Source organism: Acaryochloris thomasi RCC1774, assembly GCF_003231495.1.
Classification (GTDB): Bacteria; Cyanobacteriota; Cyanobacteriia; order Thermosynechococcales; family Thermosynechococcaceae; genus RCC1774.
Genome location: NZ_PQWO01000012.1, coordinates 1 through 115,343 on the forward strand (window position 1 = coordinate 1; position 115,343 = coordinate 115,343).

Consider the following 115,343-nt stretch of genomic DNA (forward strand, 5'->3'; position numbering starts at 1 on the left):
TGTCATTTGCATCACCAATGAGGTTGTCGTTGCCATCCCCCGTGATAATGTGCTCAAAATTCTGAAACGATTGCCCCCCTGCCTGGCGATCTCCAACGCCCCCTTGCTCCACAAAGATTGTGAGGTTGCGTCCATCGCTGGGTTCAAATCTGATGGTGTCTTGCCCTGCACCGCCGTCAAATGAGTCTAGACCACTGAAGTTATTGACGATGACCGTATCATCACCAGAACCGCCTGTGAGTGTGTCATCACCCGCACCACCTGTGAGCGTGTCGTCACCTGCACCGCCAGTGAGTGTATCGTTCCCGGCACCCGCGCTCAGGCTATTGTCATTTGCATCACCAATGAGGTTGTCGTTGCCATCCCCCGTGATAATGTGCTCAAAATTCTGAAACGATTGCCCCCCTGCCTGGCGATCTCCAACGCCCCCTTGCTCCACAAAGATTGTGAGGTTACGTCCATCACTGGGTTCAAATCTGATGGTGTCTTGCCCTGCACCACCGTCAAATGAGTCTATACTGCTGAAGTTATTAACAATGACCGTATCATCACCCTCACCACCCGCTAGCGTGTCATCACCCGCACCGCCGGTTAGGGTGTCGTTTCCAGCTTCCCCAAGCAGAGAGTCATTTCCTGCTAAGCCACTGATGGTGTCTTGGCCGGCTTGGCCGCAAATCACATCTGCACCAGGTGTACCTAGAAGGTCGTCATCACCTTCGGTTCCATTCAGTAAAATTTGATCTGTCGTAGTGGGTGAAGTCATGGGAGTTGCTTAATAGATATCGTTTTAGAAAGCTTGCGAGGATCTTCAACCCGAGTTCATCTGAGTCACCTGCCTCTCAAACAAGACTGCAGGAAAAACTTGCCCTTCTTAGAGCTTTACCAAAGCAGAAGGATCGCGATGTCCGTAAGGCTAAAGGATATCCTCACAGGAATTGGGTCTCGGTGCAAATCTGAAGCTACAAGACAGCAGAAATTAATGAAGGTTTGGAAACGGAGTAGTAGAGCAGAAAGCCAAGTAACGGCCATTTCGCCTAGATATCCCGACATACTTTAGGAGCTATCAGAATAATCTTTCTAACGTAAACCATAAGAAATGCTTGATAGATCAACGTCTCAAAAAGTGAAGTTATCTGCTAGAGGTGGGATGCCATACTCTGAAATTGGCTTTCTAGGTCGTAGATCGTTCTTCAACCCATTTCCTGCAGAGCTCTTGCCCAATCGTAGGTTGACCCACCCCATAATCCATGTCAGCAGTCAAGTTTATGCTCTGACCAGAGAAAATTTTAATACAGATTGATGGAAAAGACAAATTCTAGCTGTCTTAGGAGGCTCTAAAGAAATGCTGCAAAATAGAGATATGAATTCCAAATTGTTTCTATAAGCTCGATGGACTTAAGTTAAGGCAAGAAATATCAAGATGCCGCAGCACTCATTGAGGTCGCGTTGCCTTGAGTTTATTGTAATGAAACGTCAATTTTCTGAGAATAATGTGCCTGCTGGCCTTTCTTGCGTAGCTCAAGCGACAGCACCCTTAGTTGCTATGAACTCTATCCCGCAGTGGGTTCAGCTAGGGACTTAAATCATTGGAAGCACTCATGCTTTAGTTCAGCAAGCAGAAGCAGAGTAGCATTGCACAATACTTGCAGCGCTCTAATGGGTAACCGTCTTTAGCCGTTAATCTGTTAAGACAGTAGGCAGCATATTGAGAAACAGAACATCTATTTACTTTTGGCATTCTTAGGCTCTAAGAATTAGGCCTATTTTCTGTCTCTACACTCTCAAAGACGATTTCAAAGGCAACATCAGTCGACTGAGGACGCGGCCATCATCAAGCTGGGCAAACTCTAGCTGTCCCCCCAGTCGCTTCATTAATGTTTGACAAGCTCTTAAATGCTTCCCGGGAGGAGATTTTAGCGTTGGAGCATCTACGTCGCTACGGTTGGTCAGGTCCGCAATCATCTGAGGATTTATAAGTCCCTGATCTGTGATGGATAACTCTAGCCACTGAGAATCTGCAAGCCGACACCAAATATCTATCCGCTGGCCTGCTTGAGAGCGATAGCAGGCCGCTAGCAAGAGTTCATAGAGTATCTGTTCTAGCTTGGGGTTAACGCCAGTTGCCGTGGAATTAGACGTGAGATTATGAACCTGGGTCCAGAGTTGGCGTTGATTGGCGAGGGTAGAGACCCTCGCCAACGACTGTCTGAGCAGCGAAGCGATAGGGAGTGAGGTTTCCTCAAGAGGGAACTGCTCACTATCGATCTGCATCAACTGCTCGATTTTTTCAATGGCAGCTTGACTCTTTGCTAACAATGCCTGAGCGGCAGGTGACGCTGCCCCTTGAACTTGCGGGTCTCGCTGGTAGGTTAGTGCCGTTTGGCAGTGCCGTTCGATCTGTCGGTACTGGTACCAGTTCAGGCAATTCAAAGACTGTAACTGCTTTCTGTTGCGCTTGAGTGACACCATGGAGCGATAGCGACTCGCCAAATGACGGACCAGCATCGCCGCCCCACCCACAAGCTGAAGATCCCAGGTGCGCGAGTCGCCTCCCGGCCTAAAGTTATTGCCAAAAATGACAGCACCCAGCGACTGATGTTGATCACTCTCTAGAATTGGTATGGCCAGCACCTGCTCTAGGGCACGACAGTTGAGCCATAGCCGTGTTTCGGGCGTCAAATCCTGAACCGGCACGGCCACAATATTCTGCAAGGCATCTTCCTGGATTTGCGGTGGTCCCAGTGTTAGGAGGCTTTGCAGTAAGGCATCCTGGGCCATATCAATAGGCGTATTTTGCGCTAGATCAAAATCAGGGGGTGAGGCGACGCAGGCCGCAATTTCCGCCTGCCCTCCCTCCCAGAACACCACGGCTGCGGCCGGGACAGACAGCATCTCCACCATGTCCTGTAGCGCGTCTGTAACCAGTTGTTTAGGATTAGCGGCCTGATCCTGTCGGATCAAGCTCTGCGGCACAATCGTATTCAGCCTTTTCTGCTGCTGATTTTCGACCTGGAGTCGGTGTTGCTGCCGCCCTGCATTCAGAGCCTGACCTACGCGGTCGAGTAGATCACAGTCTGCCGTAGTCCAGGAGCGTGGGGTAAGACCACCCAGGAGCAAAATCTGATCGAGCTGCTGATCTTGAGTCGTGTGAGATAGCAAAAGTGCTTTGATACCTAAGGCATCAATCTTGGGTTTCCAGGCCAGTAGCCGTAAATCATCGGTGAGGTTATCAATGGCGATCGCCTGCTCACTGCGTCGGATCATATTCCGGTCCACCTCACTGAGGGGCTGGAATGGGTCTGTGGAGGGCTTGAGCTTGGGTGTATGGATTTGCTGGACAATTTGAAACTGGCCCGTGCGGGGATCAGGACTTAAAACAGCCATCCACTGAGACTGGAGATGGAGACAGACCTGTTCCATGATCTGCTGCTGTGTTTGTGTCCAATCTTGGGACTGGGCGACGGACTGTAGAGTTTGAAAAATCAGGCGATTATGATTATTGTTCGATGCACTGGGCAGTCCTTCCTCCATCATGGTTGGAGAAGCGAGATTAGCAAGCTGGGCAAAAGCTTGAATAAGCTGCTTCTCCTGATCCCGCCAGACTCGAGGCTCTGTACCTTCGACCGCTAAAAATCCACAAAGCTGCTGATTAATCATCAATGGCGCACTGAGGAGCGATCGCCGCCTCATCTGATGCATCAGTCGAGCGGGAGCTTTTGTACTGACAGTACCCTGAATTTCACTGACGGCCACTACCGGTTCGGTCCGCAGTGCTTGGTGAAAGTGCTGAATATCTGACAGCGGTACTTCAATCGGGGTTGACCGTTTCCCCCGTGAACGTTTGCTCATTTCAGCTCGATAGAAGAGTCGCTGCCAAAAACATTGCTGCTGGGTGTCTAACCAATACAGACTGGTCTGCGCGGGCGACAGAGCCTGATGCAGAAACTGAAGCACGACCGTCAATCGTTCCTCAAAACCGCTGATCAACGTTAGCTGGCCGATGGCGGCTTGCAAAGATTGATGTAACTGTCCCGGAGATTGCCCCTGCGGCTGTAGGTCGTGCAGGGCGGCTCCCAATGCACCACAGAGGATAGAGAGGTGGGTCATCTCTTCCGGGCGTGGGTTGCCACCCCAGTGATGAGATCCCATCAGGATCACGCCGTAAGGCTGATTGTGGTGCCACAGCGGGTAGATTAGGGCGCCTTCAATCTCTGTGCGGCTGGCGATGGTTTGCCACTGACCGGCTCGCTGATCTTGCTGCAGATCCGCGATGACGGCGGGCTGACCTGTGAGTAAAACCTGATCAAAGTAATCTCCTGGTAAGACCTTGAGTCCTTGCTGTGCCCAGGCTGTTTTTTCTGTTTTGGGCATGGCGCCATGCACCCCTGTTAGTTCACGCCGATCGGGGTTGTACGTGGCAATCCAGACTAAAGGATAGGAAAAGACCGCCTGAATAAATTCCAGGGCTAACGCCAACAGCGGTTCTATCTGCTGCTGTAGCCGAATCTGCTCTAAAGTGGATTGAAGAGCCACGAGCCGCTGTGCGTGTCCGAGCCTTTCTGTACTGAGGGTCATGCGATCAACTTTCAGGTATCGCCTGCGATGGGGATGCTCGGTCAGAGGAAACGGACCGATTTAACTTTTGCCTAGTGTTGGCTATTCGCGCCCAAACTCTAACAATGAGCTGAAAATTTCTTGAAAATGACGCTAAAAATGAAATTGTCTACCTTGATGTCTGCCTACGAGCCAACTGCTTCAGCCGTAGCCCCCTGATCATCAATCTGGAGAACGGCAGTCTCGGCGCTCAGTTCTGATGCCCATGCCGATTTCATTGCAGTTGCGATCGCATCTCCCCTCACAACTGGCCCCAGTGCTAACAACGTTGGCCCCGCCCCGCTAATGACCATTCCATAGGCCCCCGCCTCAGCTGCCGCATGAGCCACCGCCCCATAGCCTGGAATCAAACCCTGCCGATAGGGCTGATGAAGCCGATCCTGCAGCGCCGCCCGCAGCCAGTCTGCATGACCTGCCCCTAAGCCCCTAATCAACAGCCCCAGATGAGCGGCGTTGAAAATAGCGGTACTGTATTCACAGGACTTGGGCAGCACCTGGCGAGCAGAGCAGGTCGGCAGCTCAAAATCAGGAATGGCTACAATCGGGACAACCTCGGGGGACCAAGGCACATCACACAGCGTCCACTGCTCTGTTTGCTGATCTTTCGCCGCCAGTTGGCAGTTGCCTAGCAGAGCAGGTGCAACATTATCAGGGTGACCTTCTAGGGCGATGGCCTGCGGTAAAAGCTGTTGCCTCGTCAGGGGCGAACCCGCTAGCGCATTGGCTCCCATTAACCCTGCCACAATGGCCGTTGCCGAACTTCCGAGTCCACGGGCAAGCGGCACCCCAAGCCGGATCTTGATCTGTACAGGCGGGACCGGTCGGTCTCGGAAATAAGCCACAAAGGCTTTATAAACCAGGTTGCTTGCATCCGTTGCCACCTGTTGAGCCTCAGCTCCCTGCACCTGAATCTGCAGCGGGCCAACCGCCGGATCAAGAGCTGTAAATTGAAAGCGATTGTAGCGCGTCAGCGCAGCCCCCAAACAGTCAAAACCAGGACCAATGTTCGCACTGGTGGCAGGCACCTTGACATCAAAGGTTGGATTAGACATCTGGTTCTTAATCGCTCAGGCAACGACGGCTCATCCGTTCCGCTTTGAGCTTGATCTCAAAGGAGTGGTCGAGGCTGCTTTTTATTAGACCATTAATGTCCCCTTGATTGTGAACCCGCAGCAGCGATTCTCGCGTGCGCGAGGCTGTCGCGAACAATATTGAACGATCTGCGTCATGGACTGGGCATCACATCCCGTAACTTTCATAGGCCAGTCGCTATGATAATTGGGTAAAAAACTGTAGGGTATCGATGTCATAGCCGTCTCTTGACAGCAATAAGGACTCTTGATGTAGTGTTTCAACGTTTTTCGCCACCCGCTAATCAGCCCAAGTATCGCTTTCGCTGTCTATTCTGTGGCGCAGAATATGCCCCCGATCCGTTTCGACTGCACTGCGATCAAGAACATGAACCCTCCCTGCTGCGGGCCGTTTATGCCAGCCAGCAGCTCACCGTCAGACCACAGCTTCCTGGACTCTTTCAATTCATTGATTGGTTACCGGTTGAGCAGTACCTATCGAATGTTGGCAAGCCGATCACCTACCAAAGTCAAGGTTTAGCTCAGCACCTTGGACTAGAACAGCTTTGGATTAGCTTCAGCGGCTACTGGCCCGAGCGCAATGCTCGCCTATTGACCTGCTCGTTCAAAGAACTAGAAGCCGTCACTGTCTTGGCCCGAATTCCCCAAGAGAATCAGCAGGTGCTGGCGATCTCTTCTGCAGGCAATACCGGCAGGGCCTTTGCTCAGATCTATTCTCGCCACGGCATTCCCCTGTGCCTCGTGATTCCCGAAAAGAGTCTGCCCGCCATCTGGGCCTCTGAATCGTTCAATCCCTCTGTTCGGCTCGTGATCGTAAACAAGAGCGAAGATTATTTTGACGCGATCCAGCTCGGTCGCTTAATTAGCAAGCTTGACGGTTTTTTCCCTGAGGGCGGAGCCGCCAACATTGGTCGTCGTGACGGTATGGGACTGACGGTGATTGATGCCGCCGTCACCCTGGGTCGCATTCCTGACCACTATTTTCAGGCCGTCGGGTCGGGAACGGGCGGCATCGCAGCTTGGGAAGCGAATCTACGGCTGCTCCAGGATGGTCGATTTGGCGAGCAGGCGATGACGCTGCATCTAGCCCAAAACGCGCCCTTTACACCGATGGTCGATGCCTGGAAGGCTGGTGAACGGGAGATTGAGGAAATGACAGCCTCCGTTGCCAAGATGCGCATTAATCAAGCCTCTGCGAAGGTGCTCACCAATCGCCAGCCAGCCTACTCAATTGCGGGGGGTGTTTATGACGCACTAACGGCATCGCAGGGGAGCATGTATGCTGTCACCAATGCAGAGGCGCAGCAGGCCAGGGCATTGTTTGCAGAGCTAGAGGGTATTGATATTTGTCCTGCTTCAGGGGTGGCCGCCGCCGCTCTATTGCAGGCGGTGCAGTCTGGTAAGGTGCATAAAGCAGAGACCCTGCTGCTAAATATTACCAGCGGCGGATTTGAACGTTTGCAAACAGAGTGCAAACTCCACTACTTAAAACCCTCACTGGGAATAGACGCCCAGGCGATTAGCCCTGAGTTCGTGGCCTCGCGGCAAAGCGATTTCTGCCCGGATTAAGTTAGAGTTTCGCTGGATGTGTTGGAGCTGGTAAGGATTTGAGAGGAGACCTATGGCAAATTTTGCTCTGACGATGTTGGGTCTGGTCACCCAATGGTCAAAGAAGAACTTCACTCGTAAAACTCAAAATATTATTGAGGTGCAGACTGGTTTTTTGCGATCGCTACTCCAGGCTCATCAGAACACCGAATTTGGCCGAGAGTACGGCTTTTCCGAGATTCAGACCGTTGAACAATTCCGGCAGCAGGTCCCCGTTCAGCCCTACAGCGGCTTTGAACCCTATATTCAGCGGATGGCTGACGGTGAAACGAATGTGCTGACAGCAGAGCCGCTCATTTACTTCAACATTACCAGCGGTTCTACGGGGCGCAAGAAGCTGATTCCGGTGACGAAGCGATCGCGTCAGATACTCTCTAGAACCAATCGTGTCGCGGTCGGGATTGTTACAGCCGCCGCAAGACGAGAACAGACGCCCCTTGGCACGGCCCTATTTCCAGGCTCTGTCAATGCCTTAGGCAAAACTAAGGGAGGTATTCCCTATGCACCTGTGAGTACGAGCGATCTACGTCTAGGCGAGTTCTTGTATCGCCAGGTCGTTGCTTATCCTTCTGACGTGTTCAAAATCTCAGATATTGCCACTCGACATTATATCTGTCTGCTCTTTTCACTCCGCGATCCTGATATTCGGATTGTCTGTGCAACTTTCCCGGCCCTAGCACTGCTGATGTGTGACTATTTAGAGCGGTATTCAGAGTCTCTGATTCGTGATCTAGAGACAGGCCAGCTTGCCGATCACTTGCGGCTTGACCCGGAGTTGCGGATCAAGCTGGAAAAAGAGTGGTCCGCCGCTCCTCAGCGCTCAGCTCAGCTTAGGCAGATCTTTAAGACCCACGGACGCCTGACGCCGCAGCATGTTTGGCCCCAGCTGTCCTTTTTGGTGACGGCGCGGGGGGGCACTTCTAATTTCTATTTTCAACGTTTTCCTGAATACTTCGGCGACATCAAAATTTATGGAGGTATCTACTCCTCTGCAGAAGCGACCTACGGCGTTCATCGAGACTTCGATACGGATGGCGTGATTTTGGCGATTGAAAGTGGCTTCTATGAATTTATCCCAGAGGACCAGTGGGACGTAGAGCAACCCCAAACGCTCCTGCCCTGGGAGGTTGAGGTGGGGCAGTGCTATCGAATTGTGTTCAGCAACTTTAGTGGATTCTATCGCTATGACCTCGGGGACGTGGTCGAAGTCGAAGGGTTCTATGAGCAGACGCCGCTGCTGATTTTTCGCTATCGACGGGGGGGCGTTATGACCTCTGTGGGGGAAAAAATTACGGAATTTCACGCGCTACAGGTGATGCAAAAACTGCAGAGTGATTTCAACCTCCAGCTAGAGAACTTTTGCTTTACGTTGACCTATGACGCTCCGGCGCAGTATCTGATCAATATCGAACTGGCGTCTGGTGAGACGTTGACCGATCCGGTTGCGTTTCTCGGTGCGTTTGACGCTACGCTCAAGGAGCTGCACACGATGTATGCCCTCAAGCGACGCGATCAGGTGCGGCCGCCCCACCTGCGAATTTTGGCTGCCGGAAGTTTTGAGCAGGTCCGGCAGCGGATGGTTCAGAATGGTGCCGCTGAAAGCCAACTCAAAATGCCCCACGTTACTGAAGATCGGGAGTTCCTGGCTGGGGTTACCGTCGCCCAAGAAGTTGACGGCAGTAGAATCCAGCCCGTTCAAGCTGCTGATAGCAGACGATGACAGTGATTTTCTGAGCTGTAATGCGGATGAAAGGACTTGAACCTTCACACCTCTCGGTACTAGAACCTAAATCTAGCGCGTCTACCAATTCCGCCACATCCGCGTGCCGTAGCGTCTTAAATAATAGCATCCGCTAGAAGAATGCGCCCGTCTTTGCCGAGAAATTACCTTGCGCGCGTTCGCAATCGGCGTACACTGGATCCGATATAACAGAGATGCGATCGCAACCCTCATGATTTCGCCAAGACCTTGGAAACGCTTCACCCTATTTGCTCTGCTGGGCCTGATGCTGAGCCTGCTGATTAGCTGTGCCCCTGGCCCCTCCAGCTCAGAGAGCGATGACGGGAGAGCCGAAGTCGAATTCTGGACCATGCAGCTGCAGCCCGAATATAACGATTACTTCAATGAGGTGATTGAGACGTTTGAATCCGAGAATCCTGAGCTTAAAATTCGCTGGGTAGACGTGCCTTGGTCAGCGATGCAAACTCGGATTTTGTCGGCAGTCTCAGCGAATAAGGCTCCCGACGTTGTCAATCTCAACCCTGACTTTGCCTCTCAGCTCGCCAGTCAAGATGCTTGGTTGAACCTCAACGACAAGATCTCAGAAGAGGTGCGATCGCAATATCTCCCCAACATCTGGAAAGCTACTACCTTGGGGGATAAGAGCTTTGGCTTTCCCTGGTATCTCACCTCTCGGATCGCCATCTACAACGAAGATCTGCTCGAACAGGCGGGCGTCGATAAGCCCCCCACCACCTACGCAGAACTGGCTCAAGTCGCCAAGCAAGTCAAGGAAAAAACTGGCAAGTATGCCTTCTTCGTCACCGCTGTCCCCGAAGACTCGGGCGAACTATTAGAGTCCTTTGTGCAGATGGGGGTTGAGCTACTAGATGACCAAGGTAAAGCCGCCTTTAACAGTCCCGAGGGCAAAGCCGCCTTCCAGTACTGGACCGATCTTTATCAGCAGGGACTCCTGCCGCCGGAAGTGATTACCGAAGGCCATCGCCAAGCCGTTCAGCTCTATCAGTCCGGCCAAGCAGCTATCCTCACGTCCAGCCCCCAATTTCTAAAGTCGATCTCGACAAATGCACCGGATATTGCCAAGGTCTCTGTGCCTGCACCCCAAATTTCTGGTGAGTCAGGCAAAACCAACGTCGCCGCGATGAACCTTCTTGTACCCAGCGGCACCGACCAGCCTGAAGCCGCACTGAAGTTTGCCCAGTTTGTCACCAATCCTGAAAACCAGCTCACCTTTGCCAAAGCAGCCAACGTTCTGCCCTCCACCCAATCATCGCTAGCCGATCCGTACTTTAGCGAAGTGCCCACTGACGCCAGTGCCCTAGATAAAGGCCGCGTGATCAGCGCTAGCCAGATGGAAACAGCAGAAGTCCTGATTCCTGTGGTTGAGGACGTGAAGAAGCTGCAGAAGATTATTTACACTAACCTGCAGGAAGCCATGCTGGACAAAAAATCTGTTGATCAAGCTGTCGCAGATGCAGAAAAAGAGTGGAACCAAGAAGTTTCTGGGTAGTGGTTCAGAACTAAGGCTGAGAACTCGGATCGTCTTTGGCTGAGTCTTGATGCCCCGGCAACACCTCTTTTACCTGATCTACGGCATTTTGAGCACCGTGCTTAATGGCCGCTAGATCCTCCTTGGTTTGCCGATAGTCTTCTTTAAAGAACTCCGCAACGCTACCCGCTTTGTGCCCTAAGCCTTCTTGATACTGCTGAGGATTTTTCATCATGGTTTCGAGGGCAATGATGCGTTTACTGCCAATGCTCGAAATCGCTACGGGAGGCAGTAGATAGGTTCCATCCACTACACTGTGCCACCCCTTAGAGGTAAACACATAGTGAGTGACCTTTCCGGTTGCCGGATCAAAAAGGAGATCCGTCACTTTTCCCATTTGATTGCCGGTATCGGTCCATAGCTCGTGTCCAATGGGAGCTTCCATCGGTCCGGTCCCCTCGAATTCAGGTTCCCACTGCTTGCCGGTGACCACGATGCTGTCGTCGCCAATGCTCTCAATTTGATCCCAGCTAAAGGCTTGCCGCCCGCCCCCGAAAAGGCCACCGCCACAGTAGAAACCTACAATCTTCTGTGAGGGGGCATCGAGCAAGAGCTGAGACAAATGACCCACATTCTCTGAAGTTTGTCGATCGATGACGAGACGCTTATGCAACTCGCTGCGCTTGACGCTGGATTGAGGCATGGGAAGGCTCCGCTGAAGGGAATAGAGGGTATAATCTGACGGGGCAGAGTCGCTGCCTGAAAGCGTTCTAAGGTTAACCGGCATGCGTACTTCTCTAATCCTAGCGCTGATAATTGCGCTTTTAGCGATTATTTTTGCTTTTCAAAATCCAGTCGTCCTTGTGATTCGCTTCGGCATCTGGGCTGTACAGGCTTCATTGGCTTTCATTCTGCTCTTTACCCTTGCCGTGGGCTTCCTGGTGGGACTCCTCGTTTCCATGCCGGCCATTTTGAAACGGGGCTGGAAGTCTTCTAAACGCAAGCACACGATTCAAGAACTAGAGCAGGAGCTGCATCAACAAACGCAGCTCGCGGCCGATCAAAAGCGCAGAATTGAGTTTTTAGAGCAGAATCTGCCCCAGGAAACAGAGCGGTAGAGAAAAGACTAGAGAGAGAAGAAGCACAACGCGTTAGCCAAAACGTCCAGAAACGTAGTCGCGGGTGTAGTCTTCTTTGGGATTGGTAAAGATATTAACGGTGTCGTCATACTCCACGAGGTAACCGCGCTTGCTACCTTGATCGGTGGCCTCAGCGTTAAAAAATGCTGTTTTGTCAGACACACGGGATGCTTGCTGCATATTGTGCGTCACAATCACAATTGTGTATTGCTCTTTCAGTTCTTGCATCAATTCCTCAACGCGAAGCGTAGAAATGGGGTCAAGCGCTGAGCAAGGTTCATCCATCAGGATGACTTCGGGTTGAACCGCGATCGCACGGGCAATACAAAGCCGCTGCTGCTGACCACCCGATAGAGACAAACCACTCTCATTGAGCTTGTCTTTAACTTCATCCCACAACGCAGCGCGGGTCAAAGAGGTCTCCACTAACTCATCCATATCCCCTTTGTAGCCATTAATTCTGGCTCCGAAGGCAATGTTGTTGTAGATAGATTTAGGGAAAGGATTTGGCTTTTGAAACACCATCCCGATCCGACGACGAACCTCTACCGGATCGACCTGTTTGGCATAGAGATCAATTCCCTGGAACGTAATATTGCCCTTGACTTGAGCACCAGGTATCAAGTCATTGGTGCGATTGAAGCACCGCAACAGCGTACTTTTACCACAGCCAGAAGGACCAATAAACGCTGTGATTTGATATTGAAAAATATCGAGAAAAACATTACTCACAGCAACGGTCGAGCCGTATAGGATCGAAACATCCTCGGCACGGAGTAGAGGTTGAGTTGCCTTGAGATTAGGGGAACCAGTTTGAGAGGGTGAAGCAGTCATAGTTCAGAGGTAGCAAGACACGTCATGGGAAAGGGATAACAGTGACCTAAAACACTTTTCTTCGAGTCAAATAGCGAGACATGATGCTGATGAACAGAATCAGTAGAATAATAACCAGTGAAGCAACCCAGGCCAGCTCCTGCTGATTCTGATACGGAGAAATTGCAAAGTTATAGATCAGTACAGACAGCGTTGCAACAGGTTCCCAAGGGCCATTGAAGCCAAACTGGCTAAACAAAGCCGTGAACAAGAGTGGGGCGGTTTCTCCAGCGGCCCTTGCCAGCGATAACGTTATCCCTGTTGCAATAAATGGCATCACGGCGGGTATAACAACTCGGCTGATAGTCTGAAAATCATTGGCTCCCACACCAATAGAAGCAAGACGAATCTCTCGGGGGATAGATTTAAGACCTTCTTCAACGGTACGGATCACAATCGGCACCATCAGCACCGACAGCGCGACTCCTCCAGCAACCGCAGAAAAGTTACCCGTCGTCAGTACAACAATGCCGTAGGCAAACAGACCCGCAATAATGGATGGCACGCCGCTCAAAACATTCGTGCAAAACCGAACGATCCCTGCTGCCTTCGTGCCTCGGCCAAACTCCACGGTATAAATTGCTGTCAGGATACCGATCGGTACGCTTAAGAGAGAACCAATCAGCAGTGTAATGAGGGTGCCAAAGAACGCATTCCTCATCCCTCCGCCCTTCACCAGCGGTGGCGGTGGCAGCTCCGTGAAAATATCAACATCGAGCCGACCGCCTCCCTTGATGAAGACATTCAGCAGAATGGCCACCAGAGGAATCAATGCAATGAGGGTGCAGCCAACAACTAAGGCCGTCATTATGCTCCCAAAAAATCGACGACGAGCATCGGCAGGCGCATATAACTCGGCAGTCGCTCCCTGCCCAAGAGTGGAATTAGATTGTTGCGGAGAGTCGGCCATAATTGATTCGCAGTAATGTTGCTCGCCCGTAATGAAGGAACTATTCGACCTGTTGGAAGCGGTTAATAACCACTTCTGCCAACATATTGACGCTCAGCGTTATCAGCATCAAAATCAGAGCAGAATACATGAGAGAGGCCACCTGCAGTCCTGTTGCCTCTGCGAACTGATTTGCAATCAGAGACGCAATGGTTGCCGCAGGAGCCAAAATAGAACTTTTGATTTGGTTGGCGTTGCCAATGAGCATGGCCGCCGCCATCGTCTCGCCTAGCGCCCGTCCTAAGGCAAGCATCACTGATCCAATAATGCCGGAGAGTCCGGCAGGAAGCAAAACCTTGAGGATGGTTTCCCAGCGAGTTGCGCCTAGAGCTAATGAGCCTGCTCGCAACTGTGGCGGTAGAGAAGTAAGAGTATCCCGAGATAAAGAGATAATAATCGGTGAAATCATCACCGCTAAAACCATTGCCGTGGGCAGCATGGCCCGCGTTTGTGGTGGCGTGTTGAACAGCGGTATCCAGCCCAGAGTGTCGTGAAACCAACCGAGCACCGGCAGGATGGCCGGGACTAGCACAAAAATGCCCCACAAGCCGTAAACAACGCTTGGAATGGCGGCCAACAGCTCGATCATGAAGGCGATGGGAGTACGAACCTTAGTCGGCAGGAAGTCTTCACTGAGAAAAATCGCAACCCCAACCCCCAGCGGAACCGCCATCAGAAGGGCCAAAATCGCACTCACCACTGTTCCATATATTTGAGGCAGCATCCCGTAGATACTTTCGACGGGATTCCATCGGGTTGTGATCAAGAACCCTAAACCAAATTCTTGGACGGCAGGTAATGCTGTTGTAAATAATTCAACTGTGATCCACAGCAGAATCAGGGCGATACTGGCTGCGCTGATAGCCGTCATGCCATAGAAGACCCGATTGACAAACCAAGAGAAATCTCGATTTTGAGCGAGTTGCGGCTGAGATTGAGCTACAGATTTGTCTGCTAGCGAGTCCATAATGATCGTCTATGTAATAACGGCTATATCAGTTAGCAGCTATCTTAGCCTTCGCCGAGATAGCTGATTCTTTCCTTAACACGCTCGATCAGGTCAGCCTCTAAAGGAATGTAGCCCAACTCTTCTGCGAACTTTTGTCCGTCGGTGAGAGACCAATCCATTACCGCCTTGAGGGCTTTGGCTTTGTTGGCATCTTCATACTTTGGATACAGCAGTAGCCAAGTCAGTCCTGCGATCGGATAGGCATCAGGATTTTCTGGGTCAGGAACCACGAGTGCAAAGTCGTCGGGTACGGTCTCGCCTTGGAATACCAGGGCGGCTGACTCTGGCGTTGGTGCAATAATGTTTCCGGACTTATTCTCAATGGCAGCCGCTGGAAGGCCGTTTTCTTTGGCGTACGCATATTCAACGTAGCCGATCGCACCTTCGGTTTGCTGAATCTGAGCCGTAATTCCTTCGTTGCCTTTGGCACCCGTGCCCACGGGCCACTCGACTGACTTACCACTGCCGGCAGGCCAGTCTGAGCAGGCTGCTTCTATGTGGGTGGTGAACAAAAAGGTTGTACCACTACCGTCGGAACGATGAACCCAACTGATGGGTTGACTGGGCAGAGTGGCGTCAGGATTGGCTTTCGTGATAGCAGGGTCGTCCCAAGTCTTGATTTTGCCTGTGACGATGCCGCAGTAGTCTTCTCGAGAGAGTTTCAGCTCTTCAACACCCGGTAGGTTGAAGGCGAACACAACACTTCCTGAGGTCATCGGAACCTGAACCGGCCCCTCTGGATACTGTTCAGTAAACTTCGCGCGCTCTTCATCTTTGATAGGCGCATCACTAGCTCCAAAATCTACGGTGCCAGATAAGTATTGCTCAACACCCGCACCACTACCAACAGATTGATAGCTGACTTGAACACCAGAATTTTCTTTATTGTACTCAGAAAACCAACGCTGATAGAGCGGGGCTGGGAAGGAAGCTCCGGCGCCACTTAAGCTAGCGCTCAAATCGCTGCCAGCACTGTCGCCGCCTGCGTCAGATGTTGAGGGGGCCTCGCTTACATCACCACCACAGGCAGTCGCACCTAGCGCTACCAGTAACCCGAGAGCCCAGGATAGGCGTCCCGTTGATCGAACTTGAAGGCTCATAGATTTTCCGAAGCTATACACCACATTGATGGCTTGATATTAAAGCTTTTGCGGGAACATCATGGTAAAGACCGGGTTAACGTTTCCATAACCCTTGGTTTTTGATGAACCCAGCTCCCAGGGCGGATTTGCGAAAATCTCTCAAAAAAGGATTATATTCTGGCTCAGGGGCAGATTGATGACGATCAATGTTTGCAACCTTCACAGAACGATAATTTCTACGGTTCTGTTGTTTGCAACCGATGTATTTTGGCTACAATGGGAAAAGAAAATTCTCTTGAGGCAAGTGGTTATATCGTGTCCAAATCCGATTCACCACGACGAGACGACAGGGACCGGCTTCTCTATCCCCAAAGTCGCTATCAGGGAAAGTTTACACCCGAGAATCTAGCGTTTAACTCAAATCTGCAGGAATTTGCCCAGAAAGTTAGCTATATTTGTGCGCTAGAAACGGGCGGCAAAATTTCTCCAGACCAAGCCTATCGAGATGTAAAAGCCCTTTGGAAAGAGCTAAAGGTTAGTAAAAAAGAGCTGAAAATTCGTGAGGATTCTGCTGAAGAAGAGAGTTAAAGATTTTGCAGGGTATCACTGACTAAGCTATCTCTTTCGAAAAGATCGGGGCATGAATCGGCTGAAACGAATTTGAAGATTCATGAAAACAGAAGCTCTACAAGTGAGAAAGACAAGCGGTAAGGGGCGGGTTACACAACCCATCCCAACATTTGGTGATTGTGCTCATCAGGCGATTCAGAAACATTTCAAAAAATCTGTCAAGTACAAAGCGGATGTGTTGCGTGATCTTGATCCTGAACCCCTACACCAAATGCGGGTGGGGATGCGGCGATTGCGGACGGCGTTACAGGTTTTTGCGCCTGCGATCACCGAAGGTGGGTCAGAGGCCATCGCGGCTCCCATAGAAAACCGCAAGATCTCCAAAATCGCCAAAGAGTTAGGGCGTGTGCGAGATTTAGATGTGCTCTACATCTGGTTTCAGCAGTACCTACAGCAAACCTCGTTGACACCTGCCGAGGCGCTGGAGCTGCAGCTATTACTCCAGCGCTTGCAGATACGACGTGGGGCGCAGTTCGCCCAGATGCAGCGGCTGCTGAAGAGTAAGCAGTATCGTGCCTTTGTGAGCATGCTTAAGGGCTGGCTGCAGCACCCGCAGTACACAGCCATTGCCCAGTTGCCGATCCAGACTGTTTTGCCAGATCTGCTGCTGCCATTGATTTCTGAGCTGCTCCTCCATCCTGCCTGGATGGTGGCGGTTACTGTGCAGCAGGGAACGGTCGTTCCTCAAGAGATCTCAGATCTATCTACCCTCAACCAAAATTTTTACCGTTGGGAGCCGTTGCTGCACGATCTGCGAAAGCAGATGAAAGGGGTGCGGTACCAAACTGAGTTTTTTATGGATTTTTATGGTCAGGACTTCAGGCAGCAAACACGTGAATTTCGGCTGATTCAGGATCAGTTGGGCCACCTACAGGATCAGATGGTTCTCGATCAGTTCTTGACCCAGGATTTAGGGATAGACTGGGCGCAGAAGATCCCGTCTTTGGCGCAGTATTTTCAGCAGGAACGCTGGCAGCTTTGGCAGCAGTGGCAGGCCCATCAGCGGCAGTATCTAGATTCGGGGTTTCGGAAGGAGTTGCGATGGTCTCTGACCCACCTTCGGTGATCGCAACTCCTAGACTTCAAGTCCTAACTCACCCAAAGGTCAATGGCAGAAAATCCAGAGCGGCATGGGCAACCAGTAGGGGCCAGAGTTTGCGCCACCGACAGTAAACCAGGGCAAATATTAAACCCATCGGTAAGATTCGGACAAAAGCCATCGGCCCTTGGTAAAGGTGATAGATCAGACGAAGGATGGTGCTAAATGCGATCGCAACTCTCACGTTGCTCAATCCCTCTACGACTGGTATCGCGTAGCCCACTACAAACAGTTCTTCAAATAAAGGATTAACAATCGAAAGCAGCGCGGCTATGCCTAAGCTGACATGATACTCAAACTGCACAGACTCCAGCATTTGAACGCCGAAGACTAGCCCCGCCAGAAAATGACTGGTGTTATACAACGCATAGTCTGCCGCCACCAGCAAAAACCCCACTGCCGTCAGCTTCCAGCTTGGGCGCAGATGAAAGTCGCTCAAGGTCCAGCCCCGAGCAGCCAGAATTGTGCAACAGAGTAGACCAACGACAATCTCGTAGCCGATCAGGTTAATGAAGAGCTCATCTGTAAAAACAATCGGCTGCTCAGCACCAGGAATCTGAAAAACACGATAGAAAAAGCTCTGCAGAGAGACTAGGATAAACTGGCCGAAAGCTAGTCCTAAAACAATGACCAGCTCTGCGACAGAATTCTGCCGTTTAGAAGTAGTGGGTGTGTTGGAAAGCATCGACCGAGCGCTAATTCAAGATCATCTCAATACTTAGGATGACCCTCTAAGCTCATAGATGTGTCAGCAGAAGCCTAAAAACAGCCCTCAACTCCTAAAGATATGAGGGCAAACGCATAATAGTCTCAGGATTTAGCACAGCAGCTACCGAAGCAGCCGCGAAATTTTGTCATTCTGATCGTATTCCTTCACGATCGCTTTGGAATAGCCGGGAATGTGCTGGTCTGCCTTTGTGCCCCAGTGACGCTTCACAAACAGATAGTTTCGGATCGTGTGGTAGTCAATGGAATATTTCGCAAACTCTAGCCCCTGCGGTCCAAACTTCGTCAAAGCGGCCGCCAACCATTTGCCGATAAACTTGGGCAGCCTGGAATTGCTGGCTCTCTCTTCTTGAAAAACGGTTTGCAGCACAAAATTGCGGCAATCGCCTTCCATTTCAACCGACTCAATCGATGCCTTCGGCTTGATTAACTCAAACATCTGCACGCCCTTCTTATTGCGGATCGTGACTTGTTGGTAATGCTCCGTCATCGGCACATTTTGATAGGGCACCCCCATATAGCCCACCACCAGATCCGCCAGACCATTCATATAGTCAAAGCAGCTATAGCAAGAGGGAGCAATGACGTTGTTGAGTTCCTTTGTAGGCAAACAGAAATAGGGCACCTTCTCCGTATGACCATCGGTGTGCTTCAGATGCACCTGATAATCTTGCATAAACTCATAGTGCTTGACGGTCTCTGGGCTATCGCTGGTGGTCTCTAAGAACTTATCTAGCCCCTCTCGTTTGCCGTTATCGACGCAGTGGGTGCCAATAACGTAAAGCTGCTCCAGATTGAGGTGATGTTCGACGCTGCGGAGTGCCTGAACCTGACACCCAACGCCGCAGAACAGGATGCGCTTTAGGTTGCTTTCCTCCAGTAGGGCCAAGATATTGAGGTTAGGGGATAACGTTGGCTTGACCCCTCTAGCCGCCATAATCTCTTCGACGGTGGTGGCTATGACGGGCTTGGGCTTAAAGCGATCGTCTGGATCACTCTGAACGCAGATGACGCCATCAACCCAGTCGTTTTCGAGAAGTGCGATCGCAAGTGAGGTCACCACCCCCGTCCACTGAGCGCCTGCCACGGGCGGATCCATTTTGACGGTGTGCATGGCAGTACAGACACCAAATCGCCGCTCTAGATTATCTTTGCGGCTGCGGCCATGCACCTGAGGCTCTAAGGTCTCAACCTTCTGCATCCCATCCCCTAAAAAGGCACAGGCATCTTTAACATGAGCCACGTAGTAGGTATCACATAGACCACAGTGACTGCAGTAGTCCCCCGCAGGATAGCGACCACCGGGAGGGATCGGCTGACTTTTCGTGCGCCAATCATCAGTCATGCTCATGATTTTCCCTCGCCAGTTAGCCTAGTGAAAGTATTTCCAGGAACACCCCCAATCGTCGGGACTTTCCCCCCAGAATTAGGGGGTAGGGCAATGCAGCGTTGAATAACTCGGACTATAGTTCACCCGTGATGTCTTCAATCACACCATCTCGGAGCAGCACTTCCACCTGCATTCTGCCGATCAGGTTGTCCCCTTTTTTGGCGTAGAAGAAGCTGTCGATTTGTCCCTGCTCGACCTGTTCTTCCATTTGGAGGCTTTGTACCTGGTTGAGCTGCTGCAGAACTTGGTTCTTTTTCTCTAGCAGTTCGCTCTTGGCATTGTTGGCCTGAATCTGAATGTTCTGAATTTGAGCTTGGGTCTCGTCGGACGAGGGGGTCTCGGCTCCAATAATTTGGACCTTCTGCTTCTGCAGTTCACCAATCATCTGCTGTACTTGCTGATCTAACTGCTGTAGTTGACCATCAAACTGATTAATTTGAACTTGAAGCTGTTCTTGCGCTTCATCTTTCCAGCGAGGCGTGACGACAACCTTCACCGCAATTGAACGACGTAGAAGAAGCTGACCAGCAGGAATGTCCATAGCAATTAGGTAAGAGGTTTCTAGTGGTGGTTAAATGACCCGTCGATCATATCGTGGCAGCGGTCAATGATCACCCCATTTTGGATTTAAAAGCCAATCGGGTCTCTGAAACTTGCGATCACCGTTAGCAACGCTCCTCCTGCGGAGGCAGGTGGGTCAGGGACCATCGTAACTGGAACCTGGACAACAAGGGAGATCGTCACAGACAACTATGATGGCCCTAGACTTTTTGCATCTCGGAGTTTTATGAAGCGAGTCCTGCCCCCTTTTCCCACTTTCCTGCTGTGGACAATGAGTTTCGGAATAGCCTCCTTTGGCATCACGTCTGCTCAGGCGGCTGAGCGTATCTATGCTTCCTATGGTTCTTTCGAGCGATCGGTTTCGGTCAAAGCGCTGGAAGTCTACGCCAAAGAGGGCAGGGTCACGGGCGATCTCGGGATCTATCTCCGCTATCTTAAGCCTGAACGCCGACGCCAGTTCCGGGCCGCTCTGCAGCAGCGAGCGACGCTAACCCCCGTCTCGATTGCCCAGTTTCTATATGCTCCCGTTGGTGAACAGCTCCTAAAGCGGGCTGAGAAAGTGGTACAGCCCAAGTCTGGCGTCGGTGGATTCTTTGCCCTACGTGCTGCGTTAATTTTGGCGGCGGCGGATCCCGAAGGGCTAACGTTTCTCAATCTGCTCAAGGCCTACCCCACTGAAGGGATTCAAGTTGACCTGGCCGAAGGCTTAAGCACGTTTTCCCAAGGGCGCAAGCTGATCCAAAAGACAGATCAGGCCGTGGCCTCAATTGAAGCCACCGCTGAGGTTACACCACCCCCAGCGCTGACGGCTGCAGGCCGCAGTCTCGCCACAGCCGGTGCGTTTACCTCGAAAAAAGTCTCCCTTAATCTAGAAGACAGTACACCACTGCGGCTCGATTATGCGGGCAAGTCTCGCCCGTTTCCCGTTGATGTGTATCTGCCCCAAGGTACCCCTGGTCCCCGCCCCGTAATTGTGATTTCCCACGGGCTAAATTCCGATCGTCAGTCCTATGCTTATTTAGCTGAACATCTAGCGTCTCATGGGTTTGCAGTGGCGGTCCCGGAACATACCGGCAGCAATACGGACCAGCTTTTAGATTTGCTGGCGGGCCGCGCCAGCGAGGTGCCCAGTGCCACTGAATTTGTCGATCGTCCGCTAGATGTTAAGTTCTTGCTCGATGATTTGCAGATGAGATCGCAAACTGACCCCACTTTCAAAGACAGGCTCAACCTCAAGCAGGTGGGTGTTATTGGCCAATCGTTCGGGGGCTACACCGCCCTAGCGCTGGCGGGAGCACCGCTCAACTTTAATCGACTGCAGCAGGACTGCCGCCAGAATCTTGCAGACACACTCAACCTGTCGCTGGTGCTCCAGTGTCAGGCGCTGCGACTCGCGGGCCGAGACTATCAGCTTGCTGACCCACGCATTAGGGCGGCGATCACCATTAACCCTGTCGGCAGCAGTTTGTTCGGCCCCGCGAGCATGGGAAAAATTCAAGTTCCGATCATGGTGGTAACGGGGAATGCCGACACCATTGCCCCTGCATTACCGGAGCAAATCCGGCCTTTCTCTTGGCTGACTAGCCCCCAGAAATATTTGGCCTTGATTAGGAAAAGCACGCATTTTTCCACCATCGACGAGCCAGAGGAAGCAGCAGCAGAACCGATTCCTACGTCCCCTCAAATTATTGGACCGTCCCCAGAACTGGCCCGCACCTATATTGGGGCGCTGAGTACAGCGTTTATGCAAACCCATGCCGCCCAGCAGCCGCGCTATCAAACGTATCTCTCATCTGACTACGCCGCCGCGCTGAGCCAGTCTTCGCTGCCCCTCAGCTTAATCGAGGCGCTGCCTGAACCCGGGGAGGGTGAGCTGGAAGATCAGACGTAGTGCGCTGACGCTTCTCACCAGAGCATTTCAGGGTTTTACTGAGTATGCCCAAGGGTGCCCAGGAAGCATCGTCCAGAGGTTTTACTGGGGTGTGGGCTGCGAGCGACTCGGTGCCGAAGCGCCTGGGTTGCAGTCGCAAACAAACGTTTCAATCAGATCAGTTGCGATCGCAAGTGGCACCTTCAGGTCTTCTTCTGCACTGCTAATGAACCGATTGACTCGCCCCGCCGTTTGCGCCAACTGAAAGCCATCCACAACCAGATCGTTGGTGGGATAGCGCTGCAGAAACTCAAGAAACGAAATTTCACCATCGTCGCTCAAAGACAGCAGAATCGAAGATCGCAACGCCTGAATATTGCTCCGCCGCGTTGGCGTATGGAGAACTTCACCCGTTTGGAACAAGATGTACTCGCCCGGAATCTTGTGCAAGAGGTTGTCGGCCAGCGTCAGGCTAACCTTGGCCTCCTGCGTCATAAACTTACGGGCTTGCTCAGGATCCTGACCTGACGCCCGTAACAAGAACTTCAGATTAGGAGAAGTCTTACCGGTTTCAACAAACGTCTCTAGCTCATTGAGCGTCAGCGTCCGGCCAAAAGAGCCAAAGGTCAGCACCACTTTCTCTGCCGCAGCAGCAGGACGAGGCATCGTAACGGCTGAGATGGCCAACGCTGCCGCTGCTGAAAGTCCCCACAAACGCACGATATTCGAGCGCAGAAATGACATGATTAAACTCCGCAATATAGGATTTTGTCACCAAAGCTGGCCGATTCAGGCACTACTGATCGACCGGCTGAGGGTCTAGAGACTTGAGCAAAGACTGAAACGTCTCCTCCGTCAGAGCGGTCTCATCTGTCAGAACGGTCTCATCCGGGAGCGGAACCGCTTTAGTCAGAGTTGTCGCCTTATTGCAGTTCGCATGGGTGGTCGCGTCACGGTAAGAATGCGCTCCATCTTTGACCGGCTGAACGGTAGACGTGTTAGACGCCTCTTGAGCAGGATCGCAGTCACAAACGATATCTTGCAGAACGCCTTTCGCTACTTCTAAGGCCGGTAGAACCTTCTCAACAAAACCACTGACATCGTTGTAGGTGCTCTCTAGGTTGGTGAGATCGACTCGAATCGTATCCATAGGGTGCCGATCGATGATCTCAAGAAAGGAGACTTGGCGATCGTCGATTGAATCTAAGACCGCTGACTTCAGCGCCTCTAGATCTGCCTCTGTCCGACCGGAGGAACTGCTAATGGCCTTGTCGAGCTGCAGGAACAAAAACTCACCATTCTTGCTCTGCAAAAAGTTCTCCACGAATGTCGGAATCTGAATGTCGCGGGTCAAGATATTGCGGAACGTGGTGGGTAAAGCCTCGTCAGTATTCAACAGATCTTGCAAAGCCGTCGGAATCGTTCCAGTTTCAGAGAAAGTATTAATCTCTGACTGGCTGACGGTGACCTCTTCACCTTTGTAACTGACGCGAATGTTCTCAGCCGCTTGTGTCTTGTTTGCCAGCAGCGGAATGCTAACAGCGCTGGCCAGACCGACGATTAACCAGGAAAAGAATTTAGGCTTCATGAGACTTTTTCCTACAGTGAAACATTGAATTGACCGTTGAGTTTGAGGCGAAGAAAACTTCAGCGATACCTCAGCTTCAGTAACAAACCCGTAATCTCTACTCAAGCATTTTGGGGTCTCTCTGTCATCTACTTCAGGGCTGAAATTGAGGCGGTGGACCCAAGCCCGTCGCGAGGGATCCCTTTCGCTGTCGAGCGTCACGATGGGGAGCAGAGCGTCAATACGAATTATGTCTATCGGCGGGCGATTTCTGTTCATAGCGTTAGAACAGAAATATGGGTACCTCACATCGCATCTATTGGCTATTGGGAATCACGGCTGTCTTCAGCGGTGTCGCTTTGTTCGTGACCCAAATGGGGTTAATCAAACCCGGCATTGCTAGTCCCGAGGGGCTTCGCGCTCCAGGGGGCATTGCAGCTGCCATCGAAGACCGCTCCTTAGCTTTGCATTCTGAGGGCATTAAAAAAGCACTTCTGGGCGACTATCCCAGCGCCATCTCTGACTATGATCGGGCCTTGATGTTGTCTCCCAAAAACCCTGAGATTTACTACAATCGTGCCGTTGCGCATTACTCAGCGGGCCACTCTGAGCAAGCAGTACAGGATTTTGACCGTGCCATTCAACTCCAGCCGACGATGGCCGAAGCCTATGCCAATCGCAGCACGCTGCACCTAGAGATCGGCGACCCGGCTAGAGCGCTGGCAGATGGGCAAAGGGCGGCAGATCTGTTTGAGCAGCAAGGTGAGCCTGGTCTAGCCACAGAGATTCGAGACTGGCTACGGCAGCATAAAATTAGGGCCATCCATTAGCTTTCTGCAGAAGACTGAAGAGAAGCTGGCGAATAGAATTCGCGCCTACTAAGAACGAAGTCTGCCTCCGCAGACTATACACATTAAGGCTTTCGATAATCCGCGCAGCGATTTTGTCTTTGTAGCTGCGATGCCCACCGCCAAAGGAGAAAGTGTTATCAGCCAACCCGATATAGCGGTACGCATATTGATGAGGATATTAAAATGGTTGAACACCATGTCCGCTCAGGAAGGGCTGCCCTAACTCAGACGCGTATTGCTCTATATCAATGTCCTAGGCTCTAGCTTGCGGCCTGCAGATTTGGTTCCACTATCGGTGAGTCAGTATTGCCACCCAAGGCCAGAACGCCTTCGACATTGTTAACAATGGTGGTGCAGATGTCGTCCAGCGGTAGGTCATTAGCGTTGCACCCAAATGGATTCTCTAGCTCACGCCCCACTTCTTCTACGCCCAGCAGCAAGAAGCTGACAATAGCCATAATGGGGACCGACCACCAGGTTAATTCAGGAACGGTTCTGAAGGGCAGACCAATGCAGTAAATCAAAATCAAACGCTTCAGAAAAACACGATAGGCAATGGGAATAGGAGTGGTAATAATCCGTTCGCAGCTGCTTACGCCTTCAATAAGGCTGTTGAGCATGGCGTTGGCATTGGCCACTAGCGTCTCGGTTACTTGACCTGCCTCTAGCTGCTGCTGGAGATAGCTGCGAATCCAAAACGCAATGTCGAGGGGACAATGCTTTGAGGTCTTGAGCTGTTCTGCTTGCGCGGGGGTGATTAATGCTTTGAGTTCATCGCTGGGGGCTTCGCCACGCAGATGGAGTTTGGTTGCGATCGCAAAGGCAGACAGCAGCCGAATCGCGTCCCGTTTCTCAGCCGGATCGGCATCCACGCCAATCTGTAGTTCACGGGCTAGGTTGCGAATGTTAACAACCAACGCCCCCCAAGCCTTGCGACCTTCCCAAAAGCGGTCGTAGGAGGTGTTGGTGCGAAAGACAATCAGGAGGCCAAGGACGAGGTTGAAGATCACATTCGTGGTCAGGCCGCCCAGCTTTTCTAGGTAAATTGGATACTCTAAGGCATTGATGAGGGCAATAAAACCCGCAAAGCCACAGAAAGCAAGAATTCGCGGCAAAACCATCAGCACGACTGAGCCCTGAAGCTGAAAGGTCGTGGCAAACCAGTTGGGTTTCTCTAACTTATCGGCGGCGATCGCCATTAATTTTCTCCTTGCTGAGCGAGAGTCTGATCACCGCTTTCCATGTGATCATCAAATTTCTCTTGGTCAAACATATACACCGTCCGAATCGGGTAGGGAATCGAGATGTTGTTGCGATCGCAAGCCTGCTTGAGTGCAATCATCACCTTCGTCTTAATTCGTCGTACCTGGGCAATTTGGGGCGCGGTCCAGTAGCGAACCACCAGATCAATCGAGCTATCGCCGAATCCCACAATATCGACTTCAGAAGACGGGTCGAGATGGATTCCTTCAATATCATTGAGGGCATTTAAGAGCGTATCCCTCGCCATTGGCAGAGGCGTATTGTAGTCCACGCCAATTTCTAGATCCGTCCGGCGCTGCGGCTTTTTCGTCAGCACCTGCACCGGACTCGTGAACACAATGGAGTTGGGCATCACAATCAGCTCACCTTGATAGGTGCGAATCTGAGTTGAACGCAGCGCGATGCCCTCTACGGTGCCTTCGTAGTCTTCAACGATAATCTGATCGCCTAAAGAAAACGGCTCCTGTAGCAAAAGCAGAATCCCGGCCAAAAAGTTTTTGAAAATATCCTGGAAGGCAAAACCAATGGCCACAGAACCTAAACCCAGCAGGCCAATGATGTCTCCCAGCGCTAGCCCAGGAAATGCTGCGATACAGGCAACGAGGATACCCACGGTCCAGGCCAATACGAAGCTCGTCTGTGAGATCAGCAGCCGTAGCGATGTGCTTTTGATCGCCTGTGCCGCCACCCGCGAGGCCACCCGTTGGGCGACACCGGCCAGATACCGTGTGGCCACCAAAATGAAGATGCCGAACAGAAAGCCAGGTAAGGTGGCAACGCCTTTCCCTACTAGCTCTAGCAGGGTTGTCTTGATCTCTGACAGAAATTCGGTCATGGGGTTTTAAAAAGAGGACAGACTTACGACTTTGCGATTGCTCTTTCCAAGAGTAAATTGAGAGCAGTCCGAACGCCAATGATAATGGCTAAGCGTCCGATATCTTCCCACTGACTCGAAATCATGGTTTTGAGAATGGTGGCTCCAATTAAAAAGCTGAGTCCCAAAGAGAAGGAGTAGCCCATTTCTAGACGACTCTGCTGAAAAGCAGTTTGAGTGTGGGGCTGCAGAAAAGCATTTTTAAGGAAGATAAAGAACGCTTTGACCACACCCGTCAAAATCACGAATAGAGCCAATAGCTGACACACGCTGGTCAAAATACCATTGAGGATAACAACAGTAATCTCTAAACTCATCGAAACGGATTCAATCGTCATGGCTTATCGCTGTCCTATACGCTGTGCCTACTGACCCAGATATTGACTATTCCCCTGATTGGTGAGGCTCACGTTAAAGGTTGGTGTTTCGACTAGATGGAATGTCGCAGAAGCCAAAGCAACCTGCCCATCTGTCTTGTCAATCTCATCTAAGATTTGGGTAAACAAGAGATCTTTCGTGATGCGGCGCTTCTTGAAGTTGACAACGTAGCGAATCGTGAACTCCATCCAGTTATCGTTGGCCAGCAGAGTGACGGTGGGTTCGACTTGGGCATCTTCAATCAAAAACTTTTTGACCATCTGATTCCAGTGCTTTTGAGCTTTGGCTGAGTATTCGCCGACCTGCTCTTTAGCAACCTGCTGCAAGATTCGACGGGCCAAACGATGGTCGCAGCCATATTTGACCGGAATTGTAATCTCGTCCCACAGAAACGGGAAGTCTCTAGAGTAGTTGTAGACGGGTTCCTTGAAGACAAAGCTATTGGCCACTCGGACAATCCGGCCACTGTAGAGATCGGCCTTTACCCAGGCTCCACACTCCATGAGCGTCGTGCGCAAAATGCTGATGTCAATCACGTCTCCGGTAATGCCGCCAACCTGAACGCGATCGCCCGGTCGGTAGAACTGCCCCAGCGAAATCGCGGACCAGCCCGCTAAGCTGGCAATCACCTCCTGTAGTGCAAAGGCAATTCCGGCACCCACGACGCCAAAAATCACCGTCAACTGGCCAAGACTGTCGCTAAATACGCTGGCCGCGAACAACAGCATCAGCAGATAGCTCACTAAAGTAACTAGCTTACGAGAGCGATAGCGGGTATCAGCACCTCGAATGTAGTGAGAGAGTGAGGCGCTAATCGCTCGAAAGATAATTGTGATGACGATGATGCCAATTAGAACCTCTGCAAGCTGGGGGAGAAAGGGGTGAGCGAGAAGCGGCCTCAATGGTTCAAGAAATTGCTGCATTGTGAGGTTGAGTAATATATCAGTTACGGAGAGGGGGGATTGGAAGACTCGTCGACCGGCGGATGATGATCCTGTTTGAAGAAGTTTGCCAGCGGCGAGATCCGAAATCCAGGGACTTGATAGTCCTTCGGGAAATACTCTTCTGGGACCGCCAGTTGATTGCCATCGCGGGCGGCAGAATAGTGCGGCGACAAAATTTCGATGCCGACCTCATTGCACTGATCCTGTAGATGCTGATGCAGCTCTGAGTAAATCTTCGCCATGATCGCTGGGTTTCGGGTGTAGGCGTTGAGTTCATAGCTGACGTAAAAGTCATCCAGGCTCGTCTGGAGCACAAAGGGAAGCGGATCTTCCAGGATGTGTTCGGTGGCCTGAGCCGATTTGATCAAGACCTTATGTACTTTACGCCAGGGCACGTCGTAACCCAGCGTAATCGTCGTGTGCAAAATCAGCGGGGGCGTCTTGGGATCGCGGACCGAGCCACTGTAGTTGATAATGTGGCTCCCCAACACCATGGCGTTCGGGATAGTGACGATCACGTTCTTAATGGTGTTGATGCGGGTGACCAGCAGGGTTTTTTCCACCACATCGCCGATAGAGTCGCTAATTTTGACGCGATCGCCCACCACGAAAGCCCGCGAATAGGTCAAGATGATCCCGGCTACAAAGTTCGCCACCGCGCCACTGGAACCTAGGGAAAACAGCACGCCGATGAAGACTGAAATCCCCTGAAAAGCTGGCGTTTGGGCACCTGGCAAGTAGGGGAAAGCAATGGTGGCGGCGAGGGCAATCACTACAAAACGCACCAGGTTGTAGGTCGGCTTTGCCCATTCAGGATAAAAGCCTGGGATATTGATGACACCACGGCGAATTTGAGTGAAGAAGAACCGGATCAGCCGCAGGGTATAGTTCGTTAGGACGATAATCAGCCCCAAGAAGAATAGATTGGGTAGGTAGGTGACAATCTGCCCCCAAAATCGCTCCAGAGTCCAGCCCATGAACTTAAAGAGTCGCCGTGCCGCTCCCTGAGTCCAGGGGAAAAAGCTCAGAATCAGGTTGAGGTAGATGATCCCGAGTAGTACAAAGACCGTGAGCCTTAGAAGCTTGAGTACCTCTGTTAGGACATCAACCACGCGGTCAGCCGGAACGATCTCAGCCCTGAACAACCGCAGTCCCCGGATGCGATTGCCCTGCCAGGTTCTGAGATTACGGTTGAGGATGGCGATACTGCGGTTGGCGAGGGTGAAGAGGCCCACGGTGACGATGGTGAGCAGCGTGGCATACAGCAGCCCCAGCAAAATGTTCTGAAGTTGAAAAGACTCTCGGTAGGCTTGGACGGCGGCTTTAATATCGCTCAGATTGGTCTCTGCAAGCTGCTGCCGGGTGGTGTTGGCGGCTTTTGCATCGGCATCTAAAATCGTGACGAGGGTTTCGTTGTCGATTCTGATATCTGTGGTTTGCGTCTGCTGGTTGTCAACAATCGTCAGCGCGTCAACTTTGAGATCGTTGCGTTTTGCCAGCTTTAGTAAGCGTTCTGAAATAGTTTGGGCCCGAAACTTGGGCGAAAAAGACCCCACCCCGGCTTTAATTTCAAAGAGCTGCTTCCCCTGCAGAACCACCCAAGACTCTAATGACTCTGGCATTGTGATTACGCCCGTGGGTACCGGTTCTGGCGAGATCGCAGGTGCCGCAGAGGGCGAGGGGCTAGGGTCGGACTGAGCTAAGGCCGGAGGGCAAAGGGTGAGTGCGATCGCAAGTAAAGCACCCCAAAATCGAGCACGACCGAGCCAGGAAGGAAGCATCATAGTGTCAGCTCATACGGGGCACAAAATCTTACTTTAGCGTCCTACAACACGCACCTGAATCCAACTCTATCCTGGTCTGCTAGAGCCAAGTAGACATCAAGTGTCGTCAGCGCTGGCTGCTGCCCCATATGCGTTAAACAGAAGAAATCCTTAAATTCGGCTATCCAAGCCCTGCTCTATCTCAGGACTGATGGCAGATCACAAATTTCTACGTTTCAATAGAGATAAGGGCTTTGACTTGTGAGTAGTCAGGGCGCATCTTTCGCTTATTCTTCTCTAACTTTTCGTCAAACGAACGGTCGTTTTCTCTACTGAACGCCACTCCCCTACGGGTACCTCATCATGACCTACACCATCCCCCAGGCAGCTGGCTGGGACTCGCCAGCCATGCCATCTAAATCTCGATCTTGGCTGCAATCTCTAAAACGCTTCGGTCGACTATCCTATGACATTGGGATTGATTTAGGAACATCAAACACGGTGATCCATATTCCTGAGCAGGGCATTGTGGTGCGCGAGCCGTCGATCTTGGCGATGCAGGCAGAAACGCAGGAGCCACTCGCCATCGGTGCCGGTGCGCGGCAGATGCTGGGACGCAATGCCAGCGATGTGAGGGTAGAACGTCCCATCTGTAATGGTGTGGTGGCTGAATTTGATCTGGCTAAGCTGATGCTGCAGCACTTCTTGGAGCGGGCTGGCGCTCGCGTCTTGAATCCGCGCATTGCCGTTGGCTGCTCCAGTGGCGCTACCGAGGTCGAACGCTGGGCCTTGACTGATTTAGTACTACAGACCGGCGCGCGCAAAGCCTATCTAATTGACGAGCCAATTGCCGCCGCAATCGGAGCGGGTTTGCCGGTTAATCAACCCATGGGTAACTTGATTATTGATATGGGTGGGGGAACTACTGAAGTCTCCGTTGTCAGCCTGTTGGGCATCGTGGCCAATGCTGCGATCCCGATTGCGGGGAACAGTCTGGACCAAGCAGTTAAAGACTATTTTCGACACACCCACGACCTGCGTATTGGGGAGTTGATGGCTGAGAGTCTGAAGATCAAGTACGGCTCTGCGGTGCCGGATAATGCCCTCGACAATACCCCTGTTGAAGTCGTGGGCCTGCTGTTGCGTACGGGGCTTACAGGAACCGTCAAAATTCAGCGCGGGGATCTACGGGCTGCCCTAGCTAAACCCTTATCGGCCATTGTGAAGACCGTTAAACAGGTTCTGGGTCAAATTTCGCCAGAGCTGATGTCTGATATTTGCGATCGCGGTTTGTTATTGACTGGGGGCGGCGCTCTGATCCCCGGTCTTGACGCGCTGCTGCGTCAAGAGATGGGCCTGATGGTTCACATTGTCGAGAATCCGCTCGACAGCGTGGCGATTGGAGCTAGTTCGGCTCTGCAAAATCGTCACTACGAAAACGTTCTTCATTTGGCCTCTTAACTTGAGGGGAGCGCAGTTTCTGGAGCTTCAGCAGCGTGACGCAGATGCTTAACCACAGAAAGCCAATGCCATAGCCGCCCATAATATCGGTGGGCCAGTGAACCCCGAGATACAGCCGACTGAGGCCAATAGTGCTGATCAAGAGACTGGCAAGACTGTAGAAGACCACTGAAAATCGAGGGTAGAGGGTGGCTAACACATAGGCAAGAAATCCATAGAGGATCATCGATCCCAGTGCATGACCGCTGGGGTAGCTAAAGGTTGTTTCGTTGATCAGCTGCGGCCATAGCTGAGGACGAACTTTGCCGAAGACGAGCTTGAGTCCAATACCCAGAATGGCTCCACCGATGCAGTTCAGACCAAAAACATAGGCTTCAGCTCGATGGCGCTGCCACCAGAGCCATGCAAAGCTGCCCACTGAAACCGGCACGACAATCACAGGATTGCCAAGGTGGGTAATCGTGAGCATCACAGCATCCAATGTTGGATTGGCAAACTGGTGAATCCAGAGCAGTGTGGTTTGATCAAAGGCAAAAGCTTCTTGCTCTAGCACTTCGTTAGAGAGCTTTGCGATCGCAACCAGAACGAGCAAACAAGTGCCTAGCCCCACCGTGCCCAGTGTCGCGACCAGAGTTCTCAAAGGGGAATGAAAGCTGCGGACCCAAATATTGGCAAGCCTCTTCAGCACTTGTTCAGGCATTAATCAGTAGAAATCTCTTAACGGCAGCCTTGACGCACTCATATCAGGCAACCCCCACCCTAACAGGATTTTCAGAAAGGATAAAATCGCCACAGGACTTTATCCACGGCGCTGGGGGTAGGGTTCGTTCACTAGAATCACAGAGCCAGAGAGCTGCTCTAAAAGCGTTCGGGTGCTGGTTCCCATGCGAAAACCGTTGCTGAATTGACGTTGCGATCGCAACATCACTAAATCATAATCCTCTGCAACCCGAGCAATTACAGCCATCGATGCATCTTCTACAATCACTTGAATCTGCAGTTCACCCCCGGCAGTCGGTAACCGCGCCGCTAAAGTCTCCAGCTGTTTTTGAATGCGGGTGCGGTGGATCTCAGAAGCGCGAGGGCTGCAAACGTGCAGCATCGTAACCTGACAGTGATTCGCCACCGCCAGGACCTGGGCTAAGCGCAAAACTCTCAACATATCTGGGCTGGGATTTTCAATTGGCAGCAGAATTGTTTTGAACTGCACAGGGGAAGTGAGCAACCGTGCCACCACTACCAAACAGTGCGCCATTCGCATTACATCATCCTGAACAGAGCCCAACAAGCGGGCCCCTAACCGTGATGATTGCCCCATACCCAACACAATCACCTTTGCCTCTTCTTCCCAGCCGACATAGCTAATGGCCTGAGCGACATGATGGTCAAGACGCAGCCGCGGAACCAGCGGTACATCAAAAGACTGACTGATCGCCTCTGCTGCCTGCAGTCGCCGACGACAGTGAAGCATGGATCGCTCTAGCTGTGGCGCATCCATATTGGACTGAGCCAGGGCGATCGCTAAGGGCACAACTCGACCTTTTTCGTAGCTCGCCATGAGTGCAGCTAGCTCAATTAAAGACTGCTCTGTTCTGGGGTTATAGACGGGCACCACCACCGTAAAAGACTCAGAAGCATGGCTAGGGAGAGGGAGCCAATCAAAGGAAAGATCCTGGGTCAAGCTCGTCTGGGCCGCGAGCTGGCGAGCAAATCGAGTGGTCACCAGCGGTCCCAGAATCGATGTCACTAGCATCAGCAAGATGACGCTGTTGAACATCTGAATATCAATAATGTTGGCTTCATAGCCCACCAGCGCTGCTGCCAGCGTCGCCGCCACCTGAGGGATTGACAGCGACCACATCATCCAGAATTGGGGCCAGCTATAGCCAAAGAGCAGTTTGGTGCCGAGGGACGCCAGCATCTTGGTCAGCAGCAAAGCCCCCACCACCACGAGCGGTAGCTGGATAGAGGCGAAGATGCCACCGAAAGCTTCGAGATCTAAAAGCAGCCCCATGTTGATAAAAAACATGGGAATAAACAGCACGCTGCCTAAGAACTCTGTCTTTTCTTTGACGGGGCCATCTCCGATCACGCTGTTGATCGCCAGTCCGGCCAGGAAAGCGCCAATGATATTTTCGACCCCAATGAGTTGTGCCACCACCGCACAGAGAAAAACTGCAAGCAGCACAAATAGGAACTGGTTGCCTTCATCTTGGCCCGTCTTGCGAAAAAAGAAATGCCCAAACCGCCGGAGACCCACGAGCACCGCAAGGGTATAGGCCGTCAGAGATCCCAGCATGATCACAAGCTTGAGGAGAGTAAAGTCCCCTTGATTAACACCCAAACAGATCGCCAAAACCAAGAGGGCACCGATGTCAGTGAAAATGGTTGCTCCGACGGTAATCGTGACCGCCTCATCTGCCATGACGCCGAGCCGCTGGATAATGGGATAGGCCAGCAGCGTATGCGAGGCGAGCAAAGAACCAATCAAAACGGCAGCTAGCCAACCGAAGTTGAACAGCAGTCCCACGGCAATGCCGCCCACCATGGGAATTGCGAAGGTCAGCAGCCCAAAACTGAGAGAGCGATTGCGCGTTCTCTGAAACTGCTCTAAATCAATTTCGAGCCCCGCCACAAACATGAGGTAAATTTTGCCCATCTCAGACAAGAGCTTCATCGTCTCACTGTCAGACTTGAGCCAGCCCAGACTGCCGAAAATCACCCCTGCCACTAATAACCCGACCAAGCCGGGGAGCTTCAATCGCTCAAAGATTGGCGGCGTCACTAGAACAATGGCTAGCAGCAGCACGAACGTGGCAATCGGTTCACGAAGGGTTTGGGCGGCAGACTCCACCAGCAGTAAATACATTGGCCGTTGAGATGATGGGGCAAGCCGCACAAGCTGGCGGCGTACCTTTAGCTTAGGGCTACCGTTCGCGTTGAGGAAAGCTCTCTGTTAACAGTGGTTTATGCCGTGTTTCTCTGTCGGTATTCATTAAAGGTGAAAGAGTCCATTTAGAGTGGTGCTGTTGCGATACGTCTTTGCTTCTTGAATCCGCATGGCTTCATCTCGTTAAATCATTGATCAGAGTCTGCAACTCCGGTTGAACTTTTGCTGGGGAGGTTTTGTGCAGCCTGAGCTTGTTGCAGTGATTGAATTGCAGGAATGATTCTAATTCCTTTCGCAAGGCAAGGAACAACGCATCAGTTCTCAAGACCGTGGGTTCCAATGCGAGATGATGAATATGCAGTAGTGACTCGTTCCTCTCATTTTTACAGTCCATTCGAGCGACCAGCCTTCCATCCCAAAGAATGGGTAGAGAGAAGTAGCCATATTGGCGTTTGGACTTAGGGACATAACACTCAATTAGATAGTCAAATCCAAACAGCGCCTTCATACGCTGGCGCTGAATGACAAGATTGTCGAATGGCGAGAGTATTTTGAGTTTGCTGCGGGCCAACGGTTTACTGAGCAGCTCCAGTGAGGCTGGCAACACATGGTAGAGCGTGCCAGCGACACAAACCAGTAGCAGCTCTCCGGTAGAAACCATGTCCTCCAAGGTCGCAGAAACAAGCGGCTTTGTGTCCTTCAGCAAATAGGCTATTTCGGCAGACTGACCCAAGCCATTGGCGTACAAATATCGCGTAATCAGAAATCGGGCGTATTCCTCTGGCTCAGGCATGGTGGTGTCGGTACCTTCTGGCAGTACCCGCTCGGTGAGATCATAAACCTTGTGAAAGTTGACACGGCACGGCACCATCAGATCCCCCTGCATAAACAGATATTCCAGGGCGCGTTTGGCTGGTTTGGTTTTCCATTCACCGATCTTTTTACCGGTATGCTCAAAATCTTTGGCCATTAAAGGGCCTTCGGTGGCAATGCGCTTCAGCACCCATTTCAACATCTGCTCATCGCGCTCATACCAGTGACTCTGCTTACCAGTTGCAAAAGCACGTTTGCGAGGCAGGCTGAACCGGTAGTCACGAAAGGGTAGGTAGGCAGCCGCATGAGACCAGTATTCAAAAACCTGTTTGTCGGCAAGCAACTGCTCGAGCTGAGACGCCTTATAACGAGGATTGCGATTCCATAGGGTGTGGTGATGGGCACGCTGAACGACGGAGATGGTATCGATCTGGATATAGCCAAGGTGTTCAATCGCCGATAGTGTCGCTGCAGATGCATGACCGGCTTGATTCCTCGGCGGCAGCCTCTGTGATAGCAGAACCAGCTTTCTGGCTTGTTGAATGGAGAGTGATTCTTGCATAGGATAGCGGTCTCCAGCGAACCGAAAGCATCAAAATCGTGCGGATACGCAGAGATTGTATTGTTGCAGAACGGTGAAGTTGAACGACGTGCCCCTATCTGTCATATCAGTTGATAGTCTTACTCCCGAAGCATCCGTTCAAGCGCTAGGCACTGAGAGGTTCGTAAGCAAATGGCTTCTATGATGAATGATGGTGCGTTATGGCTTTGGCCTAACACATCCTAGGAGATTGAAAATCTAGCGTTATCTGTCGAAATTTAACCATGCCTATTTCTGGCGATCGCAACGCCTCGATACCTTGCCCCTGTGGCAGTCAAAAGTTATTGACCCAGTGCTGTGGTGTGTATATACAAGGACCGTTTCCTGCCCCCACTGCGGAGAAACTGATGCGATCGCGCTACTCTGCCTATTGTCTCAAAAATATCGATTACTTATTCAATACCGAACATCCCAGCCGACGCCAACCCAATAGCCGACAATTGATCTCTGCTACTGCCAATAATGTGGCTTGGCTGGGTTTAACTGTACTCGCCACCGAAGCTGGACAACCCGAAGATGAAGCCGGTGTTGTTGAGTTCGTCGCGGTGTACCAAGAAGGGGAATCTGCGGCCCAACTCCATGAGCGATCGCGCTTTATCAAAGAAGAAGGTAAATGGTTTTACACCAATGGAGATATGTTGCCACCCTTCCAACCGAAAAAGAATGAACCCTGTTGGTGTAAAAGCGGCAAAAAGTTTAAACAGTGCCACCGCAAGAAAAGCTAACGAATTAAAATCAGGGGCGTGAGCGAAAATTTAAAACGCCCAGCGAGTAGCGTGATTCGAACGTTCCTTGCATTCTTGGTTAGAAATGCAAAAAACGAGTAAATCATAGAATTGTAAGTGATTGACCCGATCTGTATATTACGAAAATCATTCTGCACAGCCACAGCGTCTATTCAGCCACTCTATTGATAAAGTCCCTAATGTCTGCTGATCTTCTTCCACTATCTTCAGTTGTCCAAGCAACCGTCATATTAGCAGCTTTCAAATACCTGATAAGCCTAGCAATATCATCAGGATTCCCTTCAGTGTGAATATATAACTTTCTGAGTGTTTTTTCGCGTGGCTTTCCGTTAGAAACTCTTTTCTCACCAATCAAGACTGTTTTATCCTCGTCTAATACAACTTTATCAGGGAGACTGGGTCTAATCTCCTGCCAATTTCTTCTTAAATTCACAATCTTTTCCTTTAATGAAAGCGACGTGGGAAAGGAAGAATTTAAATCATTCAAAAATTTTTGCAATTCAAATCTTGACATTGAAGGATTGCCGGTAATCCCAAGTTCTTCTTTAATTTTATTTTCTTGCCAAGGCTTTATATACACATCGAACTTTTTGTGCATATGATTGCCATATAATTTCAAGTTCAGCATGTATCTGGTATTGCGCAAATACACAAAAAGTTGATCATATGTTTCGGTGTCTTCATCATCAAAAAACATCAAGAGCAGAAATCGTCCTTTCCCATTTTCAACTTCAAAGGCGAGGGTCTTCTCTTCTCTCTCTATTGCTTCAGTAAATAGCGGAAAAAGTCCTGTTAAATTAAATGCGTCTGACACATAATACTCCCAAATCAACTTATCAAAATCTAACTATTAATTATACGGATGATGCCTGATAAATCCGGCTGGAGGGGTATTATCCGCCAACTACCGTATAACTCCAAAATGCGGACATTATCAAGTTAACGACTGATAAACGCAGAGCCTGTTCGGCAGTTTGGTCAGGCAACACTACGCTCTTTTCTTAAGCATTGTGCTATACCTAATGCCTGCTTCAGTGCCTTATCAGCCTTATTTTCCCAATCTGGGTCCGAGATTTTGACTGTCACTTCGGGAGATCGGGTTTTAAGTTCCTGATAGATTGCGTGAACTGCAGGAGTGCCCTTAAGCTCCCATCGCAGAGTAGTAAGCTGCTGCTTATCTAGAGAAGTTAGGTTCGAGTGAGCCATATCTCATAAAGCCTATTAATCGCATCGTAAGTATGCTTACCGTTCCACGACATGTAGCCGCTAGTCAGGGACTGAGTGATTGCTCGTTAGTAAGACTTAAAGATTTTTGAATACGTTTCAGTCTTTGCCGACGAATCTCTTCATCAAATTTACTATTAATTGAACATCCAAGCTCTGAATTAGACTAGGCAACCGATAAGCGTTTAACTTCGATACTGCCAACCGCTTGTTCAGCTTGCCAGAGGTCATACTGCATTTGTTGGTTCAGCCAACTTTCTGCAGAAGTATCAAAAGCCTTGCCCAATCGAATCGCCATTTCAGGACTAATCCCTGCTCTACCGTTCAGAATTGCAGATAGGGTCTTACGGCTGACTCCCAGCGCTTCAGCCGTTTCAGTCACGGTTAGATTGAGGGGCTCGATACAAAGCTCCTTAAGTACTTCTCCAGGATGTGGGGGATTATGCATTTTCATCAGTGGTAATCCTCAAGATTGACATCACAGGCATCAACGCCATCGAAAGTAAATGTAATTCGCCAATTTCCAGAGACTCTAACCGACCAGGTACCTTTCCGTTGACCCACTAGCTCGTGGAGAACGAGGCCGGGTAAATTCATGTCTTGTGGGGAGGTTGCAGCATTTAGACGAGCCAAAATCATCCGAATTCGCTTAACGTGCTTTGCCTGAATCCCTCGGGTGGTTCCTGACTCGAAAAACTGCTTTAGCCCTCGGTGCTTGAAGCTGGCTATCATTCATGAATTGTAACCCATAACGTTACTAGTTACAGGCCACAAAAATGATAGCGACCAAAGTAGGTCTGGGTATCATGGCTAATCACCAATGTTCAGAATGCTTAGATAGCATTTGAAAACACAGGAGTCTTACGATTTTTGTATCGCTGTTGATACTCCTCCAGCGTAAATGAATCAACTTGGATCATATCGGTGCGTAGTGTTTCTGCTTCTTGAATCAGGGCGGCATCCGTCTCACTAATGAGACCTGCCTCTAAGGCTGCATTGATCAGTTGAGCCGGTTTCGCTTTGGGCAGCTTCCCTAACTTGATTGCACTTTTAACAGCTTTCGCAACAGGTTCCGCCTGAACCGATAAGCGCAGTGCTTGCTCCAGCCGCCCCAATGGTTCCTCAGGATGGTTGGGGATGTGAATATTGGCAGTGAGGCGATCGCGTCCCTCTCCCGGCGTTTGCAAGATCTGAGCCACCTGATGCCCCAACTGATCCGACGGCAATGTCCCTATCGGATTCAATTGCCACCAGCTCAGCACTAAGCCACCCAACAGCAGCGATAGATTACTGACAATTCCTTCAACCGCCTCCTGGATTTGAGCCAAGGCATACTGCATCGACCAGTGGACTAACGGTAAATCCTCTACCTGGCGTCCCTCCGCTTCAAACCGCCGCAGTGTCGCTGACCCCAGATACATCCAAGAGAGTATATCGGCAAAGCGCCCCGTCAACGTTTCCCGCCGCTTCAGGGAACCGCCTAACGAAAGCATGGCTAGATCGCTGAGATTGGCAAACGTCGCTGAAGCCCAAGCCAGCTTGCGATAGTAAATCGCAGTTTCATCTTGAACCGGAGAATGCACCAACCGCCCCTGAGTCAGACTTAGCAATCCAGCTCGAATCCCGCTGCGAATCATCAGACCCAGGTGGGACCAAAAGGCCTGATCAAAGGCGGCCACGTCCGATCGCTCCAGTGCCGAAATCTCCTCGTAGATATAGGGATGGCTGCGAATGGCTCCCTGACCGAAAATCATTAGCGATCGCGTCAATATATTCGCCCCCTCTACCGTGATTGCAATGGGCATCGCTGTATAAATATTCGCCAGCAGATTCCGAGGACCGCGACAGATACCCGAGCCGCCCAAGATATCCATGCCGTCGATGACGACTGTTCGAGCGAGGTCAGTGGTTTGAGACTTTGCGATCGCACTGACAACCGCAGGTTGCTCCCCTTGATCCACCGCGCCACAGGTATACAATCTTGCGGCGTCAACAATATACGTTAATCCCCCAATGCGAGCGAGCGGTTCTTCAACCCCTTCAAAGCGACCGATGGATAGCCCAAACTGTTTACGCACAACAGCATGAGCACCAGCAATCCGAGCGACCAGTTTTGTCACACCCGTACAGGTAGCCGGGAAGCTAATCCCCCGACCCGCCGCTAGGGACTGCATCAACATCTTCCAGCCTTGACCGGCTTGCTCAACGCCACCGATGATTTGCTCAACAGGGATGATCACGTCATGACCTTCTAGGGGCGAGTTGTAGAACGGGACGCCCATTGGATCGTGGCGACGATTTTGAATGACGCCCGGTGTTTCTGTAGAAATCAAGGCGCAGGTGATGCCGGGGTGTTTACCTTTGCCGAGGAGATTATCAGGATCGTGGAGCTGGAAGGCCAAGCCTAGGAGAGTTGCGATCGCACCTAAAGTTATATACCGCTTCTGCCAGTTCAAACGGATATAAAGCTGGTCATCTTCGCCCTTAAATACCACACCACTAGAGGTAATGCTGGCAGCATCTGATCCGGCTTGGGGTTCCGTCAGGGCAAAGCAGGGGACCTCTTCTCCAGATGCTAAGCGGGGTAAATAGTTATCTTTCTGTTCTTCAGTCCCGTAGCGCAGCAGTAGCTTAGCAGGCCCCAATGAATTAGTAACGCCCACTGTGGCGACATGGGTGAAGGAGCGCGAGGCAAGTTTTGCCATCACAGCGCTGTAAGCCAGATTAGAGAAGCCAAGACCGCCATGTTTTTCGGGAATCATCATGCCAAAGAAACGTTCTTGCTTAAGGTATTCCCAAACTTCGGGAGGGAGATCCTGGCGCTGGTAGATTTCCCAATCACTTGCCATGCGGCAGACCTGCTCAACGGGACCGTCTAAGAAGGCTTGGATCTCTGGCGTGAGTTGTGGATAGGGTTCACTGAGAATACGCTGGAAGTCAGGCTTGCCCGTAAAGAACTCACCATCAACCCAAACATTTCCGGCTTCAATAGCCGCTCGTTCCGTCTCTGAAATCTTAGGAAAAAGCTTCCAGTCATGGATCAATTTCATAATGGGAGATGTAACCAGCCTGCAACGGAGCAGTGGAATATTCATCACCATTACTAAAGTCACGAAGACAGTCCAAAGCCAGACCGGCGCGTTGAGTGCGCCTAAAACAGCAGCACCATAAAGTGCCCAGATCCAGAGGGGAACGCCGATATACCCAAGCAAAATGAATGCTACAAGCAAGGTCGAAAAAGTGATCAGGAGCATCATGAGGAGGTCTCCTAAAGTAATTGACTGAGGAAATAGAAACAACGAAAAAGGTCGAGGGAAAACGCTAAAGCATCAAGTTCTCAAATACTCCTGCAGCACCCATGCCGCCACCAACGCACATGGTCACGAGACCATAGCGAATGCCGCGCCGCTTCATTTCATGCAGTAACGTCGCGGTCAACTTCGCCCCCGTACACCCCAACGGATGTCCAAGTGCGATCACACCTCCATTGACGTTCACAAGCTTTTCGTCCAGCCCCAACTTACGAATCACCGCCAGGGACTGCGAAGCAAAGGCTTCATTGAGTTCAATCAGACCTATATCGCTGAGCGATAGACCCACTTGCTTCAGAACTTTAGGTACTGCCTCCACCGGGCCAATTCCCATCATTTCGGGTGCAACGCCAGCAACGGCAAAGCCAATTAGCTGTCCCATCGGTTGAATACCCAGCTCCTGCACGATGCGTTCACTCATAACCACTGTGGCTGCAGCTCCATCTGACATTTGGGAAGAGGTTCCTGCTGTCACTGTGCCATCGACCTTGAAAACAGGCTTGAGTTGGGCTAGGGCTTCTAAGCTAGTGTCAGCTCGTGGACCTTCGTCAATCTCGAATAGTGTTTCTGTTGACTGGGTTTCGCCATTTTTATACAACGTTGTTTGTACAAGGAAGGGAACGATTTCATCCTTGAACCGGCCCTTTCGAATTGCAGCTAGAGCTTTTTGATGCGATCGCAACCCGAAGGCATCCTGATCCGCCCGCGAAATACTAAACGCCTCGGCAACATTCTCCGCCGTAATCCCCATCGAGAGATAAGCTTCCGGGGCCTCAGATAGCAGTTCTGGATTGGGCGCTAAATCATGCCCCCCCATCGGAATCAGGCTCATGGACTCGGCCCCCCCAGCAACCATTACATCCGCATGTCCCGCGCTGATGGCCTGTGTTGCCATTGCGATTGTTTGCAAGCCAGATGAACAAAAACGGTTGACCGTACACCCAGCCACTGAGTGAGGAAGTCCAGCCCGCATTGCGATCACGCGACCCAAGTTGAATCCCTGTTCCGCCTCTGGGAAGGCACAACCAAAGATCAGATCATCAATGCGATCGTGCTCTAGCTGAGGAACCCGTTGGAGTGCCCCTTTCACCACAGCCGCTCCCAGATCGTCCGGGCGACTATTTCGTAGCGTACCGCGAGGAGCTTTGCCGACGGCAGTACGGACGCTGCTGATAATATATGCGTTATTCATAATCGTCCCCTTGTCCAGTCATCATCTATATACGAGGTAGAAAAGGTGAGGAAGATGCAGAGGAGAGTTATCTCCCTCACCCGACTAATTCCTCAGTGGCTTCTTCGTTCTCAACGTATGCATGATTCGCTCTTGCGTTTTCTTCTGACCAAATAAAGGCAAGAACATCTCCCGTTCTAAACCCAACAGATAGTCATCTGATACCATCGATGGTGCAGACAGGTCTCCCCCCGTAATTACATAGGCCAAACGGTTCGCAAGGAAGCGATCGTATTCAGAGATGTAGCCCCCCTTTTGCATCAGATACGCTGCCGTCTCAAACAAAGCGCGGGCCGGTTTTCCCAGTACCTTGATTGCATTCCGCTTCGGCGGCGGCGCATAACCTTCATGGTCAAGGCGCAAGACTTCTTCCTTCGCGACATAAAGACGACGGTCGCTATTCATCACAATCTCTGCAGTTGGGGGCAGATATCCCCACTCCTGGGCTTCATAGGCACTGCCCGAGACCTTGGCTGTGCCGATAGTCTCAAAGGCTCGCTTCAAGAACGGCTGAATATCGCTGGGGTCATCCGTGGCCGCATGTTCCGCTGCCCAGGTTGCCATCGTCATAATGCCCCCAGCACCCGGAACTAGGCCGACGCTCAGCTCAACCAAGCCAATGTAGGTTTCAGCAGCAGCTACGACATGAGGGCAGGCCATTACAAGTTCACAGCCACCGCCCAGAACACGCCCGCGAATGGCTGCCACAATGGGTTGTGGGAAGTAATGAAGCCGCAGCATCAGGGCTTGGAAGCGATCTAAGAGCTTTGCGATCGCACCATGCTCACAGTCGGCAAACACATTGACCCGATCTTGATGTGAGAACTTCACCATATCGGCGAGGTTGGCCCCAGCCGAGAAATGCTCACCGTCGTTGCCAATCACCAGACCGCAATAATCGCCCTCTTCAATCAGATCGAGTGCTTCAGAGAACCCATCAACGACCACCCGGCTGAGAGTATTCCCCTTTGAGCGAAACTCAAACAAGACCACACCATCGCCTATATCCAGCAGAGCGGCCTCGGAATTTTGCCACAGCGTTCGAGTAGGGTCGACCTTGAAGGGGGCCAAGGTGAATTCGTCGCGTGGCGTTTCTATTGGTCCATAGCCGCGCTGAGGTTGATACACAAAGTGGAGAGGATGGGGGGATTGGGTGAGATCCTCTTCCTCGCGGCCAATCTCTTGATAGAAGCTATGGGCACCGGCCCACTGCATCTGCTCAACCCAGCTCGGGACGGCAATGCCCGATGCCTGCATATCCTTGATGACAGTTTCAAACCCCAACACATCCCACATCTCAAAGGGACCGAGCCGCCAGCCAAATCCCCATCGCATGGCGCGATCAATCTCACTAGGGCTGTCAGCAATTTCAGGAATGCGGTGAGCGCTGTAGCTAAGAATCTTTAGGGTTGTTTGCCTGAAGAAAGTTCCTGCTCGCCCTGTGTCTTTGTAGAGAGCCTGGAGGCGTTCCGGTAGAGATTTGATTTTTGCGATCGCATCCAAGCCCCCCAGATCTATGGGCCGAGCTTTTCGGTAGTTAAAGGTCTGAATATCCAGCGACAAGATTTTGCCGCCTACTTTTTTATAAAACCCCTCACCCGTTTTGGCCCCCAGATAACTGGCTTCCACCATTTGCCTCAAAGTCTGAGGCACTAAAAACACATCGCGGCTTTCATCGTCAGGAATCATCGGATACAGATTCTCGGCGACGTAGGTCAACGTATCGAGACCCACTAAATCTGCTGTCCGCAAAGTTGCTGACTTAGGACGGCCTACGAGTGTGCCGGTGAGAATATCAATTTCTTCGATGGTGTATCCCTGATCAGTCAGTGCTCGAATTCCCAGCAGACTCACAAACAGGCCAATCCGATTGCCAATAAAGTTGGGGGTATCTTTAGCAATCACCACCCCTTTGCCCAAATGGAGGCGACCAAACCACTCCAGCCGCTTCACAATCTCTGGATCAGTTGTAGATGTAGGAATCAGCTCTAGCAGCTTTAGATAACGTGGCGGATTGAAGAAATGCGTCCCCAAAAAGCGCTGCTGAAAGGATTTTGAACGCCCCTCAGCAATGGCGTGAATGGGTAAACCACTGGTGTTAGTAGACACCACCGCGTCCTCACGGATGAAACCATCAAGGCGGGCCATGAGCTGTTGCTTAACGTCTAGCTTTTCAATCACTGCTTCAACCACCCAGTCCACGCTGGCGAGTCGATGCCAGTCTTCTTCAAAATTCCCGAGAATGACGCGACGAGATGTTTTTTCTGTAAAGAAAATCGGCGGCTTTTGCTTGAGCCCTTTTTTGAAGGCAGCTTCCACAAGGGCATTTTTGCGATCGCCAGCAGCAGGTAAATCCAGCAAGTAAACAATCAGACCTGCGTTGGCAAGATGGGCGGCAATCTGGGTGCCCATGACACCTGCGCCCAGAACTGCGGCGGTGCGGAACGGTTTAAACATGACTTCAAACCTCTTTCTTATAAATAGTTGGAAATAAAACGCTTCTAGGAGGTTTCCAGCGTAAGCGTCGGGGATAGGGAATCGGCTGGCAAAGCTGGCTCGGGCTTCACCACCACCTGAGGAGCCGTAGCATACATCGCCTCAATGTCTGCCGCGAAAGCGGCACAGAAAGCCTCTCGATTGATTTGCCGTGTAGACGTCAGCAAGCCATTGGCGACGGTGAGGGAAGCATTGATCAATCGAAATTTTTTTGCCGTTGACCATGACGGCAGCGTTTGATTTGCCGCGTCAACCAAGGTCTGATACTCGGCAATCACCTGAGGATGTTCTAACAACGCCTCAAGATGAAGCCAAAGGCCAAGCTCTCGAGCCAATTTATGAATCTTACCCAGCCTCGGAAAGATCAGTAAGGCGCAGTAGGGCCGCTGATTACCAACGGCAACGGCTCGCTCAACCAGTGGTGACTGCATCAAGTGCCGCTCAATCCATTCAGGAGCGACATATTTGCCGATGGACAGCTTAAATAGGCTTTTCTTGTGGCCGGTAATTTTTAAAAAGCCTTCGTCCGTCAATTCTCCGTAGTCGCCGGTATGGAACCAGCCGTTGGGCTCAATGGCATTCTGGGTTTCCACTGGATTTTTGTAGTAGCCCTTCATGGTGTAGGGCGAGCGGGCCAAAATTTCGCCATCAGATGCGATCTCAACTTCAACCCCCGCAATCGGAACCCCCACAGTCCCGACCTGATTCAACGCCCCCCGATTGACGCAAAGAACTGCACTGGTCTGAGTGAGACCGTAGCCCTGCAACACCGGAATCCCCGCAGCAGAGAAGACCGTGGCTAACTCTGCTTTGAGTGCAGCTCCCCCACAGAGCAAATACTTCAAACGGCCGCCAAACCCCTCTCGCCACTGGCGATAGACCAACTGATCCGCCAGCTTCCGCTTCAGAGAGTACAGCCAGCCGGACTGCTGTCCTAGCTCATAGCGCTGCGCTAAATCAATAGCCCACTCGAGAATCACCTGCTTAAAACGAGGCATTTTGCGACCGCGTTCTTGAATCTTTTGATAAACCTTTTCTAGTAGGCGCGGCACCGTAGATAAAATCGTCGGCTTGACCTCTCGCAGATGCTTGACAATCCGCTGGGGTGTCGTGAAATAAACGCTATGGCCGTAGCTAAGATGCCCGTACAGCATCACTCGTGCAAAAACATGAGTCAGTGGCAAAAAAGACAAAACCCTCTCCTCAGGCCCCGTATTAAGACCGGGCATAGCGCTAAAGGCCGCTAGAGCATCACCCGCTAAATTTTCATGCGTAAGCATCACGCCCTTGGGCCGTTCACACACGTAGGGCGCACTGGGCTTCAGCCGCTGCTGCAGTGCTGCTACCATCCGAAAAACGGGCAGCACTTGACTTCTAAAAGCCTGACAGCGACCTGTGGGGCCTGCAACATACACAATCGTCGCCACGTCCTGCGGAGCAATCTCAGCCCGCAGAGCCATCCTTGTTTGCTCAGAGAACTGCTCCCTTCCCCATGCCCGGACTGCGGCCAATGGAAAAAGCTGTATCTCTTCCGGCAGAGATGCCCGTAGAGCCACCAGATGATCACTCGAAACCGAATCATCTAAGCCATCAGCCACGATCATAAATTTGAGATAGGACAGCTCACACAAGCAGGGAGCCACCTGCTGTAGAACCTCAACACTAGAAACAACCAGAGCCGTTGCTTCACTGTGCTGCAAACTGAACACCATATTTTCAGGCGTCTCACCCATATAAATCGGGACGTTGACCAAATGGGCCAGCAGACAGCCCATATCCGCAAGACAGAAGTTAACGTCACTGTGCATCAACAGAGCAATCCGATCGCCCTGCGATAGACCCATCTCCCTCAGCCCCAAAGCCAGCTCTTCGACGGCAGTCCGAAACTCTTCCGTCGAGAGTGCTTGCCACCCCCCTCGGGTCCAGGTGTTGAACGCTTGAGGATTAGGATTATGTTCACAGGCTTCGTCAATCAAGGAGGGCAATGTGCGCCCCAAATACACCTCACGAGCAGTGGAAGGTGCACTATCAACCTTTTGCGACGTAAACATTACAAGCTAGAGCAGCCTAGCGCTACTCCCTCCGATAAACGACGCTGGCCCTGCCTCACAGAGGAACCAATTGCGCTCCATCGATATATTTGCTTCTGAAAAAGCTTCGCCAGTGTGATCGCCGTGTTATTGAATTAACGCTATCTGCGGTGATGTTGAAGCGTAGCTTGAGTCACGTTGATTTCTATCAATGCAGCACGTGTTTTTCTGACTGCGACCCTAAAGTGCCTGAGCAACATAGCACGATCACTTTTAAGGTATATTTGAAGTATAGCATATATCTATACGCATGCCCCAAAATCAACTGTGCATAAGAATTCCAGAGCACGAGTTAAAAATACTCGATCGGTACGCAAAGAAGGCCAAGCGAACCAAGACAGATATTGTTCGTGAGTTCATTCGCTCCCTAAAAGAGTCCGACAAAGGCGAGCGTGAGTGATCCACTTGTTAATGGTTAAGTGTTGAGGTCGTCCGCACAGAGCCATTGGCGTGCTTCTTGACGTCCCACCTCAAGCATTAGTAAATCTCACGGGACTGGTAGAGGTAGGTCAATGGCTACGGTCCCCCTTTCTGTCAACAGGCCCTTTGTGGGGGGCGGTACCCAATTAGCACTCGTACTATACAAGTGCATTGATTGACATCTCTTATCACAAAATTAAATAATTTTTAATAATTTGCCGAAATATTCCGTTACATTTCTGGATGGATACGCTAGGCTAAAGGCTCACCAGCAAAAGTAATAGACCTATGATTGCTAACCTACCAGTGCCTACTATGACTGCACCCCGTCAGCGCGGCGATCAGCTTGTCAGCAAGGTGGTTGAAACCGCCGTTGCTTCATTACTTAAGCAAACAGAGAAGCTAGAGGTTAAAGTCAGGGCTGAACCGGTATCAAAGCTGCTGCAGGGCAGTGTTGACGGGTTTGACTTCTCAGGTCAGGAGCTATTGATGCACAGTGGTCTCAGAGTTGACCGGATGGAGTTTTATCTACAGGCGCTCTCCATTGACTTTGGCTCTATCTTGAGGGGCCACGTCAAACTCCGGCAGCCGACACAAGCTTCAATGCGAATTGCGCTCACAGAAGACGATCTGACGGCCTCATTTAACACAGATTTTCTCAAGGAAAAGCTCCAGCAGCTCTCTTTTGAGGGGCAGCCCCTGATGTTCGAGCAGACTCAAATCACGATTAATGATGAAGATCAGTCGCTGAGGATGCAAAGTTGGGTGCGCAAGGGGCAGGCCGAGCAACTTTTTGAAATAGACATCACAGCTCGCGTGGTGATTGAAGATCGGCATCGGCTGAAATTTGTCGATGTTAACTGTCGTGGTGATCAAGGGTCTGTAGAGCTAGGCCAGATGCTAACTCAGCATGTGAATAATCTGCTTGATTTAGACCAGTTTTCTTTAGAGGGCATGCAGCTTCGTGTGGATCAGCTGCGACTTAGAAATAAGCAGCTCACGCTATATGGTGTTGCCCACATTGAGAAATTTCCCCAGAGAAATGCTTAATGTCATGCATTGAAGCTGCTAGGCAGATTCTCACCTAACGACGTCAAGGGAAGCGCGCATAGGTCTTCATATTTAGCGGAGGCTACAGCGGTCTTGTGCCTTCCTGAGCTTATGCGTAATATCTCGCCTGCATTCTCTGACAGTAGGCCGCCAAGTTCTCTAACTTCTCAGCCTTATCTCTCAACGGTGAGGTGAGGGTTTCATTTAAGATATTTGCCAGCAGGCTATAGGCGGAGGCATCTAGGGTCGTAGGCTGGTCGCCCATGAAGAAAGGTTTCTCGGCTAAGAAATCAGAGAGAGCCTGCAGATCGGTTGCGCCAATCTGATAAACTTCAGCGGCTGTATGTCGTCCCATGCCGTGGCCTTTGAGATTTTGGATCACGCTCTTTCGGGCAATTTTAGGCACAAGTAGTTTGATGATTGGAGGCAGGCCAGAAAAATAGACCGCCTTCGTTTTCAGCCAGTTCTCTTCGTCAATCCAGCGACTATACACTAAAGCCCAGTAGAGGTTTTCTTCGATGAGGCGGCGCATGGCAAGTGCGATCGCAACCTCAGCAGCACTTAAATGTTCATCAACCCGATCACCATAGGTTGTCTTCAAGTACTCAAGTATCAGATTAGAGTCAGCAATAATCTGGCCATTATCTTCAATGTAAGGGAGCTTCCCTTTAGGAGCTTTTCGCACATCGGCACTGGTATCGCTCTTGTACTCAATGCCAGTCATCCGCAGATAGGTTTCTAGCTTCATACAAAAGGGACTTGCGTTGGGCAGCCCCCAAGCAGGTTCAAATTGATAGAGAGTTAGCATCTTGCCTCCATGAATACTCAGTCGCGAGACTCTGTGATACCAGTAACATCGGTATCAACGCTGAGGAGAGAAATTGATACTATATGAGTATACAGTACAAAAATACTATTCAAGCTTTAGAAGTCGTATCCGAGTATTTTCGAGATTGTCTTTTGATCTTTTTCTCCGCAGTCGGTAATCGACAGAATGCTTTCCTGATAAGTGGCTAAATAGCTCTTTAATGGAAGGTAGGACACACCAACGAGCAGCTTCATATGTGGCGGTTGCCAACAGCAGAGCGATTCCGGTCTCAGATTGATCCCAAGCGCTTTGCCATCCTTGAAGCTTGCATTATTGGATTGGTTTCGGGCCTCGCCGCCGTCATTCTACAGGACGGGATTGGCTGGCTCGGTGGCTGGCGCATCCGTCTGGCGGCTGAGTTCCCAGCCCCTATTGCTTTGCCTCTCATCGGTCTAGTCGGCGGATTGCTTGCAGGCTGGCTGATCAAAAACTTTGCCTCTGACGCTGCCGGTAGCGGCATCCCTCAGGTGAAAGCGGCACTGGCTCAGTTCCCGGTGGCGCTTGATTTACAGGTGGCCTTCGTCAAGCTCGTCAGCGGGATTGCCACCTTAGGCGCAGGTCTTAGTCTGGGTCGCCAAGGTCCGACGGTACAGATTGGGGCGGCCTTAGCGAGCCAACTGAGCTATTGGTTCCCCACCGCCCCAGACCATCGACGTCAGATGATCGCAGCCGGAGCTGGGGCCGGCTTAGCAGCGGGCTTTAATGCCCCGATCGCGGGCGTACTGTTTATCGTAGAAGAGCTGCTCCACGATCTGTCAGGCCTAACGTTAGGCACTGCAATTCTATCTTCGTTTATTGGTGCGGTTGTCGCTCGGGTGCTGGGGGGACAGAGCTGGTTCCTTAACCTGGAGCAGGTCGTCTCTGACACTACTTTCTCGGTCCCTGAGATTCCTTTTTATATTATTTTGGGCGTGTTGGCTGGCGTGCTGGGCGCGTTCTTCAATCGCAGCCTGATGGCAAGCATGAACTTCAACCGGCGGATTTCGCGCTTGGACCTGCCTCTGCGAATCGGGCTGGCGGGCTGCTTTTGTGGTCTGGTGATTAGCCTGCTCCCCACGATATTTCAGGATAACGCCGGACTGCGAGGACTGCTGGGCGACGGGACTTTAGGCTGGCAGATGACTGCGATCGCATTTATCGTTCAGTTCGCGTTAACACTGGTGGCCTATGGCTCCGGCGCACCGGGCGGACTGTTCGCCCCGAGTCTCATTTTAGGGGCAGCCCTAGGACACCTCGTGGGCCTTAGTCACGCAGGTCTCTTTGGAACAGAGGTCACCACGACCTATGCCCTGGTGGGTATGGGAGCATTCTTTGGGGCCGTGAGTCGAGTCCCTGTGACCGGCATTGTGATCATTTTTGAGATCACCACCGACTTCAATCTGGTGCTACCTCTGATGATTAGCTCTGTCGTGGCAAACCTCGCTGCAGAAGCAATCAGTCAAGGCTCTGTTTATGACCTGTTGCTAGAACGGCAGGGGATTCAACTCCAGGCCGATCTGTCTGCGGGATCGCGCAGCATGCTCGATAGCCTAACGGCAGCAGACATCATGGAGCGACGGGTCGAAACGTTGCCCCACAATTTACCTCTAGATCAAGCTCTGAAGCTGTTCGCTAGCTCCCATCACCGAGGCTTCCCGGTGGTTTCAGAGAAGGGACTGCAGGGGATTGTTACCCGCACCGATCTCAACCTTGGGCAGCAGCAAAATCTTAGCGCCACCGCAACGATTCAGGAAGTGATGACGCCTCACCCGATTGTGGTGCATCCGAAGGCGACCTTGAACGAAGTTCTCTATTGGCTAAACCGCTCCAATATTAGTCGTCTGCCCGTAACTGAAGGGCGCAAGCTGGTGGGCATCATCACGCGGGCCGATATCATTCGGGCTGAATCGGAGCAGATTACGGGCGAGCAATACCACCAAGGGAACTCTGGGCAGCCATCCTATCAGGTCTATAGAACCCGAGGACCAGCAACAGGACGGGGGCGTTTGCTGGTGGCGCTCTCGAATCCCGAGACGGTGGATTTGCTGTTGAGACTTGCGATCGCAATTGCCCGAGATCGAGACTATGAACTAGAGTGCGTCCAGATTGTGGTGGTACCGCGCAACTGCCCACCCTCAGAGACTCCAGTGCGGACGGCGCAAAGTCAGCGATTGCTGCGTCGTGCGGTTCGCTATGGTAAGCGAGCGCAAATCTCAGTCCATACCCAGATTCGAGTCGCTCATGACGTTGCCCAAACCATTCTAGAAATCGAAAAACAGCGTCATATTGATCTGGTTTTGATGGGCTGGCAGGGCACCTCCAGCATGGGGCCAGTCATCAATCGTTCAGTCCAAACTATTTTGAGAAAAGCGGTCAGCGATGTGTTGGTGGTCAAAGCCCCTCAGGGGCAGGTGGTGAAACAGTGGCAACGTTGGCTTGTTCCCATTTCTAGCGGGCCAAATATTCAGCAGGCGATTCAGTTGCTGCCGGCTTTGACGGCCCATAGTCCCACGACTGATATTCGGCTGTGTCAGGTCTACGCGCCGCCGGAGGTTTCTCCCCATCAAAGTCTCATCGATCGCTACACTCAGTTCCTCAACCGTCGTCTGTCAGGAAGCGTCAAAGGCATTCAAGTCTGCTCCCCCAACGTTGCCGAGGCCATTGTCGAGCTTGCAGACGTTGAACAGTCTGATGTCATTGTGTTGGGGGCCAGTCAGGCCCATCTTTGGAAACAGGTGTTGTTGGGGTGTATCCCAGATGCGATCGCAACCACCACCGACCGCGCCGTAATTTTAGTCCGAGGGCGCGGAACGACTGAGGTATCATAGGCGTCACGGATACAGCACAGCAGGAACAAGCAACATGCAACAGCGGCGAGTCTGGGTTTTAGCGCTAATTCTCATGCTATGGAGCGGCTTAGCAGGCTGGGGGCTAACGCAAGCTCAAAATGCAGCCGCGCAGAATCTCGTCGCCCAAGCAGAAGTCGGAACCGTTGATGTGGTGCCTCAAAGTCTGCAGCTCGCTCAAGAAGTCTATTTAGAGCAGTGCAGTTCCTGTCATGTTGCTTTGCCCGCAGAGACCTTTCCCAGTCAAACTTGGCAGCAGCTACTCGTCGATCAAAATCATTATGGCGTTACGCTACCTCGTCTCATTAACCCCGAACTGGGATTGACCTGGAAATATTTGCAGGCTTATTCCCGTCCCCAATCTCCTGACGACCAGATTCCCTTCCGGTTTCGACAATCCAAAACCTTCAGAATTCTCCATCCTCGGGTCGAGTTTTCTGAACCCGTCACAGTTGACACCTGCGCGAGCTGCCATCCAGCGGCCTCTCAATTTAACTTTCGCCAGCTCACGCCTGAATGGGACGATGCGCCATAAAAAAAATCATTAGTCCCTGCTCGCTTACGCAGTCGCAGCGGACTAATGATTCGATGAACCCTATGATACAAACAAGACGAAAGTCTCTATGTTTCCCAGTTTGTGTGATGCAAACAGTCTGTACGCTGTCTGATGTTTTTAGATTGCCCACGGCTTTGTTTGTTATGCGTATAGAAAACGTAGACGTTCACGGCCATTGCGAAGTTATACAGAAAAAACCTCCTATATGCGGCTGACCTTGGCCCTATAGAGAAGCTGGTCACCTCTCCGATAGCCCACGTATCGCACCTGCACAACATCATTCGTTTCGATAATGCCCTGCATCGGTTGGTGCTGTTGCGGATCATAGGAAGTTTCTTCGCCCACTGCACCAATGGGCCTGATGCCCCAGGCTTCCAAAAGCTGTTCCAACGGACGCAAGAGGGGCAGAATTTTAATAGCAGGTGCCTGAGGGTCTTGCTTGGCTTTATAGGCGGCAGTCGGCCAGTAGAGCAGCCACGGTTCCAGAACTTGCAGCGCAGCTTGCTGAAAGCTCTGCTCTAGGTCTTGCTGCTGTTGCTCTAGCTTCTGTTGCAGACGCTGATACTCAGTTTTTAGAGATAACAGTTCTGGAGAGCCTACCTCACTGCCAACGGGCCGTGGTTCACCTGGTGGCGTGAATTGCTCCAATAATTGAGAGAGGGGCGTTTTTAACGCGTGACTAAGCATCACTAGCGAAGCCACTGGCAACGTCTGTATTTTCCCCTGCCGCAGGCGCCGAATTTGGCTCCGAGGCAGTCCCGTTGATTGATAGAGGGCCGAAAAGCTGGTGAGGTTCACCTGCTGCATCAGCTGGTATAGCCGCTCTGTATAGTCAGACGAACGCATCTCAGATCAAGAAGGCACCCCAAAGCGATAGGGCACAGGCTGTTGCGCTGGATGAGCGCTGGATTCCCCTTGCTGCAGTCGTCCAGCCGGAATCTCACAGGCAACTGGGGGCGCATGGGTTCGACTATATCTGGGATGTTCAGTCTGTGGCCGAGTGGGCAGAGAGTCTGATAACAGGCTTTGGGGTGGCAAATAGGTATGGGTCTCAGCGTCGTAGGCTAAGACTTCGCCTGTCTCAATGTGGTAAACCCAAGCATAGATTTGCAGTTTGCCCTGCTGCAGCCGCGAGCGCACCACCGGATAGGTTTTGAGATTGTCAATTTGAATTAAGACGTTCTCGGCAACTAGAATCTCGACTAACTCTTCACCTTTGGCTTCGGGATAGTTATCGACCACCATCCGCCGCGTTGATTCAGCATGTTTAAGCCAGTCATAAACTAGGGGCATTCCTTCCTGGAGCTTGTTGAGCTTGAGTAGCCCTTTCATTGCTCCACAGTGGGAATGACCACAGATGATGACCTGCTCAATACCGAGGGCGCTGATGGCATATTCGAGGGTTGCGCCTTCTCCGCCATTGGCTGCACCGAAGGGTGGAATGATGTTACCGGCGTTGCGAATCACGAATAGCTCACCCAGGTCAGTTTGGGTTAACAGATTCGGAGAAACCCGTGAATCAGCACAGGTAATGAATAGCACACGTGGCTTTTGGCCGTGGGCGAGTTCTTCAAAGAGAGCATGATGTTTAGATACGTAGCGCTGCTTGAATTCTTCGAGGCCACGAACGAGATCTTCCACGGGGTTAATACTTTTTTAAGATACTCCCAACATCATACCTGTCGGAATGCGGGCAAAGAAGCAGTAATGCCTGAGAATTGATGAACTCTGCTTATGCGGCTGATTACCTCAGTGTCAAACGCAAGTAAAAGAGAGTTTATCGCTGAGGTTTGTGCGTATGGTGCGTAATTTTGCTGAAAATCGCTGAAAAATTAGGGGGTTGCATCCCTTCAGAATGCTCACTAAGTTGGGCAGCAAGTCAGGCCCGATGTGATCACTGCCCACCTATTGAATCGTGATTCATGAAAGCAAGTGAGCTGCTGCAGCTTTATCAAGAGGGTGAACGCAATTTTGCAGGCGCAAATCTGCGGGGACAGTCGTTTGAGGGGAAAGACCTCTCGGGCGCAGACTTTACAGGCGCTGATATTCGGGGGACCAATTTCAGCCATACGACATTGATCAGTGCCAACTTCAGTAGAGCTGAGGCGGGGCTGCAGCGAAGGGGGGCCGTAGTACTCCTATTGCTTGTATGGCTTTTCGCAGCTGTCTCAGGCTTCTTTGCAGCATTTAATGGATATTTTGTGTCTTTAACTTTCAATACAGGTGATCCAGCTAGCTTTGTCGCGGGTTGGGTGGCACTCATTACCCAGTTAGCTTTTTTAGCTATTTTTCTCTGTAGAGGCGTCACTGTTGCTATCGCGGTCACTGTTATTGGAGCGGTCGCTGGAGCAGTTGCGATAGCCGTTGCTTTTGTTGGAGCCGTTGCTGTTGCTTTCGCTGTTGCTGGAGCTGTTGTTGTCGTTGGAGCTTTTGTTGGAGCTGTTGCTGTTGCTGTTGCTGGAGCTGGAGCGGTCGTTGGAGCTGTTGCTGTTGCTGTTGCTGTTGGTGGGGCTGGGGCTGGAGCGGTTGCTGGGATTGGGGCTGGAGCAGTCGCTGGAGCGGTCGCTGCGGCCAACATACTTATCAGCTCATATATTGGTTGGCGTGCGCTAGCAGGTGATCCTAAATACTTACAAATTAGATCGGTAGCCATTTCCGTAGCGGCGTGGGGTGGGACCAGTTTTCGAGGTGCAGACCTAACCCATGCGAACTTCAACCAGGCGCATCTCAAAAGTGTCGATCTGAGAAAAGCCAAATTAGTTCGCACCTCTTGGTTACACACCCGTCGGCTAGATCGGGTTCGGCCTGGTGATTCCTTCCTAGATAATGCCCAAGTTCGCAGCCTAGTTCAAACCGGCCAAGGTCAAGGTTTAGAGTTCATCCATCAGAATTTACGTGGCATCAATTTGGCCACTGCAGATCTAGAAAATGCAAATTTCAGAGCAGCAGATCTTAGTGAGGCGACGTTAGCAGGGGCAGATCTGACAAGCGCAAGCCTGGTGCAAACCCAGCTTGACAAAACCGATTTAACAGGGTGCACCCTCACAGGAGCCACGATCGAAGGCTGGGGGATCACGGGTAACACTAATCTGCAGGGGGTTCGCTGCGAGTACATCTTCATGCGCTGGGTCAAGCCCGGTGCCTCCAATCCCAATCCGCGTCGCAAACCTGATAACTATGAAGAGAACTTCGCTGACAAAGAGTTTGGTTACTTCATTAAGCCTATTGTCGATACCCTAGACCTCTATCACAACCAGAACGTCAATTCCCGTGCCATCGCTATTGCTTTCAAACAACTGGCTGAGACCCATCCCGAAGCTGAACTCGAAATTGCCGCGATGGAAAAGCGGGGCCAAGATAAGTTCCTACTCAAAGCAAGAACGGCTCAGCAGGCTAACCACTCAGAACTGAGTCAGGAGTACTTTGAAGCCTATAACCAAGCCAGGGCCTTGACTCATAAGGATGCACAGCAGCTTCTTGCAGCAGAAAAAGATGCTCGGATCCGTGACCTAAAAAACTGTTTTGATATGGCGCTCAAGCGCCCCAGTTTCTATGCCGAAAACTATCAACAACACGGAGACCTTATGGCTGAGAACAGCGGCCCCAACATCAATGCAGGCAACAACATCGGCGATGTCACAGGCGTGGCTAGTGGCGATATCAGCGGCGTCATTAACCTGGGCAACATTCAAGGCGACATCAACAACGCAATTCAGCAGCTTCCTGAACGAAGTGACGCCACCCAACCCGACCTCAAAGATCTTCTCAGCCAGTTACAGACCGCCATTGTAAACGAATCTGAACTAGATGAGGCCGAGAAAGCCGCCACCCTTGATCAGGTGAAAAAGCTAGCCGAAGCAGGGCAAGCTCCCGAAGCAGGCTCGATGAAGAAACTGGCAAACAAAGCCACCCAAATTTTCAAGGGTACCGCCGCTGGTCTGACTGAAGGCGCAAAACTGGCAACAGTCTGGGAAGCAGTCGGCCCAGTGATCATGACATTCTTCGGATTACTCTAGCCCTAAAAAGAAGCACACTTGAAGGATGATTGAGAATTCCAATATAGCCCCGCATTCGCCCCACGTGTGGCTAAGCGCTCACGTCGAAGCCCAGCCACCCAATTCTGGGGGGAGATCGCCTACTTTTCAATCAACCCCAAAGTTATTATGACTCTTTGTGTGCGCTCTAATCTCCAAATCCTCCACTGGGAAGGGCTTGAGGAAGGTAATTCAGATTTTAAAGCAACCTCTTACAATAGAAATCTAGAGCAACAACAAGCATGAAGGCAGCTTCAATCCTGTCCTATGGTTCAGACACCCACTCGACCCGTCACCCTAGAAAACTTTTTGCAGCAGCCCGAAACCAAGCCTGCAAGTGAATACATCGACGGTCAAGTTATCCAAAAGCCCATGCCTCAAGGTGAACACAGTACGCTGCAGCGGGTTTTGACGCGCGATATAGATAATGCGCTCAGTCCGTCAAAAGTTGCCCATGCCTACCCCGAACTCCGATGTACCTTTGGTGGGCGATCGCTGGTTCCTGACGTTTCAGTCTTTTGCTGGGGCCGTATTCCCCGGCAGCCCAATGGCCGCGTTGCCAATCGCTTTGAACTGCCGCCTGACTGGACGATTGAAATTCTATCTCCCGGCCAAAAACATACGAAGGTGCTGCTCAATATTTTGCATTGCCTAGAGCACGGCACCGAGATGGGCTGGATGATCGATTCTGAGGAATCCTGTGTCTTTGTCTATCAACCAAACCAAACACCACGATTTTTTGATCAGCCAGAGATGGCACTGCCCGTCCCTGACTTTGCCACTCCAGTTGAACTCACGGTCCAACAGCTCTTTGATTGGCTCACAGATTGACGAGACCCATACGGTACCGAAACCTTGCCTCGCTACCTGCGTCATCTGTACTAATGCAATTCCCAATGTTGTGGAGCAATCGAATGCAAAGGTACTTGTACTCTCTATGGCTCATGCCCATCAGTGGTGGCCTAATCGCAGTTGGCCTAATTTTGTTTGGGCAGGAAGCGATCGCAACCCGTGATCCCAGCCTTCACCCCAGCCGCACAGTCTCTCAAGTTACAGAGACCTCTGAAGACAATGAAGAGGGCTTCCAGCTCACTCAACCGTCTGGAGAATCGGAGATCGCGCTTGCTCAGCATCTTAAGGCACAGGGAGCCAAACTGTATGGGGCTTACTGGGCACCTCACGTATACGATCAGCTCGAACTCTTTGGAGCAGAAGCATTTGAGTCTCTGCCCTACATCGAATGTGCGGAAAAGGTTGAGGGGACAAGAGGAGGGAGTCTGACTTCGCAATGCCAAACCGCCTTTACAGAGATTGAGCAAAAATCGGGATTTAAGGCGGGATTCCCGACTTGGGTCATTAAGGGTAAAGCTTACTCAGGACGCACACCTTTAGCTGAACTGGCAAAATACTCTGACTACCAAGGGCCGAGCAACTTTGAGAATTCCCTGCCTGACCCGAAAAACTTCCGTCCTGGTGATCGAAAGCAGATTCTCGAAGATATCCTGAAGCCGCTCCAGCCTCGAGACGTTTTGAGCTGACTGTTGAGAGACATTCTTTGTATTCGCTCACCCCAGTTGCGATCTCGGTGATTTATCTCTCCCCCCTTTTGAGCCATCCGAATTAATGGGAGGATAGAAACATAACTTGCCCTCATGAATTGTGATGTCTATGACCCATTGCATTTATATGAGGGCTTGGGCGCAGACTTCACAGGACGGTAATCTTCATGAGCATTAATGTCGGGACGTTTCCCATTGATTTAGGAGCCTATAAGGCCGTCAAGCTTGATCCAAGTGTCAGTACTCTCACCGATGAGCAAAGAGAGGCACTCAAATTTAATATTCAGCTCTGCCGGGATGCGCTGATTTTCTTCACAGCGACGGGTGCAGCGAGAGGTGTTGGTGGGCATACGGGTGGTCCCTATGACACGGTACCCGAGGTGATGATCCTTGATGCTTTATTCAAGAGTCAGCCTGATGACTACGTACCCATCTTTTTTGATGAAGCAGGGCACCGAGTCGGAACGCAGTATCTAATGGCAACGTTGGATGGCGATCTACCGGCAGAGCAGTTGATGCAGTATCGTGCGGCCAATTCTACATTGCCAGGTCACCCTGAGCTGGGTCTGACGCCGGGGGTTAAGTTTAGCTCTGGTCGCTTGGGACATATGTGGCCCTACGTGAATGGGGTTGCGATCGCAAATCCTGGCAAAGCCGTCTTCTGTCTCGGCTCTGATGGTGCTCAACAAGAAGGCGACGATGCAGAGGCCGCTCGTCTGGCCGTTGGGCAATATATCAACGTCAAGCTACTCATCGATGACAACGATGTCACCATCGCAGGTAACCCCTCTGAGTATCTGCCTGGCTTTAGCGTCAAGAAAACGTTAGAAGGGCACGGTCTCACAGTTTTTGAAGGTGACGGTGAAGATATCGACAGCCTCTACGCCAACATCTGTAAGGCCATCAACACACCCGGGCCCGTTGCGGTGATCAATAAGCGTCCAATGTGTCCTGGGGTTGAAGGCTTAGAAGGCTCCAACCATGGTCACGACGTTGTTCCTGTAGATATTGCGCTCAAGTATCTGGAAGCGCGGGGCCATAGTAAAGCGGTCGAGTACCTGAAGAATATTGAGAAGCCCTCGAATACTTACAAGTTCATGGGTGCCTCCGATAAGCTGGGTTCGAACCGTAACGTTTTCGGTCAGGCTGTGGTCGAAGTGTTGGGCAAAATGGGTGAAGAGGAGCGCAAAAAGAGTGTCCTTGTCGTTGATAGCGATCTTGAAGGCTCCTGTGGTTTGCAGCATATCCGGGGCGCGCATCCAGAAATTTTCATCAGCGGCGGCATTCAGGAACGGGGAAACCTCTCGGCTGCGGCTGGTTTCGGCATGGAAGAGGGTAAGCAAGGTATCTTTGCCACCTTCAGCGCCTTTTTAGAGATGTGTATCTCTGAGATCACGATGGCGCGGCTGAACCGCTCTAATCTGCTCTGTCACTTCTCCCATGCAGGAATTGACGATATGGCGGACAATACCTGCCACTTCGGCATCAACAATATGTTTGCCGATAATGGTTTGGATGACGGCTATGAAACGCGGCTGTTCTTCCCAGCAGATGCGAATCAGATGACGGCCTGCGTGAAGTCGGTCTTCAACAATAAGGGCTTGCGATTTATTTTCTCGACTCGCTCTAAGGTGCCGATGCTCTTGGATGGCGACGGCAACGAAATGTTTGGTGGCAACTACACCTTCACGCCAGGGAAAGATGATGTCGTTCGTGAAGGAAAAGCGGGCTACATTATTGCTTTTGGTGATGCCGTGTATCGAGCTTTGGATGCGGTAGAGCGTTTGAAGCAAGAGGGCATTGAGGTGGGTTTGATCAATAAATCTACGTTGAATGTGGTTGACGAAGATGCGATCGCAAAAGTAGGCGCTTCCCCCTTCGTCCTTGTGGTGGAACCCTTCAACCGTCGAACAGGACTGGGCAGCCGTTTTGGTTCCTGGTTGCTAGAGCGCGGTCTAACGCCTAAGTTTGCCTACCTTGGCACCCACGAAGAAGGCTGCGGTGGTCTTTGGGAGCAGTATCCTCACCAAGGTATTGATCCGGCTGGCATCATGGCTAAGGTCAAGGAACTCACTGCATAACATCTGTTCTAACGGAGCATAGGATCAACCCTGCGGCTGATCTTTATCTAAGCCCAGCAAAATGGGGCAGTCCTATGCTCAAGCTCACAAACTTCCTTTGCGCTGTGAATAATTTCTGTGAGGCTTTTGTGCTCTTAAGGTGATGGGTACACCACTCGAAATCGCTCACACACTAAAAGCATTTCAGGGCCAGGGCTTTTGCCAATTTTAGGTAAGACTCGCGAGAAATACTTCCAATGCTCCTGTCGCCAGGATTCTAGAGTCCGATCCTCTTCACCTTCGTCATAGGCAAACTGAGTATCCACTTCGCTGAAGGATCGAATATTGATCTCTACTGTTTCAATAATGCAGATAGGGGCACCTTCACCATTCAGAATGACCGTTTTTATCCCCATCATCTCATTGGGATCCGTTTGTTCCACCTCCCATTCCCAAAGAGAGGAACAGGTGGCCGTTTTCACGCCATCTAGAACCAGTTGACCAAGGTCATTCGCGAGCTGGGCTGTATCGCCAAATTGATCAACGAGGTAGGCTGCGTCCGGTTCGGTACCGGCTGGCAGGGCTTTGAGATAGCGATGCCAGCATTGTTCGATCTGTCTCTTGTTCATAGCGATTCTTCGGTGACCAATGATGTTGGAGAAAGGCTCCTGCTTCTGAGATCGCAACTCTCCCCTCCTCCAACATGGGTGCAAACAACTGAAAGCAGTGAATCATGTCTTGCCAAACCTTGAGTTCTACGGCAACGTTGGCCAATGCCGCCTGATGGGCAAGCCGCAGAGCGTCGCCGAGTAAAATCTCTGCTGCCCCGACGTGAATCAGAAGCGGCGGTAGGCCAGATAGATCAGCATAGATCGGTGAGATCAGAGGGTCCTTCACGTTCTCATGGGGAGCATACCAAGCAGTAAGAGTATCCATCAGTGTCCGAGATACCATCAGATCGAGGTGGCCATGAGTATCAATGGTGGAGCTGGTTTGGGTCAGATCGCAGTAGGGCGAGATCAGTAGCCCTGAAGAAGGCAGTATCTCTTTGGTATCCCTTAAAGACAGCAGGGCTGCCAAAGCGAGATTGCCCCCAGCGGAGTCGCCTGCGATCGCAACTTGGCTGGGATGAAACCGACGTGTCTCAACAAGCCAGCGATAAGCCGTCAGCGTATCTTCTAGCGCTGCTGGGTAAGGATGCTCCGGTGCAAGGCGATAGTCAATCACCAACACCCTTGCGGATGACGCCTCTGCTAGATCGCTAGCAATACGTCGATAGGTTTGGCGTGTTCCCATGACAAAACCGCCCCCATGAAGATACAGAATGACGCGATCTGGATCACTATTGGGAAGGGTAATCAGCTCGGCAGGAACACCATCAGCATCGAGGGTCTGAACCTGGGCTGTGGGATGGGACGGCAGAGAAAAGCAGCGGTTAAAGTTCGCTCTCATCTCGGCGAGTGTATCGCCCCAAGAAAAATCCTGCAGCATCGAAAGAATGTTGTTCAGTTCATTTTGACTCATGATTAAGAAGGCTCCATATGAAGAACTGAAGGAAACGCAAGTACGAGGCTGTCTCTACGCTCCACTTAGCTGTTTGGTTTGGACTATGCTTCGATCTGAATCTGAGGCACGATACTTACAGGGTTGGCCATATTCCATAGGTTGGGCGAAGCCATCAGGGTCATCTCATAGATCTCTTGGAACTGTTTAGCGGTTGCGTCTCCTTTGACGATCAGTGTCCAATACAGTGACTGACAACCAGGGACAATACTGGGATCGAGTCCAAAGAATCCACGCAGGTCTAAATACCCGCTGCTTTTAATCTCTGCCTTCTCTAGGCGAATTCCGTAGGCGGTGCAAAGCTCAGTGAAGGTTGCCAGAATGCAGGAATTAATTGCCGATAGCAGCACCTCTTGGGGATTGGGGCCCAAGTTTGAGCCACCGATTTCTTTTGGCTCATCAATCACCAGGGTGAAATCGCGATCATAGGTTTCACTGCCCCAATCAAAGGACTTGACGTGAGAGATAGAACGGGGACCGTCGACCCAGGCGCTTGAGACCTGGAAGGTTAGCTTGGCCTGGAGGGGATTGGTTGCGATCGCACCCGATAACTCTTCGAGTTCATTGAGATCAAAACCATTGAGAGTCTGTGCTTGTTGAGTTTGCATCATCATTTTCCTTATCTAGAAATATAGAGGTCATTGAATAGAGTGATAGGTGCCCCCATTCGTTGTCTTGCTGAAGCATTGCCTCAAGAGAAAGCCTGCGTTGTCTCAGCAATCAGGTCATACCCATCAGGCCCTAACGTGCGCACGCTCTCTACAAAGTTGGGGTGGGTCATCCCTGCAACAAGAAAGGTTTGCTGATAGGAAACCGTTTGTTGTTGCTGAATCGCTTCTCTGTCAGTGAGAGAAAGCGATCGCTCGGTCACTCGCTCCAGACTGTCAATATCGAGCTGCACCTGGTTTATCAGTCCTGCATTGAGGTACTGAATAACAGCGATGTAATCATCAATGCCGGTGGCAATGGCTGCAGCATCTAAGTCTCGGGCCATTGACTGCACCATCAGCGTATCGAGTCGAGCGTGTTGGGCTTCTTCCTGCCAGTGATGCTTTAACAGACTGCAGAACTGCGGATCGAGGTTCTCTCGCTGATTTTCACGCACGCTTTCGAGAAAGTGACGTTGGGTCATCCATTCAATGTGTAGTGTCATCAGAGCGACACCGAGAGAACTGTGCTGGAGAATGAAACGGGCGATCGCCGATGATGGACCAATACAGTCATAAGGACTGCCGAACCCAGCTTCAAAAGCTTCTGCAAACCGACGGAACAAATGGATATGCTTGCTTTCTTCGCTTGCAACGCCCAGGAAAGCTTGAGTTGCTTCAATCTCATCACTGCCAATCGCCTGAATATGATTAACCACTAAGGGCAAGATGGCTTCCTCTAAAACGCTAAATAAATATAAGTAGCTGTTGCCGCGAATCTGGTTGAGCTTAAGTTGCTCTGCAGAACTCAGGCTGGCGATGGCCCCTGTGTGAGCGAGTCCCTCAGGGAGGAAGGGTTTGAAAAAATCAAGCGAGTTTTTATCGTTAATCAAATCCTGGACACGCCAGTTGATTTTGGTCGCGTCTTTCAAGATTGATGAATAGGTATTGTCATAAGTTATAAGAGCGGCCATGAAACCTCTTGTTTTTGAGTGAAAGTTGCTGAGTTGCCGAAAGCGTGTTGCCTCAACCTTGATTTCAGGCTAGAGAAGAGGGCGTTCCCGAAGCGTTCTTGAAACGTTCCTGAGACGTCTGGTCCTATTGGGAACAGGCACTGTTATGCCTTCAAACTGGGGTTCTCCAAAGGCGGTAAAGTCATTGAGATTAAGCGGGTCGGCATTGCCCTTCTGCAGCACAGCCAGCTGAGTACTGCCAAGGCGGAGGGTCGCCTTGTTCGCTTACTGAATAACGTCAAGATCTTCAAAGAGGAGTCCGTTCGACAGTCCGATCGGGTCTACAACTGTTGGAGAATTCCAGACACAAAAAAGCCGCCCTGGAGAACGGCCTTGGTAAATCCAATTGCTCTAAAAAACAGAGTCTGAAATACTATGCTCACGTCAGGTTGAGTCCACCATCAGAGAGTAATATCTCGCCTGTAATGTAGTGGCTCACAATTAACATAGAAGCCACTTGTGCGATTTCTTCTGGCTGTGCGCCTCGACCCATAGGCGCCCGCATCTTCCAAAGCTCTCTTGCGGCAGTCCAATTCTGGCTCATAGGGGTGTTCACTAGGCCGGGTGCGATCGCATTCACCCGAATCGATGGTGCCAAACTCACCGCCAGCAATTTGGTCATATGGTTCAAAGCAGCTTTACTGACCGAATAGGGAACCGAAGCTCCCTTCGGTCGAATCCCGGCATGGGAACTGATATTTAGAATGCAGCTTGGGCATTCCTGACTTGAGGACTGGCGCAACGCGGCTTCAGCTTCGGTGATCAGTGTCCACGGCGCAATGACGTTGACTTCATACAGATCGCGCCAGATTTCCGGCGATGCTTCTTTTAATGCCGTATGGGGGATTGCGGCGGTCACGCCAGCATTATTAACCAATGCATCTAGGCGACCGTAATGAGATAAAACCTCAGCGATTAACTGACGAGCTTGATCTTGATCTGATAGATCAGCTTGGAAATAGGAGGCATCTGGGTATGCCGCAGCTAATTCTCGCCCTGCCGTCACGGAGGATTTGGAATGAAAGGCAACAGCGAAGTTGTCTCGAGCGAGCTGAGCTGCGATCGCTTTTCCAATGCCAGAAGTTGAGCCCGTCACCAGCGCAACTCTTTTGGGGTCCTTATCTCTGATCACAACTTGGCGCTTCTCATTTTGCTAAACTCAACCGACCGAGCCGTCCCCTAGAACTGATTTCAAACTATTCAGACCGGCACTCTCAAAGTGTTCTCTGGACTTTGCAGCAATTCTTACACCTGGAGGAAGATGCCAATACCACTTCGAGAATGGCTAATCAGAAGCTCTCTACTGATGCGATGATCTAAGAATGAACCTCACTGACAATCATTGCATCGATCTCCACGAGTTGATGCTCATAGGCCAGTCGCGCTACGCCCAGTAATGTAGCTGGGGGGACATCATTGTTGAACCACTCCGTAACCGCCTGCCATGCAGCCATGAGAGTTGGATGATCTCCAACGACGTAGATTTTTAGCTGGCGAATATCACGTTTATCAAAACCATGCAGCGTGATTAGCGTTCGCAAATTACCAAGGCACTGATTCACCTGAACATGGGGCTTGCCGATGCCAACCAGATTTGCCTCAGAATCGTGCGGCACCTGACCGGAAATGAACAGTTGTGGACCAATGCGCTGAGCATATTGGTAGTTAGGAGTCTGGGCTAGCCCTGCTGCTATTTCATGCTCGTTCACTTCAGGTTCCTTGTTAGATTTTCAGCTTTGTGAGAGATCAAGAGTCTTTGGGCCTATTCTTTCGATTACGTTTGAGCTGAACGCTGGTTACTGAGGCTCAGTATTGCAGCCTTACTTGAACCGCAGAGGCTGAGCGCAAATCCTGAGCATCAATGAGAGGCGGCGGCCACTGCAGGCGTAATCAGATCGACGGTCCAAATGCGGACAAAAGGTAGCCCAGCTTTACGAAAGGACCGCTGGACGGTCTCAGCATCAGGAGCCTCAAATTCACAGATGACCTGGGTGCGATCGCAACCCATCATCGACCTCACCCAGTGAACGTTGTGGGCTGTATGGCAAGGAATGCCAATGGCAACATCTCGGTCCCATTTTTCTGGTGTAATCGGTGGATCAAAATGCTTTTCAACAAGGACGCGGACCATAGGTCAAATCACAATTCAAGATCACGAACAGTTGACTGGACACGGGCTGCCTCAGATCCCAACTGATTTAAAGGCGGATGGGTACTGATCAGATTGTAGCTAATCACTGTTGGGGGCAAGCGTAATCCAGTCGAATAGGCGGAACTAAGCTGTGTGGATAGGAGCGTCTAGCTGGGTCGATATATTTGCGATCGCAACTCTAGCCCGAGCAGCCAGACCCAGCGGATTTATTTTCTGCAGGTCTCGAAAATGCGTCTCAGCAAGCTCAAGCTCGCCAATTGCTAGATAACCCTGAATCAACGTTGCCAACACCAGGGCAACATCACTAGGATGATCAACAACTCGGGCTGCCTCCAGCGCCATTTGGCATCGGGAGATAGCGCGTTGGGGTTCGCCTCGCTCCAAGTCTTTCTCCGCAGCGGACGTCAGCGTATAGGCCAGACTTCGCTGAGCATCGACGCATTTCAGCCTGTCTAACGTCTGTTCTAACTCCGTTTCAGCTTCTGAAGGCTGCAGCCAGTATTGCGATAAAGCCACCAGCGCCGCTGCAACAGCCCCTTCATTGCCACCGCCAAGCTGAGCGGCAACAGTCGTGAGTTGCCGACAATAATCTAATGCCGCAATCGCATTTCCGCTTTCAAGTTCTAGCATCGCTAAATATGAAACACAGGTGAATTCTCGCCAGTGATCCTGCATATATTGGGCAATCTGCCGCGCCTGCGTCAGCAACAGACGCGCCTGCTCATCGTCACCGTGATACCGGCGAACACAGCCTAGCCCACAGGGAATATCGAAGGGTTCTAGCCCGACTCGACTAGCCAGAGATTGAGCCTCTAACAGCAGAGCCTCAGCCCGCTCCATCTCGCGGCCAATATCCGATAGACACCAGCCTGTATAGGCCAGCATTTGAGCCATCACGGTAGGACTTGCGCTGCGACCTTGTTCTACGGCCTTCAGACACTGTTGATGGACATCTGCGAGATTGTCTTGCTCATAGTGCAGCGCAATCAGAACTTCTAGCCCTAGAGCCTCTTCATCTGGCAGGCTGAGTCTTCGGGCCTCTAGCAGTAGCTGGTTCAAGCTGACTTCGACCTGCTGGGCCTGCACTTTATCCATCCCAGCCAGCACACAAACCTTGAGCAGACGCAAATGCAGACTGATTCGGACTTCAGGTGGTAAAGATTGGCACTGTTCAATCCCCCACCGCGCCAGTGCTGCGGCATCAGTATAGGCAAACAGGCGCAGGCCGCGTTCGGCTGCTGCCAGTAGAGATGTCGCGGCAAGTTCAGGATCCTGCCCTATGGCTGCGTGACGGGCAATATCACTGGCTAAAGCGTCATCAGAACTCGTCAGTTTCTGTAGCTGGTGAGCGATATGTCGATGCATCAGCCGTCGACGAGGCTCAGAGGGTTGGCCATAGGCAACCTGTCGGACAACATCATGGGTAAAGAGATAGACCGCTTCACCGTCATCCCTAATGTCTGGACTGAGAATACCCTGCTGTTCTAGCTCTTCTATCGCGGTCAAGAAGGTTGTCAGCGGACAGTCCGCGATCTGAGCGACCTGCATTGGATCAAAGCTGCGCCCCATTGCTGCAGCCCAGGTCAAAAGATCCTGTGTAGAAGTGTCGAGCTGCTGCAGCCGCTCCTGAACTAGCGCCTCTAAGTTGTCAGCATCCGCTGAGTAGCCAGATGCGATCGTACGCGCAATTTCCAGGGCAAACAGGGGATTGCCACCGCTGTCGGTATAGATGCGATCGCTATCCAAATCCGCGTCAATGGTCTGGGTCAGCTCCGTCGTGGCCTGACGATCCAATGGCTCTAGGGGGATGACTTGGAGTTTGCGATCGCGTCTGAGCGTTTTCACGAGCTGACAAGCTGCGGCGTTGGCTTCCAGATCTCGGTGACGGGCTGCACAGGCAAACTGAATCGACGAGTGTCCCAACAGGCAAACAACATAGTTCAGCAGGGCCGTCGAAATTTCATCAAGCCATTGAATGTCGTCAAAAATGATCACCAGCGGGACTGACTGCTTCGCCAGCCCAGTCAGGTATTCAGCCACTGCATCGAAGAGGCGACTACGATCGATCTGAAGTTCCGGGTCACCCGGCTCAGGGAAGAGTGTTCCCAGTTCAGCAGGGAGCTGGCTAGGCAGCGCATCCAGCCAAATGCTGAAGGGCCTGACTTTTTCAGCTTCAAACCCACGTCCCCAAAGCACCTGTCCCCCCATATCCTGGACCGCTGAACGCAGCGTTTCCAGAACTCGGGTTTTGCCAATGCCTGATTCTCCTAGCAACAGCAGAGATAAGTGAGAGCCGAGCCACCCTTGAATCATTTCCCATTCTTGCCGACGTCCGATGAGAGATGACGTTGAGGGTAGAGTCGCGAGTGGCTTCCCCTGAGAAGCGGCTATAGGAACGTTAGATATCTCAGCATTCGTCGCTGCAGCGGTCTTAATTTGCTCAACAGCACCCAACTGCTTGAGCGACATTCTCTGAGCTTCGGTTAGCCCCCTTGCATGGAGGATATTGGTTCTGTCATAGGGGCGCGCACCGCGCAGGACCGCCACACATTCGCCCGTTTCTCGGTCCCAGAGGTGAACCGTTTCATCCTGGCTGCCGCTAGCCAGCAGGTGACCCTCAGGGCTAAAGGTTACGGCCCAAGCCAGATTGGTGTGTCCCTCCAAGGTCTGGAGACAGCCTCCTGTTCGTACATCCCAGAGCTTGACTGTTTTATCGCTGCTGGCGCTGGCGAGACATTGACCATCAGGACTAAAGGCCACGGACCACACCCGACTGCTGTGACCTTCGAGTGTTTTCAAGCACTGGCCCGTTTTCAGATTCCAGAGCTTGATGGAATGGTCTCCGCTACCGCTGGCGAGGTGTTGCCCATCGGGACTCAAGGCAATGGACCAGACCCAGTTGCTGTGCCCCTCAAGGGTCTGACAGCAGGCTCCCGTAAAAGGATCCCAAATTTTAATGGTTTGGTCATAGCCACCACTGACCAACCTGAGGGATTCGGCTGGGCAAAAAGCCACTGAACAGACCCAGTTTGTGTGCCCCTTCAACGTGCGTAAGCATTGGCCCGTATGGACATCCCAAAGTTTAATCGTTTGATCTTCACTGCCGCTGGCTAAGAGGCCCCCCTCTGGACTGAAGGCAACTGACCAAATCCTGCTGGTGTGTCCTTTCAAAGTCCGTAAACACTGGCCGGTCTCAAGATCCCAGAGCTTGATGGTTTGGTCTTCGCTGCCGCTGGCGATCAGATGATCTTGGGGACTGAATCTAACGGCACAGACGGCATCGGTATGTCCTGACAGCGTTTGCCGATAGGTCGGTCCTTCTACATTCCACAGCTTGATCTGGTGGTCGTCATTGGCGCTTGCCAAAATGCCGCCGTAGGGATGTTGCGCAGAACCGGGACTGAAGGCAACGGACCAGACGCGATCAATATAGCCCTGGAGTGTTCTCTGGCACTGACCGTTGGTCCCCCATAGCTTGACGGTGTTGTCACCACTGCCGCTAGCGAGGGTTTTTCCATCGGGGCTGAAGGCGACAGAGCGAATCCAGTTACCATGTCCTCGAAGGGTTTGACGACAGTTCCCTGAAGCGATTTGCCAGAGCCTGATGGTCCTATCTTCGCTGCCGCTGGCGAGGGTTTCTCCGTCAGGGCTGAAGGCAATGGAGCGCACCCAGTTGGTGTGTCCAGACAAGGTTTGAATACAGTGGCCGGTCTGAGTGTCCCAAAACTTGATCGTGCAGTCGCTGCTGCTGCTGGCTAGTCTGTTGCCTGAGGCATAGGCTAAGGACCACACCCGTTTTGAGTGCCCCTCTAGCGTCTGTTCACACCGTCCCGTTTCCGTCGCCCAGAACTTAATAGTTTGATCATCACTGCCGCTGGCGATTGTTTTCCCGTTGGGGCTGAAGGTGACGGAGCGCACCCAGTCGGTATGGCCGGTTAGGGTCTGGTGACAGGCTCCTGTTTCTAAGTCCCAGAGCTTGACGGTGTGATCTTCGCTGGCGCTGGCGAGGAGGGGTGTTGTGGGGTGGAAGGCCACTGACCAGACTTGAGCTTTGTGATCAAACGTTTGCCGACATTGACCTGTTTCTAGATCCCAGAGTTTGATGGTGCGATCGCTACTCCCGCTCGCCACAGTACCGCCATCGGGACTAAAGGCCACGGACCAGATCCAGTCTGTATGTCCCGAACAAATAAGCAGATTTCGGCCATCCTCAACGCTCCAGATGCGAATCTCACCTTTCGCATCTCCAGTGGCTAGACGTGTTCCATCAGGGCTGAACGCTAGTGCTAGCGGCAAGCTCAGCGTTTCTATAAAGGCAGCCTGAGACAGATCAGCCTCCTGTAGGTTGCAGTCGGATAAATGAACCCGACGTAAATCGGCCTGCCGCAGCGCTAGTCCTGAGAAGTCATAGTGCTCCAAGACCGGGCTGGACTGGCTCAGCAGATTGAGAATGTTGCCCGCCGCGTAGCTCGACTGTAAGGTGGGATCGCTGTGCAGCCCCGCCAGAGCCTGACGCAAGCAGGGTTCACTGTTCGCCTCGCTGCCGCACTGACCGGACAAACCGTTGAGGACCGGCTGCAGAATCTCTCGAATTTGAATTTCGCGAATGTAGTCGCTACTCTGAGCCTTGAGCAAAGTATGGGTGCAGAAAAGGGCGGTGGCAGATAGATTCTCCTGCTCTGCTTCCGTCTCTGAAACTTGACCAAGAGTCAAAATCTCATGGCAAACCTGGTCTACAAGCTGTGCAGTAACGTACTCCATAACCACTGGCTGTTGGGCATAGCGGCCTGCTTGTTTTTCAAGTAGCGATCGCCACATCAGCGACTCCAGGGCTTCTAGGAGTGCCGACCGCGAGGTTTGAGGCACAAGATCTTCGGCGAGTTCAGCAATCGCAGTCCACTCCCGGTTGATGGCTAACCAATACATGACCGATTGCTCTAGGGGCGTGCAGCGCTGGAACTGCTGTTCTAATAGTTGATGAATACCGCTGAAGATGCCTGCGCCGGGTCGATGGAAGGCGGCAATGTCACCATCAAACAAGTCTTGAATGGAGGTGGCGACAATTTTTAGGGCCAAGGGATTGTGGCCGTAGAACTGGCACAGGTCCTGCTGCTGTTGTTCTGTTCCGATCAGACCCTTGGTCTGGACCAGGGTCATCGCGGCTTCTGGCGAACCATTCAATAGGAGCGATCGCACCGGCAGATCCATGCCCTCTAATGCAGAAAATTCTCGCGGCTTCTCGCGGCTGGTGAGGATCAAGCAGCTTTGATGGTGGGTCTCTCCCATCAACCGCAGGAGTTCTCCGTAGTTTTCGTAGCCGGGGTGATACTGTCCAGAGCGCTGGTCTCCTTTTAAAAGCGTTTCAACGTTGTCTAGAATCAGCAGGCATCGGGTCTGACGCAGGCCATCCATCAAACGAGCTAAGGTTGGCTCTGTTTCCTGCTGGTCAGAGATAATGGGGACGATCTCACCCATTAGGGTTTCTAGGCTAGGGGCATTCCGCAGAGATCGCCAAACAATGCAGTCAAATTTATCGTCAGCATCAGACCCTAATTGAGAATGCTCAACGAGGACCTGTGCTAGCTTCACCGATAGGGACGTCTTGCCAATACCGCCCATGCCTAGCAAGACAATGACGCGACAGCGATCCGCCAGGGTCCACTGCTCCAGCATTTCTAGTTCATCGGCACGTCCATAGAAGAGGCTGACATCCGGAGCGTTTCCCCAGTCGCAGCGTAGAGAGGAAGCTCCTGTTGATGTCTCGGAGGCTGATCGGTGGACCTCTACGTATCTATCTTGCTGGGCATTTTGGTGATTTGTTAATAACGCTGGTTCGTCGAGGAGATGTTGATAGAAGGCTTGAATTGATTGACTGGGGTCGATTCCTAGCTCTTCTTGTAGGGTCGTCATGCAGCGATGATAGACCTGCAGGGCTTGGGTGCGGTCGCCGTTGGCGAGATGCGATCGCATCAAGTATTCATAAGCAGTTTCACTCAGCGGATCCATCTGCAGAAGCTGCTGGGCATAGCGAATCACCTGGCTATGGTCTCGCTGTATCTGCAAAAGCTGCAGCAGCCCTGCATAAGCTTGAATGCAGGATTGATGGAGTCGCTCGCGCTCAGCTTCAATCCACTCGTCATAGCAGCTCGGCAGTAATTTCCCTTCATAGAGCTTGACTGCCTGCTGCAGAGCTGAGCCAATTGTTTTCAACTGCTCGGGCTGACGGGTTACAAGCTCATCTGACTGATCGACGAACAAAGAGACAGCTCGCTCAAACTCATTGACATCAAGGGTATAGGGAGACTCTAAACGCCACTGGATGGACTGTGTGTCAACCGCAATGAACTGCTCTGAATCTGGAAAAACCTGGCGCAGAGAATGGAGATTTCGTCGCAGGTTCGTTCGCGCCTGCGAGTCACTGGAGTCTGGCCAGAGGCGAAATGCAATCTGCTGTCGAGATTGAGGCGTATGTCGATGCAGCAGCAAGTAGGCCAGCAGGGACTGCAGCCGCTTCGGTATCTTCCCACCGATGGACTTTTGTTTGTAGATCAGGTCAAAGCCACCTAAGAATCTTATTCGTAAGATTTTTGGCACACTCACATACCTTCTTGAAACGGTGGAAGCTTCAAGTGGATAGCCCCACGATCTCATCTTACCGATTCTGCTCCAACAAATAGGTTTATTGTTGACACCCCATATCTGTCAGTAGATATCTAGGATGATAGATCTGTTTTCAACTTTAGTCTTATCTGTCTGAAAAACCCTCATTACGCAAATATTCCCCCTATTCGTTTGGAGAGGCTAATCTTGCAGTTTCTTTGATAGTAGGAAATTCATAATTCAGGACTATAGTCTAGAAAAAGCTGAAGTCATCAAACTTTCTTCTAGGCAAATCCTACGTGCGTTTTGGAGTTTCGTGACCGCGGAGGACACTTATGTTTGGTCCCTCGCATAGATGGCTTACTTTTATTTGGATACGGGGAGTGTCGTTGACTCTCCAGTTGACGCGTCTAGACCGACAGGCTGGTTGAAAGTCAGGCTTATCGTTGCTCTCTTCTCAACATCAAGTGACCCTTCTTGAATGAATTGGCTCTCGCGAACTGTTCCTTTGCGTGCCCGTTGATCATTGTGATAAATGTCTCCTGTCTCTAGGTCGTACTCTAGCTCTAGCGCGACACCGTCAAAAAAGCTGATGTCAACAGGCTCATCATTTTGAGGTCCGTCGTTGTCATATAGCTCAACCCGAATCGGCACCCTAGCTTTTGAAGTCTGTTTTGTCTGAGTGAGGTCGAATCCGGCTGAATTAAAATTATTACGGCCTTGATCGGAACCTATTTCCTGATCGTCGACAAAGAGCACGGCTTTCAACTCAGATCGTCGCTCAGTTTTATTATCAACTTCATCGAAAATTATCCTGGGGTCAGTATCGGTACGAACAACGCTGAACGTTCTGGTTGATCGAGATTGTGCTCGTGCGCCTCCTTTAGCGAGAGTTGGTGTAGAGCTAACTAACGCAGGAAGAGCCATTGCTGCCAGTAAACCGAACGCAATAAGTTGGCGTTTTATAGCTTGAATATCCTTGGATTGAATTAAGTGGGCTTGCTAAGTGTTTTGAACAATTCAAAGGTATTTAGCTAGGCGTTATAAAAGAATTTTAGAAGCGTCCAGTAAATGTTTTATGATGTCTTTTGTTCGCAAAATATAATTAATTTAGAGGTGAAGCTTGCCCCAAATCTTGCTAAAGAATACAGATAGAAACGAAATAAATTTTATTAGAAAAAGTATATTCTTCTCCAAAAAAAAGCCCTCCTTGATGGAGGGCGCACACAGGATATATCAAAAGTAGGGATAGTGGTGCGTTAGTACAGACCCCTAGTCTAGGTTTTACGTATTCTTTAAATTCTCCCAGACATTATATTGGTCACCTGCTCTGCAGCTTGCTCAAGCAGATCGGTCTTAACATTGGTGTAGTAATCAGGATGCTTTGCGATCGCATCTAAAATTCCTCCTAAATCTGCATTCCCCTTCCTCACCCCTAGACCCTTGATCGAACACCCAACTTGTCGAGCACCGGCCTGAATCGCCGCCAGCGAATTCTCAACCGCCAGCCCGCGATCGTCACGGCAGTGAACAGAAAGCGTCACCTGATCAATATTGGGCACCTGCCTTTTGAGTAAAGCAATGAGGCCTGCGAATGATTCCGGTTCAGCCACACCCGCCGTATCAGGAATATTGATTGTCGTTGCCCCACCCTCAATCGCCGTTTCCACCGCACAGCAGAGAAATTCTGGTTCACTCTTGAGGGCATTGAAAGCTGACCACTCTATGTCAAAAGAATAGTTGCGGGCGAGGACAAGGGTCTGACGGATCAGTTCTAGAAGTGCTGATCGGTTGAAAATGGCCTTCTGCTGCACTGGCGTGTAGACATGAATCCGCCCTCGTGCAGCAGACCGTAGGGCAAGGGCGACATCAATGACTTCATCAGGCTTGGAGCCTGCCAAACCACAAATGGCGGTCTGCTTGATCCGTTTTGAAACCATCAGCAGCTCATCAAAGTCTTTGCGGAAGGCACCGGGATAGCCGGCCTCAATCACATCAATCTGCATTTTTTCAAGTAATTCGGCAATTTGAACCTTTTGATAGAGCGTCATTCTCACCCCCGGCATCCGTTCACCGTCCCGGAGGGTGGTGTCAAAAATTGTAATTTTCGATGGAGAAGCCGTCATAACAATGGGGAACACAGTATGGGGGAAAGGCGTTGAGCAACCACCGCGCTCATGGATCCTTGATCGACGGGCCAGTCGACCGCACAGGCAGTCACTCAACTCTGGAGCGCTGGGGGGTAGCGCACCATTGGGAAAATAGGAGGAGAATCGTTCACCTGGATAGTGGTCAGCACCTCAAATCCGTGGCGTTCGTAGAAGGGAATGTTGTCGGGATTGGATGATTCAAGATAGGCCAGTTGGGCGTTGCGATCGCACTCCCTCAGCACAGGCTCCATCAGGGCAGATCCGTGTCCTCTACGCTGCTGTTCTGGTTCAACGCCCAGCAATGCCAAATACCAGTGGGGCGCTTCAGGATGACAGTTGCTCATCGCTTCGAATAGAGCAAACACGGTGTCTAGATCGGGGGAAACAGTTCGCTGAAGCAGAGTATTGAGAGCCTGATTTTCGGGATAGCTCCCCGGTGCCTGCCACAGCGCAGTTCCAGCGTTATTCTCAGCGGCATATGCCGTATCGGCATCAAAGGCAGTTCCACCTAACAACTGCACAAAATCAGGGAAGTACGTAAGGTACTGATGGGAGTTGGGATAAAGCCAACGCACTGCCGGATCGGTGCGAAAAGCAAGTACTAAAGCATCGATCATCGCATCCACTTTAGTGCTTGGTTCTCTGAGGGAGAGGGCTGTCATGATCTTGATCTCCTAAAGATTGGTCGTGGGTAGCAGGGCCTGACTTCAAACCTTGGCGATGATCTGTTACTACTAAGGTTGAGAACTGGCTCGTGTCCAGCAGTGACGCCGAAGAAAGCAGAGCGTTGGAGTAACGCTGTCCGATGCGGCAAATTTGGCACATGCTTTAGCTCTTTTTGACGATGTAGAAATTATTCTGAAAGTCGTGGTCGAGCTGCTTGATTTCCACTTGCTTGAATCCGGCCTCTTCTAGCATCTCTAGCGCTTTTTCTTCTCCCCACATGGCTCCAAGCCCCAAGCCCCCAGCGGCGAGAGAAACGGTCATGCAGTGCAGACAAGAGATGGTGTAAAGCAATGGCCCAACTGGATGCTCTAGGTTCCCGCTCACGTCACTAGCGGCGCGAATATCCTGCATGAAGTAGGTACCGTTGGGTCGTAAGGCCCGGTAGATGTTATTGAGGACCACATCAGGTTTGGCCTGATCGTGGATTGCATCAAAGGTGGTGATCAAGTCGTACTGCTCGACAGCATCCAGGGTCGCGGCATCCTTGATCTGGAACCGGACGTTGGTCAACCCTTGGGACTGCGCTTCAATGTTGGCAGTTGCGATCGCTTCTTCCGAAAAATCATACCCAGTAAAGCGACTGTGAGGGAACAGCATCGCCATCTGATTGAGAGCACGACCGCTACCGCAGCCAACATCCATAACCTCAATGCCGCGCTCTAAAGCATCAACCAAACCGGGCATGAGGGGCAAAACATGCTCCATTAATGCTGCAACGACCGTTTGGCCACTATCTTCGGCCATCACTTGGTGAAAGCGCTTATATTCTGAATAGGGAACGCCACCGCCGCTGTAGAAGCAGTCGATTACTTGGTCTTCAACGCTGCCCAGTAGTGGAATGTACTGACTAAATGCTGCCAAATTATTGGGGGAGGCAGTGCGGGTCAAGAAGGCCGCATGTTCTGACGGCAGATGATAGGTTTGCTCGATGGCGTTATAGTCCACAAATCTTGCGGTTACCATTGCCCCCAGCCACTCGCGGACGTAACGTTCTTGCAGTCCAGCAGCATCAGCAACGGCCTGACTTGTCGCAGGAGGGAGCTGAGCTAGGGTATCAAATAGACCGGTACGGTGACCGATGGAGGTCATAAGTGCGACTGCACCACCGTTGAGCGTATCTAGAAGCCGATCGGCAAAAGCTTCGGCTTTCATCTCCTTGAACACTTGTGCTGTCATCATCGGTTTCTCCTAGTAGCGAAAAAGCCGGAGGCTCAAATGGGCCTGCCGAGAGGAAACTTAGGTTTTATGTAACTCGATGATTGAAATTTAGCGGGGCAAGCGTTCCCAAAGCGTTCCCAAAACGTCCTGAGTTTTTATGACTCTTCTTTCCATAGAACAAGCCGCCTACCTTTAGGGAATTCCCCCATCAGTAAGCGGCATGAAACAGAAAAATATCTGTCGTGTTAAATAAAACGCTAGGCCGTCACGACCTGAAGCACAAGCGCCCTCTTGTCAAAGACCTGCACCTCACCTGCGCTGTTCAAATCAGCAATGACGCGCTTGAGTAAATCGATGGCACGATCGCGGTGCTGGTGCTCTCGCCCTCTGAGGCGGACCTGAAACCGCACCATATCACCTTTCTTAAGCCACTGCAGCGCCCGCTTAATGCGTACGCCGTAATCTGCATCTCCAACATTGGGTCGCAGCTTGACCTCTTTTAAAGAGGGCTTCGAAGAATTTTGCTTTTGATTTTTCTTGCGGTCGTAGCGAAACCGGCCAAAATCTAAAATCTTTGCCACAGGTGCGCTTTTACGCTCAGACACAACCACTAGGTCTAGCTCTGCTTGTTTTGCAAGCGCCAAAGCCTCCTGAGTGTCGGTCACGCCGTGGTTGGTGCCATCTTTATCAATGAGCAAAACCTGGGGAGAATCAATGCGATGGTTAACTTTTGACTTACTTAGGATAAAAACACCTCGTAGAAAACATTAGTCTCCTATAGGCTAACTCAGCAGGCATAGGCTTTACATCCCCCTCGCGGTAGAGATTAACTTCAGCATTGACACTGCCAAACTTCTTTATTTAGGTAGGAACAAACCTGTTTTCAGTTGCCTCTAGATTGCTATTCTCAAAGATAGTTCAGAAATTTTTGGTCAATTCCCAATGACAGCCTCGGACCCTACACGTTTGGCCTCAGCCATCCCCTTAGACAAAATTCGCTATGATGACCGCGGCCTCGTCCCTGCGATTGTGCAGGACTACCTTGATGGCACCGTCTTGATGATGGCTTGGATGAATCGAGAGTCTCTGCAGAAAATGCTGGAAACCCAGCGCACTTGGTTCTGGAGTCGTTCGCGTCAAGAACTCTGGCCCAAGGGCGCAACTTCCGGGCATGTGCAAAACGTGCAGTCGATTCGCTATGACTGCGATAGCGACACGCTCTTGGTGACCGTTGAGCAAGTTGGAGATATTGCTTGCCATAAAGGAGAGCGGAGCTGCTTCCATCAAATCGATGGACAGGTCATCCCGCCGCCTGCCGATACTTTGTCCCAGGTGTATGGCGTGATTTGCGATCGCAAATCCAACCCCTCTCCCGACTCCTACACCAACAAGCTCTTAGCAGGGGGCGACAACAAGATCCTCAAAAAGATTGGGGAAGAAGCCGCCGAGGTGGTGATGGCCTGTAAAGACGACGACCCTGATCAAATTGCTGGAGAAGTCGCAGACCTGCTGTATCACAGCCTCGTGGCAATGGCCCACCACAACGTTGATATCAAAGACGTTTACCGTAAGCTACAGGCTCGTCGCCGCTAAATGACGCCTGAAAACCGCAACCTGTGGATTATTGCCTCCATCGCCTTCGTCAACGCCCTCAGCTTTACCATCCTGATCCCGATTTTGTACCTTTACGGTCGGCAGTTTGGCCTCAATGATTTTGAGACCAGCCTCTTATTCTCAATGTTCTCGCTGGCGCAATTCTTCGCCACTCCCGTCATCGGCAAGCTCTCCGACCGCTTTGGCCGTAAGCCTCTGCTCGTGATTAGCTTAGCTGGCACCGTGATTGCCAACCTCTGGGCGGGCGCTGCCACCGCCGCCTGGATGCTTTTTTGTGCTCGGATCCTAGACGGCATCACTGGGGGCAACGCCTCCGTAGCGCAAGCCGTCATTTCTGACCTGACCGATGAGAGTAATCGCGCCCGTGGGTTTGGTCTGTTTGGAGCGGCCTTTGGTTTAGGATTTGTGCTGGGCCCAGTGATCAGTTTATTAGCACAGCAAGTTTCGCTAGGTGCCGCCTTCTACGCCTCAGGTGCGATTGCATTCCTCGCCCTGATTCTGACGGTCCTCTTTTTACCCGAAACCCTGGAACGACGCGTCCGCACTAATATTTTCGATTTGGGTCTTGGCACCTTGGTGACGGGACTTTTCATGCCAAGAGTTGGAATTTTGCTGATCATCAACTTGCTGCTTGGCACCACCTTCACGATGTTTACCTTCGCTTTCCAGCCCTACTATCTTGAGGTCTTGGGGCAAAACAGCCAGTCACTCACCGTACTATTCATTGTTTATGGTACTCTCGGCGTGGTCATGCAGACCGTCGGCGTTCCCTATCTGACCCAACGATTCAAATTGACGCGCATTTTGTTCCTCGCACTGCTGGTCCGCAGTCTTTCGTTTGTATTGATGCCGATCTGGCCGATATTGGCCTACTTCGTCATCGTGACCGTCATTTTCTCAATTTTGAGCTCTTTGGTGCAGCCCATTATTAGCACCATGATTTCTCTTAATGCTAAGCCAGAGCAGCAGGGCGTTGTCCTCGGGCTAAACGCCTCCTATCTAAGCGTCTCTAATGCCATTGGCCCCGTACTCGCGGGTTTAATGGTTCGTCAAACCAATCCCACAACCTATGGCTACCCACTCTATTGGGCTGGAGTCTGTACGTTTTTGGTTTTGAGCGTTGCGATCGCAACGCGTCGGCGCTATGCCCCTGCAACTTGATCACGACCCGACAGTGCCGAACAGAAATAGCATAAAAATACGACTGATCTATGACTGAGCAGCGGAGAACTGAGCAAAAAGCTCTTCTCCAGTCATGTTATGGGTTTCATTCGCAAAGTGATAGAACCCAGGCTTCTCATCAATGAAAACTTGGTGGTCAAAAACCAGCGCCTCGCCATCTGCGAACAGCCCCACAGGCATGAAGTGCTGCTGCCCTTCCTTTAGTCGATAGAACAGATGCGTACCGCAGGTTCGGCAAAAGCCACGCTCCGCCCAATCAGAAGAGCTAAAAACAGCAATATTTTCCTCTCCCTCAAAGGTCACATCAGCACCACAATCAGCCGCAAAGAACGGTCCCCCTGTCCAAGTCCGGCACGTCTTGCAGTGACAAGCCCCTACCTTCGGATTCAGCGCCTTTGCTGTGACCCGCACAGCACTGCAAAGGCAGGTGCCCTGCACTTCCGTTACATCAGCCATCAATGAATCCTCGCCAGATTACTGCAATTGCACCTAGATACAACGCCATTATAAATTCCAGCACAGATCAATTAGATCTAGATCAGCGTCTTCAAGCAGAAAAAATCAGAGCCGCTTTGATTTCAACGCATCTGCTACTTGATTTTCATCGAGAGCAAAGAGAATGAACCTAAGCCGCCACTGAATCATCGGCCACCATCATTGCCAGCGCCTCTTGAGTCCAGGCCAGATTTGCGTTCTGGGCAATGGGGTGCGGGAAGAATTTCAACGCGTGGGGTGAGCGCTGCATTAGCTCAGTGGAGCGACTTTCTGCCTCAATCCAGCTCGCAAGCCAAGGCGCAAAGTCCATCATCTGCTCGGACAGGAGCGACAGCTCCCAACTCCAATCACGATTGAATTGCGGATCCTTGACATTCTTAGAAGCCTGGTTTGCAGTGTTCGGCCACTGATTGACAGCAATGCGTAGAATTAGCGGTCGCTGTGGGATTAAGCTATCCGGCGCTGCATGGGCATAAATCGCCAAACAATTAACGCGATTGTGTCGATCAACCCAAGAGGTGACAGGGGCCATTGAGGGATTGAAAATAAGTGACTTACCCTTAGACAGTTTGACCGGCACCTTCATCTCAGTCTGAAATAAATCGTAAAAGCTCTCTCTCAGAGAACTCAGGATATTAGCAGCTTCTGGCGTCATGGTTTCTCTCTCCTCAAGTGTGGTAGCAGATAAAAATACAGATTTATCGATATTGTCTCTAATTTATCTATCTGGATGCCACCCTCCTCTATATGCAAAGTCGTATGAATACCGCTAGAGTTCCCAAAGTTTACACAGAGTTAATCCTGGTAACCGTAAAATTTTCTACATATTTGAGATAGAAGAAATCGGTCCCGTGAATTCAAGCCGTATTTTAGTGCTCAGGGCTACATTCCTCGCCCTAATGCTATTTTCCTACTGCCAATGGATTAAGAATAGGATTGCAAGCTTATTACAAAAATCAATATAATTCGATCTCTCAATTTATCTAGCGACGGTACAGCACCGGACATTAAACTAGATCAGTTGAGATTTATTTGTCCTTCGATTTTTCAGAGCTATGAACGCCATTCTTGAGTCGCAAACAGCGACCAACGACAAGTTGTCCCAGCGTTTTATTGAGCTAGACCCTAGTGGATATTTCCTGATTTTCCTTGATCAACAATCCGGGCTCATTTGTGCTGAACACTACTCTAACAACATCAATAAGCAAGGATTAGCGACCGATCCTGAAACAGGAGAACCCCTTCCCTGTCACGGGTCTCTCAAGCGTCAACCCACAGCTTGCTTCAAAGCACATACGGCCAAGGAACTTTGTATCAAGATCTTTGAGGTGCCTCAAACTCAGTGGATCACCAAGTTAGATCATGCTGCCTATTTGGGCAGAGAATTTGTGCGGGCCGAAATAGCCTTGGCTAGCGGCACCCAATACATTCAGGACTGACGCGTGCCAGCGTCATCGGCCACACAGCTTACAGTAATCTTGCTCTAAAGAAATTGGTTCAATACTCTGCATCGTGACTAATCTACGCCTGTTTCCAGCATTGCTGCTTATCAGTTCTCTCCTCGGATGCACAGCTACAGAGGTTTCTGACTCTGGGCCTGCTTCTCCAGAGGAGGCAGGGAGCCTGACGGGACCGGCCAGAGAGCAAGAAGGCAAGGTTTCGGTTAGCACCCTTAGCAAGGCACAGCAGGCTTTCTTTTTAGAAAATAGCCGGTATGCTGAATCCCTCGATGAGTTAGACATTGCCCTAGCTCCTAAACACTATGAGCTAGAAATTGTTGAGGTTAGCAATCAGCAGGTGATTACGAAGGCAGTGCCCATAGAAGAGGGGCTAAAAAGCTATATAACAGGCGTCTCCGGCATCTCACAGCTCGTTGTTTGCGCCAGTGATGCGCCAGGGAAAGAAATCTCTAGCCCCGTTTTCCAGAATGAAGCCTGGGCCTGTGGACCCAATTCAACATTAGTGGAGTAAATCAGCACCTCTGTGATGGCCTGCGTTCAGGATCCTATGGGTAACGCCGCTTACGCATCAGTAAGGGGAAGGCCGACATTAGGGCAAGCAGGCTGCAGGCAATGATGAAGGAGCTGAGATTTTCCCCCTGCATTGCTTGATGTCCAGTCACACCGACCCAGGTATAGGCCATGACGCCCGGAATAATCCCAATGAGGGTTCCTAAGCTATAGGGCATCCAGTGGACTTCTGTCAGTCCAAATAGAAAGTTGACAAGATTAAAAGGTGAGATGGGCGCAAACCGAACGGTGAGTACAAAGGCAAACGGATGCTTTTGAATAGCGTCATTAAATACGGTGAGCAGCTTTTGATCGCGGATGCGTCGTTGTGCCCAGCCGTGCAGCAGAGAACGCGCCATCCAGAAAGCAGCTATTGCACCTAATGTCGCGCCAATGAGCGACCACAGGCTTCCCCAGACGAGACCAAAGGCAACTCCGCCCACTAGGGTGAGCACAACGCCGGGAATACCAATCATTGTGGCTCCAATATGGAGCAGGATGAAAATGACGACAGCCCAAAAGCCACTTTGACGAAGCTCTTCAAGCAAGCGCATCTGATTGAACAGCAGCGGAATGAACTCTAAGAGCTTGGGCAGCGCAAGCACACACAACAGTGATGCTAACGCCAGTAGTGCAGGCCGTGGCACATGTCGTTTCACCCTGGACAGTGATTGCTGCATCAGGATTTGTGCTCAGGACGAGACAGATTCTGTTTCTTTTGTTTCTGGTACCGCTTCAGCAAGGGCTTTACGGGCAATGCGAGTGACCACGACCGTGACGGCAACTGTTGCGATCAGACCAATGATCCGAATGGCCCAAGTGACAGTTGGATTCGAGGGTGCTTCTCCAGCCCCTAAGGTCGCTAGATTACCGGCTAAAGAACCGAGGTAAACATACATCACGGTGCCTGGAATCATACCGACAGAGCCAAAGAAGTAGTCCTTCAGCGAGACGTTGGTAACGCCAAGGCCGTAGTTAAGGATATTAAAGGGAAAAATTGGAGATAAACGGAGCAGAGTGACAATTTTAAAGCCCTCCTTGCCAACCGCTTTGTCGATGGCAGCAAAATTTTGATTGCCTTCAATTTTTTTAGCGACCCAGCCCCTAGCCAGGTAGCGCCCCACCAAAAATGCGAGGGTTGCTCCAACAGTTGCTCCAACGAAAACGACGAGAGAACCTTGAACGACGCCAAAGAGAACACCTGCCCCTAAGGTTAGAACTGAACCGGGAAGGAAGGCGACCGTGGCAACGATGTATATGCCGATAAATGCGATCGCACCTGCCGGACCCAGCCCCTTTACCCACTCCAAAGCATCCACTAGTAGCTGCTGCGGGTTAAATCCCGCATTAACGGCGGCCAAAGCCGGGGGTTGAAAAGTGATGAGCAGGCAAACCGCCATAGCAACAACCGTGTAGTACCAACGCTTAGATCGAAGAAACATAGTGTGACCTATTTAGAGAACTTGAGCCGAGGGTCAGGAATCTTAAACAAGGGAACCACCACAACTAGAACCGCAGCCAGCCGTACAGCCATAGCAAAACGCATCCGTCTGCACCTCTCCAATCACATCCAGGGAGCCTGCTGTCAGCAGCTTGCCTACGGTTAGAGGCTCTCCCTCAGGCGTTTGGGCGGGAATATCTTCCATTTGATTGAAGTCGCAGTCATAAATTTTGCCGTTGTAGTCCACCGAGAGCTGATTACGGCACATCAGATTTTCAATCGTGGCCGCATTAAACTGCGCTTCGAGAAACTGCAGGTAGGGCTGATGTAAATTACGATGCTGAAGGTGGAACTTGGTGCGGCCAATGGGTAGATTTGTGATCGCAAATAGACGATTAAAGACAATCCCAAAATGCTGACGAAGATAAGCCTTATAGTCCGGCTCTAAAGCTTCTTGATCAGGCGTCGCCGAGAACTCTGCCTGAGTAGGGATAGGGGGGTTATAGACTAAATCTAAAACCAGATCAGGATCTTGCCCGTAGCCCAGTTTATTGAGCCACTGTAGAGCCTTAATCGATTCGTCGTAGACACCCTGGCCCCGCATCTTATCGACATTATCTTCTAGATAGCAGGGCAGCGAAGCTACCACCCGTAGCTGGTGTTCCGCAAAATATTCCGGTAGATCTTCAAAGCCAGCTTGGAAGAAAATGGTCAAATTTGACCGCACAATCACCTCTTTCCCCTGAGCGCGTGCGACCTCAACTAGTGGCTTAAAGCCATAGTTCATCTCAGGCGCGCCCCCCGTCAGATCCACCGTTTGAATCTGAGGAAAACGCTCAATGACCTCAATCAACTGCTCACAGATCTCGGGCGTCAGCTCCTCAGTCCGCTTGGGACTGGCCTCAACATGACAGTGAGAGCAGGCCAGATTGCAGCGACGGCCCAGATTAATCTGCAGCACCGTGATGGGCTGCTTTGTAAGGGGTCGGTCTAGCTTCTCGGCAAAAGGCGTCAGGCGAGTATTTGCAGATGTGATCATGACATTCTCTAAAGAGCGTTGAGCATTATTCAGGAGACTAGCAGCAGCCACCCCCGTCATAGTGCCAAGTCGAATCTGTCACCACCACCTGCTGAGGGTGAGACTTCGCCATATTCCTTGCCGTCTTATCACATACGGCCACGGGAACGCCTAGAGTGAGAATATGTCCGGCCTGATCGTCGAAGTAGGAGTGAGGTCCGGTATAAATAGCCGTCTTTCCTGTAAAGACGCAGGCACCATCATCTGCAATATCAACCTTAAAAGAGACCGTATCTAAGCTCTCCAGCAGCAAATTTTCATCCATGCTGTAATTTTCTTTGTCCAGCAGCCGATAAGGTCGACGAGTACGGACCTCCACTTGACCAAAACCGGCCTTAATAATCCGCTGAACGTATTGCTCATAGGTCAATGCACCGGACAGACACATCGCTCGTAAGCGATCATCCTGCTGCAAATGCTCAGGGATAGCGCGAGTGGCAATAGGATCGCTCATGACCAAGCGACCACCGGGCTTCAGCACACGGTAGGTCTCTTGGAGTGCCCGGGTCAAATCTTCTGGCTCAAAAATGTTGAACAGGCAATTCTGAGCAACAACATCAACAGACGCATCCGCGACTGGTAGAGAGAAGGCATCTCCCTGACGTAGCTCAACGAAACTCGTTTCAAACCAATCATTGTCTTCGGCTGCTAGCTCTAAATTTCGAGCGGCGGCCTGCCGCATCTCATCAACTGGATCAACCGCGATGACGGCACCTGCGCGGCGGGAGAAGTAGGAAAACTGAAGGGCCTCTAAACCACCACCCACACCAACGTAGAGTACCGTTGGGGCACCTGATAGCTCTGCAGCATGAACGGTTGTGCCACAGCCATAATTCATCTCCTGCATTTGCAGAGGGATTTTAAGGCCTGGCAACTGCAGGGGCGTACTCTGAACACAGCACAGCCCTACATCGGGAGTTTCAGCAACTTCGCTATAAAATTTGGCAGCGGATTCAAGATAGGTCATCACAGTCTTTGCTATTCAATAGATGGGCTAGGCAGAACGTCTAGTTCAACTGATTCTCGCAGTTTTAACGACATAATAGACAAGGTTTTGTTGAGGTCTACACTGCAAATGACCGAGAATGTCCTGCAGCACCAAAGGGGGATAGGCCGAGAGTGGAGACCTTATCCGTTTGCTCGGATTAGTACCATAAAAAGCCAGGTCCCTGAATTTTCCCTGAGAACAACCCGATAGAAAGTTAAAGTCTGGTTTCCCTCAGCGGCGAAGCCTGGGGTAAAGCTGTTGAGGCATCGATTTTGAAGCAAGGGCACTACTTAAGCTATTTATTTCGAAAATTTAGATTCAAAAGTTCCCCTGACGACTGACTATCCTGGAACACAGTCACTGTAAATTATTCCCACTGTGATGACTATGTGGAATCTTGCCGCGAATCTTCTGCTTCAGAATGCAGCGTCGTCCCTGGCGTCAGGTATATAAACTTCGCGCCAGAGGGTGCAGCCGGTTTATGCCAGACCCCTTTCGGAATCACAAAAGAAGAGCCAGCAGGGGCGACAAAATGTTCTGGCTCCGCCCCCTGCATGAGCGTGACTTCAAACTCACCTTCAATAATGTAGAAAAACTCATCTGTATCGGGATGCATCTCCCAGACTGGAGAAATGCCGGTAATGCCACAAGCTCCCACAATAGAGCCATTGAAGGACGCTATGTTCAAGAAAGAACCTGCGGGGTTAACAGCTAGTTCAGAACGGATATTTTTGATTTCCATGGGCCTGTTCTGTCACTCACAACGACCGTCACCTAGTGCAGAATTTGCGTGAGGGCTTGCTTAACTTGAGGGTACTGATACCTGAATCCAGAGGCCTGAGTGTTCTGTGGCTGAACATTCTGTCCCGTCAAAATGACCTGCGCGGCTTCTCCCAGAAGTAGCTCTAAGGCAAACCCAGGGACAGGCAACCAAGAAGGACGATTAATAACCTTGCCTAACGTTGAGCAAAATTCGTTCATCCGCACAGGCTGAGGGGCTGTGGCATTATAGACCCCTGCCATCTGATTCTCCGTTAGGGCTTTAATGATCAGGCTTACTAAGTCATCACGATGCACCCACGAGAACCATTGGCGACCGGTCCCGACGGGGCCACCGCCGAATAGCTGAAAGGGAGGTAGCATGCGCTCCAATGCTCCACCTTTACCCAAGACAATGCCAATGCGAACGATCACGAGGCGAGTTCCAACGTCCTTGACAGACTGTGCTGCAGCTTCCCAGGATTGGCACACCTGCGCTAGAAAGTCATCACCGCTGGCGCTGGTCTCATCAAAGGTAGCGGTCTCGCTGGTGCCGTAGTAGCCGATGGCAGAAGCGTTAATCAAAACGCTAGGCTTTGCGTCAGCTTTAGCAATCGCCTCAACAATTTTTTCAGTTCCCAACTTGCGACTGGCAATGATTTCTTGTTTGTTATTGGCAGTCCAGCGTTCGCCGAATAAAGGCTCACCCGCTAAGTTAACAACACCGTCACAGCCCGAGATCTGAGCCTGCCAATCCCCCGACTCCTTGGGAGTGTAGGCAACAGCCTCAACCTGCGGGAACTCAGACCGAGGGAAGAGTTCGCCCGCCCTTCGAACATCCCGAGCAAGGACGATGACGCCATGTCCTTCTGCCTGCAGGCACTCGACAAGACGCTGCCCCACAAAGCCTGTTGCGCCTGTAATTGCTAACTTCATACTGCTTTTACACTCAGTGTTTCGCTCCGATCATACAAAACTCTGTGCTACACAAGCGACTCACATATTTTAGGCAACAGACATTGATCTCGAAGCACGATTCGCAGGCACAGCCCTCCAAGTCGCGCTTTACTTCCACTGCGAGAAAATGTCAAGATCTATTGCGATAAGTTTACGTATGTGATATATTTGTTTACAAATCAATACAAGGGAGTCTACATGATCAGTACAACTGACGAACGCGGCGTTATCAATAACTTTGCTAAAGATCCCGTTGCGTCTGCGGCTGAATATCCTTCTGAGGCTCAGCAGCGTCGCTACTGGATCATGGGTGCTGCAAGCACTGTTTTCATGGCAGGCGTCTTTGCCCTTGCCTATGCAGTCAGTTAGGTACCACCCTAATGGCTCATCTGCTCAATCTTTGTTTACAACACTATAAAAAAAGGAATTTTTAATGATCAGCACAACTGACGAACGTGGCGTTATCAACAACTTTGCAAAGGATCCTGTTGCGTCTGCGGCTGAATATCCTTCTGAGGCTCAGCAGCGTCGCTACTGGATCATGGGTGCTGCAAGCACTGTTTTCATGGCAGGCGTCTTTGCCCTTGCCTATGCAGTCAGTTAGATTTAGCAAGTTTGTTGACCGCTTGATTAACGAGCACCCATGAGAATTGTTCAATGTTCCTTCTGCTATCGCTGGCTATTGTTGGCTGGGTTTCGGCCTCAGCCTTAGGCACTCAGGCTCACTTTCGAGGTGGGGAACAGCCCCATGCTCGCGGTATCCGTGAGTCTTTTGTCAGACTGACGGCCATAATTACAGGACGAGGGACAGATCTTAGTCGTAAGGCCGTCGCAGATCAGGCGAGCCGCACTGGATTTTGAGGCAGGTTTCGTGAATCCTCTCACCCTCAGTTAGGGAGATGTGCGAGGAAAACGAAGATAATTCAACGAGTTACGAGCTTAGCCCATCTCAAACAGGAGGTGGGCTAAACTATGGGGCAATGGCAGAATAATGAGCAGCAGTAGGGCCAGAGAAACAAGGCCCAGCAGGTCTCGTCTGTTATCGAGTTCACTCACATCGTTAAGGGCTGGTTCATCAATGGCGGGAAGGCACAGAAGAATGATGGCCCACAGCAATAGCAAGGGCTGAATAAAAGATAGTAATAAAACCAACAGACGGGTCACCTGGCCGATGATGGCTCCGTTACGATGGCCAAACATGGCGTGAACGATATGTCCGCCATCTAGTTGGCCAACGGGCATCAGGTTGAGGGCGGTAACGATTAATCCCAGCCAACCTGCGATCGCAACTGGGTGTAAATCAATCATCTGCGCCATCGTCAGCTCAGTGGGGAAAGCTGCTTTGCTAATAAGTGCAAACAGAATAGAGATGCTGGGATTAAAGGCGTTCGTATCTAAGAGACTTGGCTGGGTCGGGATGCTGGTAAGAGAAGAGTGCATCAGCCCCCAGGTCAGTAGTGGCATCGTCACGACGAAGCCCGCCAGCGGTCCCGCTAATCCGATATCAAAAAGCGCCGTTCGATTGGGAACCGGAGAGCGCATTTGAATAAAGGCCCCAAACGTACCGAAACTGAAGGGCGGTGGCATCGGAATAAAGTAGGGGAGCGTTGCCTTGATTTTGTAAAAGCGGGCCGTTAGATAATGCCCAGATTCATGAATGCCCAAAATCAGCATAATTGCGATCGCATAGGGTAGCCCACCCCTCAGAACCGACAGATCTGTAAAAGACTGCCAAGTCAGCTCAGGCATCACGAGCTTAGCGCCAGCAAGCGTGGTGGTGATGAAAGTCGCGAATAGGAGGCCCAACGCCAGAACTGGTCGCGTTAATTGTCGGGCCTTCCGATTTCTTTGCGGATCGGGAACTAGCGCAAAAAACGGCTGGTTTTGAGCGCCTACCTGAAAGATCACAAGATAGCGATCGCCAAACTGCTGCCGAACATTATCGCGAATCGTTTGGTAGGCAGCATTGGCCTGCGCCTTCAACTGCCCTCGGCAAATAATTGCCTGGGGTTTGTAGTCAATTTTTTGCAAAAAATAGGTAGACCAAGGGAAGCAGGTTTGCAGCTGACTTTCTTCAGCCTTCGTCAGAGATAGGGGTTGAGGTTCAGGCATGGTCTTGATCTGCGGTTCAGATGATGGCGATGCAGAGCGCTTGGGATTCAAGCGCACGAGAGCTACATAGAGAATAGAACTCATCAGAAAAGAGCCAATTACCAAAGGGGGTGGAATCGGATCCTCGGTGCCATTGGCCGATACCCAGCCCACCATCAGTACCGCTGGAGCCATTAGGATTGCCCACAGAACCCACCAGGGCGTTTGGGTTACATAGACAACGCTGTATTGGACAATGAAGTACAGCAGCAATCCGAGCAGCAGCAGAGAGAACCAAATCATGCAATGCGATAGAGTGTGGACTCAACAGAAACAGGCGGCAAGAGAACATCGTGAGTAAAGCAGCACAGCAGGTTCTTGACTCAATTTTTGCCTTTCCTCCTAATCGAGAAACGTTAGGAGGGACCGCTTACCTCATTGTAGGCAATCCCTGGAACATCCTGGTAGATTGCCCTGCTTGGACCCCGGAGAACCAAAGCTTTATCGCTAGTCACGGCCCCGTTCAATGGCTGGCAATCACCCATCGTCAGGGGATTGGTGCCCATATTTCGCAAATGCAGCAGACCCTAGCCTGTCAAATTGCGATTCAAGAGCAGGAAGCCTACTTGTTGCCTAACTTACCGGTCACGGCCTTTCAAGACCGTTTATCCCTTTCAGACGATAGCTATCTGCTATGGACGCCCGGGCATTCGCCAGGTTCGGCCTGTTGTTACGACCGGCGGAGCCGCGTTCTGTTCACAGGGCGGCATCTCCTCCCTAATCTACAGGGACAGCCCACACCTCTACGAACGGCAAAGACTTTCCACTGGCCCCGTCAAATTCGCAGTCTTGAGAAGCTGCAAACTAGCTTTACGTCAGAGACATTGCAGTTTATCTGTCCCGGAGCCAACACTGGTTTTTTGCGCGGCCGACGAGTGATTGACCACGCCTATCAGGCTATTTGCAACCTCCAGCCGGATCGTTTACGGTGGGTTGAAATCCATGACGGGTGAGAACAAGGCCCTATTGGACACACAAAGGGAATCGAATCATCCGTGGAGAGAGTTATCGCCCCGACTACGCAGTGCCAGGTGAGGGGATAGAGAATGCAGCTTCCCTATGTTCAGCTATTGATCATTGAAGATGATGCGCTGGACGTTGAAATTGTCCGAGAGTGGTTGGCGGAGATTCCATCATTCTTAGTTACCCTTGAGCATTGTGAGACTTTGGCGGCGGGGCTTGAGAGACTCAAAGATAGTCATGCTCCAATCCATTTGGCGCTGCTAGATCTGAACTTGCCAGATGCCCAGGGACTCAGCGGTCTCCTCAAGCTACATCAAGCTTTTCCCAAGCTACCGATCATTATTTTCAGCGGCAATACCGATGAGAGGCTGGCCTTAGAGGCGGTTCAAAAAGGCGCACAGGACTATCTCATCAAAGGACAGTTTGATGGCAAACTGCTCCAGCACAGTGTTCGCTATGCCATCGAACGGCAGAAGCTTTATTTAGAGCTAGAAGATAAGACACGGCAACTACAGCTGCTATCTCAGCAGCTAGAGACGAATAATCAAAAGCTAGAGCAGCTGGCAACGATTGACAGCTTGACTCAGATTAACAATCGACGACAGCTTGATCAGCTCTATCAAGCTGAGTGGAAGCGCCTGTGCCGGGAACAGCGGCCTCTCTCTTTGCTCATGTGTGATGTTGACTATTTCAAAGCCTATAACGACGCCTACGGCCATCCAGCCGGAGACCTGTGCTTACAGCAAGTCGCTCAGGTGCTGCTCAAGTCAGCCAAGCGCCCTGCTGACTGTGTGGCTCGCTATGGTGGCGAAGAATTTATGGTGATCTTACCTAACACTGATGTAGCTGGTGCAGTGCATGTGGCAGGGCTTATTCAATCAGGCTTACATCAAATACATTTACACCATGCGCACTCATCAGCTAGCGATCGGGTAACGCTGAGCATCGGGGTTGCCAGTCAAGTCCCAATGTCTGGGGTGGATCCTGCTGTGCTGATTGCAGCGGCGGACCAGGCTCTATATGCGGCAAAAAATCAGGGACGGGACTGCATTCAAGCTTATCCAGACAATCCGAGCCATCCCAGTAGCTAAATGTGTCAATCCTTAGGGTAGGTGGCTTGGGCAGACCGTCTTGATGAAGATGGCGAGAGGATCAAGGTAAGCTCAGACTCTTCCGCTGATGCTGTTGACCGAATTTTGGTGCGTTCGGTTGTTTAAACCGTGTCCATCCAATCAATACAGTCCTGGAGCTGCTGTTGCATGCGTTGAGGGTCGGCAGAGTGACGACGACCGTGGCCTGGGAGTACCCACTCAAATCGGTAGTCTAGGAGGCGCTTCATCGCTTCAATTTGTTGCGGCCAGGAATACCAGCAAAAGCGATGAAAGCCGACGAGGTGGTCCAAGGTCCGCGACCATGCAAGGTGATCGCCGGTAAAAAGAAAGCGATTTTGATATAGCAAAACGGTATGCCCCTTGGTGTGGCCTGGGACGGGGATGATCTGCAGGTCTGGTGCCAATTTAAAAGACTCTTGGCCTTCAAGCTGGATCTCAACCTCTTGGGTCGCAGGTGTGATGTCGTCTTGGTGGAGGATGCGATCGCAACCAAATCGCTCCCGAAATTTTTCATGATCGGCCACATCATCCCGATGGGTGAGGTAGAGATAGCGTATGCCCCCCAGTGCCTCCAGGTTTTTAACCAGCGGCGGCGCAAACCGAGGAGAATCCACCAGCACGTTGCCCTCCGGTCGCTGAATGAAGTAGCTCGCCGCCCCAAAAGACTTTTCAGAATGGTAGCCGCAGTGATAGACCCCATCCTCAATCAACAGCGGAAAGCTTTGCTGCGCCTTACGGATATCCCTAGGCTTCTCCACCGTACCAATCGAAGCAGTTGGGCAAGCTAACAATGCCTGTAGACTCTCCAAACGCTCCTGCTCAGTGGCAGGCTGATGATAAACCGCCGACTGACCTGCCTCACGGCTGAAAACCTGAGGCGTCATCCAGCGACAGGTATCGCAGTCGATGCAGGTGCTATCAACGTAAAACTCACCTGCGACATTTTCAGTTCGTCGTTCGGTTAAATGGGCCATGCTTTCCCCTCTCAATCGCGGCTAACTCTAGCTTAGCGTCTGCATTCAAGCGCGAGAGGGGGCGACAAATTTACTTCCACCTCGATACCCCTTCACAAAAAAGCTGCTCCCCAGCAGAACCAATGCCAGAGAGCATCCATAAATCAGTGGTCTTTTGTGTTCCCCAGATCACCGAATACTCCCAGCCTCCATTGCCGGGAGATATATATAATCTAACCGCGTGATTTTTCAGAACCCTGAGTAAAAATACGGATTAATTCGGTTTTTTCAAGGTTGACGATCAATCTATAGCCGTCGCCAGCTGAGTTAAGATAGCGCGGCTCCGGCACATAACTTTCAATCGCTTTGATGTCCTAATCAATATGTCGAAGGCTACATCAGAGGATATTGGTGTTGCACCCATTGCTCGGCTGTCGCTCGGTCCCGCAAAGTACCGTCGACCATTTCCGCCCATAGCTCCGACAGCATCTGCTTAAACTGCTGTCCCGGCTGATATCCGAGGCGAATTAAATCGGAACCATTGAGCAACGGCTTAAGTTGAGACCAGTAATTGAGATATTGCCAAATGGAGCACCGCAGTGCCAGATCACCCCGAGCCGCGAGCAAAAGAAGCAGGGCCAGATCGATTTGCTGAAGTTGTCGAGCGATTAGGCTCGGACGTGGCTCTGCCGAGGACAGAAGTTGAGCCAGTGCCTGCTGAGTGGTGGCTAACGTTTTGAGTCTTTGTTGAGAGGACTCTGAAAGGTGCAGGGTAATCGCCACTGGGTGTGCCAATTCTGGAGGTAGCTCCAATAATAAGTGCTCTAGAATCAAGAGCCACTGCGGGATAGCTTTGGCCTCTGGGTCAAAGCTATGGTGCCAGCGGAGGACAATGCGGCTTTGTTTCCACCAGTTTTGCCCAAGGTTCAACTGGGGATGCAGGCACTGGAGCGCATCCAAGTTTTCTAAAAGCTTGAGAGCAGTGGGCCAATAGTCCGTCTTGAAAATGTATTTAAGTTCGTTGCGAAGGCGGGCCTGCAGGGCCGGTGTTTTCTGGTTTTCTCCCTGGGTCTGTTGGTAGATGCCACTTGAGATCGCATTTCTAACATACCGCTCTGTCTGTCCCTCAATCTCAAACCCCAAACGTGTAGCGAACCTTACCGCCCTAAAGATCCGGGTCGGATCTTCAATAAAGCTATTCGGGTGCAAAACCCGCACCTGACGCTGCTGTAAATCTTCTAAACCGCCAAAGAAATCAAGCAGCTCTCCACCCTGTCGCTGCCTCTGGCGATGGGGCGTCAGCCGCACTGCTAAAGCATTAATTGTAAAGTCCCGCCGATAAAGGTCTTGGCGAATCGAGCTAGCCGTGACCTCAGGATTCGCTGCCGGATAGGGATAAAACTCACTGCGGGCCGTAGCAATATCAACTGCAAACGTGCCTAAAACCGGATCTTGATTCCAAAGCAGCGCCGCCGTCTGAAACTGACCAAAAATCTGGAGCTGGGCCTCAGGATGTCGCTGCTGAACAAGCTGAGCCAACGCCGCTCCTTCGCTCTCGCCCGTATGCACCCCGTCCACCACCAGATCAAACTCCTGTAGCTTGGGAGGCTGCTCCGCTAGCAGCAGATCCCGCACCGCCCCACCCACGAGGTAGAGCTGCCATCCCTGCTGTTCTGCTAATTGTGCAACCTCAGTTAAAACAGCCTGCAGCGGCTGCGGCAAAAGGGTCTGTAGCCGATCCTGCATAGAAGTTCGCACCACTGTCTGCTGAGACTGCAGCTCTGGCTGCTTGAGCTGATGAAGCTGACGGAGCATATCTGTGCGAGTGACAATGCCCACTAGCTGATTTTTGTCTAAAACCGGTAAACGCCCAATATCGTAGGTCACCATCAATCGCTCAATTTCAGGCAGAGGCGTATTTAAACAAATGGTTCGCACCGGAGCCTTCATATAGCCCTTCGTGGGTGCATGGCCGAAGCCGTGGTGCAGCGCTAGATCAAGATCTCGGCGCGAAATAATTCCCACGAGCTGCTCTTGGTCATCAAGGACAGACAGACCCGAGTGACCGTAGCGGAGCAAAATGCGACGAGCCTGATTGATTGTCGTGTGGGGGCGAATTGTGCGGACCGGCGACGACATCAGATCCGCCGCCGTCAGAGGCTGCGGAATCTGCGCCACCAAGTCTGACAAAAGTTCGTCGATCACGACCTGAGGCTGGTCCGTTTTCAGCGTTGCCGCTGCTGCCCGTGGATGCCCGCCGCCCCCCAAAGGATGCAGCAACTGGTGCAGGTTAATTCCCTCCACTCGGCAGCGGCCAATCAGGTTCAGGCGGTTTTGGGCCGATTTTCGCGTTTGGTAGGCATTCCCGAGCATGAGACTATCACTCTCGCTCAGCGTCATCAACTGAGAGGCAAGACTAGAGAGACCCGGAACATAGTTCGCGGTGTGCAGCAGCACCCAAGCAATCTGATAGCCGTGAACGTTACGCGTCTGCATCCGGTGCAGCGCTTGCCCCAAAAGCTCCTGGAGTTCTGCCGAGAATCGAGGATCGGTATAGGTTGCGATCGCCTGCTGATTTGCTCCCTGGGTCATCAGCCAAGCAAGGGCTACCGCATCTCTAGGGGTTGCGCGATCATAGGTCAGCGACCCCGTATCCACATGTATGCCGAGGGCCATCACCGTTGCATCAGGAGCTGAAATTTGCACCGCCTGAGCCTGGAGCTTTTCCACTAGAATAGTTGTCGCTGCCCCCACTGGCTCCAGTTCAAGACGCTGAGCCGGAATATCGCTCTCAACTTCTAGATGGTGATCGTAAATCGTGATCGGAAGATCGGGAATCTCTAGCCACTCGCTGGCTTTATCCAGTAGCTCTCGCTGCTGGACATCGACAATGGTGAGCGATCGCAACGTCTCTGCACTCACCGATCGCCGCTCAATTAGCGGATACTCATCGCGGTAAAGCGCCAAAAATTCCCGCACCGCCGGATGGGCACCCCCACACAGTACAATCCGAGTCCCGGGCTGTAGCCGAGCAACGCCCACTGCGGCCCCCAGCGTGTCAAAATCAGCCGTTCGATGACAAAGCACCACGTCCATTAGGCGTACTCCAACGTCCTTCTATCGAGGGGCGAACCCTTTTGAGGTATGATCAGTTTCGAGTAATCTGCAGGCACACTCAGTCGCCTCACTTAGCTTTTTTTCTATTTAAATCGTCTTTTACCGCTTGATTGGGAGAGAACCATGACAATAGCCTTTCAATTTCTGCTCTACTTCTTCGTGTTTGTCAGCTCCGTAATGGCTGTGGGTGTGCCCGTAGTTTACGCCACTGTTGACGATTCAGCTCAGGTAAGAAGATTTGTTGGAGTTAGCTCTACTACTTGGTTTGTCCTACTAATTCTCGTCACAGTCACAACTTTTTTTGTGGTGTAGCAGAACTACATTCTGACTTACACCCCATCTGGAAGCGACAGATTGCTTTCGTTAAGATGGGGTGTCTTTGTTTCTAATACCCCTTAGGCTTAACGCTCAATGGCAACTTTTGAGGGAAATTTTACTCAAACATCTGGTTTACGGTTTGCGATCGTCATTGGTCGCTTCAACGATCTGGTCACTAGCAAAATCCTGGCCGGTTGTCAGGATGGTCTGCAGCGCCACGGTGTTGATGTCGGCCCAGACAGTCCACAGGTTGACTATATCTGGGTCCCGGGTTGTTTTGAGATCCCGCTTGTTTCGCGCCAGCTGGTTTTGTCTCAGCGATATGATGCGGTGATTTGCCTAGGGGCCGTCATTCGCGGTCAAACCCCGCACTTTGACTATGTTGCCGGGGAAGTTGCCAAAGGCGTTGCCGCCACGGGCCTCCAAACGGGGGTGCCGGTTATTTTTGGCATTCTCACCGTAGACAGCATGCAGCAGGCCCTAGAACGCGCCGGTATTAAGAGCAACAAGGGCTGGGAATTTGCCATGAATGCACTGGAGATGGCAAGCCTGATGCAGAGCATTAAACAAGGTATGCAGCCCGCCGCCTTTGATTCTAGAGGAGGCGCGCTGCCCGCCGCTCAAAATACGATTGCGGCTCAGTCTACCGTGACGGATCCAGCAGAATCACTGTGATAAATATTGACAGAAATCAGCTTTGTCTGCGAAGCTTGTAGAACGCTAATTTTGCGGGTATAGCTCAGTGGTAGAGCGTCACCTTGCCAAGGTGAATGTCGCGCGTTCGAATCGCGTTACCCGCTTCGCATCATCTAACCGAGAAAAGTTCTCTCTGCTCGGAGAGGTTAACTTTTAGGCTGCGTCTCTCTAAGTTTGGGTGAACAGAAAAAAGTGTAAGGTGCCTGTATTACTAGAACTATCGGTGGCTTCAATACGATCGTTCTTGAAAGATTTGTTGATGGATGGCCCAAGAGACTGTGGTCCTGATCACAAAGTGATTGAGGTTAGAATTATCAATAACGAACGTGAGCCATAGGGTTGACTGACAAGGTTGACTGAACGCTATGACCTTTACGGTGGGTGGGTCAGGTGCGATATTTCTCCCGCCGCGCCAGCTGCTGCATGAGCTCTGCTCTCCTATGCCTCAGATGAAAGCAGACCGAATTGATACAGGGATGCACTATCCTTGTCCCTGCTGTCGCCGCGGGCAGCTCTATCTCATTACCTTGACGGAAGCTCTAGGCTGCCGAAAGTGCCAGAAAATTTTTGTCATTCAGCCAGATGGATGTACGATTGAGCACCTCTCAACCTATCCCGTAGGTCAGGTTTGGCGGTGGGATGGTCGAGACTGGCGTCCGGTACGCCAACATTGGCCAGGACGCTCCGTTCTTTTAATCAGCCTAGGGGTTTCTGCGGTCCTGCTATTGATCGGCATTTTGCTGACGTCACAGATTAATTTCAGAAGCGAGATGCTACTATGGTGGACTGTCATGGCTATTGTTGTGGGCATGTTATGTGCAGGAGTACTGCTGTTCTTACGATCTCGCCGTTACTAATGTCTTAATTTATGGATGCCTCCTCCACTGCTGATCCTGCAACCACACTGCATCAGATTCGCCGAGCGGCAACAACGTTAGGTAAAGCCGATAGCCAAACGCGCAACCAGGCCATTCAGAGATTGGCAGAGGCGCTGCGTGAGCATCAGAATGAGCTTCTAGAGGCTAACACCCTTGATTTAGAAATGAGCCGTGAGCTGGCCGTACCAAGCATTGTCCTCAACTGGCTGAAGCTGACGCCTGAACGTCTCAGTCGCGTGGGGGCTATCTTAGATCAGCTTGTGCATCTACCTGATCCACTCGTCAGTCGCCCAACTGTGCTGCCTGCTGCCCAGGGATATGCACGGGCCACGCCTCTGGGGATTGTCGGATTTGTCTATGAGGCTTTCCCTGAGCTACCGCTGCTGCTGGCGGCGATGTGTTGGAAAACAGGCAATGGGTTGCTGCTCCAGGGAGATATGGCAAGTCGCAATTCCAACCAGTTTGTGGTGGAATTGCTGCAGCAAATTTTGAGTCAGACAAAGCTGCCAGAGGCTTGTGTACAGGTCTCTAGCAGCGACCTCAATCAAGGAATGCAGAATTTAGCTGCGGTGGATTTGGTTATTCCCTATGGTCGTCCCCGTTTTATTCAGCAGATCCATCAGCAAGCAAAGGTGCCGACCCTCTGCCCCACCATTGGCAATTGCTATCTCTACTGGTCTGAGTCCTGCAACAGCGAACAGGCAAGATGTCTAATTCTCGATAGTCATATCGGCTGCCCAGAGGCGATCAATGCCATTGAGAAGGTCTTAATTCCTCCTTCCCTTAAAACTTCGCGGTTGACGCTGCTGTGGGGGGCTCTCAAAGAACAGGGCTTTGAACTTCGGGGCGATGCTGAAATGGTGGCGGAGTTCCCCGATCTGACGTTGGCGACCAAAGAGGAATGGCATCAGCCCTATCTGCAGAAAACGGTGGCTTTTCGACGCGTTGCCGATCTCGATCATGCAGTGCAGTGGATCAATCTCCACAGTCATGGTCAGGCAGACTGTCTGGCCACTGAATCCTATGCCGAAAGTCGACAGTTTGCGCTCAGTATCCAAAGTGCGACCACCTATATCAATGCTTCGCCTCGCTTTTCGCGCCAGTGTGGGGGACCACAGGGCACCGTCGCCTTTGGGACCTGTAGTCGCCGAAGTTTGTATCCGGGCGTGATCAGTCTGCAAACGCTGCTGGCGACCAAACAAATCATTCAGGGCGATGGCGGTGTGGGAACCTCGCCGTGAGCTTTTCTTATCAGGATCACTGTCGGTGGATGGAAAAAGCAATCGCAGTGGCAACGAAAGCAGGCGAAGCGGGTGAAGTCCCGGTCGGTGCCGTTGTTGTTGATGGTCAAGGGGAATGTGTTGCGATCGCATCCAATCGGCGACAGCGGGACTGTGACCCTACCGCCCATGCAGAAGTATTAGCGCTCCGTCATGTCGGGCACAAACTGCAGACTTGGCACTTGAATCAATGTACGTTGTATGTCACCCTCGAACCCTGTCCTATGTGTGCTGGCGCGCTCCTACAGGCCCGACTCGGTTTAGTGGTCTATGGTGCTGACGATCCGAAAACGGGAGCGTTACGGACAGCACTTAACCTACCAGACGGCCCAGGGTCAACCCATCGATTGTCAGTTCTCGGCGGCATTTTAGAATCAACCTGCCGCCAGCAACTGCAGGACTGGTTTACCCATCGACGCTGAGTTAATACGATAAGTATCTTTAGAAGCCGCATCCCTAAGGGACAGAAGAGGGGCTGTCGTTGGCCCCTGGGATAATCAAATCTGGCTGTTCTTCAAGCTGTTCTAGACTTAGGTTGACCGCAACAGAAAGCAGCCCTCCAAACAAGATTGCTAAAAATAGACAGCCAAAGGTGGCTATTAGCAACTGTCGCTTCCAAGATGCCATAACCATCAACGACTTCCCAACACCTATTCCTGGATACAGACTTCGCCAGCGCCTTGATGCATTGTTTTCACCCACTTCAGCCGCTTCGGCCTCACGGACATACGAGCAGCAATACTTGCCACCACCACGAACCAGTGGCACATATACAGCGTTCCCTGCAGGGTCTGAGCCATCAACACCAAAGGCTGAAAGGGCTGCTCCTGCTGGCGTCGCACCTTATCTAAGCCAGCACACATCCCGACCAAAGATAGCCCTAGCGTAATGCCGGTAATCGGGGTCAGCAAAGGCAGTTGGCTACGGGTCGTCGCCATCAGCAAATCGGGAACCGCCGCAGACGGCAAAAAGTATTGCGTAATCCAGAACATTAGCAAATCAACTGACTTGCGCAGGCCGAGCTGATTGCGAATCAGTAACGGCCAATAATCTAAATACCGCTGATACCCTCCCTCAGCCCACCGATTGCGCTGGTGCCAAAGCGAAATCGCTTGAGTCACGCCCTCCTCTTGAACCGCAGGCTGAAACAAGAAGTCGATATCCCACTCGCTTAGATGCAAACGCAGCGTTAGATCGAGATCATCTGTAATCGTTTCTTCATTCCAGCCACCACACTCTTTGAGTGCCGCGCGCCGCACAAATTGACCATTGCCCCGCAGTTCACCAATGCCCCCTAGAGCAATCCGCCGCTTCTGCCAAAAGGCATCTAGAATCATCTCTGAGCTTTGACCTCGGGTCCAGAAATTTGTGGAGGCATTTGCAATCGCTTTTCGCACCTGTACTGCTCCCACCCGTGGCCGCTCAAAGAAAGGAACAATCTGTCGCAGCAAACCTGGCGTCACCCTGGCATCGGCATCAAAAACACCAATAATATCTCCATTCGTCAACGGCAAGATCTGATTCAGGGCACCGGACTTCCCTCCCGCTGCATCTGCCGCTCGTCGCTTGAGCTGAAGCTGCGGGTATTTTTGGGTCAGCGTCTGCAAAACCTGGAACGTATCGTCTGTGCTGTTATCATCAACCACCCACAGCTCATAACGGCTAGCTGGATAATCAACCGCACAAAGTGTGTCAACAAGATCGCTAATCACTGACGCCTCATTTTTAGCGGCCACCAGCAAAGAAACGTAAGGGTAGTCACTCTCCGCAAGATCTGAGCCAAGTGGCTCTGGCACAGGCATAGCCTGCGCACACAGCAGGCGCAAAGCATGAACGCCCATCAAGGTCGTCATGCCATAGACGAGCCAAACCCCACCTGACATCAGATGCAGCGCAATCGTGCTACTCCAAACCAATGCCAAAACCAAGGCTGCCTTACGGCGGCGACCTTCTCCCCCTGGATAATCGGGCGGCTCTTCCATCTCCGAGAGTTCTGCAGCTTCCATCAGCGCAGCGCTAAGAGACTTAGGCGAGCTGCAAAAATCTTTTTCGGGCCAGGAATTCTCCGGCATAGGTCACTTGATTTAACAACCAATACTTATCAACACCTTTAAAGAAGCTAGGGATGAGATAGCACCAAACGGTACAACCATCACATACAGATAGCTTGCCCTGCGACTGTCTATATTCTTCTACCGTTTCAGACTCGCGATACAGTTCATAAAGACGACCTGCAATCGGAACCCCCTGCTGGGCAAAGTGGTAGCACGGCAGCAGTAGTTCATCATTGGGAGAGATGGCAATCACAGCATCAACCGCCTTGCAGCGGGGCTGATTAATATCGTTGCCCCCATCTCGGATGAAGGCTAGCGCCGCCTTGTTGTAGCCGAGATTGGGATACTGACGGGCGCTACTTTCAATCGCCGCCACAATCTCAGGAGTCGGATTCTTTTTGTCATTGTAGTGGCTATGGGCCGTGAAGGCAGGGTTCAACCAGACTCTTACCCCTAGCTGCTGTGCGAGTTCAGCGATCTCGTGCAGGCGCGTGTAGTTCTGGGCCGTCACCGTATGGTTGAGTACCGGATATTCACCTAGCTCCAGTGCGATCTGCACGGAGTTAACCAGGGTCTCAAAAATTTGAACCCCCCTTGACTGGTCGTGAGTTTCAGCATTTGCACCATCCAAAGAGAAGTTAAGGAAATCAACGAGGCCCTTAATCTCTTGCGCTTTTTGAGGATACAGAATGGTATTCGTGGTCATGCTGGTATAGAAGCCCAGCGCCTTTGCTCTTTGATAAATCTCCCCGACATCAGAGCGCAACAGCGGCTCCCCGCCAGTAAAGTCAACGTACTTGACGCCCAACCGCTTTAGGTCGTTTAGATTATGGGTAATCGTCTCCAGGCTAGCTTCTTGCCCTGGCTCAAGGGACCAAATATCGCAAAAATGACAGCGGGCATTACAGCGGTAAGTCAAATAGTAATTAGCGACGAGTGGTGCCATCGGACTCAGTTCACAATCATGGATGGGGCAAAAGCGGCCGCCTCGGGACTGCGGCAAATGGGCAACCAGCAAATCTTACCTTGAGGACTCAAATAATCCCCACTGCTGCCTTCCTCACCTATACCATAAAGTTAAGTTAAGTACTCTTCTAATCTTAATTCTCAAGGGGAAAACTAACCTGCTTATTCTTTACCCAGACAGAAACAGGCTCAGGTTAAATTTGGGCCAGATCGCAAGAATCAAGAGGCATTGGCCCATACTGCATATATAAAGATTTTTCAGTGCATCATCTGTAAGGACCAGTTATCTATGGCTGCTGTGATCGAAACCATTCAACCTGCCCCACCGAGAGATGTGAATGTCTATCTCCCCTACTATCAGGGCGGAAAGCGAGACCTTCTCCCCTTGGCAATTTCGCTCTACCAGCAAGGGAACTTAGAGGGGTATCGGGGCATTGAGGGCGGGGATAATATTCCTTTCGTCTCAACCTGGAACGTTTCCAGTCTTCCCGCAGACCTGACCCGCTGCCGCATGCAGTTTGAGAGCGACTCCGATTTAAGCTATGAACTCACGATCACCAATTTTGAGTTCATAGGGTTCTTGATCGAAGTAATCACGAACTATCGACGTTCCAAAGTTGCCGACTTCCCTAAGACCTTTTATCGTAAGCTTTTAAAGCTAGAAGATTGAGTTTAGCTCATCCACTTGGGAAGGGATATCGCTGTGAAGCATCTGCTGATTGGCTCATTGGAAGCATATAGTGGCAAGTCAGCTACGATTTTGGGACTGGCACAGCAGCTACTCTCTAAAGATTTACAGGTCGCCTACGGTAAGCCGGTCAGTACTTTAACGGCACCCTCATCCCCCGATGGTGCAGATGAGGATATCCAGTTTCTGAAAAAGACGCTGGGCTTGGCCACCTCCCAGCTCCGGCCGACAATTCTCTGGCTCGATACACCACGGCTTCTGCAGCGAATGCAAGGTGGTGACCAAATAGACTATCAGCAGCAGCTCGGTCAATACGGTGAGGGACATGAGGGCGATCTGGTTGTTCTAGAAGGCCCTAGCACACTCAATGAAGGCCAGCTCTTTGATTTATCGCTAGCTCAAATGGCTGCTGTTGTCGATGCTGAGATTGTTCTAATTGTGCGCGGTCATTCTCCAAAGCTCGTCGATGCGCTGGTGGATGCCAAGCGATGTTTAGGAGATCGGCTGCTGGGAGTATTGATTAACGATATTCCTGACGCGCAGTTTGACACGTTTACAAACCAGGTGAAGCCCTTTTTAGAAGCGCAGCAGATTGCGGTTTTTGGATTGATGCCTCGCAGTTCACTGCTGCGGAGCGTTAGTGTCCAAGAGCTAGTGGAGCAGCTTCAGGCAGAGGTTCTTTGTGGCGGAGACCGTTTGGGCCTAATGGTGGAGCAGCTCACGATTGGGGCCATGAACGTTAACTCTGCTCTCAAGTATTTTCATAAGGCAATCAACATGGCGGTGGTCACCGGTAGCGATCGCACCGATCTCCAGCTTGCCGCCTTAGAGGCTTCAACCCAGTGCCTAATTTTGACAGGCCGATTTGCGCCGAACACAATTGTTCTCAATCGCGCTGATGATCTAGAAATTCCGGTGCTGTTGGTGGATTCAGACACGCTAACCACTGTCGAAATTGTGGATCGGGCCTTTGGACAGGTGCGGCTCCATGAGGCCGTCAAAGTGGAATACATTGAGCATCTGTTCAAGGAGCACTTTGATCTCGATCGTTTATTGACGCTGTTAGGGCTAGCACCCGCGCTGTCGGCGTGAAGAAGCAGAAGTTCCCTCATCTTTTGGGGTCTAAATGGACTGCCCGAGAGACAACCTTTGGCTGGCGACATTTCCGGGTGATCAGTCGCAAGAATGAAGGGACGTTAGTGTTTGCCGAGCTCGTGTCGGCCTGTGACCCCAGCGTTCGATTTTGGACAAGTACAAAATCGTTGGGCGATCGCGACCTCTGGCAGCCGGGTTGGAAAACTTTAAAAGAGCAGGCTTAACCGCCGCTCACTTTGACGGGGTACCCGAGTTTCTTTAGCGCTTCTGCTAGCTTCTGGCTGTGATCACCTTGAATTTCAATGGTCTGCTCTTTAACGGTGCCGCCGCTCCCGCACTGACTTTTCAGCTTCTTTGCTAGCTCTGTCAGTTTGGCGGCTGAAATCTGAAAACCGCTCACCACCGTCACTGTTTTGCCTTTACGGCCCTTTCGAGAGGCCTGCACCGTCAGCTTTTGCTCTGAGGTCGGCGGGTCCGGTCGCGAGAGGGGATTGGCTTCAGCACCACCAAACTCACTGTAGACAGCGCGGTCGGTGGCGGGGTTTTGCTTTGAACGTTTCATGGCGCACGTTTTCTATACTTTTGGGCTACGGTCGTGTCGAGAGGGATTTGAGATAAGATCGGAGCCTGACCGTTTACCCTATCACCCATACCATGAGCCAAGGCACACTGTTTGATAAAGTCTGGGATTTACACACGGTGGGGGTTTTGCCCTCCGGTCAGACTCAGCTATTTATTGGTTTGCACTTAATTCACGAGGTCACGAGTCCCCAGGCATTTGCCATGTTGAAGGAGCGAGGGCTAAAGGTTCTCTACCCACAGCGGACGATCGCAACGGTAGACCACATTGTCCCCACTGAAGATCAGGCTCGCCCCTTTGCCGATGTGCTTGCAGAGGAAATGATGCAGGCGCTAGAGCAAAGCTGCAAAGAACACAACATTACCTTCCACAATATTGGCTCGGGCAATCAGGGGATTGTGCATGTGATTGCCCCAGAACAGGGACTGACGCAGCCAGGGATGACCATTGCCTGCGGAGATAGTCATACGTCAACTCATGGAGCTTTTGGTGCGATCTCATTTGGTATCGGCACCAGCCAAGTCCGTGATGTCCTTGCCTCTCAGACCCTCGCCCTCGCTAAGCTGAAGGTTCGCCGGGTCGAAGTCAACGGCTCCCTCAGGTCTGGGGTATACGCCAAAGACGTAATCCTCCACATCATTCGCAACTTGGGCGTCAAGGGCGGCGTGGGCTACGCCTATGAGTTTGCAGGGACTACCTTTGAGCAGATGAACATGGAAGAGCGGATGACCGTCTGCAATATGTCCATCGAAGGTGGTGCGCGGTGTGGCTACGTGAACCCTGATCAAATTACGTTCGATTATATACAAGGTAAAGACTTTGCCCCCAAAGCAGCAGACTGGGAGCAGGCCGTTTCATGGTGGACCAGCCTCCAAAGCGATCCAGATGCCGTATACGACGATGTTGTTGTATTTGACGCTGCAGACATTGCCCCCACCGTCACTTGGGGCATCACACCCGGCCAAGGAATCGCTGTCAATGAGGTCGTTCCACGACCTGAGGCTCTGCCAGAGTCAGAGCGCGTCATTGCCTCTGAGGCGTATAAATATATGGAGCTAGAGGCCGGTGCGCCTATACAAGGTACAAAGGTAGACGTCTGTTTTATCGGCAGCTGCACCAATGGACGGCTGAGCGATCTGCAAGAAGTTGCCCACTTTGCCAAAGGGAAGCACGTTGCCAAAGGCGTAAAAGCCTTTGTTGTTCCGGGTTCTGAACGGGTCAAGCAGCAGGCTGAAGCTGAAGGTTTAGACAAAATCTTTCAAGAAGCTGGTTTTGAATGGCGTGAGGCAGGCTGCTCCATGTGCTTAGCCATGAATCCCGACAAGCTACAGGGCAATCAGTTAAGCGCCTCATCTTCTAATCGCAACTTCAAAGGGCGGCAAGGCTCATCTTCAGGACGGACGTTGCTCATGAGTCCGGTGATGGTGGCGGCCGCAGCCGTAACCGGTGAAGTTACCGATGTTCGCAGTTTGATCTAGAGGTGTTTTCTGCGAAATATTCTCCGTCTAGCTTGCGAACCCTGTATATATGCTGCGCTTTATATATACAACGTAGCTTGGGAATGTCAGCGTAAAACCGATGCTCAAACCTCAGTATTCCTTCATTGTTCCTGTTTTTAATGAAGAAGAGACCCTTCCTGAGTTGTATAAACGGGTGAGTGCCGTTATGGATCAGATGGACGGTCCCGTCGAGCTGGTTCTAGTGAATGATGGCAGCAATGATCGATCTTTAGCCGAGATGCGGGTGCTTCGGCAGCGGGACTCACGGGTTTGCTACGTGAGCTTAGCGCGCAACTTCGGCCATCAGACGGCCGTGACGGCGGGGCTAAATTTTATTCAAGGTCAAGTTGCGGTGATTCTCGATGCCGATTTACAGGATCCGCCAGAGTTGATTCCTGAGATGGTTGGTCTATGGCAACAGGGGTATCAAGTTGTGTACGCACAGCGGTCGAGGCGTCGTCATGCAGGATGGTTTAAAAGACTGACGGCCTATGGCTTTTATCGCATTCTGCAAAGATTGTCAGATGTCACAATACCCAGCGACACCGGTGATTTTTGTTTGTTGGATCGTCAAGTCGTTGATCTACTCAACGCAATGCCAGAAAGAAATCGCTATATTCGCGGGTTGCGATCGTGGGTTGGTTTTAGGCAGACGGCCATTCGCTTTGAACGAGATTCTCGCTTTGCTGGTGAGGTCAAGTACACCCTGCGTAAGTCCTTCGCCCTAGCAATTAACAGCATCCTCTCGTTTTCACAGGTGCCGTTGCGCTTGGCAACATATCTAGGGCTGCTGTCAGCCAGTTTTGCCCTAATCATGATGTTTGTCGTGCTTTACTGGCGATTGTTTAGTATCTCCCCTCAGCTTGTTGGGTTTAGCATTATCACCATTGCCCAATTTTTTCTGGGGGCCGTACAGCTAATCTGCATCGGAATTTTGGGGGAGTACATTGGGCGCATATACGAAGAAGTCAAAGCTCGCCCTTTATACACAGTTAGCGAGATTGTAGGTCTTAGCAACACAGAAGACAATCGACGCGAATCCTTGCCCTGTTATCGGAACAAGGACTCTGGCGTATAGAGTAACGAGGCTAGCTAGCAGGTAGAAAATAGAAAGAAAGCCCAAGGACCACGTAGGCCGCAAGCAGCAGAATACCTTCTAGCCAGTTCGATTTGCCATCAGAGCTGATCGAATTGGCAATCAAGACTGCGACGACAACCGCCACTAGCTCAAACGGATTGAAGTCTAGATCCATTGGCTGCCCTAAGAACCAGCCTGCAATCACTAGGATAGGGGCTACAAACAGGGCAATTTGTAAGCTCGACCCCACAGCCACCGAAACAGAAAGGTCCATTTTGTCTTTCATGGCTACGGTGACGGCGGTGGTATGTTCTGCTGCATTGCCAATAATCGGTAGCAAAATGACGCCAGTAAAGAGTGGCGTTAAGCCCAACTGTTCTGTTGCCACCTCTAAACTGCCGACCAAGAGTTCAGACTCTATGGCGACGGCTAAAGTTGCAGCCAATAAAACACCCACCCATAGCTTCAAATTGGGGGGGGCGTGTTCTGCTGCCTCAACTTCCTTTTCCTCAGTACCCGCAACACCCACGTCGTAGAGATAAGAATGCGTCTTCATTGAGAATAGAAGTGTGAGACCGTAAACCAGAATTAAAACAATGGCCACGCCAATCGATAATTTTTCAATCTCGTTGAGTGCCAAGCCCCGGTCTGAAGAGAACTGAATCGCGGTGGGCAGCAAAATTGCGATCACAGCTAAATTCATTGATGAAGCGTTAACGCGAGCCACCACCGGCTGAAACTCCTGTTCTTTGTAGCGCAGTCCCCCTAGGAACATGGATAAACCCATGACCAGTAAGAGGTTGCCAATAATCGATCCGGTAATGCTGGCTTTGACCACTTCCACCAGTCCGGCGCGGAGGGCAATCAAGGCAATGATCAGTTCTGTCGCATTGCCGAATGTGGCGTTGAGCAGCCCACCTGCAGAGGGACCGACAACCACAGCGATCTCTTCTGTTGCAGCCCCCATCCAAGAGGCGAGGGGGACGATAGCCAATGCTGACAGAATGAAAACCGTCAGCGATCCCCAATGAAGTAAGTGGGCGGCAATGGAGATAGGGATAAAGACGAGCAGAGCGATAAAGATACGATCTTTTAAGGTCACAGATTTCAGCCTAGGTAGCAGCAATCAAACAGGGAAACTTCAAAAGCCCTCCAATTTTGGGGGATTGAGAGGGCGAACGCAACAGCACATCTGGAACCGACTCTCAGAGGACAATCGCTTGATGAGCAGGAAGGAACTCACATATGCTCCATCTATCACTAATGAATGCTACTGTGGTCTCCCATTTCTTTGAGAAACCTTAAGTTCTGAGCTGGGATCAACATTTTTGAGTGGGGATCGCTTAGCTTGGGCCAAGATATTGTACCCACCGTAGTCCTAGGCGTCCTGAATGCTTCCTCGGTTAAACCGCTTGGGAAATTCTGGACCTAGCAGACCGAGAAATTTTGATAGACCGTTGCTTCGAGTCTGGAGTGTCCTCTGCCTCGAACTGTTCTAATTTGGTAACCTCTCTCATGCAGACTCTACAACCCGATCATAGTGTTGAATCGGCTTCACGACCGTTTAATAGCGCGTCGGAGACTCTAGCCTCGCCCCATATATCGAAGGATTTGGGCGTTTACATCACGGTTCACGGCCACTTTTATCAGCCGCCCCGCGAGAATCCCTATTTGGGGATCATTGAGGGGCAATCCAGTGCGGCCCCTTTCCGCAATTGGAATGAACGCATCCACCACGAATGCTATCGCCCTAATGCCTTTGCTCGGATCCTTAATGATCAGGGTGAGGTTGTTGATATCGTCAACAATTTTGAGTACCTGAGCTTCAACATCGGTCCGACGTTGATGAGCTGGCTAGAACACTACGATGCGGAGGTCTACCAGCGTATTCTAGAGGCAGATCGCAAAAGTTGTGAGCGTCTCAATGGCCACGGCAATGCGATCGCACAGGTCTATAACCACATCATCCTGCCCCTCGCCAATGAGCGGGATAAAGTCACCCAAGTCCGCTGGGGTAAAGCTGACTTCCAGGCTCGGTTTGGTCGAGAGCCAGAGGGCATGTGGCTCGCGGAAGCTGCTGTTGACTACCCAACACTGGAGGTGCTGATTCAAGAAGGGATTCGCTTCATTATTTTGGCCCCTTCCCAAGCGGAGAAATGCCGTCCGCTGATTTCTTCTGACGCTATTTCCTCTGAAGTCTCTGACGACCCCTGGTATGCGGTGGGAGGCGGTCAAATCGATCCGGTGCGCCCCTATCGCTGCTTTTTGCCGGACGGAGATCGCAGTTGTGACTACATCGATATCTTCTTCTACGACGGCCCGATTTCGGCTGATATTGGCTTTGATGATGTGCTTAGCACCTCAGGCAACTTTGCCGGTCGTTTAGGCCAAGCTGTTCGTCAGCAACACGACGAGGCACAGATCATTTCCGTGGCCACCGATGGCGAAACCTTTGGTCATCACAAATCAGATACGGAAAAAGCCCTTGCCTATGCCTTAACAACAACCTTCCCAAAGCAGGGCTGGACGGTCACCAACTATGCTCACTATCTGAGTTTGCACCCGCCCATCTGGGAGGTGGAGCTAAAATCTGTGACGGCCTGGAGCTGCGCCCACGGTGTGGGTCGCTGGCAAGATGACTGTGGCTGCGGGGGGGAAGGCAGTCTCTGGCACCAGCAGTGGCGGCGTCCCCTACGGAATGCTCTAGATTGGCTCAGAGACCAGCTCAGTGCGCTTTACATAGAAAAGGGAGAACCCCTGCTCAGCGATCCCTGGCAGGCGCGAGATCAGTATGTTCAAGTTTTGGGTCAGCCCCCGATCTCAACCCTGTGGGATGATCACGCGGATGACGATCGAGTCATGGAATTCTTGCAGCGTCAGCAGCAGCATCCGCTGACGGCTGAGGAACAGGTCGATGCCCTGCGGCTGCTAGAAATGCAGCGCCACACGTTATTGATGTATACGAGCTGCGGCTGGTTCTTTGCTGAACTCTCTCGCCCAGAAGGGGTTCAGATCCTACGGTACGCGGCGCGCGCTATTGCCCTAGCGGCGGATGTAACCGGCATTGATTTAGAGGCAGACTTTATCCAGCGGCTGGCTTTGGCCCCTAGTAACGTGGATGCATTTCAAAATGGGGCTGGTGTCTATGAGCAACTGGTGAAGCCGTCTCAGGTCAGTCTGCAGCAGGTGGCGGCCCACTACGCGATGAATTCGCTCTTTAATACCTATCCCGATCAGGAGCGTATTTATTGCTACCAGGTCCAGAAGCTGGACTATCAACTACAGCACATTGGTTCTCTGACGTTGGCGGTGGGACAGCTCTGCCTGACCTCTGAAGTAACCCATGAGTCGGAGCAGTTGGTCTTTGGAGTACTGCATCTAGGAGGCTGGGACTTCCATTGTGGGGTACAGCCATTTGCAGGCCGCAAGCATTACGCCGAGGTTAAGGAGCAGCTATTTAACGGGCTACATCAGGGGGTTGCTCCCGTTGTGTTAGCCCTTGATAGAACGTTTGGTTCTCGCCACTTCGGTCTGCAAGATCTGTTTCCTGATGAGCGCCAGCGGATGATGACGTTGCTGACCCAAAGTACGCTCAATCGCTTGGACCAGCTCTATTCACAGGTTTACCGCGATAACTATGGGGTCTTAATGGCCTTCCAGCAGGATAATCTGGCGGTGCCGCAGCCTTTGTTAATGGCGGCTCAGGTGGCACTTAGTCATCGAGCGATGCATGCCCTTAGAGGTTTGGAGCAGGATCTGAGCAGTATGGCAGCGGACGAGAAGCTGGGGAGTCGGTATTTTGTGGAAGTGGATGCGATCGCAACCGAAACCAACCACCTCAACTGCACCTTAACCCTCGAAGGGGCCGAGAAATCACTGGCAGATCTAACCTTACGGCTCCTTTGGCAGCTCCTGCAAGACGAAGATCTTGAACATCTACAGATTCGGCTGCAGCACCTCGACCAGCTCCTAGCCGTGGGACCAAAACTCGGTTTAACCCTGTCTCTAAACCCTGCACAGGAACTCTACTTCCACCATTTGCAGACGCAGCTTGTCCCTCAGTGTCAGCAGTACGCTGCTGAACCAGGTATAGAATCCTTAGTAGACAAAGGACAGGCTAGGATACCTAAAGCACAACTGCGTCAGCTTCTTAAACTAGGTCAAAAGCTGTCGGTTGCTGTCGATCCTTTTGTAGACATGCTAACTGGGTGATCACCGCTCTCATTTCGACGAAGGCCCTGCTGCTGCTCTCCGGATTGGCAGCAGGGCTTTTAGCGGGTGTTCTCGGAATTGGTGGAGGTGTCCTCTTGGTGCCGCTATTGGTGGGATTTGGCTACCCGCCAGTCCAAGCAGTGGGCACCAGCACCCTCGGAATTCTGATCATTGCCTTTGGCGGTACGCTGCAAAATCTGCGGTCCGGCTATCTCCGCCTCAACTCAATTTTGATGTTAGGTCTACCGTCGATCGTCACAGCCCAACTGGGAGCCTTCTGCGCCAGTCAAGTCTGGGAACCGCTCTTGCTAGGTTCCTTTGGGCTCCTGCTTTGGGCCACGATTTATTTAGTAGATTTGCGGAAAAGGCTGACTCGTTTACCCGGCGGCTCTAAGATGCAGCCCACGAGGAATCCACTGTTTGCCCGCCTCACCACCGGCAGTCTCTCAGGATTCCTGGCTGGATTTTTTGGCGTTGGTGGGGGTGTGGTGCTGGTGCCACTGCAGATTTGGCTGGTGGGAGAGTCGATGAAGGTGGCCATTCAAACCAGCCTAGGCGTAATTATGATTACGGCACTGTCGGCGCTGGTAGGACATGCGATCGCAAATAATGTCTTGCTCACCGAAGGCTTGCTCGTAGGCATCGGTGGATTTTTGGGCGCGCAAATCAGCACCCGTTTCTTGCCCAAACTCCCTGAGCAGATTGTGAGCCGGTTGTTTCGCTCCATGCTGGCCCTGCTATCAATTTATGTTTTCTGGCAGGCTTGGCAGCTAATGAACGCAGCTTAAGCGGCCTTACACGCCCCTAAAGTCGCCAGAGTGAGAGATCCCCCTCATCCGTATCATCCAAATATTGACCCGTTATTTGAGCCACCGTTTGCGGATCGCGTCGCCGCCATTCCTGTAGCGTCTCAGTGCGAATACTCGGGTTGCCATCAACCATATCTAGATCGGCCGCCACGGAGACCAAAGCACCCGCCGCTTCATAGGTTACGGAAACATCGGCTTGCCCCTCTAAAATTGCCATGCGCGCGGTAAAAGCTTGAGGCGTCGCGTTGAGAAGATACTCATGCCCCAGCAGTTCTGAATTGCGATAGATAAGAACATGAACGTCGAACTTAAACGCACGGTCCTTCTTCGAGAGACGTCCCTTAGGCATAGATAACTTCAGCAAACTAAAAACCATTAGCGATAAACCTTTCAGTGAAGGTGACGGAGAAATTGCGGTTCTGGTGCGCCTCAAAACTGGCCCTCTCAAACAGGCTGACCTACGGCCATCACTCCTGTTGCAGTCCGACTCAATCGGTCGAAGGCTATCAACCTTGAACAAAACCAACGGCCCTCTGATTCCAGTGTGCCCTTGCCGAATTCAAAAATCGCTATTTTTGAAGATGAGGGGCATTGAGGGGCATTAATTTTGCTTCCCACTGATACTGTCTTAAATTAATGCGATCGGTCGTATTGAAGATTACATCCTCTTGCTCTAGCAAAATGCGCTGCAGATCGTCACTGCCCTGTCGCTGGGGCGATTGAGAAATTTCACCCTTCGCATTCACAACGCGATGCCAGGGGACATCGGCATCCGGCGCAACCCTAAACAGCGCATACCCCACCTGTCGAGCATTTCGCGGTCGCCCCAACAATGCCGCGATCTGGCCATAGGTTGCCACCTGCCCCACCGGAATTTGGCGGACGAGGTCGTAGATTTGCTCGTATAGCGGATTGTTTTGAGCCATATCACTGTTTACCTATCCAAAACCATGTTCTGCCAGGAACTCAGGCGAAAGGGTTGGCATGGAGGTTGGATGTAGGTCTGGGGCGGGCGTTCTCAGAAATTTAGCGACATATTTGCTCAATACATCGGTTTCGAGATTAACCCAGTGACCGACATGAAGCTGCTGCAAATTTGTCTCCGCAAAGCTATGGGGAATCACGGCCACCGTAAACCAGGTGCCCTCTGTATTGCAGTCAGCCACGGTCAGACTGATGCCGTTCACGGCAATACTGCCCTTCGAGACGATATGGTTTGCCACAGCGGTCGGGGCACCAAAACGAATGATCCAGGACTCACCCGTCTGAATAATTTCTTCCACCGTCCCGACATCATCAATGTGACCAGTGACGAAATGTCCACCCAGGCGGTCGCCGACCTGCAGAGCTGGCTCTAGGTTGACGGGAACTTGAACATTGACCCGCCGCTCTAGGGTGGTCCGCTGCAGGGTCTCCGGCGAGGTCGTGACGACAAATCCCCCCGGTACCAAGGTCTCCACCGTTAGACACACGCCATCAACGGCTACGCTATCGCCCAAAGCTATCGTCTTAACCCAGGGCTGGTGCGGACAGGTCACGAGCAACTGATTGGCCCCTTTGGATCTGAGATAGCCGGTCCCCTGTACAAGTCCTGTGAACATGCTCCATCCTGTGAATCAATATACTGTTACATTGCCTTGAGTATTTTTCCCGATGTCAAATCCCCTTTGAGATCGCTACGCTCAAGGCAGAGGCTTTCTCTGTGCCATGACATTCAGATTAAGCAGTGGTCTTGGGAGATAATGGTAAATCATCTGACTCTTAACGAAATTATAGAGATGATTTGGGTTGACCATCCATCGATGGCGCTCACTACTCACACACCCTGGGGGCTGGGCCGATGATTGAAATGAATGTTGCAGGTATTGCCCTGGATGCCTCCAGTCGCCTACCCATTGTGCTGCTTAAGGATGGGACGGGGCGTCGTGCACTGCCGATCTGGATCGGTCAAACCGAAGCGCGAGCCATTCTCAGTGCCCTTGAAAATCAAAAAACGCAGCGCCCCATGACCCACGATCTGATGTCAAACTGTTTGACAGAATGGGATCTAGAGCTAACCCGCGTCGTTATTCACTCACTGGAAGACAGCACCTACTACGCGATCATGACCCTGGAGCAGGGAGAGATAAAGAAAGAGATTGATGCCAGGCCCAGCGATGCAATAGCACTGGCTCTCCGCATGAATACCCCCATCTGGGTTCTTGAAGAGGTGGTCGCAGATGCTTCTATTCCTGTCGATCAAGAGGCTGATGAACAGGAACAGGAAGAATTCCGTGAGTTTTTAGAGAATATTAGACCAGGTGATTTTCTCAAGAGTTCTGGGGGCGGTGAAGCAACGGGTTAATGCACTATCGTCGTTTTGGGCGGACCAATCTAGAGATCTCGGTTTTCTCTTTAGGGACAATGCGGTATCTGGCGTCGGCAAACAATGCAAAGGCGACCATTGAGCGGGCACTGACACTGGGCATCAACCATATTGAAACGGCTCAAGGTTACGGCAAGAGTGAGCTGTATCTAGGGGCAGTCCTAAAAGAACAGATTCCCCGGGAACAGGTGGTGATTACGACAAAGGTGACGCCAAAGCCGGATGCGGCATCGATGTCGGCGGCAATTGACACATCGCTAGAAAGACTGGGACTTGACTATATAGACTGTCTGGCGCTGCATGGCGTTAATACGCGAGAGCATTTCAGCTGGATTGTGAACGGCTGCATGGATGCGGTTTGGGATGCGATCGCAACCCACAAGATCCGTCACGTCGGCTTCTCCACCCACGGCCCATTAGATTTGATTCTCGATACCCTCAACACCGATTTCTTCGAATTCATCAACCTACATTACACCTACTTTTGGCAGCGGAACGCCCCCGCCGTGGCCGTGGCCCACCAAAAAGACATGGGTATATTTATCATCTCTCCTGCTGATAAAGGCGGCCTCCTATACACCCCGCCACAGAAACTTCAGGATCTATGTGCGCCGCTAGATCCTTTGCATTTCAACGCTCGGTTTTTGCTGAGTCAACCACCCATTACCACCCTAAGCGTTGGAGCAGCGAACCCTGAGCAGCTTGATTGGCCCCTCGCCGTTACCCATCCAACCGATCCCCTCACCCCCGTCGAGCAAGCCATTCTTGACCAGCTTGAACAAACCGCCGAGGACACTCTCGGAACCGATCGCTGCAGCCAGTGCCATGACTGCCTGCCCTGCCCTGAAGCTATCAACATCCCTGAAGTACTGCGGCTGCGGAATCTAGCCGTGGGCTATGACATGACTGAATTTGGCCGCTATCGCTACCGGATGTTTGAGAATGCAGGCCACTGGTTCCCAGGACGTAAAGGCAGCCGCTGTACTGAATGCGGTGATTGTCTCCCCCGATGTCCCGAGCAGCTCAACATTCCGGCCCTATTGAAAGATACCCACGAGCGCCTCAACGAGCAGCCACGACCGAGGCTGTGGGAGTCCTAGGAGCCTGTCAAAGCCCCTTCCCGCACTTTGGGGCAAGCGGGAGCCTTGGGCTGGGCCACTGAACATTGGGTTGTCAAGCAGGGCTGATTATAAATAGCTTCTTCCGCCAGCGGCGGGGCAGGCTGGCCAAACACCATCTCGCAGCTCAGGTCTTCAAAGTTAGGCGTCAACGTCAGCGGAAAACCAAACTCCTGGGCAAAAAATTCTTGGGTCGGCAGCTTGCACATATTAATGCACATGCCCACACAGCCACTCTGTTCTAGATAGCGGCACTTTTTAATATGAATGCCGCTGCGCTGCGTGCGAGGCTGCCCCTGGGCAGTGGGAACCTCGACTTCTTTCTGTTCACAAGGGCCGACGAGCCAAGCAAACATATGGCTAGCGAACCAAGCATTCCACTCTAGAATCAAGCGAGCTGGGCGCACAAACGTGCGGATTGACCACAGAACAGGTGCAGGAATTAGCGATCGCAACATCGTTCCAATCACCCGCTGCTGCCCTTGGGCATCGTACCCCTTAACCACCTGCTCTGATAAATCCACCAGCCCCTCATAGCCCGATAGCGCTGTGGTTTTACCCACCGCCCGCGACATCTTGCGCGCCACCAGTCCGATCAAGAGCTGGTCTAAACGACTATCGTTATATTCTTCAAGCGGTACAGTCATAAATGATAGATTGGCCTCAAGGTAGGGCAGCATGGGAGCATATCCAGTCTACACTCGCCTTACAGCCCCTTAGATATAGCAGTACCCGGCTGAGTTAGGACAGCCTTGCTTTACTATCAATGGGCTTTAGCCATTTCAATGTCCGAATCACTACGTGTACCGCTATAGAAGGGAGTCAGACCATGACCCTAGTTCCCTGTAACGTTTGCGGCACTCTCAACAGCGAAGATACCGAAATTTGCCTCAGTTGTGAGTTCCCTATTAAAGGCCGCAGACGCCCTGTAATTTTCCAGTGGGCCGCATTGCTGCTCCTGCTTCCGTTTGCGATCACGGGCCTATCCCTAGCGTTCAATTGGCTAAGACCCCAGCGGCCCCCGTCTTCTCCAGCCGAGAGAACGGCTCGTTTCACCGTAGACAATCAACATCAAACGGATAGGCTATTTTTTTAGAGCATCTAAATTTAGCTTTTTCAGCAGATTATCTTCA

The 115,343-nt window shown here is 51.5% G+C and carries 106 protein-coding genes and 2 tRNA genes (1 of these 108 running past the window's edge); 42 read left to right on the forward strand and 66 right to left on the reverse strand.

Annotated elements, in window-relative coordinates:
• The 3 genes from C1752_RS17475 to thrB form a co-directional block, all read right to left on the reverse strand.
• Window positions 1–763 (reverse strand): calcium-binding protein (locus C1752_RS17475; protein ID WP_146242368.1); only part of this gene is annotated, 763 nt, incomplete at its 3' end.
• Between the two features lie 1,010 nt (window positions 764–1,773).
• Window positions 1,774–4,575, reverse strand: coding sequence for a sensor histidine kinase (locus C1752_RS17480; RefSeq protein ID WP_110987348.1), 2,802 nt, complete (start codon window positions 4,573–4,575; stop codon window positions 1,774–1,776).
• Between the two features lie 164 nt (window positions 4,576–4,739).
• On the reverse strand, window positions 4,740–5,666 hold the full coding sequence (gene thrB, locus C1752_RS17485) for a homoserine kinase (protein WP_110987349.1): 927 nt from the start codon (window positions 5,664–5,666) through the stop codon (window positions 4,740–4,742).
• A 294-nt stretch (window positions 5,667–5,960) separates the two neighbouring features.
• Between thrB and C1752_RS17490 the strand changes: the two genes are divergently transcribed.
• Entirely contained in the window at window positions 5,961–7,274 is a 1,314-nt protein-coding gene (locus C1752_RS17490) for a cysteate synthase (protein WP_110987350.1), read from the forward strand.
• 52 nt (window positions 7,275–7,326) lie between these two features.
• Window positions 7,327–9,033 (forward strand): GH3 auxin-responsive promoter family protein, encoded by a 1,707-nt coding sequence (locus C1752_RS17495; protein ID WP_110987351.1) that lies wholly within the window; start codon window positions 7,327–7,329, stop codon window positions 9,031–9,033.
• Window positions 9,034–9,054: 21 nt separating this feature from the next.
• Here C1752_RS17495 and C1752_RS17500 read toward each other — a convergent pair.
• A tRNA-Leu gene (locus C1752_RS17500) sits at window positions 9,055–9,136 on the reverse strand.
• Between the two features lie 129 nt (window positions 9,137–9,265).
• Between C1752_RS17500 and C1752_RS17505 the strand changes: the two genes are divergently transcribed.
• Window positions 9,266–10,564 carry an ABC transporter substrate-binding protein gene (locus C1752_RS17505; protein ID WP_110987352.1) on the forward strand — a complete coding sequence of 433 codons (1,299 nt, stop codon included), beginning with the start codon at window positions 9,266–9,268 and terminating at the stop codon, window positions 10,562–10,564.
• Window positions 10,565–10,574: 10 nt separating this feature from the next.
• Here the strand turns inward: C1752_RS17505 and C1752_RS17510 are convergent, their stop codons facing one another.
• A complete protein-coding gene (locus tag C1752_RS17510; protein WP_158535127.1) occupies window positions 10,575–11,246 on the reverse strand; it encodes a PRC-barrel domain-containing protein in 672 nt (223 codons plus the stop codon).
• Between the two features lie 82 nt (window positions 11,247–11,328).
• Between C1752_RS17510 and C1752_RS17515 the strand changes: the two genes are divergently transcribed.
• Window positions 11,329–11,661 carry a LapA family protein gene (locus C1752_RS17515; protein ID WP_110987354.1) on the forward strand — a complete coding sequence of 111 codons (333 nt, stop codon included), beginning with the start codon at window positions 11,329–11,331 and terminating at the stop codon, window positions 11,659–11,661.
• Window positions 11,662–11,694: 33 nt separating this feature from the next.
• Here C1752_RS17515 and pstB read toward each other — a convergent pair whose 3' ends face one another.
• The 4 genes from pstB to pstS are packed head-to-tail and all read right to left on the reverse strand — an operon-like array spanning window position 11,695 to window position 15,613.
• The gene (gene pstB / locus C1752_RS17520; RefSeq protein WP_110987355.1) at window positions 11,695–12,516 is read right to left on the reverse strand and encodes a phosphate ABC transporter ATP-binding protein PstB; all 822 of its coding nucleotides are present in this window, start codon (window positions 12,514–12,516) and stop codon (window positions 11,695–11,697) included.
• Window positions 12,517–12,562: 46 nt separating this feature from the next.
• Window positions 12,563–13,465 (reverse strand): phosphate ABC transporter permease PstA, encoded by a 903-nt coding sequence (gene pstA, locus C1752_RS17525; protein WP_110987356.1) that lies wholly within the window; start codon window positions 13,463–13,465, stop codon window positions 12,563–12,565.
• Between the two features lie 40 nt (window positions 13,466–13,505).
• Complete coding sequence (gene pstC / locus C1752_RS17530) at window positions 13,506–14,471, reverse strand: phosphate ABC transporter permease subunit PstC (protein WP_110987357.1); 966 nt, start codon at window positions 14,469–14,471, stop codon at window positions 13,506–13,508.
• 44 nt (window positions 14,472–14,515) lie between these two features.
• Complete coding sequence (pstS, locus tag C1752_RS17535) at window positions 14,516–15,613, reverse strand: phosphate ABC transporter substrate-binding protein PstS (protein ID WP_110987358.1); 1,098 nt, start codon at window positions 15,611–15,613, stop codon at window positions 14,516–14,518.
• Between the two features lie 297 nt (window positions 15,614–15,910).
• Between pstS and C1752_RS17540 the strand changes: the two genes are divergently transcribed.
• Window positions 15,911–16,183 (forward strand): DUF7219 family protein, encoded by a 273-nt coding sequence (locus C1752_RS17540; RefSeq protein ID WP_110987508.1) that lies wholly within the window; start codon window positions 15,911–15,913, stop codon window positions 16,181–16,183.
• 82 nt (window positions 16,184–16,265) lie between these two features.
• Complete coding sequence (locus C1752_RS17545; RefSeq protein ID WP_110987359.1) at window positions 16,266–17,291, forward strand: CHAD domain-containing protein; 1,026 nt, start codon at window positions 16,266–16,268, stop codon at window positions 17,289–17,291.
• A gap of 28 nt (window positions 17,292–17,319) precedes the next feature.
• Here the strand turns inward: C1752_RS17545 and C1752_RS17550 are convergent, their stop codons facing one another.
• The 3 genes from C1752_RS17550 to C1752_RS17560 form a co-directional block, all read right to left on the reverse strand.
• Window positions 17,320–18,009 (reverse strand): CPBP family intramembrane glutamic endopeptidase, encoded by a 690-nt coding sequence (locus C1752_RS17550; RefSeq protein ID WP_110987360.1) that lies wholly within the window; start codon window positions 18,007–18,009, stop codon window positions 17,320–17,322.
• Between the two features lie 144 nt (window positions 18,010–18,153).
• Window positions 18,154–19,401 carry a Coenzyme F420 hydrogenase/dehydrogenase, beta subunit C-terminal domain gene (locus C1752_RS17555; RefSeq protein WP_110987361.1) on the reverse strand — a complete coding sequence of 416 codons (1,248 nt, stop codon included), beginning with the start codon at window positions 19,399–19,401 and terminating at the stop codon, window positions 18,154–18,156.
• Window positions 19,402–19,513: 112 nt separating this feature from the next.
• The gene (locus tag C1752_RS17560; RefSeq protein WP_110987362.1) at window positions 19,514–19,981 is read right to left on the reverse strand and encodes a YlqD family protein; all 468 of its coding nucleotides are present in this window, start codon (window positions 19,979–19,981) and stop codon (window positions 19,514–19,516) included.
• Window positions 19,982–20,227: 246 nt separating this feature from the next.
• Between C1752_RS17560 and C1752_RS17565 the strand changes: the two genes are divergently transcribed.
• Entirely contained in the window at window positions 20,228–21,892 is a 1,665-nt protein-coding gene (locus C1752_RS17565; protein ID WP_110987363.1) for an alpha/beta hydrolase, read from the forward strand.
• 81 nt (window positions 21,893–21,973) lie between these two features.
• Here C1752_RS17565 and C1752_RS17570 read toward each other — a convergent pair whose 3' ends face one another.
• Together C1752_RS17570 and C1752_RS17575 are read right to left on the reverse strand one after the other, a co-directional pair.
• Window positions 21,974–22,615 carry an alpha/beta hydrolase gene (locus tag C1752_RS17570; protein WP_110987364.1) on the reverse strand — a complete coding sequence of 214 codons (642 nt, stop codon included), beginning with the start codon at window positions 22,613–22,615 and terminating at the stop codon, window positions 21,974–21,976.
• Between the two features lie 52 nt (window positions 22,616–22,667).
• Window positions 22,668–23,459 carry an alpha/beta hydrolase gene (locus C1752_RS17575; protein WP_110987365.1) on the reverse strand — a complete coding sequence of 264 codons (792 nt, stop codon included), beginning with the start codon at window positions 23,457–23,459 and terminating at the stop codon, window positions 22,668–22,670.
• 275 nt (window positions 23,460–23,734) lie between these two features.
• Between C1752_RS17575 and C1752_RS17580 the strand changes: the two genes are divergently transcribed.
• The gene (locus C1752_RS17580) at window positions 23,735–24,268 is read left to right on the forward strand and encodes a tetratricopeptide repeat protein (protein WP_110987366.1); all 534 of its coding nucleotides are present in this window, start codon (window positions 23,735–23,737) and stop codon (window positions 24,266–24,268) included.
• Between the two features lie 281 nt (window positions 24,269–24,549).
• Here the strand turns inward: C1752_RS17580 and C1752_RS17585 are convergent, their stop codons facing one another.
• Genes C1752_RS17585 through C1752_RS17605 form a run of 5 tightly spaced genes read right to left on the reverse strand, consistent with a single transcriptional unit; the run spans window position 24,550 to window position 29,532 of the window.
• Window positions 24,550–25,488, reverse strand: a complete 939-nt coding sequence (locus tag C1752_RS17585; RefSeq protein ID WP_110987367.1) for a bestrophin family protein — start codon at window positions 25,486–25,488, stop codon at window positions 24,550–24,552.
• A complete protein-coding gene (locus C1752_RS17590; RefSeq protein ID WP_110987368.1) occupies window positions 25,488–26,387 on the reverse strand; it encodes a mechanosensitive ion channel family protein in 900 nt (299 codons plus the stop codon). The genes C1752_RS17585 and C1752_RS17590 overlap by 1 nt, the downstream gene beginning before the upstream one ends.
• A gap of 23 nt (window positions 26,388–26,410) precedes the next feature.
• Complete coding sequence (locus C1752_RS17595; RefSeq protein ID WP_110987369.1) at window positions 26,411–26,764, reverse strand: DUF1622 domain-containing protein; 354 nt, start codon at window positions 26,762–26,764, stop codon at window positions 26,411–26,413.
• A 27-nt stretch (window positions 26,765–26,791) separates the two neighbouring features.
• Window positions 26,792–27,727 carry a mechanosensitive ion channel family protein gene (locus tag C1752_RS17600; RefSeq protein WP_110987370.1) on the reverse strand — a complete coding sequence of 312 codons (936 nt, stop codon included), beginning with the start codon at window positions 27,725–27,727 and terminating at the stop codon, window positions 26,792–26,794.
• Window positions 27,728–27,750: 23 nt separating this feature from the next.
• A complete protein-coding gene (locus C1752_RS17605) occupies window positions 27,751–29,532 on the reverse strand; it encodes a mechanosensitive ion channel family protein (RefSeq protein ID WP_110987371.1) in 1,782 nt (593 codons plus the stop codon).
• 342 nt (window positions 29,533–29,874) lie between these two features.
• On the opposite strand from C1752_RS17605, the gene C1752_RS17610 reads away from it, so the two are divergent.
• Window positions 29,875–30,972, forward strand: a complete 1,098-nt coding sequence (locus tag C1752_RS17610) for a rod shape-determining protein (RefSeq protein WP_110987372.1) — start codon at window positions 29,875–29,877, stop codon at window positions 30,970–30,972.
• Here the strand turns inward: C1752_RS17610 and C1752_RS17615 are convergent.
• The 3 genes from C1752_RS17615 to C1752_RS17625 form a co-directional block, all read right to left on the reverse strand.
• Window positions 30,917–31,660 (reverse strand): phosphatase PAP2 family protein, encoded by a 744-nt coding sequence (locus C1752_RS17615; protein WP_110987509.1) that lies wholly within the window; start codon window positions 31,658–31,660, stop codon window positions 30,917–30,919. The genes C1752_RS17610 and C1752_RS17615 overlap by 56 nt on opposite strands.
• A 111-nt stretch (window positions 31,661–31,771) precedes the next feature.
• A complete protein-coding gene (locus C1752_RS17620) occupies window positions 31,772–33,841 on the reverse strand; it encodes a cation:proton antiporter domain-containing protein (RefSeq protein ID WP_110987373.1) in 2,070 nt (689 codons plus the stop codon).
• Window positions 33,842–34,037: 196 nt separating this feature from the next.
• The gene (locus tag C1752_RS17625) at window positions 34,038–35,237 is read right to left on the reverse strand and encodes a winged helix-turn-helix domain-containing protein (RefSeq protein ID WP_110987374.1); all 1,200 of its coding nucleotides are present in this window, start codon (window positions 35,235–35,237) and stop codon (window positions 34,038–34,040) included.
• A 263-nt stretch (window positions 35,238–35,500) separates the two neighbouring features.
• Between C1752_RS17625 and C1752_RS17630 the strand changes: the two genes are divergently transcribed.
• The gene (locus C1752_RS17630) at window positions 35,501–36,001 is read left to right on the forward strand and encodes a YchJ family protein (RefSeq protein ID WP_110987375.1); all 501 of its coding nucleotides are present in this window, start codon (window positions 35,501–35,503) and stop codon (window positions 35,999–36,001) included.
• 169 nt (window positions 36,002–36,170) lie between these two features.
• Here C1752_RS17630 and C1752_RS17635 read toward each other — a convergent pair whose 3' ends face one another.
• From C1752_RS17635 to C1752_RS17670, 7 genes are all read right to left on the reverse strand, one after another.
• Window positions 36,171–36,836, reverse strand: coding sequence for a hypothetical protein (locus C1752_RS17635; RefSeq protein ID WP_110987376.1), 666 nt, complete (start codon window positions 36,834–36,836; stop codon window positions 36,171–36,173).
• Between the two features lie 576 nt (window positions 36,837–37,412).
• Window positions 37,413–37,700 carry a HigA family addiction module antitoxin gene (locus C1752_RS17645; RefSeq protein ID WP_110987378.1) on the reverse strand — a complete coding sequence of 96 codons (288 nt, stop codon included), beginning with the start codon at window positions 37,698–37,700 and terminating at the stop codon, window positions 37,413–37,415.
• Complete coding sequence (locus tag C1752_RS17650; RefSeq protein WP_110987379.1) at window positions 37,700–37,978, reverse strand: type II toxin-antitoxin system RelE/ParE family toxin; 279 nt, start codon at window positions 37,976–37,978, stop codon at window positions 37,700–37,702. The genes C1752_RS17645 and C1752_RS17650 overlap by 1 nt, the downstream gene beginning before the upstream one ends.
• Before the next feature lie 101 nt (window positions 37,979–38,079).
• Window positions 38,080–40,503, reverse strand: coding sequence for an acyl-CoA dehydrogenase (locus C1752_RS17655; protein ID WP_110987380.1), 2,424 nt, complete (start codon window positions 40,501–40,503; stop codon window positions 38,080–38,082).
• Window positions 40,504–40,567: 64 nt separating this feature from the next.
• A complete protein-coding gene (locus C1752_RS17660) occupies window positions 40,568–41,749 on the reverse strand; it encodes a thiolase family protein (RefSeq protein ID WP_110987381.1) in 1,182 nt (393 codons plus the stop codon).
• A gap of 84 nt (window positions 41,750–41,833) precedes the next feature.
• Window positions 41,834–44,245 carry a 3-hydroxyacyl-CoA dehydrogenase/enoyl-CoA hydratase family protein gene (locus C1752_RS17665; RefSeq protein WP_110987382.1) on the reverse strand — a complete coding sequence of 804 codons (2,412 nt, stop codon included), beginning with the start codon at window positions 44,243–44,245 and terminating at the stop codon, window positions 41,834–41,836.
• A 44-nt stretch (window positions 44,246–44,289) separates the two neighbouring features.
• Window positions 44,290–46,335, reverse strand: a complete 2,046-nt coding sequence (locus C1752_RS17670; RefSeq protein WP_110987383.1) for an AMP-dependent synthetase/ligase — start codon at window positions 46,333–46,335, stop codon at window positions 44,290–44,292.
• Between the two features lie 774 nt (window positions 46,336–47,109).
• Between C1752_RS17670 and C1752_RS17680 the strand changes: the two genes are divergently transcribed.
• The gene (locus tag C1752_RS17680) at window positions 47,110–47,844 is read left to right on the forward strand and encodes an LmeA family phospholipid-binding protein (protein WP_199464436.1); all 735 of its coding nucleotides are present in this window, start codon (window positions 47,110–47,112) and stop codon (window positions 47,842–47,844) included.
• A 109-nt stretch (window positions 47,845–47,953) separates the two neighbouring features.
• Here C1752_RS17680 and C1752_RS17685 read toward each other — a convergent pair whose 3' ends face one another.
• Window positions 47,954–48,652 carry a glutathione S-transferase family protein gene (locus C1752_RS17685; protein ID WP_110987386.1) on the reverse strand — a complete coding sequence of 233 codons (699 nt, stop codon included), beginning with the start codon at window positions 48,650–48,652 and terminating at the stop codon, window positions 47,954–47,956.
• 254 nt (window positions 48,653–48,906) lie between these two features.
• On the opposite strand from C1752_RS17685, the gene C1752_RS17690 reads away from it, so the two are divergent.
• Window positions 48,907–51,519 (forward strand): chloride channel protein, encoded by a 2,613-nt coding sequence (locus C1752_RS17690; protein ID WP_110987387.1) that lies wholly within the window; start codon window positions 48,907–48,909, stop codon window positions 51,517–51,519.
• Window positions 51,520–51,553: 34 nt separating this feature from the next.
• Entirely contained in the window at window positions 51,554–52,072 is a 519-nt protein-coding gene (locus C1752_RS17695; protein WP_110987388.1) for a diheme cytochrome C, read from the forward strand.
• A 222-nt stretch (window positions 52,073–52,294) separates the two neighbouring features.
• On the opposite strand, the gene grpE is transcribed toward C1752_RS17695, so the two are convergent.
• Together grpE and C1752_RS17705 are read right to left on the reverse strand one after the other, a co-directional pair.
• Window positions 52,295–52,939 (reverse strand): nucleotide exchange factor GrpE, encoded by a 645-nt coding sequence (gene grpE / locus C1752_RS17700; protein WP_110987389.1) that lies wholly within the window; start codon window positions 52,937–52,939, stop codon window positions 52,295–52,297.
• 6 nt (window positions 52,940–52,945) lie between these two features.
• Complete coding sequence (locus tag C1752_RS17705; protein ID WP_110987390.1) at window positions 52,946–53,734, reverse strand: carbonic anhydrase; 789 nt, start codon at window positions 53,732–53,734, stop codon at window positions 52,946–52,948.
• Between the two features lie 281 nt (window positions 53,735–54,015).
• Here C1752_RS17705 and C1752_RS17710 point away from each other — a divergent pair, with 281 nt between their 5' ends.
• The 4 genes from C1752_RS17710 (at window position 54,016) to C1752_RS17730 (ending at window position 59,767) form a co-directional block, all read left to right on the forward strand.
• Window positions 54,016–56,109, forward strand: a complete 2,094-nt coding sequence (locus C1752_RS17710; protein ID WP_110987391.1) for a pentapeptide repeat-containing protein — start codon at window positions 54,016–54,018, stop codon at window positions 56,107–56,109.
• Window positions 56,110–56,394: 285 nt separating this feature from the next.
• Window positions 56,395–56,958 carry a Uma2 family endonuclease gene (locus C1752_RS17720; RefSeq protein ID WP_110987393.1) on the forward strand — a complete coding sequence of 188 codons (564 nt, stop codon included), beginning with the start codon at window positions 56,395–56,397 and terminating at the stop codon, window positions 56,956–56,958.
• Window positions 56,959–57,041: 83 nt separating this feature from the next.
• Complete coding sequence (locus tag C1752_RS17725; protein ID WP_146242369.1) at window positions 57,042–57,665, forward strand: hypothetical protein; 624 nt, start codon at window positions 57,042–57,044, stop codon at window positions 57,663–57,665.
• Between the two features lie 188 nt (window positions 57,666–57,853).
• A complete protein-coding gene (locus C1752_RS17730) occupies window positions 57,854–59,767 on the forward strand; it encodes a thiamine pyrophosphate-binding protein (protein WP_110987395.1) in 1,914 nt (637 codons plus the stop codon).
• 134 nt (window positions 59,768–59,901) lie between these two features.
• Here C1752_RS17730 and C1752_RS17735 read toward each other — a convergent pair whose 3' ends face one another.
• The 13 genes from C1752_RS17735 to infC all read right to left on the reverse strand — a co-directional run bounded on the left by C1752_RS17735 (window position 59,902) and on the right by infC (window position 76,501).
• Window positions 59,902–60,375 carry an ASCH domain-containing protein gene (locus tag C1752_RS17735; RefSeq protein ID WP_110987396.1) on the reverse strand — a complete coding sequence of 158 codons (474 nt, stop codon included), beginning with the start codon at window positions 60,373–60,375 and terminating at the stop codon, window positions 59,902–59,904.
• Window positions 60,287–61,270, reverse strand: coding sequence for an alpha/beta hydrolase (locus C1752_RS17740; protein ID WP_110987397.1), 984 nt, complete (start codon window positions 61,268–61,270; stop codon window positions 60,287–60,289). Before C1752_RS17740 ends, C1752_RS17735 begins: the two co-directional genes overlap by 89 nt.
• 83 nt (window positions 61,271–61,353) lie before the next feature.
• Window positions 61,354–61,917 (reverse strand): OsmC family protein, encoded by a 564-nt coding sequence (locus tag C1752_RS17745; protein ID WP_158535128.1) that lies wholly within the window; start codon window positions 61,915–61,917, stop codon window positions 61,354–61,356.
• Window positions 61,918–62,000: 83 nt separating this feature from the next.
• Complete coding sequence (locus tag C1752_RS17750) at window positions 62,001–62,930, reverse strand: hypothetical protein (RefSeq protein WP_110987399.1); 930 nt, start codon at window positions 62,928–62,930, stop codon at window positions 62,001–62,003.
• A gap of 418 nt (window positions 62,931–63,348) precedes the next feature.
• Window positions 63,349–64,065: an SDR family NAD(P)-dependent oxidoreductase gene (locus C1752_RS17755; RefSeq protein ID WP_233501691.1), complete on the reverse strand. Its 717-nt coding sequence runs from the start codon at window positions 64,063–64,065 to the stop codon at window positions 63,349–63,351.
• A gap of 220 nt (window positions 64,066–64,285) precedes the next feature.
• Window positions 64,286–64,678, reverse strand: coding sequence for a RidA family protein (locus C1752_RS17760; RefSeq protein ID WP_110987401.1), 393 nt, complete (start codon window positions 64,676–64,678; stop codon window positions 64,286–64,288).
• Window positions 64,679–64,827: 149 nt separating this feature from the next.
• Window positions 64,828–65,100 carry a DUF4242 domain-containing protein gene (locus C1752_RS17765; RefSeq protein WP_110987402.1) on the reverse strand — a complete coding sequence of 91 codons (273 nt, stop codon included), beginning with the start codon at window positions 65,098–65,100 and terminating at the stop codon, window positions 64,828–64,830.
• Between the two features lie 144 nt (window positions 65,101–65,244).
• Window positions 65,245–71,715, reverse strand: coding sequence for a WD40 domain-containing protein (locus C1752_RS17770; RefSeq protein ID WP_158535129.1), 6,471 nt, complete (start codon window positions 71,713–71,715; stop codon window positions 65,245–65,247).
• Between the two features lie 372 nt (window positions 71,716–72,087).
• Window positions 72,088–72,480: a hypothetical protein gene (locus C1752_RS17775; RefSeq protein ID WP_146242370.1), complete on the reverse strand. Its 393-nt coding sequence runs from the start codon at window positions 72,478–72,480 to the stop codon at window positions 72,088–72,090.
• Between the two features lie 536 nt (window positions 72,481–73,016).
• Window positions 73,017–73,847, reverse strand: coding sequence for a hydroxymethylglutaryl-CoA lyase-like TIM-barrel protein (locus C1752_RS17780; protein WP_110987405.1), 831 nt, complete (start codon window positions 73,845–73,847; stop codon window positions 73,017–73,019).
• A gap of 95 nt (window positions 73,848–73,942) precedes the next feature.
• Entirely contained in the window at window positions 73,943–74,533 is a 591-nt protein-coding gene (locus C1752_RS17785; RefSeq protein WP_110987406.1) for a GNAT family N-acetyltransferase, read from the reverse strand.
• Between the two features lie 166 nt (window positions 74,534–74,699).
• Window positions 74,700–75,773: a class I SAM-dependent methyltransferase gene (locus C1752_RS17790; protein WP_110987407.1), complete on the reverse strand. Its 1,074-nt coding sequence runs from the start codon at window positions 75,771–75,773 to the stop codon at window positions 74,700–74,702.
• 239 nt (window positions 75,774–76,012) lie between these two features.
• Entirely contained in the window at window positions 76,013–76,501 is a 489-nt protein-coding gene (gene infC, locus C1752_RS17795; protein WP_110987408.1) for a translation initiation factor IF-3, read from the reverse strand.
• A gap of 196 nt (window positions 76,502–76,697) precedes the next feature.
• Between infC and hisIE the strand changes: the two genes are divergently transcribed.
• Window positions 76,698–77,348, forward strand: a complete 651-nt coding sequence (gene hisIE, locus C1752_RS17800; protein WP_110987409.1) for a bifunctional phosphoribosyl-AMP cyclohydrolase/phosphoribosyl-ATP diphosphatase HisIE — start codon at window positions 76,698–76,700, stop codon at window positions 77,346–77,348.
• The gene (locus tag C1752_RS17805) at window positions 77,349–78,530 is read left to right on the forward strand and encodes an MFS transporter (protein WP_110987410.1); all 1,182 of its coding nucleotides are present in this window, start codon (window positions 77,349–77,351) and stop codon (window positions 78,528–78,530) included. It abuts the gene before it with no gap.
• 48 nt (window positions 78,531–78,578) lie between these two features.
• On the opposite strand, the gene C1752_RS17810 is transcribed toward C1752_RS17805, so the two are convergent.
• Window positions 78,579–79,007 (reverse strand): GFA family protein, encoded by a 429-nt coding sequence (locus C1752_RS17810; RefSeq protein WP_110987411.1) that lies wholly within the window; start codon window positions 79,005–79,007, stop codon window positions 78,579–78,581.
• Between the two features lie 169 nt (window positions 79,008–79,176).
• The gene (locus tag C1752_RS17815) at window positions 79,177–79,701 is read right to left on the reverse strand and encodes a hypothetical protein (protein WP_110987412.1); all 525 of its coding nucleotides are present in this window, start codon (window positions 79,699–79,701) and stop codon (window positions 79,177–79,179) included.
• 400 nt (window positions 79,702–80,101) lie between these two features.
• Here C1752_RS17815 and C1752_RS17820 point away from each other — a divergent pair, with 400 nt between their 5' ends.
• Both C1752_RS17820 and C1752_RS17825 read left to right on the forward strand, forming a co-directional pair.
• Window positions 80,102–80,485 (forward strand): DUF4346 domain-containing protein, encoded by a 384-nt coding sequence (locus C1752_RS17820; protein WP_110987413.1) that lies wholly within the window; start codon window positions 80,102–80,104, stop codon window positions 80,483–80,485.
• A 73-nt stretch (window positions 80,486–80,558) separates the two neighbouring features.
• Window positions 80,559–81,017, forward strand: coding sequence for a type IV pilin-like G/H family protein (locus tag C1752_RS17825; RefSeq protein ID WP_158535130.1), 459 nt, complete (start codon window positions 80,559–80,561; stop codon window positions 81,015–81,017).
• A 34-nt stretch (window positions 81,018–81,051) separates the two neighbouring features.
• Here the strand turns inward: C1752_RS17825 and C1752_RS17830 are convergent, their stop codons facing one another.
• From C1752_RS17830 to thyD, 6 genes are all read right to left on the reverse strand, one after another.
• Window positions 81,052–81,735, reverse strand: a complete 684-nt coding sequence (locus C1752_RS17830; protein ID WP_110987415.1) for a TVP38/TMEM64 family protein — start codon at window positions 81,733–81,735, stop codon at window positions 81,052–81,054.
• Between the two features lie 12 nt (window positions 81,736–81,747).
• Window positions 81,748–82,455 carry a TVP38/TMEM64 family protein gene (locus C1752_RS17835; protein ID WP_199464445.1) on the reverse strand — a complete coding sequence of 236 codons (708 nt, stop codon included), beginning with the start codon at window positions 82,453–82,455 and terminating at the stop codon, window positions 81,748–81,750.
• 84 nt (window positions 82,456–82,539) lie between these two features.
• On the reverse strand, window positions 82,540–83,535 hold the full coding sequence (arsS, locus tag C1752_RS17840; RefSeq protein WP_110987510.1) for an arsenosugar biosynthesis radical SAM (seleno)protein ArsS: 996 nt from the start codon (window positions 83,533–83,535) through the stop codon (window positions 82,540–82,542).
• 37 nt (window positions 83,536–83,572) lie between these two features.
• On the reverse strand, window positions 83,573–84,541 hold the full coding sequence (arsM, locus tag C1752_RS17845; RefSeq protein ID WP_110987417.1) for an arsenosugar biosynthesis arsenite methyltransferase ArsM: 969 nt from the start codon (window positions 84,539–84,541) through the stop codon (window positions 83,573–83,575).
• A gap of 406 nt (window positions 84,542–84,947) precedes the next feature.
• Window positions 84,948–85,304: a cupin domain-containing protein gene (locus C1752_RS17850; protein WP_110987418.1), complete on the reverse strand. Its 357-nt coding sequence runs from the start codon at window positions 85,302–85,304 to the stop codon at window positions 84,948–84,950.
• Between the two features lie 32 nt (window positions 85,305–85,336).
• On the reverse strand, window positions 85,337–86,257 hold the full coding sequence (thyD, locus tag C1752_RS17855; protein WP_110987419.1) for a thylakoid membrane protein ThyD: 921 nt from the start codon (window positions 86,255–86,257) through the stop codon (window positions 85,337–85,339).
• A 219-nt stretch (window positions 86,258–86,476) separates the two neighbouring features.
• Between thyD and psb34 (C1752_RS17860) the strand changes: the two genes are divergently transcribed.
• The 3 genes from psb34 (C1752_RS17860) (at window position 86,477) to C1752_RS17870 (ending at window position 87,139) form a co-directional block, all read left to right on the forward strand.
• Window positions 86,477–86,647: a photosystem II assembly protein Psb34 gene (psb34, locus tag C1752_RS17860; protein ID WP_110987420.1), complete on the forward strand. Its 171-nt coding sequence runs from the start codon at window positions 86,477–86,479 to the stop codon at window positions 86,645–86,647.
• Window positions 86,648–86,711: 64 nt separating this feature from the next.
• Entirely contained in the window at window positions 86,712–86,882 is a 171-nt protein-coding gene (psb34, locus tag C1752_RS17865) for a photosystem II assembly protein Psb34 (protein ID WP_110987420.1), read from the forward strand.
• Between the two features lie 53 nt (window positions 86,883–86,935).
• The gene (locus C1752_RS17870; protein WP_110987421.1) at window positions 86,936–87,139 is read left to right on the forward strand and encodes a photosystem II protein, Psb35-related; all 204 of its coding nucleotides are present in this window, start codon (window positions 86,936–86,938) and stop codon (window positions 87,137–87,139) included.
• 78 nt (window positions 87,140–87,217) lie between these two features.
• On the opposite strand, the gene C1752_RS17875 is transcribed toward C1752_RS17870, so the two are convergent.
• Window positions 87,218–88,672, reverse strand: a complete 1,455-nt coding sequence (locus tag C1752_RS17875; RefSeq protein WP_110987422.1) for a site-2 protease family protein — start codon at window positions 88,670–88,672, stop codon at window positions 87,218–87,220.
• Window positions 88,673–88,722: 50 nt separating this feature from the next.
• Here C1752_RS17875 and C1752_RS17880 point away from each other — a divergent pair, with 50 nt between their 5' ends.
• Both C1752_RS17880 and C1752_RS17885 read left to right on the forward strand, forming a co-directional pair.
• The gene (locus C1752_RS17880) at window positions 88,723–89,382 is read left to right on the forward strand and encodes an MBL fold metallo-hydrolase (protein ID WP_110987423.1); all 660 of its coding nucleotides are present in this window, start codon (window positions 88,723–88,725) and stop codon (window positions 89,380–89,382) included.
• A 93-nt stretch (window positions 89,383–89,475) separates the two neighbouring features.
• The gene (locus C1752_RS17885) at window positions 89,476–90,483 is read left to right on the forward strand and encodes a GGDEF domain-containing protein (protein WP_110987424.1); all 1,008 of its coding nucleotides are present in this window, start codon (window positions 89,476–89,478) and stop codon (window positions 90,481–90,483) included.
• Between the two features lie 122 nt (window positions 90,484–90,605).
• Here C1752_RS17885 and C1752_RS17890 read toward each other — a convergent pair whose 3' ends face one another.
• A complete protein-coding gene (locus C1752_RS17890; RefSeq protein ID WP_110987425.1) occupies window positions 90,606–91,478 on the reverse strand; it encodes an MBL fold metallo-hydrolase in 873 nt (290 codons plus the stop codon).
• Between the two features lie 372 nt (window positions 91,479–91,850).
• The gene (locus C1752_RS17895) at window positions 91,851–94,553 is read right to left on the reverse strand and encodes a CBS domain-containing protein (protein WP_110987426.1); all 2,703 of its coding nucleotides are present in this window, start codon (window positions 94,551–94,553) and stop codon (window positions 91,851–91,853) included.
• A 144-nt stretch (window positions 94,554–94,697) separates the two neighbouring features.
• On the opposite strand from C1752_RS17895, the gene psbZ reads away from it, so the two are divergent.
• From psbZ to tadA, 6 genes are all read left to right on the forward strand, one after another.
• Window positions 94,698–94,886, forward strand: coding sequence for a photosystem II reaction center protein PsbZ (psbZ, locus tag C1752_RS17900; protein WP_110987427.1), 189 nt, complete (start codon window positions 94,698–94,700; stop codon window positions 94,884–94,886).
• Between the two features lie 99 nt (window positions 94,887–94,985).
• The gene (gene ribH, locus C1752_RS17905; protein ID WP_110987428.1) at window positions 94,986–95,567 is read left to right on the forward strand and encodes a 6,7-dimethyl-8-ribityllumazine synthase; all 582 of its coding nucleotides are present in this window, start codon (window positions 94,986–94,988) and stop codon (window positions 95,565–95,567) included.
• 53 nt (window positions 95,568–95,620) lie between these two features.
• Window positions 95,621–95,692: transfer RNA gene (locus C1752_RS17910), tRNA-Gly, on the forward strand.
• A gap of 336 nt (window positions 95,693–96,028) precedes the next feature.
• Complete coding sequence (locus C1752_RS17915) at window positions 96,029–96,445, forward strand: hypothetical protein (protein ID WP_146242371.1); 417 nt, start codon at window positions 96,029–96,031, stop codon at window positions 96,443–96,445.
• 11 nt (window positions 96,446–96,456) lie between these two features.
• On the forward strand, window positions 96,457–97,707 hold the full coding sequence (locus C1752_RS17920) for an aldehyde dehydrogenase family protein (RefSeq protein WP_110987430.1): 1,251 nt from the start codon (window positions 96,457–96,459) through the stop codon (window positions 97,705–97,707).
• On the forward strand, window positions 97,704–98,168 hold the full coding sequence (gene tadA / locus C1752_RS17925; RefSeq protein ID WP_274704524.1) for a tRNA adenosine(34) deaminase TadA: 465 nt from the start codon (window positions 97,704–97,706) through the stop codon (window positions 98,166–98,168). Before C1752_RS17920 ends, tadA begins: the two co-directional genes overlap by 4 nt.
• Before the next feature lie 34 nt (window positions 98,169–98,202).
• Here the strand turns inward: tadA and C1752_RS29020 are convergent, their stop codons facing one another.
• The 3 genes from C1752_RS29020 to C1752_RS17935 are packed head-to-tail and all read right to left on the reverse strand — an operon-like array spanning window position 98,203 to window position 100,746.
• Window positions 98,203–98,379 (reverse strand): hypothetical protein, encoded by a 177-nt coding sequence (locus tag C1752_RS29020; protein WP_199464437.1) that lies wholly within the window; start codon window positions 98,377–98,379, stop codon window positions 98,203–98,205.
• A gap of 17 nt (window positions 98,380–98,396) precedes the next feature.
• Window positions 98,397–99,818 carry a glycosyltransferase gene (locus tag C1752_RS17930; protein WP_110987432.1) on the reverse strand — a complete coding sequence of 474 codons (1,422 nt, stop codon included), beginning with the start codon at window positions 99,816–99,818 and terminating at the stop codon, window positions 98,397–98,399.
• Window positions 99,772–100,746 (reverse strand): radical SAM protein, encoded by a 975-nt coding sequence (locus C1752_RS17935; RefSeq protein WP_110987433.1) that lies wholly within the window; start codon window positions 100,744–100,746, stop codon window positions 99,772–99,774. Before C1752_RS17935 ends, C1752_RS17930 begins: the two co-directional genes overlap by 47 nt.
• Window positions 100,747–101,055: 309 nt before the next feature.
• Between C1752_RS17935 and ebsA the strand changes: the two genes are divergently transcribed.
• The 3 genes from ebsA to C1752_RS17950 are packed head-to-tail and all read left to right on the forward strand — an operon-like array spanning window position 101,056 to window position 102,773.
• Window positions 101,056–101,436: a type IV pilus biogenesis protein EbsA gene (gene ebsA / locus C1752_RS17940; RefSeq protein WP_110987434.1), complete on the forward strand. Its 381-nt coding sequence runs from the start codon at window positions 101,056–101,058 to the stop codon at window positions 101,434–101,436.
• Between the two features lie 27 nt (window positions 101,437–101,463).
• Window positions 101,464–102,546 carry a phosphotransacetylase family protein gene (locus C1752_RS17945; RefSeq protein WP_110987511.1) on the forward strand — a complete coding sequence of 361 codons (1,083 nt, stop codon included), beginning with the start codon at window positions 101,464–101,466 and terminating at the stop codon, window positions 102,544–102,546.
• Window positions 102,543–102,773: a TIGR02450 family Trp-rich protein gene (locus C1752_RS17950; protein ID WP_199464438.1), complete on the forward strand. Its 231-nt coding sequence runs from the start codon at window positions 102,543–102,545 to the stop codon at window positions 102,771–102,773. The genes C1752_RS17945 and C1752_RS17950 overlap by 4 nt, the downstream gene beginning before the upstream one ends.
• Here the strand turns inward: C1752_RS17950 and C1752_RS17955 are convergent.
• Window positions 102,770–103,111 (reverse strand): translation initiation factor, encoded by a 342-nt coding sequence (locus C1752_RS17955; protein WP_110987436.1) that lies wholly within the window; start codon window positions 103,109–103,111, stop codon window positions 102,770–102,772. The two genes, C1752_RS17950 and C1752_RS17955, sit on opposite strands and share 4 nt — an antisense overlap.
• 92 nt (window positions 103,112–103,203) lie before the next feature.
• Here C1752_RS17955 and leuC point away from each other — a divergent pair, with 92 nt between their 5' ends.
• Together leuC and C1752_RS17965 are read left to right on the forward strand one after the other, a co-directional pair.
• Window positions 103,204–104,607 (forward strand): 3-isopropylmalate dehydratase large subunit, encoded by a 1,404-nt coding sequence (gene leuC / locus C1752_RS17960; RefSeq protein WP_110987437.1) that lies wholly within the window; start codon window positions 103,204–103,206, stop codon window positions 104,605–104,607.
• Between the two features lie 100 nt (window positions 104,608–104,707).
• Entirely contained in the window at window positions 104,708–105,706 is a 999-nt protein-coding gene (locus tag C1752_RS17965) for a glycosyltransferase family 2 protein (protein ID WP_110987438.1), read from the forward strand.
• A 10-nt stretch (window positions 105,707–105,716) separates the two neighbouring features.
• On the opposite strand, the gene cax is transcribed toward C1752_RS17965, so the two are convergent.
• On the reverse strand, window positions 105,717–106,808 hold the full coding sequence (gene cax, locus C1752_RS17970) for a calcium/proton exchanger (RefSeq protein ID WP_110987439.1): 1,092 nt from the start codon (window positions 106,806–106,808) through the stop codon (window positions 105,717–105,719).
• A 413-nt stretch (window positions 106,809–107,221) separates the two neighbouring features.
• Between cax and C1752_RS17975 the strand changes: the two genes are divergently transcribed.
• Window positions 107,222–109,918: a DUF3536 domain-containing protein gene (locus tag C1752_RS17975; RefSeq protein WP_110987440.1), complete on the forward strand. Its 2,697-nt coding sequence runs from the start codon at window positions 107,222–107,224 to the stop codon at window positions 109,916–109,918.
• A complete protein-coding gene (locus C1752_RS17980; protein ID WP_233501699.1) occupies window positions 109,915–110,706 on the forward strand; it encodes a sulfite exporter TauE/SafE family protein in 792 nt (263 codons plus the stop codon). Before C1752_RS17975 ends, C1752_RS17980 begins: the two co-directional genes overlap by 4 nt.
• A 16-nt stretch (window positions 110,707–110,722) precedes the next feature.
• Here the strand turns inward: C1752_RS17980 and C1752_RS17985 are convergent, their stop codons facing one another.
• The 3 genes from C1752_RS17985 to C1752_RS17995 all read right to left on the reverse strand — a co-directional run bounded on the left by C1752_RS17985 (window position 110,723) and on the right by C1752_RS17995 (window position 112,328).
• The gene (locus tag C1752_RS17985) at window positions 110,723–111,076 is read right to left on the reverse strand and encodes a hypothetical protein (protein ID WP_146242372.1); all 354 of its coding nucleotides are present in this window, start codon (window positions 111,074–111,076) and stop codon (window positions 110,723–110,725) included.
• A 220-nt stretch (window positions 111,077–111,296) separates the two neighbouring features.
• Window positions 111,297–111,653, reverse strand: a complete 357-nt coding sequence (locus C1752_RS17990; protein WP_110987442.1) for an MGMT family protein — start codon at window positions 111,651–111,653, stop codon at window positions 111,297–111,299.
• Between the two features lie 12 nt (window positions 111,654–111,665).
• Window positions 111,666–112,328: a riboflavin synthase gene (locus C1752_RS17995; RefSeq protein WP_110987443.1), complete on the reverse strand. Its 663-nt coding sequence runs from the start codon at window positions 112,326–112,328 to the stop codon at window positions 111,666–111,668.
• 239 nt (window positions 112,329–112,567) lie between these two features.
• On the opposite strand from C1752_RS17995, the gene C1752_RS18000 reads away from it, so the two are divergent.
• Together C1752_RS18000 and C1752_RS18005 are read left to right on the forward strand one after the other, a co-directional pair.
• On the forward strand, window positions 112,568–113,071 hold the full coding sequence (locus C1752_RS18000; protein ID WP_110987444.1) for a bifunctional nuclease family protein: 504 nt from the start codon (window positions 112,568–112,570) through the stop codon (window positions 113,069–113,071).
• The gene (locus tag C1752_RS18005) at window positions 113,071–114,192 is read left to right on the forward strand and encodes an aldo/keto reductase (RefSeq protein WP_110987445.1); all 1,122 of its coding nucleotides are present in this window, start codon (window positions 113,071–113,073) and stop codon (window positions 114,190–114,192) included. Before C1752_RS18000 ends, C1752_RS18005 begins: the two co-directional genes overlap by 1 nt.
• On the opposite strand, the gene C1752_RS18010 is transcribed toward C1752_RS18005, so the two are convergent.
• Window positions 114,189–114,890, reverse strand: a complete 702-nt coding sequence (locus C1752_RS18010) for a DUF4033 domain-containing protein (RefSeq protein WP_233501700.1) — start codon at window positions 114,888–114,890, stop codon at window positions 114,189–114,191. The genes C1752_RS18005 and C1752_RS18010 overlap by 4 nt on opposite strands.
• Before the next feature lie 149 nt (window positions 114,891–115,039).
• Between C1752_RS18010 and C1752_RS18015 the strand changes: the two genes are divergently transcribed.
• Window positions 115,040–115,306: a hypothetical protein gene (locus C1752_RS18015; protein ID WP_110987446.1), complete on the forward strand. Its 267-nt coding sequence runs from the start codon at window positions 115,040–115,042 to the stop codon at window positions 115,304–115,306.
• On the opposite strand, the gene C1752_RS18020 is transcribed toward C1752_RS18015, so the two are convergent.
• Window positions 115,295–115,343, reverse strand: partial view of a hypothetical protein gene (locus C1752_RS18020; protein WP_146242373.1) — the final stretch only. It continues 1,592 nt past the right edge of the window; only the last 49 of its 1,641 coding nucleotides appear in the window; the start codon falls outside the window, past its right edge; the stop codon is at window positions 115,295–115,297. The two genes, C1752_RS18015 and C1752_RS18020, sit on opposite strands and share 12 nt — an antisense overlap.

Bases quoted from the DNA above. Each gene is read 5' to 3' on its own strand.
- ebsA (WP_110987434.1), top strand. From the start codon at position 101,056: ATGGCTGCTGTGATCGAAACCATTCAACCTGCCCCACCGAGAGATGTG.
- C1752_RS17790 (WP_110987407.1), bottom strand. From the start codon at position 75,773: ATGACAGCACAAGTGTTCAAGGAGATGAAAGCCGAAGCTTTTGCCGAT.
- C1752_RS17870 (WP_110987421.1), top strand. From the start codon at position 86,936: ATGTTCCTTCTGCTATCGCTGGCTATTGTTGGCTGGGTTTCGGCCTCA.
- C1752_RS17725 (WP_146242369.1), top strand. From the start codon at position 57,042: ATGCAAAGGTACTTGTACTCTCTATGGCTCATGCCCATCAGTGGTGGC.
- C1752_RS18005 (WP_110987445.1), top strand. From the start codon at position 113,071: ATGCACTATCGTCGTTTTGGGCGGACCAATCTAGAGATCTCGGTTTTC.
- pstC (WP_110987357.1), bottom strand. From the start codon at position 14,471: ATGGACTCGCTAGCAGACAAATCTGTAGCTCAATCTCAGCCGCAACTC.
- C1752_RS17610 (WP_110987372.1), top strand. From the start codon at position 29,875: ATGACCTACACCATCCCCCAGGCAGCTGGCTGGGACTCGCCAGCCATG.
- C1752_RS17915 (WP_146242371.1), top strand. From the start codon at position 96,029: ATGCCTCAGATGAAAGCAGACCGAATTGATACAGGGATGCACTATCCT.
- psb34 (WP_110987420.1), top strand. From the start codon at position 86,477: ATGATCAGTACAACTGACGAACGCGGCGTTATCAATAACTTTGCTAAA.
- C1752_RS17655 (WP_110987380.1), bottom strand. From the start codon at position 40,503: ATGATGCTCCTGATCACTTTTTCGACCTTGCTTGTAGCATTCATTTTG.
- C1752_RS17995 (WP_110987443.1), bottom strand. From the start codon at position 112,328: ATGTTCACAGGACTTGTACAGGGGACCGGCTATCTCAGATCCAAAGGG.
- C1752_RS17810 (WP_110987411.1), bottom strand. From the start codon at position 79,007: ATGGCTGATGTAACGGAAGTGCAGGGCACCTGCCTTTGCAGTGCTGTG.
- C1752_RS17890 (WP_110987425.1), bottom strand. From the start codon at position 91,478: ATGGCCCATTTAACCGAACGACGAACTGAAAATGTCGCAGGTGAGTTT.
- C1752_RS17765 (WP_110987402.1), bottom strand. From the start codon at position 65,100: ATGGTCCGCGTCCTTGTTGAAAAGCATTTTGATCCACCGATTACACCA.
- leuC (WP_110987437.1), top strand. From the start codon at position 103,204: ATGAGCCAAGGCACACTGTTTGATAAAGTCTGGGATTTACACACGGTG.
- C1752_RS17830 (WP_110987415.1), bottom strand. From the start codon at position 81,735: ATGCAGCAATCACTGTCCAGGGTGAAACGACATGTGCCACGGCCTGCA.
- C1752_RS18015 (WP_110987446.1), top strand. From the start codon at position 115,040: ATGACCCTAGTTCCCTGTAACGTTTGCGGCACTCTCAACAGCGAAGAT.
- C1752_RS17850 (WP_110987418.1), bottom strand. From the start codon at position 85,304: ATGGAAATCAAAAATATCCGTTCTGAACTAGCTGTTAACCCCGCAGGT.
- C1752_RS17985 (WP_146242372.1), bottom strand. From the start codon at position 111,076: ATGCCTAAGGGACGTCTCTCGAAGAAGGACCGTGCGTTTAAGTTCGAC.
- thrB (WP_110987349.1), bottom strand. From the start codon at position 5,666: ATGTCTAATCCAACCTTTGATGTCAAGGTGCCTGCCACCAGTGCGAAC.
- C1752_RS17575 (WP_110987365.1), bottom strand. From the start codon at position 23,459: ATGAAGCCTAAATTCTTTTCCTGGTTAATCGTCGGTCTGGCCAGCGCT.
- C1752_RS29020 (WP_199464437.1), bottom strand. From the start codon at position 98,379: ATGGTTATGGCATCTTGGAAGCGACAGTTGCTAATAGCCACCTTTGGC.
- C1752_RS17560 (WP_110987362.1), bottom strand. From the start codon at position 19,981: ATGGACATTCCTGCTGGTCAGCTTCTTCTACGTCGTTCAATTGCGGTG.
- C1752_RS17740 (WP_110987397.1), bottom strand. From the start codon at position 61,270: ATGAGTCAAAATGAACTGAACAACATTCTTTCGATGCTGCAGGATTTT.
- C1752_RS17820 (WP_110987413.1), top strand. From the start codon at position 80,102: ATGAACGCCATTCTTGAGTCGCAAACAGCGACCAACGACAAGTTGTCC.
- C1752_RS17585 (WP_110987367.1), bottom strand. From the start codon at position 25,488: ATGGCGATCGCCGCCGATAAGTTAGAGAAACCCAACTGGTTTGCCACG.
- C1752_RS17750 (WP_110987399.1), bottom strand. From the start codon at position 62,930: ATGGCCGCTCTTATAACTTATGACAATACCTATTCATCAATCTTGAAA.
- C1752_RS17570 (WP_110987364.1), bottom strand. From the start codon at position 22,615: ATGTCATTTCTGCGCTCGAATATCGTGCGTTTGTGGGGACTTTCAGCA.
- C1752_RS17720 (WP_110987393.1), top strand. From the start codon at position 56,395: ATGGTTCAGACACCCACTCGACCCGTCACCCTAGAAAACTTTTTGCAG.
- C1752_RS17690 (WP_110987387.1), top strand. From the start codon at position 48,907: ATGTGGCGGTTGCCAACAGCAGAGCGATTCCGGTCTCAGATTGATCCC.
- C1752_RS17975 (WP_110987440.1), top strand. From the start codon at position 107,222: ATGCAGACTCTACAACCCGATCATAGTGTTGAATCGGCTTCACGACCG.
- C1752_RS17580 (WP_110987366.1), top strand. From the start codon at position 23,735: ATGGGTACCTCACATCGCATCTATTGGCTATTGGGAATCACGGCTGTC.
- C1752_RS17680 (WP_199464436.1), top strand. From the start codon at position 47,110: ATGACTGCACCCCGTCAGCGCGGCGATCAGCTTGTCAGCAAGGTGGTT.
- C1752_RS17695 (WP_110987388.1), top strand. From the start codon at position 51,554: ATGCAACAGCGGCGAGTCTGGGTTTTAGCGCTAATTCTCATGCTATGG.
- C1752_RS17735 (WP_110987396.1), bottom strand. From the start codon at position 60,375: ATGAACAAGAGACAGATCGAACAATGCTGGCATCGCTATCTCAAAGCC.
- C1752_RS17965 (WP_110987438.1), top strand. From the start codon at position 104,708: ATGCTCAAACCTCAGTATTCCTTCATTGTTCCTGTTTTTAATGAAGAA.
- arsS (WP_110987510.1), bottom strand. From the start codon at position 83,535: ATGATCACATCTGCAAATACTCGCCTGACGCCTTTTGCCGAGAAGCTA.
- C1752_RS17835 (WP_199464445.1), bottom strand. From the start codon at position 82,455: ATGGCGGTTTGCCTGCTCATCACTTTTCAACCCCCGGCTTTGGCCGCC.
- C1752_RS17480 (WP_110987348.1), bottom strand. From the start codon at position 4,575: ATGACCCTCAGTACAGAAAGGCTCGGACACGCACAGCGGCTCGTGGCT.
- C1752_RS17990 (WP_110987442.1), bottom strand. From the start codon at position 111,653: ATGGCTCAAAACAATCCGCTATACGAGCAAATCTACGACCTCGTCCGC.
- C1752_RS17600 (WP_110987370.1), bottom strand. From the start codon at position 27,727: ATGCAGCAATTTCTTGAACCATTGAGGCCGCTTCTCGCTCACCCCTTT.
- C1752_RS17930 (WP_110987432.1), bottom strand. From the start codon at position 99,818: ATGCCGGAGAATTCCTGGCCCGAAAAAGATTTTTGCAGCTCGCCTAAG.
- C1752_RS17515 (WP_110987354.1), top strand. From the start codon at position 11,329: ATGCGTACTTCTCTAATCCTAGCGCTGATAATTGCGCTTTTAGCGATT.
- C1752_RS17805 (WP_110987410.1), top strand. From the start codon at position 77,349: ATGACGCCTGAAAACCGCAACCTGTGGATTATTGCCTCCATCGCCTTC.
- pstS (WP_110987358.1), bottom strand. From the start codon at position 15,613: ATGAGCCTTCAAGTTCGATCAACGGGACGCCTATCCTGGGCTCTCGGG.
- C1752_RS17875 (WP_110987422.1), bottom strand. From the start codon at position 88,672: ATGATTTGGTTCTCTCTGCTGCTGCTCGGATTGCTGCTGTACTTCATT.
- C1752_RS17815 (WP_110987412.1), bottom strand. From the start codon at position 79,701: ATGACGCCAGAAGCTGCTAATATCCTGAGTTCTCTGAGAGAGAGCTTT.
- hisIE (WP_110987409.1), top strand. From the start codon at position 76,698: ATGACAGCCTCGGACCCTACACGTTTGGCCTCAGCCATCCCCTTAGAC.
- C1752_RS17710 (WP_110987391.1), top strand. From the start codon at position 54,016: ATGAAAGCAAGTGAGCTGCTGCAGCTTTATCAAGAGGGTGAACGCAAT.
- C1752_RS17730 (WP_110987395.1), top strand. From the start codon at position 57,854: ATGAGCATTAATGTCGGGACGTTTCCCATTGATTTAGGAGCCTATAAG.
- C1752_RS17785 (WP_110987406.1), bottom strand. From the start codon at position 74,533: ATGACAGCCCTCTCCCTCAGAGAACCAAGCACTAAAGTGGATGCGATG.
- ribH (WP_110987428.1), top strand. From the start codon at position 94,986: ATGGCAACTTTTGAGGGAAATTTTACTCAAACATCTGGTTTACGGTTT.
- C1752_RS17495 (WP_110987351.1), top strand. From the start codon at position 7,327: ATGGCAAATTTTGCTCTGACGATGTTGGGTCTGGTCACCCAATGGTCA.
- C1752_RS17935 (WP_110987433.1), bottom strand. From the start codon at position 100,746: ATGGCACCACTCGTCGCTAATTACTATTTGACTTACCGCTGTAATGCC.
- C1752_RS17745 (WP_158535128.1), bottom strand. From the start codon at position 61,917: ATGCAAACTCAACAAGCACAGACTCTCAATGGTTTTGATCTCAATGAA.
- C1752_RS17780 (WP_110987405.1), bottom strand. From the start codon at position 73,847: ATGACGGCTTCTCCATCGAAAATTACAATTTTTGACACCACCCTCCGG.
- C1752_RS18010 (WP_233501700.1), bottom strand. From the start codon at position 114,890: ATGCTGCCCTACCTTGAGGCCAATCTATCATTTATGACTGTACCGCTT.
- C1752_RS17645 (WP_110987378.1), bottom strand. From the start codon at position 37,700: ATGAAAATGCATAATCCCCCACATCCTGGAGAAGTACTTAAGGAGCTT.
- C1752_RS17630 (WP_110987375.1), top strand. From the start codon at position 35,501: ATGCCTATTTCTGGCGATCGCAACGCCTCGATACCTTGCCCCTGTGGC.
- C1752_RS17885 (WP_110987424.1), top strand. From the start codon at position 89,476: ATGCAGCTTCCCTATGTTCAGCTATTGATCATTGAAGATGATGCGCTG.
- grpE (WP_110987389.1), bottom strand. From the start codon at position 52,939: ATGCGTTCGTCTGACTATACAGAGCGGCTATACCAGCTGATGCAGCAG.
- arsM (WP_110987417.1), bottom strand. From the start codon at position 84,541: ATGACCTATCTTGAATCCGCTGCCAAATTTTATAGCGAAGTTGCTGAA.
- thyD (WP_110987419.1), bottom strand. From the start codon at position 86,257: ATGAAGTTAGCAATTACAGGCGCAACAGGCTTTGTGGGGCAGCGTCTT.
- C1752_RS17670 (WP_110987383.1), bottom strand. From the start codon at position 46,335: ATGTTTACGTCGCAAAAGGTTGATAGTGCACCTTCCACTGCTCGTGAG.
- pstB (WP_110987355.1), bottom strand. From the start codon at position 12,516: ATGACTGCTTCACCCTCTCAAACTGGTTCCCCTAATCTCAAGGCAACT.
- C1752_RS17545 (WP_110987359.1), top strand. From the start codon at position 16,266: ATGAAAACAGAAGCTCTACAAGTGAGAAAGACAAGCGGTAAGGGGCGG.
- C1752_RS17505 (WP_110987352.1), top strand. From the start codon at position 9,266: ATGATTTCGCCAAGACCTTGGAAACGCTTCACCCTATTTGCTCTGCTG.
- C1752_RS17555 (WP_110987361.1), bottom strand. From the start codon at position 19,401: ATGAGCATGACTGATGATTGGCGCACGAAAAGTCAGCCGATCCCTCCC.
- C1752_RS17660 (WP_110987381.1), bottom strand. From the start codon at position 41,749: ATGAATAACGCATATATTATCAGCAGCGTCCGTACTGCCGTCGGCAAA.
- C1752_RS17685 (WP_110987386.1), bottom strand. From the start codon at position 48,652: ATGCTAACTCTCTATCAATTTGAACCTGCTTGGGGGCTGCCCAACGCA.
- C1752_RS17605 (WP_110987371.1), bottom strand. From the start codon at position 29,532: ATGATGCTTCCTTCCTGGCTCGGTCGTGCTCGATTTTGGGGTGCTTTA.
- C1752_RS17590 (WP_110987368.1), bottom strand. From the start codon at position 26,387: ATGACCGAATTTCTGTCAGAGATCAAGACAACCCTGCTAGAGCTAGTA.
- C1752_RS17665 (WP_110987382.1), bottom strand. From the start codon at position 44,245: ATGTTTAAACCGTTCCGCACCGCCGCAGTTCTGGGCGCAGGTGTCATG.
- C1752_RS17550 (WP_110987360.1), bottom strand. From the start codon at position 18,009: ATGCTTTCCAACACACCCACTACTTCTAAACGGCAGAATTCTGTCGCA.
- pstA (WP_110987356.1), bottom strand. From the start codon at position 13,465: ATGGCCGACTCTCCGCAACAATCTAATTCCACTCTTGGGCAGGGAGCG.
- C1752_RS17595 (WP_110987369.1), bottom strand. From the start codon at position 26,764: ATGACGATTGAATCCGTTTCGATGAGTTTAGAGATTACTGTTGTTATC.
- psbZ (WP_110987427.1), top strand. From the start codon at position 94,698: ATGACAATAGCCTTTCAATTTCTGCTCTACTTCTTCGTGTTTGTCAGC.
- C1752_RS18000 (WP_110987444.1), top strand. From the start codon at position 112,568: ATGATTGAAATGAATGTTGCAGGTATTGCCCTGGATGCCTCCAGTCGC.
- psb34 (WP_110987420.1), top strand. From the start codon at position 86,712: ATGATCAGCACAACTGACGAACGTGGCGTTATCAACAACTTTGCAAAG.
- C1752_RS17920 (WP_110987430.1), top strand. From the start codon at position 96,457: ATGGATGCCTCCTCCACTGCTGATCCTGCAACCACACTGCATCAGATT.
- C1752_RS17510 (WP_158535127.1), bottom strand. From the start codon at position 11,246: ATGCCTCAATCCAGCGTCAAGCGCAGCGAGTTGCATAAGCGTCTCGTC.
- C1752_RS17650 (WP_110987379.1), bottom strand. From the start codon at position 37,978: ATGATAGCCAGCTTCAAGCACCGAGGGCTAAAGCAGTTTTTCGAGTCA.
- C1752_RS17895 (WP_110987426.1), bottom strand. From the start codon at position 94,553: ATGGACGTGGTGCTTTGTCATCGAACGGCTGATTTTGACACGCTGGGG.
- C1752_RS17620 (WP_110987373.1), bottom strand. From the start codon at position 33,841: ATGTATTTACTGCTGGTGGAGTCTGCCGCCCAAACCCTTCGTGAACCG.
- C1752_RS17565 (WP_110987363.1), top strand. From the start codon at position 20,228: ATGAAGCGAGTCCTGCCCCCTTTTCCCACTTTCCTGCTGTGGACAATG.
- C1752_RS17625 (WP_110987374.1), bottom strand. From the start codon at position 35,237: ATGCAAGAATCACTCTCCATTCAACAAGCCAGAAAGCTGGTTCTGCTA.
- C1752_RS17955 (WP_110987436.1), bottom strand. From the start codon at position 103,111: ATGAAACGTTCAAAGCAAAACCCCGCCACCGACCGCGCTGTCTACAGT.